Here is a 115,343-nt window from a genome sequence, read left to right as displayed (position 1 = left end):
TTTTAATACGCTGATAGATTCAATATCGGAGGGGTTGATGGCACTCAGGCTTCCGCTGTAAGGCACACCATCTAATACATATAAAGGATCTGCGGAAGCGTTGATAGACCCTACGCCACGGATACGGATGGTAGCATCTGAACCAGGTTGTCCGCTGGTAGAGGTACTTTGCACGCCGGCAGCGAGGCCTTGCAGGGCTTTAGATACGCTGGATACCTGCCTGTTTTCCAGTTCGGTTCCTTTGATCTGTGATACAGAACCTGTGTAGGATCCTTTCTTGGTAGTACCGTAGGCCACCACAATTTCTATTTCTCCCAGGTCCTTCCCGGAAGAACGGAGGGCAATGTTGAGTGGACGGGTACTGATCGGTACTTCCTGTGATTCCATACCAATGAAGCGAATCTGTAAAGTAGTGGCAGCAGGGTCGTTGACGGATAGTTTAAAGTTACCGTCCGCATCTGTTGCGGTACCGTTGGTGGTACCCTTTATCACCACAGATGCTCCCGGTAAAGGCGTATTGTCTTTCGCAGAATAAACGCGTCCGGTGACAGTGCGTGTTTGTGCAAATACTGCCGGGGCACTAAATAGCAGCAGTACGAGGAGTAGTCGTTGTAACATAAGTAAAATGTTAAATGAGCGGTGATTGTTGGTTTTTTTCGAGGCACTACAAGTCCTGGCCTGTATGTAAACAGACTTTTGCCGTGTTGTATCCCTAAGTTGATAATACCGGAAACAGTTCAAGCTCCGGTGACTGTTTTTTGTTGCAACCTGCTGCTACAGCAATGGTGCTATGCAGCCAGGGTTTTCGATTTAATTAATGCAGGCAACAACAGTTGCTAACAAAGTATGGTTGGGTATATTTCTCCATAAGCTATTCTTTAAAAATTTGTTCCTTTCTATATCCTATTAATCCTATAGACTAATGGGTCGCAAAGCTAATTGCTTTACGAGTTAAAAACAAAAGAAATGTTAAAAAAGTTGAAGGTAAAACGATTCACTGCAAGCGAATCGCAATACAGACGTGGATTTAGCTAGACAAAATTGTGATGAGCGGCGTATTTAGCCGCCCTTGTGCATCAACAAGACAATTATAACGCCTGAGGTAGTGAGGGTAATATTGGCTACCGCGTACGCCACCGTGTATCCCAGTGCAGGTACTTTACTGTTAAGCGCATCCTGCACTGCCAGCAAAGGGGCTGACTCATCGTGTGCGCCGGCACAGGCTCCGAGGCCAATAGCGGGATGAAACTTAAATACGTATTTAGAGAGGAACAATGCCACCACCATCGGCAGCAGGCTCAATACCATCCCTGCCAGGAATAGTGTCAGTCCTTCTTCTCTCAACCCCTGCAGAAAGCCCTGACTGGCACTGAGTCCTACGATAGCAATGAATACATGCAGTCCCAGTTTAGTCAGCACCCATTGCGAAGCCGCAGGAATATAGCCAAAGTGCGGCCGGATACCACGCATCCAGCCGAACACCAATCCCGCAATCAGCGCACCTCCGCTGGTACTGAGTTCCACCGGCACGTTGCCCAGCCGCACACTCAGGCTTCCCACCAACGTACCTACTACAATACCCGCTGCCAAATAAACGATATCCGTTTCTACACCTACTCTTTCTTTATATCCAAGAATGGCGACGGCTTTGTCCAGCTCTTGCTGAATGCCCACCATCTCCACCATATCTCCCTTTTGAATCACCGTGTTTGCGGACAATGGCATTTCAATCCCTGAGCGGGTAACTTTGCGAATACTGATGCCATGAAATTCCGGGTGCCGGGCAAACTCCTTCAAGGGCTTGTTGATAGCCGCTTTCCTGGTGATGATCACCGTAGCGGATTGCACCGGGAAAGTTAACAACTCTGCATCCGCCACCTCTTTTCCAAGTAAGGATTCCGAAGCAATGGCCGAAGAACGTTGACCTCCAATAGCTATAATATCTCCCGGCTTAATAATAAATCCATTACTGGTTTCATATAATTTACCTCCCCGCCTGATACGCAGGATATATAACAATCTTTTTTTCTCGTGCAGCATATGTTCAATGTCCCCCACTGTTCTCCCCTCTCCTGCCAGTTCTCCGTTAACGAGATAAGCCCGGAACGCCACATGATCATATGCGTTGGTAATATTCTCTTCTCCCTCCGGTGAAGCTTCCGATACTTTGGCTTCCAGGTCTTTTGTTTGTTCTATTAACTTAGCGCGGCTACCAGACATAAACCAGGGGCCAATTACAGACAAAAACCAACTGGTGCCGGCCGTACCGAAAATATACGTCACTGCATAGGCCACAGGTATCTGGTTAATTAACCGGGCACGTTCGTCGTCACTCAGATTGAGTTCATTAATGGTATTGGAGGCTACACCAATGATAGCAGAGCAGGTATTAGCGCCTGACATTAGTCCCGCTGTAGTACCGGTTTCAAAACGTAGTAAAGATGCAATGCCCCAGCAGAAAAGCACGCTGCTGCAACATACCATAAAGGAAAACAGCGCAATGGGTAATCCATCCTTCCTCAATCCCTGAAAAAATTGCGGGCCTATCCCATAGCCGGTACAAAACAGGAAGAAAAGAAAGAAGATAGATTTTGTTTCAGAAGGAATGCTGATATGAAAGCTGCCAATGGCAATGCCCACCAGCAGTACACCGGTTACTGTACCCAGCGTGAAACCTTTGATATGGGCCTTTCCCAGCAGGAAGCCGATCAGCAGGGTTAGCATCACGGCTATTTCGGGGTATTTCTGTAGCGTTTCAATGAACCAGGTGAGCATAAAGAAATATTAAGTTTGCGCTTATATTACAATTATGATCACCTCTTGGTTCGGAGCGAAAGTGTTTATTCTATGCGTTGTCGTTTTCGAAACCTTCGTCAATCAGCCAGTTGCCGCTATCTGCGGCCTGCGTCGCCAATTCATCGCAACGATTATTAAATGGGTTACTGGCGTGTCCTTTCACCCACTGCATTTTAATACGATGCTTTTTGTATAGTGGAATGAAACGTTGCCAGAGGTCTTTATTTTTTTTGTCTTTGAAATTAATTTTCACCCAGCCCCACAGCCAGCCTTTTTCAATACTGTCTACCACATATTTACTATCGGTAAAAATAGTTACCGGCACCCCATCTTTTTTCAGGGCTTCCAGTGCTACAATCACGGCCAATAGTTCCATCCTGTTATTGGTGGTTTTGCGATATCCCTGTGATAACTCTTTCCGGATATTTCCCCACATCAGTATCACTCCATATCCTCCCGGGCCAGGGTTGCCGCGGGAAGCGCCGTCTGTATATACTACCAGTTCCATGTTCTTCTTTAAAAGTTGCTAAGGTAGTTTTTTTTGAGCTTAAAGCAGAAAGCAGAAGGCATAAAGCTATTTTAGCGATTGATTAAAGTGTAAGATTAAAATCCGTTCTGATCAATCGCTAAAATAGCTTTATGCCTTCTGCTTTCTGCTTTAAGCCTTCTACACCTGGAACACCCCTACACTAAAGGATTGCTCTACCGGCGCATTATTAGCTGCTTTGATACCTTCCGCAATACGTATACGGGTATCAGCGGGATCAATGATATCGTCTACCCAGAGACGGGCAGCCGCATAATATGGAGTGGTTTGTTCGTAGTACTTATCGGTAATGGCTTTGAGCAGGCGGGCTTCTTCCTCGGGTGTAATCACTTCTCCTTTGGATTTAAGCGCGGCTACCTGTATCTGCAATAGCGTTTTGGCGGCTTGTTCGCCACCCATTACCGCTATTTTAGCGGAAGGCCATGCATAAATGAAGCGGGGATCATAAGCTTTACCACACATGGCGTAGTTACCAGCTCCATAGGAGTTCCCGATAATGATAGTAATTTTGGGGACCACCGAATTGGCTACTGCATTCACCAGTTTAGCACCATCTTTAATGATACCGGCATGTTCACTTCTGCTGCCTACCATGAAACCGGTAACGTCCTGTAAAAATACCAACGGAATTTTCTTCTGGTTACAGTTCATGATAAAGCGGGCGGCTTTATCGGCGCTGTCGTTGTAAATAACGCCACCCATCTGCATTTCACCTTTCCGGCTTTTCACTATTTTACGCTGATTGGCAACGATGCCTACCGCCCAGCCATCAATGCGGGCATAGCCGCAAATAATGGATTTGCCATAGTCCTGTTTATATTGATCAAATGCAGAACCATCTACCAGGCGTTCAATAATTTCCAGCATATCATAAGGGCGGGAACTATCTGCCGGCAATATGCTATCCAATTCTTCACCTGATTTCAGCGGCAGTTGCGGTTCAATACGATCAAATCCTGCGGTAGCAGGATGTCCCAGTTTGCTGACGATCCGTTTTACCTGGTCCAGGCATTCTTCGTCCGTTTTAAATTTATAATCGGCGATACCTGAAATTTCTGTGTGGGTAACAGCACCTCCTAACGTTTCCGCATCTACGTCTTCCCCGATAGCGGCTTTTACCAGGTAGGGACCAGCGAGGAAGATAGAACCATTGCCTTCCACCATTAGCACCTCGTCGCTCATGATAGGGAGATAAGCGCCGCCGGCCACGCAACTACCCATTACAGCAGCAATTTGCGTGATGCCCATGGCACTCATGCGGGCATTGTTTCTAAAGATGCGGCCAAAATGTTCTTTGTCCGGAAATATTTCGTCCTGCATAGGTAAAAATACACCGGCACTATCCACCAGGTAGATCACCGGGAGATGATTCTCCATAGCGATTTCCTGCAGACGGAGATTTTTTTTACCGGTCATAGGGAACCAGGCACCTGCTTTCACCGTCATATCATTGGCAACAATCATGCACTGCCGGCCACTTACATAGCCAATACCACCAACGGTACCTGCTGCCGGGCAACCTCCATGTTCGGCATACATATCATAGGCGGCAAATGCGCCGATTTCAGTAAAAGTGGAATCACGGTCTATCAGGTACTGAATGCGCTCGCGGGCGGTTAACTTACCACGCTGCCTTACTTTCTCCAGGCTCTTCTTTCCACCCCCCTGCTCTATTACACCAAGACGCTGTTTCATTGTGCTGATGGCCATCCGCATAGCATCTTCATTTTTGTTGTTCTCCAGTTGCTGCTGATCCATAACGATGGGTTTTTATATTCTTTAAAAATAAGGGAAAGAATTCAGTAAATTCGATTGATGGCAGAGCTGCCGGTCACCGCGTTCTGCACTTTTAGATGATTATTACGATTAACAGGATTCTATTTTTATTTATATAGCGGTATACGGATTATGTATGTACCCGTTTAAAAGAGTCAGACATATCTTTTAAAAAATAAAATTGGCTTGTTATGTCATTAACGGAACACTTAGCGGCTTCGCTGGAAAACCTTTACAATGGGCAACCCTGGATTGATGTTACCTTCCGGGAACACCTTACCCGGATGGATGCCATGCAGGCGGTCAAAACCTTTGGAACATCCAATAACAGTTGGGAAATTATTAACCACGTTATATTCTGGCATCAGCGTGTCCAACGTTTTATGCATAATGAGGCTCCGGAGCAGGATGGCGACCTGCCGGATTTCTATATGCCGGAGAATCGTGGAGAAGAAAACTGGCAGGCCACCATACACCGGCTGGAACATTCTTTTGCACAAATAGCCGACAGTATCAGGAAGTTTCCGGAGAAAGAACTGTTCGATACTTTCCCCGGCACCAAACATATTGCCATTTACTACCTGCAGGGGTTAGCGGAACATGATGCCTATCACCTCGGACAGGTAGTGATGTTACATAAGTATGCTTAGGACAGATCCATGTCGTATCGTTGTTCATAAAGTTGTTGTCCCCATAACTGCAGGTACTTCTCACCGGTTTTGCGGAAGCCGGCCTTCTTATAAAGGGCAATGGCGGTTTCCTGCATGCTGGTAGTCATCAGGTATACTTTCTGATAATCTTTCTCTTTACAAAAACCGATGGCTTCCTGCAGCAGCTGCTTTCCCAGTCCTTTGCCCCGGTAGTCGGGGTGAATGAGGAACCAGCGCAACTGCGCCAGGTGGCGGGAAGACCCCAGTATAGCTACCGAACCTACAATCTGGTTATCTGCAATGGCCAGGAAAATACGGTCCTTGGCGGGATTGTAAGTAGGTAAAAATTCATAAAAAGTTTTACATACATAGGCTTCAAATTCCAGGTTATACCCCGATTCCTTTGCATACAACTGCCCGTGTAAATAAATAAGATATCCTACATCTCCCGGCTGGAGGTTATAACGGATATGGATATCCGAAACAGCGCCTTCTCCGGGGGCCGACAAAATCTGCCGGATAGATTTCATGGCGCCCGTGATCTGTTGTTGTTGCTTTTCTGACAAGGGAGCGGTCAGTTGCTGAATTTCGGCGGTAGACTTTTCTTCCAGCCCTGCCAGTAGTTTTTTACCGGCTGCGCTGAGCTGTAAAAAAAACGTACGCCCGTCGGCGGTAGACTGCTGCCTGTTCAGCCAGCCATTTTTTTCAAATTTTTTCAGAAGACGACTGAGGTAACCGCCATCGATTTTTAAAGCGGGTATCAGCTCGCCCGCGGTGCATTTATGACGTTGTCCTATTTCATAGATCACCCGCACTTCCGAGAGCGACAGGTTACTTTCCAGTATATGTTGGTTCAACAGGCCAATCATACCAGTATAGAAGCGGTTAAACTGGCGGATCTGGTGGACGATAGATTGTTGATGGTCCATAGGTGTTTGTTTCTCAAACAAAAGTAAATAAATACTTGACAAAAGCAAATAATAAATTTGCCTTTGTCAAGTATTTATTTGGAGCGCTAAAATGTCGCAGTAATAGCTATCGCGGGCATATATAGACAGCTGTTAAAAACGTTTTGATTTCAGGCGGCTTAATGTTTCCTGGGAAATATTAAGGTAAGAAGCGACGAGTTTATTAGGTAACCGTTGCACCACATGTGCATTTTCGTTTAGTAGTTGACGATACCTTTCCCCGGCACTTTGGGTGATAAAACTCATTAACCGGCCGGTATTAATGACGTACGCATTTTCGAGATAGTGCCGGTAAAATTTCTCCCAGGCCGGGATGGTGTCCAGCAAATAATAGAAATCATTACGGGAAATAGCCAATAGCTGGCCTGGCAAAACGGCCTGGATGAATTCATGAGAGGGTTTCCCGGAAATAAAACTCATTAGCCCGCAAACGCAATTGTTTTCAAATGCCAGGTAACGGGTAGCTTCCTGGCCGTTCTCATCTATAAAGTATACCCTCACACAGCCACTGTTCACAAAAAATATATTTTTAGCGACCTCCCCTTCCGACAATAATGCCTGGTTCCGGACTGTTTTCTGTAATTTAAAATGCGACAGGATAATGCTGAGTTGCGCATCTGTTACATTAATTCTGCGGAGGATATAGTCGGTTAATTGTTCGTACATACTTACACGTTATTGCGGCGCGGCTGCTTTCTCAGCACCAAATATATTAATAATGCGGCAATGGCTACCAGTACCGCTGCCAGCAAAAAGACCACAGCTATGGCATGCGTTACAGTTCCCTGTTGCATCAGCATGGCAAATATAGCTCCCAATACCGCAGTTCCGGTAATATGCCCTGTGGTACGGGACAAAGACAAAAGACCGCTCATGAGTCCCCGTTGTTCCGGTGCTGCCAGTTCCATCACCGCCGTGTTATTAGGTGTCTGGAAAAATGTGAGCCCCACCTGGATAAGCCCGATACGCCATAAAAAACCAAAAATACCCTGCTCCACTGTAATACTGCTCATGGCCACACAGCCGGCTACCATGATCAACACACCCACCAGCATCACTTTACGGGCATGAAATTTATCGGCCGCTTTACCGGCGAACACGCTCAATACGGCCGTGACCAGTGGCCCAAAAGACATGAGCAACCCCGTTTGCAAAGGTGTGTAGTGCCCTGCATTGGTCAAATAAAACGGCAGCAACACCACTGTGGCCATGATCACCGTGTATACCAGCCAGGCCGCCAGCAGGCTGGCAGATAATAAAGGCTGACGGAATAGCTGCATATCCAGGAAGGGGTACCGCACTTTTCGCTCATAACGTACAAAGACAACCGCTCCGCCAATACAACCCACCAACAGCAACCATACCGGGCGGCTCAGGAATCCATTGTCTTCCATCATCGTCATTCCCATACAATAACATACCAGTACACCTGCCAGGATCAGCATACCCGTCCAGTCCGCTGGTTGGACCGTCGCACGCGGAGTGGCAGGTACATATTTGCGCACTAACGTATAAGCAAGTACGCCCAATGGAATATTCACAAGAAACATAGCCTGCCACCCCATGGTAGCCACCAGGATTCCGCCGCAGGTAGGCCCTGATGCAATCCCCAGCGGCACCATCATGGTAAGCCAGCCCATTGTTTTTCCCAACTGGTTTTTAGGTACCAGGTCACCTGCAATAGCAAAACTGAGCGACAGGCAAAAAGCGGCGCCTATCCCCTGCATAGCACGGAAAATGATCAACGCGTTAATGCCGGCGGCCATACCACAACCCCAGGAAGCGATCGTGAACACCAGGATTCCCAACAGGTATAATTTCTTTTTACCAAACATATCACCTAAACGGCCGGCGCCGGCAATCAGGGCGGTCAACAACAGCATATAACTAAGTACCACCCATTGGGCAGCAGCAAAAGAAGCGTGCAGGTGTTTCATTAATACCGGCAATCCTACAATAACAATACTTGTATCCAGGTTTACCATAAACAGGATGAGTGAGAGCCCGGCTACTGCTGCCTTTACCGACCATGGACCAGATGGTGGCAATGCTGTTACCGGGGAAGTCTTCTCCGTCGACAGCGGAGCGTTGTTTGTTAAAACAGTCATATTCATTCATTTTTTGATGGCACAAAGGTGGCCCCATTGGCCTCCCTGAAAATTGATCCAGGTCAATAAATGCAAGAAGACTCCTCCTTCTGTCAAAAGACCGGAAGATCATTATCTTTGCCTCTTTGCGGGAAAATCGTATCTTGATTAAATTTGATTTATGTCGCCAGGTTTATTATTCTCATTCGTCGTTGCCTACTTTGTAATTCTGTTGGTAGTCGCATGGTATACAGGTCGTAATTCGAACAACGACTCTTTTTTTATAGGCAACCGTAACAGTAACTGGATGCTGGTGGCCTTTGGTATGATCGGTACCTCCCTCAGTGGCGTTACTTTTGTGAGTGTGCCCGGCGCAGTGGGAAAAGACGCTTTTTCCTATATGCAGATTACCCTCGGGTATTTTATCGGCTATATCACTATTGCATATATACTGATTCCATTGTATTACCGGCTGCAGTTAACATCTATTTATAATTACCTGCATACGCGGTTCGGTAACTATGCTTACAAAACCGGCGCCTCCTTCTTTATTCTTTCCCGCACCCTTGGCGCCACAGCGAGATTGTACCTGGTAGTAAGAATATTGCAGGATGCGATTCTTTCCAGCTTTGGTGTTCCCTTCTGGCTTACTACGCTGATCATCTTATTTATGATCCTGTTATATACCTATGAAGGTGGTGTAAAAACCATTGTATATACTGATACGCTGCAAACTACCTGCATGCTGGCAGGACTGATTATTTGTGTTGGCTTTATCCTGCATACTATGGACCTGAGCCTGGGACAAAGCATTACCGCCATGCACGAAAAAGGACTCACCACTATTTTCAATACAGATCCGGATAGTAAGCTGTTTTTCGTCAAGCAAATTGTGGCGGGGGCATTCATCACCATTACCATGACCGGCCTTGACCAGGAGATGATGCAAAAAAACATCTCTGTAAAAACATTAAAAGACTCGAAAAAGAATATGGTATCACTGGCCTTTATTATGGTAATTGTAATAGGGCTGTTCCTTTTCCTGGGTGGTTTACTTCACCTGTATGGCGCTCAGCAGCAGGTTACTGTTACGGGAGATAAATTATTCCCTGAGCTGGCTTTGCATCATATGCCGCCCGTGATTTCCGTGATCTTTATTATTGCGCTGATCTCCGCCCTGTTTCCCAGTGCAGATGGCGCTATGACCGCGTTAACGTCGTCCCTGTGCATTGATATCCTGGATATGCAGCGGCGCAACGACTGGACGGAGGAACAAAAGAAAAAATATCGTCAGCGGATACACCTGCTGATGGCATTTATTTTCCTGCTGTTTGTCCTGGTATTTGAGTGGGTGAATAACCCGAGTATGATCGGTGTTATTCTGAAAGTGGCAACTTATACTTATGGCCCGCTGTTAGGATTGTTTGCTTTTGGCATTTTTACGAAGCGCCAGGTAAACGATACGTTGGTACCGGTAGTATGTGTGGCGGCGCCTTTACTTTGCCTGGTAGTAGATCTGAACCAGGCCGCCTTATTTGGCAAATTCCAGATTGGACTGGAATTATTGCTCATCAATGGATTCTTTACTTTCGTCGGTCTGTTGTTGATCGGAAAACCGAAAGCGTAAATATTATTAAAGTAAAAGACCTGCCCCCATATGAGGGGCAGGTCTTTTACTTTAATAGCAGTATGACCTACGCTTCAACAGCTACTTCCACCGGCACCGTTTCACTCAGGCGATCTAACTCCAATACGGTAGTATTGCGGCTTTCGCGGTACATGGGTACAAATTTGCGGTTATGCTGAATTTCCTGGTAAGTATAAGAAGTGCGCTGCAACACAGTATTCGCGTATACATCATTAAATCCTTTTACTGTTACATAAATTTCTACATCTGCTGCTTCCATATCTTCCGCAGAAAACCCAAGCAGGGGGCTGTCGTCGTCAATCAAGTGCACTACGGTCCAGTTCATAGATAAGGTCTCCACCATTCTTCTTTCCAGGGGCAGGCTGTAGAATTTATAAATGGCATTGCCATTTTCCTGTACCTGCAAACCCAGTGTTACCAGTACGTCTACGTTGGTAAGCGTGTGGTGATCCTTGTAGGAAGCCATGCGGAACATGAGAGCTGTTTTACCCTGGAAAGGGGTAATCAATGCCATATCACTAAACAGCAGGTGGGCCCGTGGTTTTGAAAACCGGCCATAGATAAGACCCGTAGCCACCGCAAAGGACAGAAAACCGGTCATCGCTTCAATGGCGGCTACCACATTTACACCGTCGCCTACAGGGTTTACCCGTCCGTAGCCCACGGTAGTAAAGGTTTCTGTGCTAAAGAAATATATTTCCTTAAATCTTTCCCAACGCGTTTTTCCGATAATTCCCTGGAATTCTCCGGGTCCCAGCCACCAATAAATACCGGAATAGAGCAGGTTGATGGAAAAATAAAACGACAGGATTACTAATGCAAACTGCCACGCCGGTACATTCAGGAGCGCATGATAAATATTGAAACGGTGCATAAACGAACGTCCTTCCCGACGTATGTTGAAAGAACCGTCACGATTGATAAAACGACCACCGTAGCCATTGGCATTTACGCCAAATCCGGTATCGTTATTTTGATTGGAAAAAGGGTTAATTCTTTTCAGAAGCGCCATAGATAGATGATTATGGCGTAAAGGTAATAGAGAAAATTTGAAGATCTTTATAATATAATAACAAAAAGCAGGCAGAGAAATGACTTAACTCTCTGCCTGCTTTTTGTTATTAAAAAATTTATTTACAATCACCGTCCGGCGTGCAAACCTGTCCTGACAAGGTTTCCAGCTCTGTTACCGGTTGTGTTTTTTTCCACTCTCCATATGCCTGTTCCAGTGCCTGCGTAAAAGCATCGGTTGGTTGTGCGCCTGATACGGCGTACTTACGATCTATTACAAAGAATGGAACACCTCTGACGCCCAGCTGCCTGGCTTCATCTACATCTTTGTTGACGGCATTGGCCAGGTCTGTTGATTGTAAAGCGGCGGTGACAGCGTCTTTCTCCAATCCTATTTCAGTGCCCAATTCCAGCAGGGTGTTATGATCGCTCACATCCCTGCCTTCGGTGAAGTAAGCGCGGAATAAACGTTCTTCTGCGGCATCTCCGAGCTGTTGCTGCTTGGCCAGCTGAATGAGGCGATGTGCATCAAAGGAGTTGGCAACAACGGCTTTGTCGAAGTTATAGGTAAGACCCGCTTCCTTCGCGGTGCCGGTCACTTGTTCATGCAAGGCTACTGACCATTCGCGGGATTGACCTTTTATTTCTGCCAGGTAATCGTATACATCTTTTCCTGGCTGGGACTTCAGCCCGGGATTCAATTGAAAGCTCTTCCATTCAACGGTGATGTTTTCTTTTCCCGGAAACAGCTCCAATGCTGCTTCAAACTTCCGTTTGCCGATATAACAAAACGGACACATGATATCAGACCATATTTCTACTTTCATCATTTTTTATTTGGGTTGCTGTAAAATTAAATACATTTGCTATCAAAAAGTAAGCAGTTTCCTTAAAGTAAGTGCTTTACCAGAGGTAACCAACATATATGCAGATGAAAACAGCTGAAATAACCGAAGAAGTAGCAGAAGAATTAACGGTTGACTGCGGACAAGGCAGCAGTCATACCGACTGCCACAAAGTGATCATACCAGTGCGGGATGCCCTGGATGTGATCAGTGGCAAATGGAAGCTTCCCATTATTATTGCGGTTTCCCGCGGACATAAACGTTTCCGGGATATAGAACGCAGTATTCCAAAAATCACGTCCAAAGTTTTATCGAAGGAACTAAAGGACCTGGAAGCCCATAAACTGGTAAAACGTACAGTGTATGATACACAGCCGGTATCCGTGGAATATACGCTAACGAGCTATGCTGCCACATTAGACAGCGTGATACTTGCCCTGCAGCGCTGGGGCATACAACACCGGAAAAAAATTATAGGAAAATAGCGTGGACCGGGTAAGTCCACGCTGCTTTTTTATTCTTCCGAAATTTTTAATACAATTTTTCCCCTGCCGGGGCCATTGCTTTTACTGTATTCCTGTGCGGCGGCTGCCTGTGATAACGGCTGAAATACTTTCCGTACGTAGGGTTTTATCAGGTCTCTCTCCAGCATTTTATGTACTTCTTTCATGGCGGCTACTGTTTTGGTGCCCGCCCACACCGCATGAATACCGGCAGCGGCGGCCTGTTCAGGATCCGGCAATCCCACCAGGCAAAGTAGCTGTCCCCCGGATTTGAGCACAGACATAGAGCGGAGCGTGGTATCTCCTCCAACAGTATCCAATACAATATCTACAGGGTCTACCTGTGTTTCAAAGGGAGCGGCTTTATAGTCGATGACTTCACTGGCGCCTAATCCGGCTACAAAGTCCATGTTCTCCGGGCTGGCGGTAGCAATTACATAAGCGCCGGCATTATACGCCAACTGTACGGCAAAGAGTCCAACGCCACCGGCGCCGGCATGAATGAGGATACGTTGTCCTTTTGCCAGGTGGCCCACATCGAACAATGCGCCCCAGGCGGTTTTAGCGCCTCCCATAGCAGCGGCTTCCTCAAAAGAAAGTGACATTGGTTTGCGAAACAGTTGTACCGCGGGCGCAATGGCGTAAGCGGCATAGCTGCCATCTACAGCGCCATATACTTCATCGCCTGTTTTGAGACCAAATACACCTTCCCCTATGGCAGTGACTATACCGGAAGCCTCAACACCCGGTATAAAAGGCAGCGGATGCTGTTTAAGTCCTTCTCTTAGTTTCCAGTCGATCGGGTTTACACCACTGGCCACTACTTTAATCAGCACTTCGTCTTTTGCCGGCACAGGTACTGGTATTTCTTCCAGGTGTAGTTGTTCCGGTCCTCCATAGGCATGTACACAGATAGCGGGTATGTGGAGGTTTTTCATAGATTTTTTTTATGCTAAAATAAGCTTTTAGCTGTTAGCCATCAGCTTTTAGCAAATGCAGCCAACATAAACATGCTGTAGTCTTCGCTGCATTTGCTAAAAGCTGATGGCTAACAGCTAAAAGCTAAAAAAGCCTACCTTTGCCGTTCATATTATAGCAGTATCATGACTTTTGGTGATTTAAACCTTAATACTCCATTATTAAACGCGTTAGATGAATTAGGTTATAAGCAACCTACTACGATACAACAGCGTGCATTTTCCGTTATTATGTCCGGCCAGGATGTATGCGGTATTGCGCAAACTGGTACAGGTAAAACATTTGCGTACCTGTTGCCTACCCTTCGCCAGTTTAAGTTTTCGAAAGAGAAGCATCCTACGGTGTTGATTATTGTGCCTACCAGGGAGCTGGTGGTACAGGTAGTGGAAGCGGTGAAAAAGCTCACTACGTATATGAGTGTATCTGTGCTGGGAGTATATGGCGGTGTGAACATGAACCCGCAGATGGAAGCAGTACAGGATAAGCTGGACATCCTGGTGGCTACACCCGGACGCCTATACGATATTATTCTCAGTGGTGCGCTGAAAGTGAAGTCTGTAAAAAAGCTGATCATTGATGAAGTAGATGAAATGCTAAATCTGGGCTTCCGGACGCAGTTGCGCAATATCATGGATTTGCTCCCACAGAAAAGGCAGAACCTGATGTTTTCCGCCACCATTACGGAAGAGGTGGAGAAAATGATTGAAACACATTTTAATAATCCGCTGCGTATTGAAGCGGCACCTACCGGTACACCGCTGGAAAACATTGACCAGATAGTATACCGCGTACCAAACTTCTATACAAAAGTGAACCTGCTGGAGATGTTGATTACAGACGATCCCAGCATGACCAAGACCCTGATCTTTGCAGCTACCAAGCAATTGGCAGACGACCTGCATGAGCAACTGGAAAAGGAATTCCCGGGCCAGGTGGGCATCATCCATTCCAACAAGGAACAAAATCACCGCTTCAATACAGTACGTAAGTTCCAGGCAAATGAATACCGTTTCCTGATTGCGACAGATATTATTGCCCGCGGTCTGGATATTGCGGAGGTGACGCACGTGATCAACTTCGATACACCGGAAGTACCGGAAAACTATATACATCGTATAGGCAGAACCGGTAGAGCGGATAAAAAAGGTATTTCTATCCTGTTTACAAAGGACTCCGAGCTCGAGCACCTGGACCGCATACAAGCCCTGATGAACTATGTGATCCCGGAACGGGAGTTACCAGAGGATCTGACTATTTCGGAGGTATTAACGGAAGATGAAAAACCGAAGATACATATGCGTAATACGCTGGTAAAGGCGCCCAAACGGGAGGATGCGGGGCCTGCCTTCCATGAGAAGCTGGCGAAGAATAAAAAGGTGAATAAGAAAGTATCACATAAAGAAAAGATGATGTTGAAATATGGCAAACCGAAAAAACGGGGAGCGAAGAAAAAATAGCTTTTAGCGCCAGCTATCAGCTTTTAGCAAAAATGCAGCGGAGATATAAGCGTAAATAATTATTTATTGGCTTATATCTCCGCTGCATTTTTGCTAAAAGCTAATCGCTAACGGCTAACAGCTTCCCCACATATCTACCATCCAGTTTCAGAATAACAATTCATTAACAAACTTCGGCTATAAATAAAAATCCATACACCTGGTTGGATCGAATATAAAGTTGTGCATGTAAGTGTATCGAGAAAAACTGTCGTTCAAAACGTCATCTGCGGGGTTGATTACCTGGTTCCGGATGAGATGGCGGACAGTGACCATTAATCACCGCGTAATAACACTCTGAAACAGCAGCCAGACATTCCAGGTCTGCCATTATCAACTAAATCCCAGCATGAGTGCATCTATCAACGATATTGAATTGCTTGCACAACTGAAGACCGGTAGTCTTGAGGCGTTCCAGTATTTTTATGGCGCTTATCGCCAGTGGTTATATATCACGGCAGTGTCTATACTGAAAAACGAAGCAGAGGCCCAGGAGCTGGTGCAGGATCTTTTTATCGACTTCTGGGAAAAAGACCTGAGCTCGCGGATTGATTTAAGCAGTACCAATTCTCTCAAAAATTTTTTATTTGTCAGTATCCGTAACCGTTGTCTGAATAAGATAGCAAAGGATGCTACGCGAAGCAAACGATTCAAAAACATTCTCCTGCCTGAAACCTACACATATCCGCAAACCAGGCTGGAAAACAATGAGCTGAAAGAGCAGCTGGAAAACGCCATTAGTCAGCTTCCGGAGCGGCAATCCATCGCCTTCCGGCTGGCGTACCAGGAGCACAAAACACGCAAAGAAATCGCGGCCTTCATGGACACCAGTGAAGAAACAGTGAAAAAACAAGTCGCCAACGCGCTGAAAACTTTACGGGAATCTTTAAAAAAAATCCTTTTTTAATACCCCGGCCAATTAAAAAAACGGTTAATAGTGTACATGAACAGCGCAGACGAAATATACAGGCTCATGACGGAGAAGCTGGCGGGAATAATTTCCGCCGCAGATGACCAATTCCTGGAGGATCTAATCGAAGAAGATGCTGCAGTACGGGAGAAATGGGAGCAACTTTCCATGATCTCCATTCCCCCACCGCCGGCTCCCTGGCTGGAGGTAATTGATTTTAAACCAAAGAGATCACTGGGCCGCATTATCATGACCTGGTCGGCCGCCGCAGCTGTACTGGCCCTGATGGCCTTTACCGCCTGGAAATGGGATACCTTCTTCCCTAAAAAACAGGCAGCTCCAAGGATGGCCATCGTGATTCCGGATGTAATATTAAAAACAGCCGGCGCTCCGGACATCAACCTGACCAAAACTACCGGCCCCATTAATATCGGGGGCAAACAGGTGATCAATAAAGACAATACCCTTTTTCTGAATACCGGTGAAGAACTGCCAACGGGTACACACTCCCTGATTGTACCACAGGGCAAAAGCTTTGAAGTAGCCCTCTCTGACGGCTCCGTGGTAACACTCAATGCATCTACCACCATGGATTTCTCCTTCTCCTTCAAAGGAAACAGCCGGGAAATTACCCTTAACGGGGAAGCCTATCTGAAAATCGCCAAACAAGCTGGTAAACCTTTCCTGGTACACCTTCCCAACAGTACCGTGGAAGTATTAGGTACCACTTTTAACATCAACAGCTATAACCGCGACCTGGTAAAAGTATCGCTGGTAGATGGTAAAGTAAGAATGAAAGCCGGCAAAAAGGCCGTTATGGTGAAACCCGGAGAACAAGCCATCTTTAATAAGGACGATGCCAGCCTCGATACACAACCATTCAACGCTACCGTTGAACTGGGCTGGCAAAAAGGACTTTATTCCTTTTCAGACACACACATGGACGAGATATGTAATGCTATTTTCCGCTGGTATGGCGTTCAGGCCTCCCTAGATCGCCCTGACATTGCCAGCAGAACCTTTACCGGCCTGTTAGACAAGAAAACGCCACTCAGCTTCCTGCTGGAAGGGATTAAGGCGACTACCGGTACTGATTATTATTTTACGGCAGACAGCACACTGCATTTCAAATAATAGGCAATATCAAAGGCAAGTAACCATGAAGCAACCAAAAAACAAGTACCTCCTGCTGAGCAGGAACGACACCACCTACACGACCTATGAAGAGACTCCCAGCTACTTTCACTCACAGCTGATCCCTTATGCCAAATGTTATACAGATATTGACGACAAAGGCATTATCATTGACCAGCAAATAGAAATGAGCGGGCTGAGTATCTACTATCACCTGATTTTCCTCAATGAAGGCGTGCAATTGACCACCGTACCCCCCTCCAGGTATATCCTGCCTGCCTGCGTGTCAGGATTTACCAACACCAACAACCGTATTCCACTGAAAATGTCCCTGAGCAAAAACAGCGGTACCAATTTCAGCGACTCGAATACGCTGGTCACGGAAAAGGAGTTTGTAATGGACTTCCACGTCAACCTCAGCATCTCCGCCCTGAAATATTTATCTGATGAATTTCCGGCGTTCCGGATCATCAATAAAGTGGGCATAAAAAAAGTGCAGAACCCCGGCAACAGGGCACCTTTCCAGGTGAATGAGGTGAATTACCAGGTGATGAACCGGATCCTCCATTGTAAACAGATCGGTAAAACAGCGGAAATCTTTTTCCTGCGTAGTGCCATCGACTTCTATCGCACTTACCTCCGGTACCTGTCGCCTGAACCGCCTATTATGCTCAAAGAGAGCCACCGGGAGCAATTACGGGAAATAGCAGAATATATTATCCGGTATCCGGCAGAAGCAGACAGCATGGAAACACTTTGCCGCAAATTCCGGGTAGTACCGGAGTTTCTGTCCGCTCCATTTGAACAGGAATATTACATATCCGTGGAGGACCTGATACTACAGGAAAAAATGGCGCTGGCCTTTAAAATGATCACCGAAACCAATCATACCCTCACGTACATTTCCACTTTTACCAAACATAATAGCTGGGAAGAACTGACGGAGGAATTTGAGCAATACTATAAATGTAACATCGCAGATTTGCGAAACGCACAATAACCCCACTTGTGGTCACCCGGCGGCGGCTTCGTGTCGCTGCTGAGTGCCATTTGAACCAACTACACCTTGTTATTTTCCATCCGGCGGCAGTGCCTTCAGGAGTTCCTGAATAAACAGGTCTGCCGCCTTTTTACGATAGGTTCCTTTCTGCCATACAATATATGCCTGTCGTTGTAACTCCCTTCCTTCAATTGGAATAGCGACCAGGTTTTTCCAGCCCATCACGGCCCGTTCATTCAGCAACGTAGCCCAATGCCCTTTTTCTACAAGTGATAGAATGGAGTGTACATCATTCATTTCGATACGGACCGCCGGTTCAATTTTGTTGGTTTGTAACGCTTCATCCAGCGAATCGCGGGCACTGAAACCCCTGGCAGGAAAGATGAGGTCCATTCCATTGAGACTTTGCAACTGGATCTTTTTTAACCCTGCCAGCTTATGCTTTTTAGAAACGGCGACCACAATTTTGGAGCGGAACAACGGCAGTGTTTCCAGGTCATCATAAAAAGCACTCGTGTGAAAAGCCAGTACCAGGTCCAGCTCTGACGCTCGGAGTTTGGCTTCCAGCTCCCGGGTAGTGCCATACTCTACGTAAATTTTAATACCGGGATACTTCACAGGGAACGTGGTGAGCGCCGGCAGCAGTGAAGCAGTGAAAGCATACGTAACGCCTATACGTAGTTCTCCCCGTAACATATTCTGCAGATCCTGGATCGCCTGTCGCCCTTTCTCTACGTCGAGCAACACCTGGCGGGCATGCAACAGGAAAACACCACCCGCTTCGGTAAGGTGCACCTGCTTACCGATCCGGTCGAACAAAGGCATTCCCAGTTCATTTTCGAGCTGTTTGATTTGTTGCGATAAAGTAGACTGGGTAATGTACAATGCAGCGGCAGCATCGGTAAAATGCGACAGCTCTGCTGCTTTTACGAAATACATCAGTTGACGTAACTCCATTTTATCAATCGTTTTTATCAATGAATATCATTAAAACAATCTATTTTACAAATATATTCATCTTCGCGACATTTGCACACAGATTAGATTATACACCTCAAACAGATGAATCTATGGATGCTTTTCGCGCTTTAAACTCCCGTAATTTCCGGCTTTTCTTCTCCGGACAATCGATATCCCTCATTGGCACCTGGGTACAAAAAACAGCCGTTTGCTGGCTCATATACCGGCTCACCAACTCCGCAATGTTATTGGGCGTTGTAAGCTTTGTAAGCCTGATTCCTTCCCTCCTGCTATCACCGTATGCCGGCAGTTATATCGAGCGGCATAACCGCTATCACATTTTGCTGATTACACAAATCGCTTCCATGCTGCAGGCTGGCACCCTGGCGTTGATGCTGTTGTTGCGATACTACAACATACCGGCTATTATTTTCCTGTCGCTGGTACAGGGAATGATCAATGCTTTTGACATGACCTGCCGCCAGTCGCTGATGGTAGAAATGGTAGAGAAAAGAGAGGACCTGCCTAACGCCATTGCGTTAAATTCTATCATGATGAACTTCGCGCGTATCGCAGGACCAGCGTTGGCGGGGATTATACTAAGTACCTTTGGGGAAGACGTTTGTTTCATGAGTAATTTCTTCAGCTACATACCTGTATTGATTTCTTTGTGGATGATGAAAATTGTATTGCCACCAGTGCTCAAATCAGACCGGAGTATATGGATGGAGCTGAAAGAAGGATTCCGTTATGTTTCCGGCGACAAAGATCTGGCTTCCATCCTGCTGATGTTGTGTGCCAGTAGCCTGCTCGTAATTCCTTTCACTACCCTGATGCCCATCTTTGCCAAAGATATTTTTAATGGCGATGCTAAAACATTCAGTTGGTTTGAAAGCGCTGCCGGATTAGGTGCTGTAACTGCCGCCCTTTATATGGCCCGGTTAAAACCCAGCGCCGACCTGATAAAAATCCTGATTACTGCCAGCCTTATTTTTGCACTGAGCCTTTTGTTGCTGGCCGTTTCCAGCTGGCTGCCATTAGCCCTGTTATTCATGACGCTTTCCGGTGTAGGAATGATGGCGCAGGTATCAGCCACCAACACCTATATTCAAACCCATGCCATTCCTGAGATGCGGGCAAGGGCCATCAGTTATTATGTGATGGCATTCCAGGGAATGATACCGGTAGGTAGTTTGCTCATCGGGTTACTTGCGAATTATATTGGCCCTAGATTCAGCGTATTTATGGCGGGGTTATCCGGCGCCGTGGCCATCGCAATATTTGTTAGCTACCGCAAAAAGAATCGCACCAACCGGGTGGAAATACCGGATGGTGCGAAAGTAGCTGCTTAGAACTTAAACGATACCGTACCGCTGAAGCTTCTTGGCTTCTGCGGGTTTACGGTGGTATAGCCTACGAAGTACAATTTATCTGCCAGGTTATCCATTTTTACGGCTACGCGGAAACGCGGCTGATCATAAAAAATGCTGGCATTTAATACCGTATAGCTGGGCAAATAAAAGGTGCCTGTTATTTTATCGTTCTGCACTTTATTATCACTGGCATAATTACCACCAAAGCCAAATCCCAGGCCATCAGCTACGCCCGCGGAGATGCGGTAACTGAGCCAGAGGTTTGCCACAGATGGTGCACCGGCGGTAGCTGGACGCATGCCTTCCACCTCTTTCGATGCAGCTTCATATTTGGAATCATTGTATGCAAAGCCGGCCACGATGTTGAATCCCTGGAAAGGGTTGGCAATCACTTCGGCTTCAAACCCTTTGCTCACCTGCGTTCCATCCTGCACAGAAAAATTGGGATTGGCGGCATCCGGGCGAAGTACATCTTTTACTTTGATATTGTAATAGCTGATGGTACCATTAATGCGGCCATTGAGCACCTGCAGTTTCACTCCTCCTTCCAACTGGTTGGCCTGTTCCGGTTTAAATGCCTTACCGGAAGCGGTGGTACCTACCTGGTTGGTAAATCCATTCTGGTAGTTGGCAAACAAGGAAACCCTGTCTTTCACCGGCTCATATACGATCCCTAATTTGGGCGAAAAAGCCGTTTGGTTATATCCGCCTTCATAAGTGCCTTTCACATCATTATAAGCGCCTTTATTATCGAAATAATCGACGCGTAACGCTGCCATCACCATCAGGTTATCGGTGAGGTTCAGCAAATCGGACACGTAAGCGCTGTAAGTGTTGGAAAGCGCCCGGGAAGGGAAGGCAAATCCAAGCCCATGATTAGCGTACAGGGTATCCAGGTTGCGGCGGTTGAAATTGGGATAGGCGGAAATCTCACCATGAGATGGAATCGTATCAAACGTACCACCACCAAAGAACTGGTTGGAGTTATGATAGAGATAATCTATGCCTCCCACAAACCGGTTTCTGAGGCTGCCTATTTTAAAGTCGCCATTGAAATTGTGTTGTATTTGTAAGAAGTTATCCTTGCTGTTGTCTGTAAACTGATCGTTGCGGGAAATAAAATTGCTTCCCACCTGGCCAGGTACTTTATTAACAGCACCATCAGACAACAGGTAAAAATAAGGCGAAGGGCCATTGGAGAAGCTGTTGGTAGAACTGATATTGGTGCTCATATTCCACTGATCAGATATTTTATACTTCATCAATCCAAAAATATTGGTATTACGGGAAGTCTGATACAAATCATTTTTGGAAAAGGCGCGTTTGAAATCAATCTTCAACTGATCAGCGCGATCTGTTCCCAATGCGGAGATGGGCTGTTGAGAGGGGAAGAAAAATACGCTGAGACCGGAGTTCTGACCGGTAGAAAATTCTGCATCAAAGAGGAACGACAAACGATCGTTTACGCGATACGATAAGCTGGGTGCAAAGGCGAAGTTTTTATTAAAGCCATAATCCTGCCAGCTGCCCTCATAGTTATAGGCGGTATTGATTCTCAGCAATACGTCTTTTTCCTTGTCCAGCGGGGTGTTAATATCTGCGCTCACGCGGTTAAAACCAAAGCTGCCCATGGCATAGGTGATGTCTCCCCCGAAATGATCATAAGGCTTTTTGGTAACGCGGTTAATTAATCCGCCGTAGGAAGTCAGGCTGTTGCCAAACAGTGTGGCAGACGGGCCTTTGATCACTTCTACCTGTTCCAGGTTGTATGCATCTATTTTAGCGGTTACGTTGCCGGCAAGACCATTACGCATTTTGCTCTGTACAATGAAACCACGGAGGTTATAATAGCCTCCACCGTCGCCGCTTCTACCCGAAGCGTCCCACATGCGCGTTAAACCCGGTGCATTTTTCAGTGCATCATCTACCGAAAATATTACCTGCTGTTGTAACAGGTCTTTGGTGATAGTGCTATATACCTGTGGGTTTTCGAGATTTTTCAGGGGCATCTTCGCTACATCATAGCTGGATGTTTTGATAAGCTTATTATGATTACCGGTGACTACCACTTCTTTGAGAGCCTTGCTGGAAACCGACAACTGCAGGCGGATAGTGGTGGTTTTACCGGCATTAACCACTACCTGTTCTTCCAGGGGGGCATAGCCCATCAAGGTAACGAGGAGATGATAACTGCCAGGTTTAATATGGTCGAATGAGAAAGCGCCATCGGGTTCAGAGATGGCAGTTTCATTGGTTTCCTTCAACAGGATTACTACGTCTGTAGCGGGTTTACCATCGGTAGTGATCACTTTCCCCCGGATGGTTCCACCATGCTCCTCTTCCGCCATTAAACGAAACGGTGCTATCAGTAAAGTCATTATTATCAATAAAAAGCCAGTCTGCTTGCTCATATGTTGCATTTTTTAGTGCTGCAAAATTGGCAAAGGTGAGACTGGCTTACTAATCGTATCGGGAATTTGATTTACGCAATGAGGAAATTTGTCTGCCTTACCGGAACTTAGGTTTCCTTCCTGTTATTTAGTTACATTAAAATGATATTTACCTGATCCGATAGCATAAAGTGATTCCCCGCCTTCTTTCCTGAGAAACCGTATGTCCTTTACCTGGCTGATGGGTTTTCCATCTGCCTGTATCCAGGCTGACCCGGTGGTTGGCAGATAAACAGTGGCGATGGTATTGGCAGGGATTTCCACTGACAATTCAAAGGTATGCTCGTTTTTCTGCCAATCGCATGCGATGCGGCCATAGGGCGATTGATAACTGGCACGGGCAAATGTAACGTCGCCTGCAGGCAGCGGATGAATTTCTATCTGCCTGAAGGCAATGCTGCCGGGCGCCTGGCGGATGCCTGCCAGGCCGTTGTAGAACCATTCCATCAGGTGCCCCAGCATCAGGTGATTATTAGATACATAGCGATAGGCTTGCCACGACTCTGTCAGCGCCGTAGCGCCATGAGCTATCTGGTAACCGTACCCGGGTACATCTGAGCGGGCATTCATCTTATAAATCAGTTCCGATTTTCCGGCGGATTGCAGTACGCGTAACAGGTAGCTATAGGCCACTTCGCCGGTAGTCAGGCTGTTGTTTCGTTTAGTGATATCCGTTACGATGTTATCTATCACGGCAGCTTTGTCTGCTGGTGCTACCAGCTCCATGTATACTGCCATGGCATTGGAAGCCTGGCTGCCGCCACCATATTGCTTCGTGATGTTGTCAAAGAAATATTTATTAAACGCCGCTCTCACTTTCTCTTTCCATTGACTATACAACTGCAGGTCTTCCGTTTTTCCCAGTACTTCGGCTGTTTTGGCAAGGATGGTGAGATCGTAATAATAAAATGCGGTGGCCGTGATACCTTTGGGCGTATTCTGAGATTCCCCGACGCCATTGGGGCCGATATCGAACCAGTCGCCCAGGCCATAGCTGAGAGTATCATTCCGTGATTTTCCCCGGAGATAATTCACGTAACGCTGCATCATGGAGTAGTTCTCTTCCAGTATCCTTTTATCGCCATACCACAGGTAGGCATTCCAGGGAACTATCACGGCAGCACTACCCCACTCCGGCGAATCCCGGAAGCCGCCCTGGAAGACAACGTATTCCGGCGCAATATCAGGGACCATACCGTTTTCGAGTTGTGCATCCTGCATATCAGCAGCTATTTTCGGCAGTAGTCCGGCCACATTAAAATTATACTGAATGGCGTTGCCCATCAGGTGCGCTTCTTCCAGCCATCCTAATTTTTCGCGATGCGGGCAATCTGTAAATATGCTGGCCATATTACTTTTCACCGCCCAGTTAACCAGGTTGAATGTGCGGTTAAAAATATCATTGGAGCAGGCAAATTCACCTGCTGCAGCGGCAGCGTTCCGGGTATGCAACCCTTGTACGGATTGTAGTACCGGCAAGTGTTGCGGGTTCTCCGCCGTAGGTGGCACACCACCTTCTACCTGGAGGTAACGGAAACCATAGTACGAAAAACGGGGATGCCATTTTTCGGTACCATGTCCATATAGCATATAATCGTATTCAACAGGTCCACCGGAAGACTGCTGAGTTACCAACCCGTTGTCGTCCAACAGTTCCCCAGGCGTTATCCTGATGACAGCTCCCTTAGGACCGGTAACAGTGAGATCCGGGATACCGGAAGCGTTTTGCCCCAGGTCATACACCCATACGCCCGGTTTGGGTTGTGTGATTTTTTTGGGTGCAAACGTATCGATTACTTTCAGCGGGTCGGCCGTTTGGGGCTGGAGGTTTTCGGGGCCGTCTACAGGCAGCGCGGCTTTCCAATGCTGGTCGCTGAACCCGGGGCGATTCCAGCCGGGCTGTTCCAGGTTGGCATCATAATCTTCCCCACCGTATATACTGCTGAATATGATAGGTCCTGGCGCCGTTTTCCAGGAAGCATCACTGACCAGGTCCGTGGTGCTGCCGTCTGCATATTCCAGCAAAAGGCGGCAGATCATTTTAGGATAACCGAACGTGCCAGATAATTTGCGGTAGCGCTCTTCCGGGATATGATAAAACCCGTTGCCCAGCATGGCCCCCAGGGCATTGCTCCCTTGCCGGATAAGCGCCGTCAGGTCAAAGGTGACATAAAGGGAACGTTTGTCGTATTGCGTCCATCCGGGATCCAGGAAATGATCCCCGATTTTCTGACCATTCAGGCTCATTTCAAACTGTCCCAGCCCGCATACGTACAGGGTAGCCTGCTTCAGCGTTTTGTTCACCGTAAATTCCTTCCGCAGCAAAGGCAGGATATTCCGGCCTTTCACAATGGCCGCATTTCCTTTTACTTTTCCGATATCAGGCAGCTCATCATAAGCAATCCAGGACGCCTGATGCCAGTCATTTTTGTCAACGAGTCCCATCTTCCATTGAGCGGGTTCACTCCAGGCGGAAACATTTCCGTGATTATCCCATACCTGCACAGACCAGTAATACGATTTGGCAGCCTGAAGCGGCTTGCCGGCGTAGGCCACCTGCACAGCGCCGGAACCTGCCTGTTTATGGGAGTCCCAGATGTTACCGGTATGTTGCTTTAATAAGACAGGATCGTCTGCAACGAGTACATGCCAGGCTGTCTGCATGGTTCCTCTCCTGCCGGACACCAACTCCCATGAAAAACGTGGATGCGTGACCGTTATTCCTAAAGGGTACTCCCGGTATTCGCATTGCAGGTGTGCCAGGGTGATATTATTATCGGTGGCATATATCTTTCCCCATACAAGCAATACCAGGAGGAGCAATTTATACTTCAACATTATTTCTGCAAATTGTCATTAGAAATATTTACGGCTATTTTTTTATTTTCCAAAACGATCCTGCTAACTGTACTTCTTTTCCCGGAAGGTGTTACTTCTATCGCCTGGAACACGCGTTTGTCGTTAGGTGGAACTACAAAACGGATAGCATTATTATACTCCTTGTCAGTGATATCCGGCACTTTACCATTCAGGGTGAAGTAAATTTTAGCACCGGGAATGGAGGGCTTCATCTTAAAGGAAAACGTTTCGCCGGTCATGGTTGTATCTGTTGGCAGGTACGGCGCAGGTACACGGTAATTGTATCCCAGCTTGTCGAAGCGTTCGAGTTCCTTGGGCAGCCTTATTTCAGAAAAATTTTGATAGTTCTTATTTTCCATTGGTGTCCAGGCCATTTCTGCTAACGCGAGCGTACGCAGCAGGATCATGTATTGCATCCTGGGAACGGTGGCAATAAATTCTGTCCAGATATTTCCCTGTACGCCCAGGATAAAAGGACGTTCGTCTGGCGTCAGGCTTTTGGGAACCGGATCATAAGCATAGAGGGCAGGACGGCCGCCCCTGTTGGCTGGCATCAAATCAGCATTGGCTTCGTTATAATCAAAGTACAATCCATTAGTGGAAGGCGACATGATCACTTCATGTTTCATTTTTGCGGCAGCAATGCCCCCTTCTTCCCCTCTCCAGCTCATTACGGCTGCATCCTTTGCCAGCCCTCCTTCCAGTATTTCATCCCAGCCAATTAATTTCTTTCCTTTTTTACGCAATATCTCTACCAGGCGGGAAGTGAAATAGCTCTGTACTTCATCGGCTTTTTTGAAATTCATTTTTTTCATGAAAGCCTGTATCCCGGGATCTTTCTCCCAATATCCTTTAAAACATTCATCGCCACCGATATGGAAATATTCATACGGGAACAGGGCAGCTACTTCTGTAAATACTTTGTCGAGGAATCGATATACGTTTTCATCGATAGGGTTCAGCGTGTTATCCAGCAACATTTCATATTTGCCATTGTCGTACCACCTGGAGAAGTTACTGCCAGGATTTACCTGGGCAGGTGTTTTTGTGCAGCAGAGTTCCGGGTAAGCTGCAATGGCAGCCAGGCTGTGGCCAGGCACATCTATTTCGGGCAGGATCTGGATGTAGCGGTCTGCCGCATATTTTACAACGTCTTTGATTTGTTCCTGTGTATAGAAACCGCCGTCAGTAGCTGCTTCTCCGGGACGAGGCGGTTCGTTGCTGCCATAACCGAGATAGCGTGGTACGCGCCAGGCGCCTACTGAAGTAAGTTTAGGAAACTGTTTAATTTCTATACGCCAGCCATTATCATCTGTCAGATGCCAGTGGAAACGGTTTAGCTTATACTTGGCCATCAGGTCGATGAGGTCTTTTACTTCCTGTACGGTGAAAAAGTGGCGCGACACGTCCAGCATGACGCCACGATAACCAAAACGCGGATAATCTTCAACAGACACACAAGGCAGTTGAGCCGCAGGTGAAGGATCTACAGGCAGCAGCTGGATCAGCGATTGAATACCATAAAAGAGCCCGGCATCTTTACCCACTACTGTAACGCGTGTAGGCGTAATCGTTAGTTTATATCCTTCTTTGGGCAAACGCTCTGCTCCTTTACTGGTGAGTTCTATAACAGTAGCAGATCCCGATGCCGTAGTATCTGGTTTGTTCTTCAGTTTCCAGTTATGATTCAGGTAGCTGGTTAGAAAAACAACCGCTTTATCCGCGGGATTATCTGCTTTGATGATGGTTTGCTGGCTTAGCGTAAAGGTGCCGTTGGTATGCTTTGTGGCTACAGGCGCCGGGATGATACCGGCGTAAAGGTCCTGGCTTTTCGCAGGCAGAAAGGCTAACTGGCAACTGACCAAAGCCAGGCATGCGATACGGTTTAAATGATTCATGAGAAAAAAGCGGGTTGTTGAAAAATAGTTATAAAACATAACGGTGATTTTTTTGCATGGCTGATGGAAAGTTCACTTTCCCGGTTGGAAAAGCATATCGTTGGCATACCAGTTCATTCCTTTTTCCTGGTGTACGGGTATGATCGTAAACATTAACTTTGGAGGTACCTGCCAGTCTTTACCGGGATTAAACTGATCTATGGGTAAGCGGATCAGCAGGCTGTTCCAGCCTTTCTTTACTTTTACCAGGGCAGGTGGCCGGTAGTAAAATCCTTCATCTACCAATGGATCTTCCAGCCGTCCTGATTCCCTGCCCGGAACACTCCATCGCGGTGGTAGCAGCAAGTTGCCATTTATCCAGATCCGGCTTTTCATATAATCCCACTCTCCCGCCGGCGGCGTGGCATCTGCGCCGGACCTGGAGAGGTCTTTTAACTCTGTAAACATGGTGATGGTGGTATCATGCGCACTCCAGAAACGGGTAAAAGCATACCAGGTAGTATTTTCCCGGGGCGAGGGTACCCAGGCCTTTACTTTGTCGGGACCTTCCGGACCGTGTGTATGCCACAACCACACCGTACCGCCTGTAACGTGAAGCGCACCTGCGGAATCCTGCAGGGATAGCTGTGCACCTTCCGGCCAGAAACCAGTATTTAATGCACCTTTGTTATCGAAAGGGCCGAATAGCTTCCAGTGTATATTGGATTGTTTTACATATTGAAAAGGCAACTGCGAAAAATAGCGGCGTTTATGATCGGTCAGCCGTTTTTCAAAAGCAACAAAATCTTTTGCCCGGGCGGACGTATCATTGCCTATATAAAATACAACGCCCTCGTTACCCCCACCTCTCCAGCTACGCTCTGAAAAGGCCAGCATAGCAGGATACACGGGTGTCATCAACAACAGGTCCGTTTCTTTTGCTACACGCCGGTCGCTCCACAGGCAGATCTCTGCTCCCAGCAAATGGGTATTGCCTTTTGTTTGCTGTCCTATCTGCCGGTTAAAAATAGTGACAACGCTATTCATCGGATCGAGGTCGCTCAGGTAGAGGAAACGGGAATCGATATATTTCACGTTCTGATGATCGAGGTGCTCTTCTTTCCAAAGCTGGCGGATATTGCTGCTGGCGCCGGTGCCACCGGGCGCCCAGGTGATCACCTCCATATGATGTTGCCGGATGGCCTTCGATACATCCGGCAACAACTGTTTGTTGGTGATGTCCACTTCGTCTGCACCAATGTGCAGATATGGAAGATCATAGGTAGCAGCTACTTCGTTAATAATATCCAATACGATGTCGTGACCTTTTTCGCTTTGCATATCTACCCCGGTAGCCCGTTTAAAGGCGCTGCTATGGCCGGGTATATCTATTTCAGGAACCAGGGTGATGTAACGATCCTTACAATATTGGATCAATGCTTTCATCTCTGCTTCGGTATAATATTTCCCTTTATTGCGGGTCATATTTTCGGCCGCAGTGAGTGCCGGATATTTTTTTATTTCCAGGCGCCAGGCTACATCTTCTGTCAGATGAAAGTGGAATATATTGAGCTTGTACCTGCTCATGATATCGATCTGTTGTTCCAGGAGTGCAGGCGATTGATAATTGCGGCCGGCATCTACCATATATCCGCGCCACTTATAAGCAGGATAATCCACTATATCACATCCCGGCAGCCAGGCGGTGGTAAGCAACTGATACAGCGTTTGCAGGCCATTAAAAATGCCATGTGGCTGATTGGCGGTGAGGGTCACCTGTTTCCCGGTGATCTGCAAGTGATACGCTTCTTCCGGCAAATCAGGCGCCGGTACTTTACCCAATTGCAACCGCAGCAGGTATTCGCCGGTCGCCTGTTGACTGATCACTGTAGAAAATCCTTTTTCGGCTAACATCTGTTGCAACAAGGCTGCTTCTTTGCGCAGGCTATCATCAGTCACTACAATCGCTTTGACTTTATGGAGCGGAAACTGTTGCGCATTCCATTTGACGGATTGCGGCAGTGGAATCAACGCAGGCACCTGCTGCGCCTGCAGCCGGAGTGCGCCTGATAATAAGAAGAGTACCAGCCAGATGGGCCATTTGCTTTTTTTGTTCACAGTACAATAGATTAACATCAGAAAATAACGTGGTATTATGCTATCAGAATCCATATGCGCTAATATCCCCTAATACGATGTACGACTGTGGCCCGCTTAGGCCGGTGAATTTAAAATACCTCGCGGTTGGATGGGTAGGTATTTCATACGATTGTCCGTCATCCATCAGGCGATTAAAATTAAACGTCCCCACGTCTGTCCAGGTAATATTATCAGTACTTATCTGCATCTTAAACGTATCGCATGCACGGTCGTCACCAGTTTTCCGGTACAGCATGAAAGATGTAATCATGCTTTGCGCGCCCATATCCACGGTAAAGAAATGCGGATACTGAGAGTTTCCTACCCAGGCATGCCAGCGGGTATTTGGGTTACCATCGATCACATTGCTCACCAGGTTTTCATCACCGGGATGCTGACTTGAAAAATCTATGATCTTCCATGGCTTTGGGCTGAATAAAAATGGTTTACTGGTGCTATAATCCGTGTAAAAAGTATCTATGCTTAATGAATCCGGCAGATATACAGTCCGGTACTGGTAAAGGGTACCCCGTTTCATATCTGTTATCACGGAGGTCACGTCACTCACCGGAAAACTTTTCACCTTTTCTTTGCCGGATATCGTTGTGTATTTTACCTGCATGGCATAAGCGCCATTTGAAATATCTGCGCCGCCCCACTTAACAGCTACTGAGTCAGGATACAATATGCCCGCTGTTACGGGGCGGCCTAAGAGGCTGGATTGGTATACATCTCCATAACTGGCACCAAATAATTCCACTGGTACAGATACATTGCCTTTGGAATCGTAAGTTTTGATGATAAAAGAATAACTCTTCTCCGGTAAATTATTAATCGTATAAGAAATGGTATCTCCTGTGGGAGGAATCGTCACAACTGCGGAGTCACTATAATTATTCCAGAAGATCTTTGCACTTGCCAGGGTGGGATCTGCTCCCCTCAGCCAGGAAATTTTCACCCTGTTATGGCCGGCATACACAACAGGCTTGCTGGCCTTTCCCGGGTAAACAATACCATCAGTAACAACAAACTGCCGGTAAGTACTATCCATCTTTTTACAAGCCACCAAAGCGCAGGATACCAGGATAAGATAATAAAATATATGCTTCATTTTCTTTCTTTTTATTTTAAAAAAATGCTATGGCACCAGTTGCCCCCAGAGATCCAGTTCCGCTATCACCACTTGCCCCGACATGCTATAGGTTTCCAGCGTTTTAAAGCGGAGATATCGCACAGCGGGCATCAGGCTGCCTAAAGGAAAATCTTCTCCTTTCAGCCACGCATAGTTCAGATCTTCGCCACTTGTTTGTCCCATTGGCAAGCCGGAAGGCTTAAAGGAATTAAAAGTGCCCATCAACTGCCAGCTCTCCCAGGAGCCGTCTGGGTTGGGGTTATTGCTTCCCCACAACTCAAATTTTTTCACAGCAGAACCCGCGTAGAAGTGATCAGATTGCATCTGATGTTCAACGATACGACTCAACACTACTTTCTTACCGAGATCGATCGTAAACCATTGGGGCAAGATGGAATTATTGGTAGAAGCGAAGATGCCGCCATATCCCTGGATGTTGTTATCCCATAAATGTTCCAGCGGAAAGCTCTCTGCTTCTTTCCAGGTGTCTGTAGGCAGATGTATGGCCCTCCAGGTATTTTTAGGGATTTGTATTTCATAAATAGGCTTCAGTGTTTTTGTGAGTGTATCTGATTTATTATTCCACCGGTCTCTTACAAAAACGGCAAACGTTCTGGCAGTGGTATCAAAGCCTCTTACTGAATAATTGCCGGCAGGGGCACCGGTATAAAATGTATTGATCACATTCCAGGTATGCTGGCCGGTAGAATCCACCATTACGGTGATGGCAAGATTGTCTTTGGCCTCATTCCGGAAAGCCACCTGGACGCCGCCAAATGTGGCATCCAGCGTAATAGAGGCAAACGTGGTTTGCACAGCCGGCCGTAATGGTTTTACCTGGATATCTACCGGGGCGGAAGCTTTTTCATTTTTGCCCACACTAAATAATTGCACGGCATGTACCAGGGTATCTCCAAATCCCACCAGCCGTAGGGTATCTGTATAACGGGAAGCTTTTGCTTCACGGACAACGCCCTTTTGTATTTCATAAACGGCTTTCACATAAGACAAATTCGGATCAATGGGAATTTTATACGTCAATATAGCGCCACCTGCATTGGCGGTCACCTTTATCTGGCTGACGGGAGCCGGAGCCGGTGCATTGGCATCTGTATAATCGATCCGGCCCTCTTTGCTGCAGGACCAGCTAAAAGCCGCCAGCAGCACAGGCATAATGATATAGCGTAGTTGTTTCATGTCGGTTATTTTTAGATCTGATGATTTACCAGCCCAGGTTCTGCACCAGGCCCCTGTCGATGGATAGCGAGTTTTCACTGATAGGCCAGAAATAATTTTTCAAGCCGAAAGACTGGCTAAAAATCACCTTCGGACGGTAGTACGCTTCGGCTGTTTCCTGGATCAGGTCCCACCCTTTCACCGGCCTGTTTAATACCGTTTGTGCTTCTTTCCAGCGACGCAGATCCCAAAAACGCTGTCCTTCAAATGCCAGCTCTATCAAGGTTTCCTGGTGAATAATATCCCGCATTCCTTTTTGAGTAGTATACTTCCCCGGGTTGTTGGAATAAGTAGTCCAGGATGATTCTACAGATTTCAACCCTGCCTGATCCCGCACCTGGTTCACATAATTATATACTTCAGCGCCGGGGCCACCAGCTTCATTCAGTGCTTCCGCATACATCAGGTACAAAGCGGACAAGCGCATGATGGGCCATGGATAATAGGTAACAGAATAATCACCGGAAGTACCGATCACATTCTGAAAATGCACGGCTTTTTTCAGGTAGTAGCCAGTGATAGACCCGAAACCCGGTTTACCAAACCCGCATCGCTGCCGGTATTTTGCCTCCAGGTAAAACAGGTCCAGGAAATTTTTATCATCGTAGCGTCCCTGGCCATACCATACGCCGCCATCGAAACCCAGGTCTGCATAGAAACGTGGCTCCCGGTTGAAATTCAGGTAAGCCGAAGTGTAATCTTTCCGCACATATAATTCATCTGCTGTTCCTGCTACCTTCAGGGCATAGCGGTTCGCATAATCCCAGGTTTTATCTTCTGAGATGGGTACGCCATTGTTGGTATAAAACAATTCGGCCATATGCAACGGTGGCGATAACAGGCCATGGAAGGCGAAGTCACGGCTGTTCGGATCAATGAAAGTGGTGATCATCTGTTGAAAGCCGGTGGAATTGGTTTGTGTATTCGCCCAGATAATGCCGCTGTTCCATCTTTCACAAAAACTATTTCTGATACTTAATTGTGTGGTGATGGTATCAGAAAGCTGGTACTGCTGAAAATCCGGATGGTATTTATAGAGCTTCAGTCCTGCCTGTTGACAGGCTACTATCGCGGCTTTACAGGCAGCTACCGCCGAATCCCATTTTACGCGGGAATAAGCAGGATTAAAAAGTGGTGTACCATCCCTGTTTTTGAGTCCTGCTTCGTCAGCATTCCCATTAAACAAGGGGCTGGCAGCATATACCATTACCTTTGCTTTCAGCGATAAGGCAATGGGTTGTGTAATGCGTCCCAGCTCCGTGGTAGGATCCGTGATGGATGCCGGCAACTGACCAGTAGCGCCATTAATTAATTCCAGGATATAATTAAAGCAGGAATCTACGGGCGCCCGGGCGATGTCAACTGCAGCGCCATCGGCATTTACCGGCAAATTGGTTTTCATTAACGGGATAGGACCATACATCATCACCAGGTAAAAATTGTAGTATCCTTTGAGGAATTGTACTTCTGCTATCCAGCGTTTTCTTTCGGGTTCCAGCAGGTCCGGAACTTTGCCGATATTCTCGAGAAAGATATTGCAATCGCGGATTGCACGGAAATAGTAGCCCCACCGGTCTCCCAACGGGGTTACTACATTCTGATACCCCTGGGCCATACTAAAAAAACCGGTTTCTGTGGCAAAGCGCCATAGCTCGTCGCCCCCTACCATGGCGGGATCATCGCCGATATCGCCATTCTTCGGCATATAGGAATAACAGGTAAATAAATATTTTTTTGCTTCAATACGCGTCGTAAATGCATTGTCGAGTGTGGCTACATTATCCGGTACCACATCGAGGAATTTGGCACAGGAAGGACAGGCCATTACCAGGATCAGGAGCAGCACCCTTGTCAGTATATTCTCTTTCATGGTGTTGATTGTTCTTAGTTAAAATTCAGGTTAAGCCCGATATTAAATACCCGTTGAATCGGGTACCCCAGGCCCTTTCCGCCCATTTCCACATCCCATAGTTTAAATTTGCTGAAGGTGAGCAGGTTGGTGGCATTCACATAAAAACGGCAGGTAGATGTATGCAATCGCTTCTGCCAGCTTCGGGGAAGCGTGTAGCCTATTTCCACTTGTTTCAACCGGAGGAAGGCGCCATTGCGCATAAACCAGGTGCTGGGTTGTGTATTGTTCTGATTAAAATCCGGGCTTAAACGAGGCCATAGCGCGTGCACATCCTGGTGATCTTCAGACCAGTGATCATCCGCGTAAGCTTTCAGCAGTTGGTTTTGACCGGCAAAAGGCGCCGTGGCAGCAGGATCTATCCAGAATGATTCATTACTAAGCCCCTGGAAAAAAGAAGAGAAATCGAAATTTTTATAGCCCAGGGAGAAGCCAAATCCATATATAACTTCCGGCACCGTGGGATTCCCGATCGCTACTTTATCAGCTTCAGTAAGCTGTCCATCATGATTTACATCGAGGTACTTAATATCTCCACCACCATAGGGACCAAAATTCTGCTTCGGTGAATTGGCGGCTTCGGCATCGTCTACAAAGAGTTTTTCAGCGATGTATCCAAAAGTCTGGTTGATAGAATAACCGGTATGATAGCGATATGATTCGTTATACCTGGGCTCTTCATAATTTTTATACTGACTGGTAGCGTAGGTAAAATTGGCCATCACAGATACCCAGAAATCATTCTTAAAAAATTGCTTATAATCCATTGAGAGATCCACGCCTTGTGCTGTAGCTACGCCCACATTGGCCCTGATAGGCGCGGCAAAACCGGCAGCTTCAGGGATCGCGGCACGATCCATCAGGATATGATCGCGGTATTGGGAAAAATATTCTGCCGTAATATTCAGCTTGTTGAACAGTCCAAGATCGAGGGCAATATTCTTTTGTTTAGATGTTTCCCAGGTAATATTCGGGTTAGCATACCGGGAGATAGATACGCCGTTGAGGCTGTATAACGTCCCCGGATCCCGCCCAAACGTTGCACTTCTTTTATCATCATTCATATTTACATTCGAGAGATAAAAGAACCGGTCCTGTGGTGAACCAATGGCATCATTACCGATGATACCGTAGGTGCCTCTCAGTCTCATATTAGAAACGACCGATTTCAGGGATTCAAAAAAATGCTCGTTAGATACTGTCCAGGCAAGACCTACAGACGGGAAAAATCCAAACCGATGATGCCTGTCGAAACGCTCAGACCCATTATAACCAAAATTGATTTCGGTATAATAACGTTTATCATAAGCGTAGGTAGCCCTGCCCGATATGCCCATGTTCCTGAACGGGAGCGATTGTTGCAAGTCACCGGCATTGGCATTCAAACGGTTTTGCGCCATAAATACCACCATCCCGCTTACATCGCTTTTATTAAAGCTATGATCATAATTCAACCTCGATTCCAGGTAAAAGGCCGTGCTGATTGTTTTACCGCCTTCATTATAGCCCAGGTACTCCGTGCCTTCGTTGGGGTTGATATTCGTGATAAAGTATTGGTTCTCCAATTTATCGTAGGCATCCATCTTATACCAGAATGGATTGTAGAAGCGGCTTACATCAAAATACGAGGTACGGTTGGTATTTACCATGCCGCTGAGTACCAGTCCGGGTGCGATGGCTTTCAGATCCTGCTTCAATTCAATCTGTGCCAGCATGAGGGACCTGGAATAGTTTTTATACCCTTTCACCATATCAGCGTATGGGTTGATATACTGTCCAGCATCGTAATTACCGAACAGGATATGGCTTACATGCTGATGTTCCGCGTCTTTGGGAAAATAAGCAGGAAACAGCACCGGGTTAGACCGCATTACTTTCTCGTACATCGTAGCGCCGCCGTCGAGCGGGCCGGTGTAATCATCGAAGCTGCCGCTTAAGCGCACTACCATTTCTGTAGTCCTGGTGATGTTTACATTCACATTGGAACGCAGGCTGTAGCTGTTTAAGCGGATATTGGTGTTGAAGTTATTCCGCTTATCTACTTTCATCAACCCGTTATCACGGTTATAGGCGCCGGAAACATAATACCGTGCTACGCCTCCTCCTCCACTCACGGCGAGGTTGAGGCGCTGATTCATCGTATAGTCTTTAAACATCAGCTTTCTCCAGTCGTTAGCAGGATACGCGATAGGGTTGCCACCGGCTTCCGTGTTTTCTATTTTTTCTTCGCTGTAGGGCAATGCGCCTAATGGGTCACGGGTGAGTACCGCTTCATTAGATAGTTTCATGTAAGTGACCGGATCGGCCAGCTCAATATTTTTAGTGGGTGCCGAGAAGGAATTTTCTACGCGGAAAGAGAGGTGGGCTTTTCCTACCGCACCCTCTTTGGTAGTGACGAGGATCACGCCGTTGGCGGCCCTGGAACCATATAACGCCGTAGCGCTGGCATCTTTCAAAATCGAAAAACTGGCAATATCATCCACCTGCAGGCGGGCGAGATCTGTAGTTGTTAATTCGATCCCATCTATCAGGATGAGGGGATCTTTTTTATACCCGAAGGTGGTTACGCCGCGGATAAAAAACTGTGCATTATCCTGCCCGGGTTCACCACTGCGCTGGAAGGCAATGAGGCCGGCGGCGCGACCTGCCAGTGCGGTGGTCAGGTTACTGGAAGGCACTTTCAGATCGGCCGGCCGGATGGTAGTAACAGATCCTACTACATCATTCTTTTTTTTGGTACCAAAGGCCATTACCACCACATCTTTTAGCTGGCTCGATACAGATTGCAGGGTGATATTTATAACGGATTGAGATCCTACCCTGACATGCTTTTCTATAAAGCCGATGTAACGAAAGATAAGCGAGTCGCCCGTTTGGGCGTCCAGGAAATACCTGCCTTTCTCATTCGTGGTGGTTCCTTTGCTGGTACCCATGACCAGTACCGTGACGCCGGGGATCAGGGAGTTATCATCTGAGGAAGCAACGATGCCGGAAACGGTCATTCGTTGTTGTGCGGATGATAACGATCCCGATAGCAGGATGGCTGATAACAGCCCATACCTTTTGTGGTGGAAGGTTTTCCAGCATCGTGAAAAAAAATAGTGTGTTTTTCTAAACGTAGAATTTTCCATAGCGCAACGCTATTTACAATTTGATGGTGATGATGAAATGAATACTAAAACGATCTGTTGATGCAATAACAAAGCATACCTTCTCCATCCTGGTATTACAGGTGCTAACCGGTTTTTCAGTCAATAACAAAGCTCTCTGAAGTCAAATCCGACGAGAGATAAAAAATGTGCGGGGTGGCGAATGTAGCAATGGCATGCCCACTACACGCACCGCACAGCATTGTTGTTACATGTGATGTTTTACCAGGATGACATATTGTGGTTGCTTAATTTTGGTTGTTTCAAAAATTCCGGACTAAATAAATGGTAGTACGCAAGGGCCTGCACACATAGCGGGTAGGGAGTCTTTGGGTATCTCTGCCGCTATTGTTCCTGTTTTGCACCATAGGTGCTGTTCACTGTATAATTAATTCGTTTTATAGTACTTTCTTCACTAAAACTGGTGGCAAATTAAATAAGAAATTTATTCCTACCGTCCTGCACTATCCTGTTCGGTAAAATTCATTGCAGGGAAATTTATCACGTAAAACCGGTAGATGACCCATTGATTTTTGTTTTCCCGGGTATACTTTCCTGTTTTTTGAACAGTGTTCAATATATTTGCACTATTATGAATAAAAAAGAAATACAGGAGCAGCGGGTAAAAGGATATTTCATTGAAGCCACCAAAGAGATCCTGAAAAGTGAGGGATTGAAAAGTGTGAGTGTGCGCAATATCGCCGACCGGGCAGGCTATTCCTTTGCTACGTTATATAATTATTTCAAGGATGTAAAAGACCTGGTATTCCTTTGTGTGAAAGACTTCCGCGCGGAATGCAGTGAGTATGTAACTGCCCACACAGCCGGCGTTACGCCAGGCAACAGGCGGCTAAAAGCAACGGTGCTGGCCTATATGGAATACTTTATTCAATACCCCGGCATCTTTGAATTATTCTTCGTGGAAAAATTATCGGAGGTCGATAATAAGGGCAACACTACCGGGCTGGTAACGTCTTTATTGACGGAGCTCTGTGCAGCCGACTGGAAATATTGTATTGACAAACGTATGCTCACCGCCCGGGAAGCAACGTTGAAGCAGGCGGCCTTGCTATACAGCATTACAGGATTACTGACATTATACCTGAACCGGCGCTACCCGGAAAGTTATAGCGCCTTTCTGAAACAGGCCGGCCAATTAATAGACGGCCAATTAAAAAATTAAACGATGACATCAAGAAAAGAACTGAAACAGGCATATAGGGAAATGACTTTCCGGAAAGGTGTATTCCAATTGCGTAACAAGCGTAACAACAAAGTATTTATTGGCAGCAGCATGGACCTGGACCGCGCGTGGAATTCGCTGCGGGTGCAACTGCAAACAGGCAATCATTTTAATGAGCGGCTGCAGCGCGACTGGCAGGAACAAGGCCCCGATGATTTCGTATATGAGATAGTGGAAGTGTTGAAAGAAAATGATGATCCGGCAGTAGATATAAAGCAGGAAATTAAAACACTGGAGAAGTTGGTGATGCTGGAACTGGCACCCTATGGAGAAAAAGGCTATCATTGATTGAACCGGTTAGTGTCCGGTATCGGACACGGAGCCATTAAAAGCGGACAATCGCCGTTGAATAACAGGTTAGTTATCAATAAATAATAACGTGGCATTCTATTAGCCCTCCCGGAGGCACATTCCCGTGTTAAAGATGTATCAACTATGATGTTTAACAACTACATTAAGGTTACCCTCCGGAACTTATGGAAAAATAAAACCTATAGCTTCCTCAATATTTTTGGGTTAGCGATAGGTTTGACCTGCGCGGCAGTGATCTTTCTATGGGTGGAGGATGAACTAATGTTTGACAATACTCATGTAAAGAAAGAGCGCATTTACCAGGTAATGGAAAACTGGGAATATGAAGGTATCCGCACTTTTTCTTCCACCCCTGCTCCATTAGCGCCGGCCATGAAGGCTGATATACCAGGCATCGCGCGAAGTGGCCGGTCTACAGAAACAGTCACCAGTATGCTGTTTACCATTGGTGATAAAAACCTGTACGCCAGTGGGCTGTACGCCGATTCCAGCCTGTTCGATATGTTTACGTTTTCCTTTATTGAAGGGAGTGCCGCCACGCCTTTTTCCCAGTTATATTCCATTGTGCTAACGGAAAAAACAGCCCGGAATTTTTTCGGTGATACCAAAAACGTATTAGGCAGAACCGTGCTGATGGAGCATCGGCAACCTTATATCGTAACAGGCGTGGTGAAAGATTTACCCGAGAATTCGAGTATCCGGTTTGATTGGGTAGCACCATTTGAAATATATTTCCGTAACAATGCTTATCTGAAAAACTGGGGCGCCAATTCTGTCAGCACCTTCGTGGAACTGGCACCCAATGCTAACCTGGCGGCGATTAACCACCAGTTGCATGACTATGTTAAACAACATGATCCTACCGCTATCACCCATCCATTCCTGTTTGCGATGAACGACTGGCGCCTGCGCGGACGCTTCGAACATGGCCAGCAAAGCGGCGGACGGATCGAATATGTTCACCTGTTTTCATTGATTGCATGGATCATTCTTTTTATTGCCTGTATTAACTTCATGAATCTCTCTACTGCGCGCAGTGAAAAGCGCGCGAGGGAAGTAGGCATCCGGAAAGTAATGGGTGCCGGGAAAGGTAAGCTGGTAATACAATTTATCGGTGAAGCATTGTTTATGTCGTTGCTGGCTGCCGGCATTGCCGTGCTATTGTTATTACTGGTATTACCCGGATTTAATACTTTGGTAGATAAGCACCTGGTGGTGGGCCTCACCAACCCGGTTCATATCACGTGGCTACTGTTGATCACGCTGGTGTGTGGCATGATTGCAGGTAGTTACCCTTCTTTATATCTTTCTTCTTTCAACCCCGTGTTTGTACTGAAAGGCATTAAAATGAAGACCGGCAGCGCAGCCTTCATCCGTAAAGGGTTGGTGATTGCACAATTCAGCGTTTCTATCATCCTGATTATCTGCACTATCATCATTTATCAGCAGATACAACATGTAAAGAACAGGAACCTGGGCTTCAACAAAGACAACCTGATTTCACTGGACGTGAAAGGGAATATGGTACAAAATTTCCCGGCTATTAAAGATGCGCTGCTGGCCACCGGCCAGGTACAAGACGTTGCACTGGCTGATCATCCCGCTATTTATGGTGGCAACAACACTAATGAGATCAGTTGGGAAGGAAAACCGGAAGGGGAAAAAATACTGATCTCCCAGCGATTAACAGGGCCGGAATTTATTCGTACCACCGGCATGAAAATCGTTTCCGGCAGTGATTTCAAGCCGGTAACCACCGCTAATGGTACAGATGTACTCATTACCCAATCGCTCGAAAAAATCATAGGAAATGGCAGCGCAGTGGGCAAAACATTACTGACCCCGGAAGCTGATAGTATGATACACTCCAGGATTGTTGGCGTGGTGAAAGACTATGTTTACGGGAACATGTATGGCAGCCCGGATCCGGTAGTATTTTACTGCAGGCCACAAGCCGCTACCCTTTTATATGTGCGCATGAACACCAGCACTGATAAAGAAACCGGTATTGCCCTTATTGGTGAGGTGATGAAACGTTACAATCCCGCATATCCATTTACTTACCGCTTTGTGGATGACCAGTTCAACGCCATGTTTGAGAATGAAACATTGATGCAGCAGTTATCCCGTTTATTTGCCACACTGGCTATTATTATCAGTTGCCTGGGATTGTTTGGCCTGGCCGCTTACACCGCAGAGCGGCGTACCAAGGAAATCGGTATCCGCAAAGTATTAGGCGCCAGCGTAAGCGGTATCACCCGCCTGCTTTCCGCGGACTTCCTGAAGCTGGTAGGGATTGCTGCCCTCATCGCCTTCCCGGTTGCCTGGTATGCCATGTCGCATTGGCTGGAGAAATATCCTTACCGGGTATCTATTCATTACTGGGTATTTATATTAGCAGGACTGGCGGCTATGCTCATTGCATTGCTCACCATTAGTTTTCAGTCTGTGAAGGCCGCGCTGATGAACCCGGTGAAAAGCCTCAAGGCAGAGTAAGCAGAAAGCGAAAAGCGATTGAGTGAAGCGCGTTTTCCATTTAACCTATATAACGCTGCACAGCAGCCACTATCTCTGAAAAGGACTCCATTGTACTAAATATGGTAGTAGCAGAAAAAAGCATACAAATGAAAGAATAGTATTTCTCCTTCCGCCACTATAGTTGATTTCCATATTCTTGTTATTCGTTGCGGTTACTTACAACTCTTTAGGTCCTTGCCCCAGCTATTCCATGATGCCCTATTTATCCCCCTGCCATCCGGCAGCGAATATTTGCTTACTTACTACTAAGTAAGTATATTTGCATGGCAATAAGGAAACAGCAGCAGCAAACGCAGTTGCTTTATCCTTCTGCTTAAGCTATAAAAAACATGTCAGGAACGAAAGAAAAAATTGTGTCCATGGCGGACCGCCTGGTGAGAACAAAAGGCTTCAATGCCTTTAGCTATAAGGATATTGCGGCGCCGCTGGATATTAAGAATGCCGCAGTACATTATCATTTTCCGGCGAAGTGCGACCTGGGTGTGGAAGTGATTGAACAGGAGATAGAAAAGTTCAGGGAGCAGACCGGTAAATGGAAACAGTTACCGGAAAATGAACAGTTAGCCAGGCTGGTGGATGTTTTCCGGCAGCACAACAGCCAGGGCAATATTTGCCTGATGGGTTCCCTGGCCACCGACTTTGAAACTTTTGCTCCGGCGATGCAAACAAAAGTGCAGGAAATGGCCGATGGCATTGTTACCTGGCTGACGCAATGCCTGGAGCAGGGCCGTAAAAATAAATGTATTCACTTCAAAGGAGCCGCCCACGCCAGGGCGCTGCTCATTATGTCCAATTTACAGTCTTCCCTCCTCTTATCGCGGGTAATGGGGCCAACGGCTTTCCGCAGCATTGCAGATCAACTGATGGAAGACCTGTGTCAAAAATAATATACTATGAAAAGAGTTGTCATTACAGGAATGGGAACCGTATCTCCTATCGGCAACAATGTCGCTGATTTCTGGAATAGCCTGGTCAATGGGAAAAGTGGCGCAGCCACTATTACCCACTTTGATGCCAGTCGCTTCCGGACACGATTTGCCAACGAACTGAAAAACTTTGACGCCAGTGCATTGCTGGACAAAGCAGAGCTACGCAAAACCGATCCCTTTACACAATATGCGCTGGTAGCAGCAGACCAGGCCATTAAAGATTCGGGACTTGATTTCTCCCGCATGGATCCGTTTGATACCGGCGTTATCTGGGGTTCCGGCCAGGGGGGAATGCAAACCTTCGAAGAGCAGGTGACCGAGTACGTGGCCGGTGATTTCAATCCCCGCTTCAGTCCTTACTTTGTGCCCAAGCTCATCACCAATATGGCCTCCGGTATGATCTCTATTAAATATGGATTAATGGGCATCAACTACACCACAGTATCTGCCTGTGCTACCTCCAACACCGCCATCATGGATGCATTAACGTATATCCGTATCGGTAAGGCCAAAGTGATTGTTACCGGTGGTTCGGAAGCACCTGTCACTCCTGCTTCTGTAGGCGGCTTCTGTGCTATGAAAGCGATGTCTGTCCGCAATGATGATCCGGCCCGTGGTTCCCGCCCGTTTGACACCGAACGGGACGGCTTTGTGATGGGAGAAGGCGCCGGCGCCCTTATCCTGGAAGAATATGAACACGCCAAAGCGAGGGGAGCGCATATTTATGCGGAAGTAGCTGGTGCTGCTATGACAGCGGATGCCTATCACATGACCGCCACACACCCGGAAGGACTGGGTGCTTTCCGCGCCATGCAGCAGGCACTCGAAGATGCGGGACTGAATAAAGAAGCTGTAGACTATTTAAACGCACATGCTACCTCCACGCCTGTAGGTGATCTGAGTGAAATAGCCGCTATCGGAAAATTGTTTGGTGATGCACCAGGGCACCTGCACATCAGTGCCACCAAATCTATGACAGGCCATTTGCTGGGAGCAGCAGGCGCCATAGAAGCCATTGCCAGTGTGAAAAGTATTGAACAGGGCATCATCCCTCCCACTATCAACACGCAGCAACTGGATCCGGCCATTCCCGCAGGCTTACAAATTGTATTAACTACTGCGATAGAAAAAAAAGTTGCAGTAGCCATGAGTAATACTTTCGGATTTGGAGGACATAATGGCATTGTTGTCTTCCGGAAAATTTAAAAAAACTATTAGTGAAAAAAATCAAGGGGTGTCGGTTATCCGGCGCCCCTCTTGTATTATATATAGCACGGTTCGGGATCCCATCTTTCGAAAATTAATTTTTATCTCCGCGTAGGGGTATAAGGCAGGCATGCTGTCGTACTCTAAAGCAAGAAAAAATTATTTTAAGAAAGTACACTATTATGAGCCGTAAGCCAACACACCTACAATCGTCGAATCAAAAGAAAGGTTACACCTGTTTGTTATTCGCCTTATTATCTTTCACGCCTGCACAACGCCTATGGGCGCAGCTGGGCGCCACATCACTTAATGCTCCCGGCATGGCCGTGAGTGTAGATTATCTGCCTTCCTCCCGCTATATCAGGCCGGAAGACAGTGTGAAAACACATTCTACCACCTCGCAGGTACGCTATAATTTCGGCGCGATGTTTATGCTGAGCAGCCGTGTAGATACGGTTACCGGTAAGGTAAGAAACTGGACCCTGGCGGCTTCCGGCAGTTATACCAAACTTTCCAACAGCGATTATGATAAAAAAATATTCCCGGAAGAATTACTGGGAACACAACTGGCATTGCAACATTTCCGTAGTATCAACAAGAAATGGGGAATGGTAGGAATGGTGTCTGTAGGGCTTTTTACTGATATGGAAGAAATAGATCAGCATGATATTTTTGTAAATGGCGGCCTGTTATTTGTGAAACAAAAGAACCGCAATTTCTCATATGGTGTAGGTGCCATGTTTACCAATACCTTTGGTACGCCTATGCTGTTACCCGCTTTCCTCGTAAGATGGCAGTCCGATAATAAATACCGGCTTGACCTTAATTTCCCGGAAAAATTAAGTGTGAGCACAGCGTTGAATAAACACACTGATCTGGCGCTGGCCTTCCGCATGCAGGGCGCGGCTTACGATGTAAAAAGAATGAATGATAAAAAACGTCTCATGGGACATACGGAAATGACTGTGGCACTTGAAAACACCTGGCACCTGACAAAGCATATTGATTTTGTGGCAGCAGGTGGCAGTATTTTGTTAAATGAAACGAGTTTTTCCGAGAAGAAATTATCGGAGATGTTTAAGGACAGACCTAATGCGCGACTGGCGACTAACTACTTTTTCAGTGGTGGGTTAAGATGGAATTTCCAGCCGAAACGCAGGTAAACATTGCTTCCATATATATAAGGGATGATAGCCGCGTTTATTGGCTATCATCCCTCTTCTTTTATCTTGCTTCATATGGTGGTGGTGCAGGCGCTGTATAAGGTTTTGTCTGCAACAGTTTTTTAATTTCAACAATGGCTCTTTCAATTTGCGGATCTACTCCTTTGGCCATGTCGCCGAGGTTTTCATCTACTGCAATGTCGGGATCCACTCCATGTCCTTCACGGAACCAGGTACTATTGTTTTCGTACATCCGGAAAGAAGGCACCGTGATCGCGCCGCCATCAATCAATGCAGGCGTGCCGCTGATGCCTATGAGGCCGCCCCAGGTGCGGGTACCAATAATGGGGCCCAGCGCAGCTTTGCGGAAGTAGTCAGGGAAAGCATCGCCGCCGGAACCACTCCAGCCATTGATGAGCATCACTTTGGGGCCGAAGTGTGCGAATGAAGGCCATGGAGAAGGCTTTCCGTCGCGAACCGCCCAATATGCCAGTGGCTTGCGATTCAGCATTTCAATGAAACGATCCGGTACCTGGCCACCATTGTTGAAACGTTCATCAATCACCAACGCTGCTTTATCCCATTGTGCATTGAATTGCCGGATCAGTTCTGTCTGTCCGTCGATGCCGGTGCTGGGCACAAAAATGTATCCTACCTGGTTGTTGGTGGCTTCTGCAATACGTTTGCGATTGCTCTCTATCCAGGCCAGGTGACGCAGCCTGTATTCACTACCCAATGTTTTTACAATGGCTGTTTTAGCGCCACTGAAAGAGGGTTGGCTATTATAGGTCAGTTCTATTACTTTGCCTGCCTGTGATTGAAAGGCGTTGAAAGGTTCCTGCGCGGTGGTTAGTGGCACACCGTTTACTGCCAGGATATAATCACCTTCTTTGACGTTCAGACCAGGTTCGTCCAGTGGATTGCGGACTTCCGCATTCCAGGGAGCGCCGCGGATAATTCTTTTAATTTTATAGTAGTTGCCATCTGCCTGCCAGTCGACCCCGAGGTAGCCTACATTTTCGGTCTTCCCGCTTTCCAGGTCTCCGCCAAAATTATACGCATGAGACGCATTTAATTCTCCCAGCAATTCATTGATCACAAAGCTCACTTCTTCACGGGTGCGGGCGCCTTCCAGCAGGTGGAGGTATTTATCTTTTACGGCATTCCAGTCCACCCCATGCATGTGCGGATCATAGAAGAAATCTCTTTCCATGCGCCAGCTGTCCGTGAACAGTTGCTTCCATTCTTCTTTTGGATTCACCGTCATTTCCATTTCTTCCACGCGCATAGCGGTATCTATTTTCTGGTTTTCAGCCGGCTCTATGATTCCATAGGGGCCGCTGTTGATCAGTATTTTGTTACCATCGGCGGAGATTTCGTAGTTGCCGGGATTTTTGATGATGGTCTTCACCTGTTTGGTGGCGATATCATAGTATTGCAGGGTAGCATCGCCGCTGCTTTCTTCGTCCTCAGGTGGAGTGCTGCTGAGAAACAGGATTTTTCCTTTGGTAGCGCCGAGGCGGGAATAAATACCACCGGGGATGGGCAACAGTTCCATCCGGGCTTCCATGTTATCCAGGTCAATAGCCGTGGGCTTGGTTTCCGGCGCTGGTGTTTCTTTTTTTTCTTTGGAAGATTTTTCCTTTTTACCTTTTTCTTTCGCTGCAGGCGAGGGTTCTTTTTTCCCGTCTTTCACTGCTACTGCATCGTTGCGGGTAGCCAGCAGGGAAGGCGTTGATTTCTCCAGCCCTATTACGCCCAACAGGCCGGCGTTGGCGTAGATGAAAGTATTATCTATGGCGCTGTAGGTAGGCTTAAAGGATTGGTTGGTGAGTACATAGAGGTACTTGCCTTCTTCGTCAAATATGGGCCTGGCGCACTCGTAGAATCCGCTGGTGACCTGGTGACGCTGATTATTTTTGGTATCGAATAAAAACACGGCTTCGTGCAGGTTGTCAAGGTCGCGGCTATAGGTAATCCAGCGGCTATCAGGGCTCCAGCTGAAGCGGAAGCCTTCCAGCACATCCGGGGAATAGCGGAGGGCCTGATCTATGGCGGTAGTTTTACCGGTGTTGACATCGAGCACCCACATTTTCAGGGCCTGGTCGATAAACGCCAACTGTTTGCTATCCGGCGACCAGTAAGGGCGGTAGCGGTAGCCGGCGCCGTAGTGGGTAATTTGCCTGGCTTCATTTTCTTTGCCGGCGGGGGCCAGCCACAGTTCATATTCGCCGGATTGATCGCTCCACCAGGCGATGTGCTTCCCATCGGGCGACCATACGGGATAGCGTTCTGCGGCGCCGCTGGTACGGGTGAGGTCTTTCACATAACCGTTGACAGCGGGTACAGAAAATACGTCGCCGCGGGCACTGAGGAGTGCTCTCTGCCCATCGGGGCTGATAGTGGCCGACTGGATATATTTTGTTGGGTGTATGATACGTGGTTTCATGGCCGTCATATCAGTGTTCACGGAGATCTTTACTTCGGTGGACTGCTGATTGGCGAGCGACATCAGGTATAACCTGCCATTGGCTTCATACACGATATCCTCAGGGCCTATAGACGGGAAGTGTACATCGTAGTCTTTATAGGCTGTAATTTGTTCACAGGCTTTGGTGTTGGTATCGTATCGCCAGAGGTTCATGCGTTTCTCAGCGCCACGGTCCGACAGGAAGTAGATGTAGTTGTTGTACCACATCGGGAATTCGTCGCCGGCTTCGCTTTTGGCGGAAATGTTTTCATCTGTTTGCCGGGCGAAGTCGAACACATGAATATCTGCTTTCATACCGCCGCGGTAGCGTTTCCAGTTACGGAACGACTGAGAGCGGGTAGTGACGGCTATTTTGCTGCCATCAGGCGAATAAGAGCCGAATTCAGCGTAGGCCAGTGGCAGTTTGGTAGCGGCGCCGCCTTTATCGGAGATGGTATAAAACTGGTTGAAGCGTTCTTTGGTACTTTCTCTCCCCGATGCAAAGAGCACCTGTTTACCATCGCGGGTCCAGCCTACTACCCGGTCGGCGCCACCGTACTGGGTGAGTCGCAGCGGGATGCCGCCAGCTACCGGTAACAGGTATACGTCGGTGTTGCCATCGTAATTACCGCTGAAGGCCAGTTGGCTGCCATCGGGCGAAAACCGCGGAAAGCTTTCCACGCCGGGAGGAGAAATGAGTTTAATGGCGGTACCGCCGGTTTTGGGAACGATCCAGATATCATTTGCATAGGAGAATGCAATTTGGGTCCGGGATACATCAGGATAGCGAAACAGGCCAGCATCTACCTGTGCCATTGCCTGTTTGGCCAGCAGGGAGGCCAACAGGATCAGGGCTTGTTTTTTCATCATAAGCTTTTTAAATGTTTGAACAGGCTTTTTGCCTGGTCTGATTTTGTTGATAATGTCAAAAACCAATCAGCTAATCTAAGGTAAATATGATATAAGATAATGTTAATGTGAAGGGTGGTAACGCCTTATGAAGAAATATAATCAGAAGCGGATTTAACGCATAAAACAGCCTCCATGGCGAAATACAGCGCAGCACAGCCGATACACAGCAGGCAGCCAACAGGATAATTCCGGGATGCTAACTAAAAAAAACCGATCTTCGTGATCCAACAAAACTTATTTTCAAAATATGGCCAGATCCCAGGAAACGTTTGGTAAAAAAGAGCAGCAAAAGAAAAAGGCACAACAGCGCCAGGAGAAGGCAGAAAGAAAGGAAGAACGCAAAGCAAACAGCGGAAAAGGAAAGAGTCTGGAAGACATGATGGCGTACATTGACGAAAACGGTAACATTACCGATACGCCGCCAGACCCAAGCAAAAGAAAGGAAATCAATGTGGAAGACATTCAGCTGGGTGCTACCCGTCATGAACCAGTTGCACCGGAAGAACTAATCCGCAGAGGTGTCGTAAAATTTTTCAATGAATCCAAAGGTTATGGATTTATTATTGATCAGCAAACACAGGATAGTGTGTTCGTTCACATTAATCAGTTAACAGAGCCGATCAAAGAAAGAGACAAGGTGACATTCGAAGTAGAGCGTGGACAGAAAGGTCCGAGCGCTGTGAACGTAAAAAAAGAAGTGAAGGCTTAATTCCTGCACCTGCAGGCATGCCTTTGAAATAAATGACAATGGGAGCGGTTATCTATAGCCGCTCATTTTGTGCGTGGCTACCATTGCCTTATTTAAATGATCCGTACGTGCCAAATCCACTGAAACGCATCCTGCAACGCCCTATTATATGGCTCTCTAACCGTTTTTCTTCCCAACCCAGCCGTCCACAGGTATTTGCTTCTCTATCACGGCTACAGGAAGAGATATTACAAGGTAAACGGCATTCGGGCGTGGTGATTCCGTTCAACTACGAACAGGATCGCTTCATCATTTTCTCCGATCAGCATAAAGGCGGTAAAGATGGCGCAGATGATTTCATGGCGGCAGAACAAAATTATTGCCATGCACTCCGCTATTACTACGGGGAAGGCTATACGTTTATTAACCTGGGTGACTGTGAAGAATTATGGGAATGTACGCCTGCAAAGGTGATGGCAGCCAATCATGCCACGTTGCAGGAAGAGGCCCGTTTTCAGCAGCAAAAGCGCTACTACCGTATATTTGGTAACCACGACCTGCAATGGCATTATAAAGTACCCCGGCTCCAGTTCCTAAAACCAATATTTGGAAAGAAGTTAAAAGTATATGAGGGCATTATACTGCAAACACAATACGAACAAACGGAGTTCAACGTGTTCCTCACACATGGCCACCAGGGCGACCTGCGCAGTGATGGCAACGCATTCAGCAAATGGTTTGTAGCAGCAGTGTGGACACCTATACAGCGCTTCTTCGACATACGTGCCGATACTCTCTCCGACTCCTTTGAACTGGCAGACCGGCACAATATCATGATGTACGAGTGGAGTATGCAATATGCACGCACTTTCCTGATTTCCGGGCATACCCATAAACCCGTATTTGCTTCACTGGATCACATAGACCGCCTCACAAAGCAACTGGAAAGAGCCCGCAGCAAAGGAAATGAAGCGGAGGTATACATCTTACAAAAAGCCTTATCAGACAAACAAGCCGCCTATGCAGGCAAACAGTTTGTAAAAACCATGGCGCATCCCTCCTACTTCAATACCGGCTGCTGTTGCTTCAGCGATGGCGATATTACCGGCATTGAAATAGCCGAAGGCTTTATCCGCCTGATTAAATGGCGCAGCGGCGACACCGGGCCAATACGCGTGGTACTGGAAGAGTCGCCTCTCTATTACCTGTTTGATCAGATGACCTGATCCACCCGTTGTTGAAGATAAGCTTCTTTGTGGCTGGCCTGCTCCAGGTATTCCCGTTTTACTACTTTCGCAGTTTTATGTTCACCGGTATGGCTCCATCCCGGTGGCATTACGATGTAGAGGAATTTATTCCTGATACCCGGTGCTTTGTAAATATCCTTCCATAAGCAATACAGCTCACCGAAATATACGTCGAGGAAGTTATTGTAATTGATTTCCCGGGAGATGCCATACTCAATCTGCAGCTCTCTTTTTTCGTTCTGGAAGGTGCCAAATACTTTATCCCAGATGTTGAGCAGGTTGCAGAAATTGGTATCCATGTATAATGGATTCTTCGCGTGATGTACCCGGTGGTGCGAAGGTGTCAGGATAATCTTATTTAAAAAGCCCAGGCGGCCGTCTTTGATCATGTTCTCACCCACATGGATAAACGAACCCCAGGTACCATCAATGAACATAATGATGAATAATAACGGCGGATTTACCCCCATCAAAATACAGATGCTGGTACGGATTACATCCGCATAAGGCGCTTCCAGGAAGAAATGCGCGTAGGTAACAGAAAGGTTCATGGTTTCCGGCGCGTGGTGAGTGGAATGCAAACACCAGAACAGGCGCACCTTATGACCGAAATAGTGATAGATAAAATGTGAAAATTCCCATACGATATAGCCGTAAATGAACCAATACCATTTCAGGGAAGTCTGGAACAACGCATATTTTTCCAACACGCCAATGCAGAATGCCACGGCAGCAATGGAGATAAACCGGGAAATAAAACGGTTAGCCACAAAGATGAAGAAGGGCATTTTGTAGTCTTCAATCTTAAACCGTTTGTAGAAAATAGCCCGGAAAATTTCCAGTAATAACAGGAAAGGTATTAAGGGAGAAATAACCGAGAAGATCCCGTTTAACGTGAGCAACACTTTGTAATCACCGGTTTTGCATATTTCTATTAATTGAGAAATGCCGAAGAAACCAATGATCTCGTGGAATAAAGTCTGAAAGATGGCCATAACGCTGCTATTTAATAAATGGAACCCGTAAAAACATACTTTGTATGAACAAAACAACCAATTGTTCGTACAAATTACAATAATCAGGTGAATTTTCAAAGCACAGGCAGCCGTAAATAGCAGGCACATGGTTTTATAATATCCGTGGTGGCTGGATTTATATAAACAGAGATGCCGTATTGTAAATACAATACGGCTTATTTATAAGCAAGAATAGCTACAAGCTATTTGACCGCTGTAACGAAATAATCGAGACAATCATCCCGCAGGGAATGCTGATAGAAGTCATCATGTACAATGCCGGCAGTGACGTCCTCTATTTTTTTGAGCAAGAGGAATCGATTCAGGTTGTTGAGTAATGAGTATGGTATCCGTAAGAGAAAGGCCGGGAGCCGGTATTGCAGCCGAAAAATATCCCACCTGGTAATCCTGTTTACACTCGCTTTATTTTCTTCATAGTAGGTCATAACAGCCTGATTACCGTAGATGCCCTCTACCGTTGCTTTAGGGAAATGGGCATTTGCCAGCGCATACATTTCACGTGGTAAATATTCCCTGATATGAAATGGATTTCTGCTGAGTGACATTAACCGGTTAGGAGTGGTCAAAAACAGGCGGCCACCTGGTTTCAGTATCCGCCGGATTTCATGGAGTAATGCGCTGTCATCTTTGATATGTTCGATCACCTGGAAACAGATCACCGTATCATAACTATTATCTGCAATACCTGTCAGTATTGGCAGGTTGCAGGTCTGAAAGGAGGCATTGGCGGGTAATTTACTAACCGGTTTCTTTTTATCTACTGCCAGGTAATGTGCAACATGTGGTGCCAGCATTTCCATTCCATAGCCTTCACCACAGCCTAATTCCAGTACCTGCTTGTTTTGCAGATGTTCAACAGGTATCGCCCTGTAAGCAAATACATGCCGTTGAAAAACGTAATTATTAATGTAAGAAGAATTATTCGCTCTTTCTGCCGTCTTTAATAATGCGATCATCGTAATGCCATCTTAATGTTAAAAAGAAATTGTGCATTACTACTACACGCAACTCATTAAAAACCCTTACTCTCTTTTATTAAAATTTATATTATAAAAGATACCTACCTGGATACCAATCCAGGCTTTGTTATTACGTTCACCACTCACCGAATTGATGAGCGTATATGGTGCATGAATAATATTCAGCTCCTTGTAGGCCATTTGTGTTTGGTTCACCGTTTTACCTGGCACGGAATATTGCAATTGCTGGCTATTCCATACAAGACCGGCTTGTAAGCGAAAATGATCCCCCAACTGCTTTTCGCCCAGCAGGGATATTTTCGTTAAGCGGGATTCCATAGTACCGGGTATCAGCATGCGGTTAGAGTCGATGTTGAATTGCTGTTCCTGCGCACTACCGGTGGTTGCCTGGAGATGCAAACGCCAATCCTCCGATATACGTGCAGACACCCCTGCTCCGAACCTGAGCTGTGCCAGCTTAAAGTTGGTACTACCCTGTACAATGCCATACAGGAAAGGGAATCCCATTTGAATGGTAGGATTCGCGTAGTATACTTCATCGGCAGAAACACCCAGGTTCAGTAAGAAAGAGAATGGTCCTTGCGCTGTCCTGCCTCCTGTTCCTTGCCTGGCGGGCCTTTGATAAGGATTATCAAAAATATTTTGCCAGGTAGACTTTACCCAGGAAGTACGATCTGACCCACCGCTGTGTTGTTTGATAATTGGTGGCTTCGTATTTGTATTCGCCGCTGTTTGTTGCGGAACCGCGGTATTGCTTTTTTGTTGTTGGGTACTTGTATTGGGAGATGTTTGCGCAGTGGTAGTTTCTTGCTGTTGCACATTTGTTTTCGTGGCTACTGGCCTGGCCACTGTTTCATTTATTTTATCCGGCTGTTGTTTGTTACTGGAATCTCTTAAGGCGATGGTGAAAGGAGTATGCCGCACAGAATCTGTTCCGCTGCGTCCCCAGGTTAATTGTATAGATGGCCGGAACTGCCAGCTGGGAAAGGATATCCGGGGAATGTATCTGTTGGTGCCTGCACCCGATAGCGAACCATTTTGAATCGCCTGATGGTATTGAACAAATCTTACTGAGTCAATGGTTTTTCCGGCGTGGTATTGAACGGCAAAAACGGAGTCCGTTTTTTGGGCAGCAGGATATTGCTTCACAAAAACGGAATCCGTTTGTAACAACGCGTTGGATTGTTTTACCAGTACGCTGTCTGTTTTACGGAGTGAATCGGGATGTTGCCGGACAAGGTACATAGTATCGGTTGGATGCGCAGCCAGTGTATCTATTATATAAATCACCGGCAGTGGCTGGAGATCTTTCCATACCTGTATGGGCGGTGGTTTGGTGGCAGATAATTTATGATCTGCCAGTTTCTCCGTGGGGCGCTTTTCCGATGGTGCTTTCGCCGGCGCTGCTTTCTTTGCTGGTGCCGGATGTGGTATATGCGGTGGATTATCTATGAAAATGATATGTCCTCCTAAAACGGTATAATAAATACCTGCATCATTTTGGATGGTGGTGAGGAGCTCTCCTACGGGCATCACTTTTTTCCCTAAATGGATCAGGCGTGAAGGAGGAAACTTACTGGTGTTCAGGGAAAACCGCGCGCCGGTTTGGCGGCCAACAATACTCAGCAAAGAATCGAAACGGAGCGCTGACGCGGGTACAACGATTTTTTGCTTTAAGTTGATCCGGTGTTGTTGTGCGTTACTGAGAGAAATAGTTATGACAGCAATAAAGAACGCTGCTACGTACTTAATTGCATCCACTGCCACTGAGATACACGGTATCTTTCTCGATACTATATTGGACATTCAACGTAATTGATATAACCTCTAAAATGAATAATAAGGATTTATTGTCGAAAGTGCTGCTCATGGAGCAGCCTTCCAGTTTTTTATTGTTAAACACGATCCTTGTTCCGTATGCCAGTTCCAGTTGAGTAGCAATTTCTTTCAGGCTGGCATTGGTAAAGTTGAAAGACCTTGTCATGGAAATACTATCAGCACCGGCTACACTGAAACCATGTGTGTTATTATGATAGATTCCCGTTTCCCCGGCTTTCAGGATAATACTGCTATCACCGCGATACATGCCCACGGCTCCGGATTTCACGGACACCATTACCCCGGCGGTATCCGTTGCCACCAGGAAGGTAGTACCCAATACTTTTACAGCGATATCTCCCACGCTCACAATAAACGGTTTTTTAGGATCTGTTGTTACATCAAACGTTGCACTACCTTTTAGCAATACCTGCCGGGTATTTCCCACAAAGTTGCTGGCATAGCTGATAGAAGCGCCACTGTTGAGGGTTACCACTGACCTGTCAGGCAGCGTATCCTGTAATACCCCGCTGTGGGCTTCCCGGAGCACCAGGGAACCGGGCAACGTTGCCGGGGCAGTTGGCCGCAATAACCAATAAAGGCTGGCAACACCGATTAGTACTATTACGGCAGCGGCTATACGCCAACGGAAGGTTTTAAGGCTGGCTACCTTTGCAGGTGCGCTGCCTTTGGCAGGTATCCGTTCCTGCTGAATAGCGGTCAACATGGCTGATTTATCAGGTAGTTGCCAGTTATGCCCAATGGAGGTTTGTTCCCACACTGCCAGTGCCTGTTCAAACAGGGCACGGTTTTCAGCGGATGCATGTACCCAGTCATCCACTGCAATGGCTTCTTCCGGGGAGGCTTCCCCGGAAAAATACTTTGCCAGTAATTCATCGTCTACATGTGTTTGACCGGGATTGTTCATTCTTAATAAATTGTAACTTATTTTTTTTACAGGAGAAATAATATCAACACACTAATCATAATATCAAACAGTTTTGCCCGTAGGATTTTAAGTGCTTTTCCCATCTGTGCCTCTACTGTTTTCACAGATAGTCCCATCTCCGCTGCAATGTCTGCATATTTCTTTCCTTCAAAGCGGCTTTTTGTAAATATGAGCTGGCATTGAGGGGAAAGCGCGGCAATGTGACTCATAATCTGTTGGTTGATTTCTTTGCTGACCAACATATTTGCTCCTTCGTGCTGTACTAAATTATTCTCGTGTATGTAACGTGCTTTAATTTTCTCATGTCTTTTGATATTCAGGCAGTAATTATATACTGCTGTATACAAGTAAGATTTGAGTGATTGCTCTTCGTCAATGGTATCTTTTTTTTCCCATAACTTCAAAAACACCGCCTGTACGGCATCTTTGGCGTTATCGTTATCTTTTAATATCGTAAAGGCATAGCGGTGTAATCCTTCATAATGGTCATGAAAGCTTTGTTCTATCAGTAAAACCTGTTTATCCTGGCGTATGTCCTTGTCCAATGCCCTTGTTGCTGTTATATGCCAATAATACACCTAAAGAGAAGTAAACCCTTATGCCGGTATAAAAAAATTTACTCCCGGCGAGGTGCTCCCTGGTACTATGACTGCTAAAACTCCCTCTCCCCCTACGCCGGGGGAAAAAATTTATTGCCGGAGGAAGTTAGCCAGTGCCGGCACCAATTCGGGGGATAAAGGCAAGGGCGTTTTTTTATCCGGGGAAAGGGCCGCATTGTTTTTCAAGGCGTGTGTCATGCCTTCGATGAGTACCAGTTGGGTTCCGGGTTTACAATCCTGCAGCATGGTTACCTGTGCGGGTGTCACCTGTACATCTGCCGCACCACCTACCACCAGTACTGGTAGCTGTGTGAGCGCTAACATGGCGCATGGATCGAAACGAACCGCGCTTTTCCAGTAGCCGAAGGTGCCTTTGTTAAAGAACATGTTCAGATCGGCCGGTACCCGATCGGGCGTTTTATTTTCCCGCAGCCCTTCGAGGATGCTGACGGATTGTTGGTATAGGGAATCTGCCAGCCGGGGTTTCAGTTGCTCCAGCAGTACCTTATCTATGGCTTCTCCGGGCGTGGAAAGGGCGATCAGGCATTTCATGGGTTGGCGGCCGGCCAGCGCCAGGCCAATAACACCACCTTCGCTATGGCCAATCACGGACACATTGGCGAACTGTCCGCTTCTTTCCAGGTGATCCACACAGGCCGCGGCATCGGCTACAAAGTCGTCCAGGGTGAGGGCCGTCAGTGGTTTGTTGGAAGCCGTACTTTGCCCGGTACCCCGTTTATCGTACCGCAGTGAGGCAATGCCATGCGCTGCGAGGCCAGCCGCCAGTTGCTGATAGGAAAACCCTTCTGTGGCGGGGAGGAAAAGGCTGTTGCCGTTGCGATCCGTTGGGCCGGAGCCGGCAATGATGAGTACTACCGGCGAATGCGGCTGCCCTTCGGGGAGCGTTAAGGTGCCATACAATACGGTGCCATCAGCTGCATGAACTGTATCTGTTGTTTCGTTGGTATTGAGCATCACCTGTTTGGGCCGGGAGCCGGTGATGAAGAAGCCGACCAGGCGGTTGGCGCTATCCAGGGTCAGCCGGAAGATCACGGTGGTACGTTCGAAATTATTTTCTGCGGTCACGATGAAATGGTTGCCATCGCGTACTACTTTCTGTGAGGTCAGGGCCTCCCACTTTCCGTTGGTTTGCTCAATTTGTTGCCATACGCCTTTCAGCATATCTGCCGTTAGTTTTTCCTTCATCACAGGGGCCATGTATTGCATAGCGCCGGTCCAGTTACTGCGGCCGATTTGTTCAAAAAAGCTGCTGACTACGGGTTGCTGTTGTGCGCGGACAGCTTGCAGGCTGCCCAATAACAGGACGAAAAAAAGGATTCTTTTCATAAGGTCAGGGTTGATGTGTTAATTTACGGTAACGGATATACGAATACACCATGGGAATAAATGTAGCCGTGAGCAACGAAGTCACCAGAACGAAGTGAACCTGCTGCCTGTCGGCGAAAAACGTAGCGATAAAGCCGGTCGCGCCCATTATAAACATCATCACACCTCCCAGCCGGTGCGTTTCCCGCCATACTGTATCGTTTTTCAGCGTCCACGGGGTCCGGATACCCAGGTAAGGATTGGGACGCACACTATATAGCAGGTTACCACAAATGGTAATAAACAGCAGTATCATCTGCACTATCATTCTGTCGGCGTTGAGGTGTTGTGCCAGGAGTAAACAAAACGGCCCAATAGATACCACCACGTGGGTACCTGCCCAAATAATAACGTAAGATGTCCGCCCCAGTGGTTTTGACTCACTGCGTTTATACATCAGATCATACATACGATAGATAAAAATATTGAGTAGTACTACCATCCCGATACCTCCAATATATGCCCATACAGTGGCAGCGCCACCCGTTAATTTCCCGGCACTTACCAGCATCTGGTAAACAGGGATAGCACTTATCAATAAAAGCATACCTGCCTTTAACCAATATAACATCGGCTTTAACCAGGCCTGCGGTAGCTGATTCCTGTATGGTAATAATACTGCCAGGGTGAGGATCAAATAAATAAACAGGGAGACCACCAATGTGACCGTAATATCCATTGCCGGCGACATCTGTCCGTCTACCACCCATTCTCCATTGGCGGAAATGGTATAGTGAGAAGGGATCAGTGCCGGTAACAATGGTTTTAACCAGTAATAAACAAGGGCCGGGCATAGCATAATGCCGAGTAAAGGGATTTCCTGCCACCATTTACCTGCTTTCATATTTAGGCTTTGATTTATGGGTAAGGGGTAATTTTTCTGCGGTAAACTGCAACATCCATTTCAGTAGCTCATCCATCACAGTGGTATTCAGGGAGTAATAAATAAACTGTCCCTTTTTTTCACTAGTCAGTAGTTCGGCCTGTTTAAGCAGGTCGAGATGATGCGATATCGTAGGCTTGGAAAAATTGAAATGTGTAGCAATCTGACCGGCAGTGAGGTCTTCTTTTTTGAGCAGCTCCAGGATATCCCGGCGGGTCTTATCATTGAGCGCCTTAAATACATGGTTCATGTAGTATATATTTAGACAACTATCTAAATACTAAATTAAGAGAAACCTTTCAATCTGCAAAAATTAAAATGGGCTGGCATACTATAAATAAATCCGCAGCGCTCCCTGACGGGATAACGCTGCGGACGGCGGAAGGAACAGGCATAGGGATGAGCAGAAAGCTTAAAGCAGAAAGCATAAAGCGACTGTAGCGAATGATATAAGCGAATGATACAAGCGAATATTAAACAACGCCGCCCTGCTTTCAGCGGCATTGCTGCTTAATATTATGGCCGGATGGTGATGGTGGTACCTCCATTCCAGTGCTTATGCTCAGGTGTGTAATACAGGTAACAGTTGCTGGCCTTGGCTTTGTAGGTACCGGGAATATCCGCTTTCAGGTCCAGTGTTATGGTTTTGGTTTCTGCATCGCCGAAGCCAAGCCAGTAAAGCACCAGGTAATTATCGAATATTTCATAGTAGGCTACTTTTTTATTGGTGATGAGCTCTTTCAGTTGCCAGGGCTGTAAGGACAAGCCTCCGGGGATCCCTATTTTAGCGATAGCCATAGGCTGCAATATGTTTTTCTTATTTTTCACTTCAATTTTCATACGCACCGTTTCTCCCAGTTGCGCCGCGGTATCGGCCAGTTGGGTGGTTAACAGTAAATCAGCATCAGGACTGTTAGGGGGTTGCAGCGTATTATATTCCAACTGCAGGCTGTAAGGAATTCCGGATTTATCACTGCTATAGCTGACGGTGAGTTTATTGGTACCCTCTTTCACTGCGGCGCTGCAATCATTGCCGCTGATTTTTGTTCCATTCAACATAAACTCAATAGTACCGGCGCTTTCCGAACGACCTTTTATTTTTACATATTCTACAATGGCATTCAGTGCCAGTACGGTTGCCTGCGTAGAGCCGTACCCGTAGTATGATTTTTCTGATAGAATTTTGGAGATCACCATACCGATGGCGGCAACATCCGGTTGTTGCTCCCGGGCCAGCGCCAGGGCATATAACGACAATGCCTCTACGCGTAATGAAACATCGCGGGAATTTACCACGGTGGTAGCCGCGTTAATACCCTTCCGTCCGTAGCTGTCTTTCAGCAATTTCAACAACCTATTATAATCCGCCTCCTGTTTCATGTTGCTGGCGGCGAGGGCCATTAATCCCAGCTGGTACATATCTTCGGAGGCTTCTGCTTTTTTAACTGCCGCTTCATATTCCGGCTTTATTTCGCTGCCTGCACCGGCTTGCGTTAACGCATATACGATGTATAGATTCGCAATGGCATTGGGCACAGATGCAAACCGGTCGTAACCTCCGGAAGCCAGTTTGAAGCCACCTTTGCCGTCTCTACGGTTTAACAGGAACTTTTTGGTTCGCGCCAGCATGTCTTTGTCAACATCGATGAAAGACTGCATATCCGTAAACTCCAGCAGGCCGTAGGCGGTTAATGCTTCGTGGGCTGGCGCATGGCCAAACCATTCGAATCCATTTTCACTGGTTTCATAACTGATCAAACGCTTGTAGCCTTTCTCGATATAATCCATGGCTTTAGCCACCACCCGCGGATTGGATTTGCCCGATTCACGCAGGTATTTCAGGATGAAAATATTTGGATAGGTAGCGGAAGAAGTTTGCTCAAAACACCCGGATGGCTCCCTCAGCATGGATTCGATACCATCCAGTAATTGTCCCTCGAGACTGGTGAAGATGCGCAGGTCTGTTTTCAGGCTACCATCTATTGGCTTGCCTACGTTAAACGTCCATTGTGCGGACTTATCGCCGGAGATAGTTTTAGATACGGGAAAGCCTTTGTCGGCCGCCTGTATTGGCAACGACAATGTTTCCGTACCCACTTCTCCACTCACAGTAAATTTAATATTATCCGCACCGGCTGCGATCACCTCCAATGGCACCAATACCTGCCGGGAAGTATTGGCAGCAAGCGTTACGGCGTCTTCATAACTGTCTTTCCCCAACTTTACCATTTCGCGGGGCAGTGCTACGTGAATATCCAGTGCCACCTCTTTGGCGCTGTTATTTTTGATCACCAGCGGAATTTGCGGACGGTCCCCTACACTCAGGTAAGGTGGAATTTTAGCATCGATCTGCAATGCGCTGCGGGCGGACCAGGTGGCTTCTGTTCTACCAGGTTTTCCATTCCAGGCAATACCTTCTGCGATAGCTCTAAAAGTGGTAGCTGCATCAGAGTTGTAAAATTCCAGGGTAGCCGTACCTGTTTTATCTGTTTGTACCACCGGGTTCCAGTAAATGGTTTCACGAAAATCGTTGCGTTCCCTGGTGTCTGTAGTGGTATACTTCGGTGCATAAAACTTCCTGGCTACGGAGTACAGGCTGCTGGCCACCGGTACATAGGTGGTATGATAATAATCTTTGCTTAACCTTACTCTCATGGCCGCCCCATTGCCTTTTTTGGTAGTGATCACAATCACGCCATTGGCGGCGCGGGTGCCATACAACGCAGTGCCGGCAGCATCCTTGAATACTTCTATCGCTGAAACATCTTCGGGGTTTATATCGTCCATCATCCCATCGTACGCCACGCCGTCAATGATAAACAGTGGCTGATTATTTCCGGTGAGAGAAGCATTACCCCTGACACGAATCTCTTCCCCGGCGCCGGGATTAGCCCACCTGGTTACCTGTAAGCCAGCCATTCTTCCTTCCAGCACCTGGTCTATTGGCTGTGGCGCCATTGCAAAAACGTTGTCGACAACCCTCACTACTGAACCTGCCGTCATCATTTTCTGTTGTGTACCATAACCTACTACCACTACTTCTTCCAGCTTTTTCTGGTCTGCTTCCAACCGTTGCTGTACGGCATTCTCATTTTTAATCTCCTGTATCACGTGTGCGTACTCCTGTTTGCGCGCTTCCGGTTTGATGCCAGGATATTGTTTGAAGCTGACACTTTCCTCCAATATTTTCTTTGTGCGGATATCGTTATGCTCCAGGCCATTTTGCGCTATCCTGACATTCACCTTTTCCTTCCTGGTGGCTGATTTGGCAATCAGGTAATAGTGTGCGCGGGTATCCAGGTCAGCAAAGAAAAACTGTCCATCCTCCCCGGTAGTCATTTGCACCGCTTTGCTTTTTTCATCCATATTCACCAGGAATACTGTGCCTTTCACCGGCTGCTCACTTTTGTTCAAAATAGTACCACTCAACACGTAGCCATCGTCTGGCAAATATTTCAGTGAGGTTCCTTCCTTTACTTCCGGCAGGTAACTAAAGTACCGGTAGCCATGGGTGAGCATGACCAGGTCCAGCGCAGGTTCCGCTTTAGGTTCGTCCTGCTTAAAATAAAAAGAAGGTTCTTCTATCTTTCCGCTTAATTCAGAACTCATGAGCAGCCAGGATAAAATATGATCTTGTTTATCATCTGCAAAGGACCAGAGCTTATCGTCCATCACCGCCAGCGATAAGTTAGACGGGAGCGGAACACCTTTATCATCGGTAGTGTTGAGTGTGAGCCTTACTTTTTCTCTTGGCAGGTAAGTGCTTTTGTCAGGCGTAATTTTTACCTGCAGGGTGTGTTGTTTATTCAGGAATACCAGTCGCTCTGCTATGGGCACCTCGTTTTCATTTGTGAGCGTGAACCGTGCAATACCGGCAGGGAATGCCGCCGGATCTATTTCAAATGTTTGGATACCGCGTTTCAGCGCAAATCTGTCGGCAGAATATACAGCCTCTTTCGTACGGCCGGTCAGCGTTACCTGCTGAGGGCGACTGGCAGCAATGTGCAGTAACAGTTTCTCTTTTTTCTTCACTACATTCATCACTACCCCTTCTTCTGTAAACTCGGGGAAGGCATATTGTTGCGCAATATGCAACGGGGAGGTAATTTTCACGGTATATTTTTCACCCGCCTGTGGTGTGAAATTAAACTGTCCCATGCCGGCATAATAGCCCTGGAAAGCCGCAACCGTCTCTCCTGCCCTATTCAGTACCTCTCCTTTCACATCCACCGGTTTACCGTGTTCGTTGACCGCCCTGAAAGCAATATTACCCGCAATGCCTGCTACCAGTGTACCTCCCTCCGGCAACAACTGCAAGTCTACTTTATTCAGCACAATAGGAATACTCCTGGAAATAGCTTCTACATATGATTCATAGTTGATGGTCACATTCAGCAAGCCATCGGTCGTATTCAGATCAGGCGGCAGTTTAAACCGCAATTGTACTTTCCCTTCTTCGTTGGTAGTAGCCTGCTGCGTAGCCACCACCTTACCATCCAGCGATACTTTATAATCTACTTTATAGGCGCTGATGGGTTTATCAGACAGGTTACGGATGGAATAGTCGGCCACTACTTCATCGCCGGGACCATATCCTTTTTTGGGGAAGTCGAGTTTCATTAATACACGCGGCGCAATGACCTTCTGCAGGGTCAGTTCTTTTACAAAAAAAGTGCTGTCACTTTCGTTGCGCATCCACGTAGTATAAGCTTTGAGCTTGTAGATGCCTCCGGGCGCATTGTCGTCGAAGCTAAAAGAGCCTTCTGCAAATCCATCTGATACCTTGTAACTTAATTTCTTCAGCTGATTGCCTGAAGGATCCAGTACTTCCACAAACACAATTTTGCTATAGGCTGTGGGCAGCTGGTTCTGGGCGTTTACCAGGTATAGCTTGAAGAACAGGTCCTGTCCGGGTTGAAAGAACACATGACTGGTATGGATATAGATTTTCTCTTTGTATTTCGCATAATTAAACGACTGTCCCCAGCAGGTACATATCATCACCAGGTATATGCCGATACAACAGATCATATTTTTCATCATCTCAGAATTGAAGGGTTACATTAAAGCCATATGTTTTGGTAGCAGGCAGGTTGAAAAAATCCAACCCGGTGCTATTGGTTTGGTCGAACAACAGTTGCTCCGGATCAGTGCCGCTATAGGGTGTCCAGAGCATGATATTGTTGACATAAGCGCTCAGGATGAGCCTTTTCCGGAGGCGGTTAATCAGTAATTCGTGGGACAGCTTCAGTGTTTTCAGGCGTAGCCAGTCGGCCCGCTCTACATAATCAGCCGCTACCCCGGTATGGCCGTATCTTACCCAGCGGTTTTGTTCCACAGGTAATGCCGGGTTATAGAAATCAACCGGGGTGGTATTGGGTTTGTCGTTGCCTTGTACACCGGGAAAAACATAGTTTTTAATTTTTCTGCCTTCGGCAGATGATTGTGATCTGCCGAAGTAATCAAGTACCGCTTGTGTACCGTTCCATCTTTCGCCTCCTTTCTTCCATTCCATCACGGTTAGCAGTTTCCATTTTTTCCATTGAACAGTACTATTCCATTTCATTACAAAATCGGGTGTGGGATTGGCTATGATGGCAGGTGCACTGGCTACGAGCGGAAATCCATCAGGACCTATTACGCGGTTCCCGTTTCCATCTTTCTGCCAGGTGCTGCCGGTGATTACACCGAGCGGCGCTCCTTCAACCAGGGTAGTGTGCACATCGCTAAAGCCTGCGAGGGGCGTATAATTGGCGCCTTCACGTACGGCTGTCACCTTAGTGCGGTAGGCATAAAATCCGAGCACCTGCGTAGTTTTAATTTTTGCATTGGCCCTTTCCAGTTCCAGCAGGCGCAATTGCAAGTCTATTCCCTCTGTCTGGTAGTCGCCCCTGTTTTTCAACACCCATGCCCCCTGGTCGTATACAGGAAACAGGTCGTCTGTTACTTTTTTTATAAAGACAGCAGCCGTTAAATCCACCAATGATTTGCTGATGGTAATGCTGTTACTCCAACTGCGGTTACGTATAGGCTTCAGGTGATCAAAGCTGCCAACCTCCTGCACCGGGAAATAGCGGCTGGCACTGGCCGCATTGTATTGTAGTAAGTTGAGGTAAGCCAGTGACTGGCTAATGGGTAATTCCCGGTTATACTCACCAAAAGATGATTTAAAACCCAATGTCCAAGGCGTATAGCTGAAGTTATAAGTCACCGACAAATCAGCAGATGGCTGAAAATAATCCATCACCGCTGCGGTGTTGGATGCATAGGCTTTGTTGCCCAGTACCAGGTTCATATTCCAACGTTCCCAGCTATAAGTTTGCCGGTAGGTGGCCATTACTTCCTGGGTGCTGCGTTGATATTGATAGTTGGTAGCTAACGGTTGATAATGAACAGCAGTATGGGCGTCGGTAAAAATATATTGTGCGAGGAAGCCGCCGTTCCAGCGGTGGTTATGATATGGCAGGTTAGCGGAGGCTTCCAGCTGCAGTTGATAAAACTGGTCTGTTTTATACCGGTTCAGGGGCTGCCCATCGGGGAAGTTGGCGGAGCCGGGCTTGTACCCTTCCCGGCTGTCTTCCTGCTTATCGTCGTATGATTGTGTGATCACGTATTTTACGCGCCGGTAGCTATTTCTTTCCATCAGCAGGCTGGCCTGTTGCCGGGTAAACCGATAGCCATGATTATTGTCATTCAGCAGGAAATCAGGGTTATCCGCCATTTGGCTGTAGCTACGCTGGCGGTTACCCAGCGTATATCCCTGCCCGTTATCAAAGCTATTAGGGGTGAGCAGGGCCTGTTGCCAGGTTTGGTTCAGGAATCCGTTCCTGTTGCTGTTGGAGAACTGGTTTTGGTTATAGCTGTATTTAGCGAGGAGGTGTAACCATTTAATTCTTGCGCCCAGGGAGGCGTCCATGTTTTTTTCGTAGTTATTATTTTCCCGGATAACGGTTTGTTCGGAGGTGTTGCCCAGGTTCATTCCGAATTCCAGGACATTGACCTGGTTTTCGCGTAATGCCGCCTTGAGGTTAAAGAGCTGTGAAAACGCAGTACCTGTTCTGAATATATTATTCATATAGGCGATAGGGTTATGACCGTTGCCACTGCCGGCGGGGACCAGTTTACCGTGGTAATCGTATGCATAGGGTTGGCCGTCGTATTCCAGTGTTTGCCTGGAAGGGCCGTAGCTGAATAATTCATTGGTTTCAGGACCTTGCCAGGCAAGGTTTCCCTGCAGGGAGCGTCCCTGTACATATTCCGATTGAAGTGCGGGCTGCCTGCTGACCGTTTTCAGTGTTACGGTGGCGGAGTAGCTACCGGAAATGACCAGGGTTGTTTTATAATCCGGGTAGAGGCGTAGTTCGTTGTTTCGGATGCTTATTTTACGAAGGCGGGTATCTGCGCTGAACATTTTTTTCAGCTGCAGTACCTTATGCAACGGGGATGGGGACCGCATCACACTGGTATCCATAGCAATCAGTTGTTGGTAGTCGGCCGAATAGACCGGCTGTACTTCCTCATTTTGGCCGTTGCCGGCAGGTGCCCGTTCGATCACCGGCTTTGGGTTATCACCTGCGTGCACGGGTTTTAATGCTTGTTTTTTTTGTGCAAAAAGTGCAGCGGGAAAGAGCAACAGTATCAGTAAACATCTCACAGGGATATATTTTTATATTTATCAATATAGGATATAATCATCAGGTGGGTGGTGACTACCCCGAGTTGGGACTGACGATATCATAGTTGTTATGCTCGTTTTGTAAGAGTCTAATAATCATAGCAATAATCAATTTTGGCTGTGTTTTCACGGGTTGTCTTCGGCGGCATGATGCAGGGTGAAAATAAATTCCATAAGCGAAGGGAAAATTTTTTTAGTTTCTTTTCAAGCGAGAGAAAAACGCGGTACTTTTGAAGAATAGTTATAAAATTGTCCCAACCTATACAATAAGGCTATGATAAAGAAATTATCCCTGTTCGTACTAGTGGTAGCATTTTCTGTATCCTGTAAAAAAGACAAATCCAAAGTAGAAGACGAATCTTTTGTGGGGTGCTGGCAATCCACGATCCAGCTTCAGCATGGTAATAAGTGGCCTGCTATTCCTTTAGACAGTATACGGGCGGCGGGTAATTTCAGCTATGAGTTAAAGAGTAATCATACCGGTATTTTCAAACGGGTGGTGGTACCGGCCAACAAACCTATATCTGCTGATTGGCTTTCGAGGTGGAAACCGGGTATGCCTATCGGCAGCGTGTATACGCCACAGTTACCTCTGCCCGCGGTTTCCTTTCCTACGGAAACGGTAGCTATTTACTGGGAATATAATAAAAAGGCAAAGCAACTGTTAATTATGGGTAGCATACGGCAGAAGCTGGAAGCGTGGGAACTGGCTACCATAGGGGATCATCATCTCATTACTACTACCCTGGAATTCAACCTCGCTCCTACTCCAAATGGGTTACCGATCAAGCAACATGCCCGGGTGGTGTTCATTAAAAAATAAACAACATACTGCGGTATTATTGCCAGATGAAAAAAGATACTTAACTTAAACGGTATTATTTCATCATTAAACCTCGGTATTACTATGAAACTGAAACACCTGACAGCAGTGGTCCTTTCTATGGGACTGTTATTTATGATTTCCTGCAAAGGAAAGCCGAAAGATGCAGATATCCAGGCCACGGTAGTTGCTGCACTGCAATCCACTCCCGGCGTTACTGCTGACGTTAAAGATGGCGTAGTGACCCTTTCCGGTACTGTTGCCACTGAGGCCGACAAAGACGCCGCTGAAAACACGGCTAAAGTTGCGCAGGGTGTGAAGAGCGTTGTAAACAATCTCACTGTAACACCACCGCCACCACCTCCTCCTCCAGCTCCTGCCGCAGCTGATGCAGATGCAACGCTGAAAACAGCTGTTGAAGGTATTGTAAAAGATTTTCCTGGTATCACTGCCGATGTTAAAGACGGTGTGATCACTATTACCGGTGAGTCTAAAGCAGACCGCTGGAAAAAACTGAAAATTGCATTGGACGGACTGAAACCAAAGAAAGTGGATGCTTCCGGTTTAAAAATTAAATAATCTTCTTCCACTCTAAATACAACAATCATGGCATTACAGGACAAATACAAGGAACTGATTGATGCAGCGAATGCTGCTGGTGTCAGTGGCCTGCAGGTAAATGAACAGGATGGTGTACTGCATATAGATGGGGAAGCTCCCAGCGGTGCTGTAAAAGATCAGTTATGGGGTATCTACGGAAAGATTGACCCCAACTTTCTTACCGGCGATGTAGTAATGAATATCGATGTAGCTACTGCAGTAGCAGGCGCTAAACTGAAAGTAACTACAGATGCTACCAACCTGAATATCCGTAAGGGTCCGGGTACAGATCAACCTATTGTCGGCAAAGCAGCACATAATGAAATTGTATCCCTGATAAGCAAGCAAAGCGATCAGTGGTGGCTTATCCGCACAGATGGCGGTGTAGAAGGATATGCTTCTACAACGTATCTGACTCCGGTGGAGTAAGCGAAAAGCATAAAGCACAAAGCTATTGTAGCGAATGATTAGCGCGGGTATTAAATCACTTTTCCGCTTATATCATTCGCTACAATAGCTTTGTGCTTTATGCTTTATGCTTTTCGCTCTTTCAAGGCTGCTCATAAGTAAGGCCTACTGGTACCATCACATCTCCCCTGTTATGAATGTCGATGAAAAGTGTGATGGTGTCATTAGTGTTGGCCGTTAGAAAAACATATTTATCCAGCAACCCGGACTTGCTGCTAAACCGGTCTTTTAACAACGGCGGATCGTATCCGGGGCTTAGAACAGAGCTGCGTTTTACCAGCACCAGGTGTTCTTTACTGGTAGTAGTAAGGCCCGACAAATAATTCATCTCTTCCAGGATACTTCTTTCTACACTCCCATTTTTAAGTTTGATTGGATTCGTACTGGCATAACCGTAAGTACTGTCGGTGGCAGCAGACAACTTCTGAAAGGCTCTCTGAGCATAGGATTGGCGGGTGATGGCTGCCAGCAGTAATACAGTAACGATAGTAACTGAACATCTAAGATGGCGCTTCATAGTAACGGTTTAATGAGGGTTTAAAAACGTCAATGATGCATACAACAAATACAACTAATTGTTCCAGGGTTCATCGTAAGGTTATTAAAGATAACGTAAAAAGCAGGAATTATTATCAGGATGATACAAATGATGTCAATTTTTCAAGTTAAAAAAAGCAAGTAATATGTATTACATACTACTATTAAAAACATATATCTTTGCAATACACTAACATCATATTCATACTGTAAAACCAACCATCATGAAAAGTTGCCGCCTTTTATTTCTGTCCCTTTTATGGCTGATAGCGGTTGTTCCGGCTCATGCCCAAAGCACCAAAAGCACGGACGTATTATACCGGGAACTGGCTGCGAAAGACAGTCTCCTATTCGACATTGCCTTTAACAGTTGTAAGGTGGCGGACCTCCGTGCTATATTATCGGCCGATTTCACGTTTTTCCACGACAATGGCTACGATGGCCTAACGATGGGCCAAAGCGGCGTTAAATTCCTTGAAAACGTAGAACGTTTTTGCGCTAACCGGGAAAACCGGATGCGCCGGGAGATTGAAAAAGGCAGCCTGCAGGTATTTGCCATTGGTGAAAATGATGCGGTACAAACAGGCGTGCAGCGCCTATACCTAACGCTGAAAAATCAGCCGGAGCGTTTGGTAGAGATCTCCAAATTTACCCGCAGTTGGAGGAAAATGAAAGGCGACTGGAAAATGATCCAGGAGACCGATTTCCAGGTGAAAACGCATTTTGATGATCCGGGACAACGATATATACCCGCGCCCTATATTCCCGCCCGGGAACCCTTGTACGCTACTATTCTGCAGATGGATAGTCTTTATTTCGACACGTACAATACCTGCAATCTTCAACGCATGGCCACTATGCTGGCTGATACCATTGAGTTTTACCACGACCGGACCGGGCTTTGTAATTCCAAGGCGGAAGTCATTGCCAATACGAAAAAGAATATCTGCGGTAGAGTGACCCGGGAGCTGGTACCAGGCAGCGTTGAAGTATATACTATTCCAGGTTATGGCGCACTGGAAATCGGCTATCACCGTTTTCATAATAATTTGGAGCCGGTGGGCACCCCTTCCAGGGCCAGCAAATTTATTACGCTGTGGAAGCAGGAAGGTGATCAATGGAAGATGGCGCGGGTGATTAGTTTGCATTAGCAGTTAGCCATTAGCCATTAGCTTTTAGCAAAATGCAGCGGAGATCAACACCTGATTATCTTCGCTGCATTTTGCTAAAAGCTAATGGCTAACTGCTAAATCAACTTTATGTAGTCTTCCAATTTGAAGTTGTGTTGCTTCGTAAAAGGCGTACTGGTATTGGCAAGGGTGTTGATCATGGGCACTTTAAAATTGCGATATCCCAGGCGTAAATCGCACCAGGCCACCAGGTGCCATTGGTTGGTATAGAATATCAGGCCTACCGGTTCTATTTCCCGGTCCGTATAATTCCCTTTTGTATCCGTATAGCCGATTTTGAGGCAGCATTTGCGGGCAATCCCTTGCTGGATGGCTATGAGCCAGGTGTGTTCGGATTGTTCGTGGGAAGTTGCTGTGGTGGCAATTGGCCATGCTTCAACCCGGGGATGATCATAGGTAGCGATAACCGTTTTGATTTTATGAAGAGCAGCGGTGCTGCTTTTACCCGCCCGCCTGTCTGTTATGCGGCTGGCAAGGGCTTGCAGCAGCAACAGGGCATTGGCTTCTTCGCTGCTGAATGAGAGTGGCGGTAAAGTATATTCCGCCGGCATACTGTAACCCTGATCATTTTCTGTGTTAATGGGAAGGCCTATTTCCTGGAGGGTATTGATATCCCTGTAAATGGTACGCAGGCTGATATCGAATTTTTCGGCCAGTTTTCCGGCTGATAATATTTTCCCGGATTGCAGTACAGTGAGTAGGCCCATTAGTCGGTCTATTCTATTCATGAGGTTAACATTTATCTGTCAAAATTAGTTTTTTTCACTGCTGCGGGGGAGCACTGCACCACCTTTCAATGCCCCGCCGCGCTGGTACAATGGATCAATTTCAAGATTGTTATTGTACCTGGTAGCCTGCTTTCACAGCTTCATCTACTTTTGCAGGTGTGAACGTTTTAAATACGCTGAGCAGTTCAGGCAGGAATGCTTTGAAGCTGGGATAACGCCGGCGATTACGTTCGTAGACTTTTATTTTTTCTTCCAGGGCAGGCATAAAAATAAAGCGATAAGTGCCGATATGTAGTTGTCGCAGGTCCTTTGCTTTTTGGGTATCTTTCATATACTCCGCTACCCGGATTTCACCGAGCCGCACCAGGTGTTCAATTACACAACCTTCCCAGCTATAAATATCCTGCAGGTGCATCACTTTTTGCAGCGAGTCTGTAAACAGGTAACTGTATTGCGCGATGGTATCCAGGTAAGGCGTGACATGCGGATTCACAAAAGAATGACCGAATTCGTGCACCGTCAGAAACCTGGTATGTTCCGGATTATCGAAGCCAAAGTGTTGGTAGTCTTCCAACCGGGGTTGCACCGGCAACATGACGCTGGTACTCATGATCATGAAGGCTAACTTTCCTTTACTGGTCATCACACTGGGGCCTATTCCCCGAAAGTCGCCTTCCACGGGAGCGATGGGCATAGTGGGATTTACCAGCACTGTGAAGGAGGGTACGGTTTCCCCGTAATATTGTTCCATGTACTGATCGATACCAGGGGGAATGTCTTTCGCAACTTCTTTCACGGCACCTTCATAAAAGCGGCGGTGACGCTGCAGAAATTCGTCTACATGTGCCGTTACATAAAACTGCTGCATATCGCGCAGAAAGGGCTTCAGTATTGATAAAAGTGTATCATTTTCCGGGTGCTGTTTCATGCCGCTCAGCGGATAGCGAAAGCCGGTATCCGGGAAGGGCTGGGTATAAACCAGCACTTCCATGATATAATCGTTGAACGTTTTTCGTTTACGTAAGGTATCGAGTAATGCGGCAGCTTTAATGCCGATGGCGGAATCTTTATAGGATTTAAATGCCTCGAATGCTGCCTTCACCATGGGCTGATGGGCATTGCTGGTTTCGCGGCTGATGTATCCGTAATTTCCCAATCGCTCCACAGCTATCCGTTCCAGGATATAATAAGTTTCCACATTGGGGCTCCAGGTAACCGTGAGCCGTGGCTTTTGTTGCGAGAAAGCAGGCAGCGACAGTAGCAGGCAGGCATATAACCAAATTCGCAGCAACATGTTGATTACTTTTCACTGAAAATAATATCAAACAGATGTTTTTACAATAAATTTTCCGACTTGCTAACTTTAAAGTACCAACGAAAAAAGATAAAAAACGGTGCCGTACAGGTTAGTGCAAAGAAGCAATATATATTTTCCGGATGAAGCACTACCAGGGCTTACGTGATGACTGGGTTCCTGTGCCCCTCCTACTCTGCAAGGCCATAAAACTTTTTGTAGTATGCAAACTTCGCGGCCATTGATTTCCTGGTTTCGGGCAGGCCTTCCTCTTTGAGTTTTCTAAACAGGGGCAATACGCGGTCTCCAAAATCTTCAAACGAACCGCTGTGGGTGATCACGTCTGTAAGATGACAGGTGGTTTCATCACATTGTTGCCAATAGGCGTCAATAGCCCTGCAGGCGCCTTCTACCAACGTTTTGTCGTAGCATTTCACCAGGCACCGGGCGGTGGCGGCGGATCTGTCCGGATAATTCATCAGGAGATAAAAGAGAAAATATTTAATGTTGGTGAGGTCCTGTGCTGTCAGCTGTAGTGGCAACAATGTATGCCGCCCGGCAAACAACTCATCATACGCGGCATCCGCCAGGCGTTTGGTGGTATGTTTTTCTATCAGCAGTTCCAGGTAATGAATGGCTTCCCGTCCTGCTGCGAGGTCAGATGCGGCAGTGTCTTTAAATAATTCTTCCAGTACAAGATGATTCATGGATGCAAATTTTATTGAACGGTTTCGTTGTTTATATTTGCAAAGAAAGAATATTTTCGTCAAACAAACAACGAAACCGATATTTAAATACAACGAAACCGTCTTATAAAATGAAGCCATTAGTCGCCTTAATTACCGCCTGGGATCATTACACAACACAGACCACCACCCCTACTGTGGCGGATTTCTGCCAGCAATACCTTCAAAAAAATCCCCCCGAAGCTCCGGCAGCGGCCATCCCGGCACATCATGCCAATGGCGTCCTGGCCGGCCTGGTGGGACAAGCCAGCCAACTGCATACCACCTATGCCCGGATGGCGATTAAAGAGATTCCGGGAATAGAACTGGAATGGTTTTATTTATTGAATGTGATCCATATGAAAAAGGCGCCTAAAAAATCAGATGCGATCAGCCTGAGTCATATGGAGCAATCGACCGGCATCGATATCCTGAATCGCATGAAGAAAAAAGGGCTGATCGTTGAAAAGGAAGACCCGACAGATAAACGCGCACGGTTGGTAAGCCTTACGGAAAAAGGCAAAGCCCTGATGGTACAAATAGGTTTTTATCTCTATAAAGTTTCCTACCTGTTATACCACGATATCAAAGAGGAAGAAAAAAAGCAGCTTATTCAAATACTGGCAGCCACTGCAGCTAAACACGAACAAATCCGCCTCGCGAAAAAGCACCAGCATATTGATGACATGATACAATCCCTCTACGGAGACCATGCACTCAAATCGGTACTCAACGCCTTTAAAAAGGAGGTCCGGCAACAGGAGAAAGTACTTCGCAACACACCGGACAAGGACATTGATGCACTGATTACTTCTTTTCATAAAGACTAGTCCTGATTTTTTCCGGCCGCATAGGGGAAGTGGTAACTGAGATGCGTCCTATTAGAAAGTGGCTCCCAAAAGCACTTTGATGATTGTATGATGAGGCACAACGATTTATTCAAACGCCTGCTGTTGACAGGTTTTATGATCATATTGGGCATGACTGCTGCCCGGCCGGTTTCCGCTCAAAGCAGACCGTATCCGCTGTTGAAGAAAGATACTTTATCACGGCCTGCGCCACTGAGCGGTAAAGCACCGCTTTATTTTGTGGGCAATGAAGCGCCGGTCAATGGCCAACCGGTACAGCAACATGCTTACACCTACCAGGACTACGCCCGTGAATATGGTGCGGGCATCCGCCGCTCCCCTGCGCGCAATAACCATTTCCGGTGGAATGATATCACGGCCGTTACAGAGATGGCTTTAAGCGTATATATTCTCTTCAGATAAAAAAAATACCCGACCATAAGGCCGGGTATTGAAGTAGTTATTTATTTTTATGCCAACTCCCGGCGGGAAACGGGCCGCAGTGCCCAGGATACCAACACCAACACCGCAAAAATCAATGGTACAATTAGTTTGGCAGCAGGATCGCCAAGAAATCCATGAGAAGCTGCAGCACCTGTTAAATCAAAGAAGGCGCCGGCATATGCCCATTCCTTCAGTCGCGGATAACGGGGAACCACAATGGCAATAGCCCCTGCCACTTTCCAGATCCCCAGTATTACGCAAAAATAAACCGGGTAGCCGAGGTGAGTCATGCCCTCTACCAGGGCGGCTGGAAGCACGATATCTCCAATGCCACCTGAGCCCAGTTGAAATACGATAAACGCAGTAGCAATCCAATATAGTGTTGTAGTACGCCAGGAGCCGCTAAAGTTGCTGAATAACGGTCCAAAATCGCGACGGCTGGCCGGACGCAACGCCCAGGAAGCCAGGGTTAAGCCTGCGAAAATAAATGGTCCTACTGCAGCAGATGGCTGTCCTGTTACCAGGTGCGAAGCAAAAGCAGTAGTATAAACAAAGAACAAACCTGCATATACCCATTCTTTCAACCGGGGGAAGCCTGGTATTAAAAGGAACAATACCCCTAATAACTTCCAGATACCCATGATAGTGAGCACATATTCCGGGAAACCTAATTGTACGAATACGGTACGGACAAAAGTTATTTTCTGCAGGTCCCAGATAGCGCCTACGCCGGTTTCAAGTGCAATGATGCCGGTAGTTAGCCAGAAGGCGGCCATACGGATACGGGAAGTGTTTACTGAAGTGGTAATGGTATTCATGGTGTTGTGTTTTATCTGATGTTTGAGTGACTGATTACACTACAATAAGTATCGGGTTAATCCGAATTGGACATCTTTGGAGATTTTTTTTTGAAATAAGTCCGGATTGTTATTTTTTGATGATGGCTGGTATTTTTCGTCATTAAATATTAGCTTGGCAGGTAAAGACCCTATACATGAAAATTAAGTTGATCAGAAAATTCCTCGAATACGTATACAGTAACTATGTTGGCAACTTTTTAGGCTTTGTGGTGGCGATGATGTCCAGCCGCCTGGTATCTCACTACTTCACCACCCGCAGTATCAAAAACCTATGGGGATTAACGGCCCGTAAAACCGTTATCGATAAACATACTTATAGTAACCTGGAGTGGGCCATTACTATTGTGATTGGTTTTATTGTATTTGAAATTGTGTCTAAATGGTTTAGTAAGAAATTGCAGCAGCTACTTCCGAAGTATAGATTTACTAAATGGCTGGTAGATACGGAGGAGAAAGAAAAGGAGGCTGTAAAGCCGGCAGTGGCGACAATTACGGCGGTGCAGGAGTAAGCGGATGGTGTTATTTTAAGAAACTGGTATTAAGAAGTCATTTTTAATGAAACAGGTACGTTGCATGCAAAGTTCAATTAGGATATACGCGTCCGCAACAATATTGACTACAATAATAGCAGCCGGCATCCTTATTTCCTGCCAACATCAACATGGCGCCTCAAAGCAGCCAACTTATCCGACAACCCTTGATACCGCTTTCGGCTACCTTGCAGCCATTACAAAGAAATTCAATCCGGCCGATGATATCCAACCCAGTGACAGTAACCGCCTGACTTTTTATTATGAAAAATCTTTTGACACTTCTCTCTTGTTATCCTTCCGGAAAGAAAAGGATAAAGTAAGCGCAGTTGTTTACCAGGTAAATCAATTTTATTTTCCTGGTCTTACAGACTCACATAAAGGTTTGGAAAGACCTTTATTCTTTGAAGGTTTCAGTTTTAATATTGATACAACCAATTGGCAAAACATATTGAAAGATGCTGAAGCTGTTTTAAATTACCCATCTATTCCGGGCAAAGACTATAGCGTATTTGATGGGCCTCGTTATATACTGGCATTCAACTCCCAGATAAAATTCAATGACAATCTAACAGATGATTCACTATTATCCGGATATTTAAGTTCACTGAAGCATCGCTTTTTGTATAATAAAATGGCGGAAAAGCCGGTATGGGAAAAAAGTAAGTGATAAGTATCTATGTAAATGTTATACTATGACGCTTCGTTACGTGAAAGGCTTTTTAATTGTGTTGATTTCGCTTAGTGCATGTAGTTCTCCTGGCAATAAGGCCGGGAGAAAAACCGAAAGTAAGACCCTGCTATACATAAGCGATAAATTTGGCAATGTTGAAAAAAAAGAAATAGCAGATTCTTTGAAATGGATATTCTACTGCTTAAATTATGACCACCTGGCCAGACACATTATCTACGAAACGGCTGCCATAACGCCTGTAAAATGTGATCCGGTAATATGGGAAATAAAGAGAAGAAAAGACACTACCATTTACTACTTCTCCAGTTATTACCAAAGTCCTTCCGAGCAGTACTGGATGGTGCCGGATGAGTTTGTGGGTATAGCAACGATTGGTGGACGGCCCCGCTATACTGTCGGTGGACATTTCTCTCTGGAAAAGCCCGAAACCACCGAAGAGGCGAACATTTTTTTCCTACATCGTGATTCCCTTTTCACTCATTATATCAGACAATATAAAGGGGAAATAAATGAATGGCTAAAAGCGGAATTGATCAGAAGAGGAATAACCCCCAATTACAAACAACAAAATATCTGGTTATCTCTCACAGGTAACTTCTAATAAGCATTATATGAAAAGACCATCTTTTTTCATTGCGCTTTGCTTCTTTCCGCTGGCCTGCAAAGTCGCCGGAAGCAACCATCACAAAAATCCCATGAGATCCGTATATCTCCATCAAAAATCCTATTACCAGACGAAAATCAGTAATAAGAATGACTATATAAGTATTGTCAATGTTGGAAGAAGCTTCCGGGAAAAGCTATATTTGAGCAATGGTATAAAAGTAGCTGACTTACAGAACTACCTTATACTGGAAGGCTTTAACCCGGGTTGGGGAACTTATCGTGGTTTACTGATTAGTAACCAGGGGAGTTATACTTACAGTAGCATGGAAACAGGATGGAATATGAAGGCTATTGAAGCAGATAATGAAGAGATTAGCCGGGCCACCGGAATTGACCGAATCATCATAGACAAGGTGAGAATGTGGGATACAGCGTATATCAATCAGCACAACCACCGGTTAGGAGAACATGTCAGTGACGGATCTGTTTTTATGGCAACACGGGTACAGTATATTGATCATCTTCATTCTAAAATAGAAACGATTGCGTTTTATGAATTTGTTCGTTAAAACCTACTACTGAAATGCTTATCAAAATCATCATCATAATATCTACGTTATTATTTTCGGTTATCACTACCCAAGGACAGCAATCAGTACGTCTCCAACCGGATACGGCTGTAAATCACATAAATATCAGTGACTATAAAAGCACCATACATGTTTTGGGCAAAACCATATGGGATAAACATTTCGAACAGGCTGGTTCGTTACCAAGAATTGAAATACTAAATAAGACCAATACACAAGCGCTTCGTTTATTCTTTCATTATGGCGGAGCCGAAAACGCTGTAGATGAGTTTGAAATAATCACCATTGATAGCAGCTATAAATCCCCCAGGGCTGGCCATTCGCCTGCAGGAGGAGCAATTCATTTCATCCAATGGTGTTTGCCTGGGTATGTTCAGGAAAAATATAGTAAAAAAAATGGGCCCCAGGTACCAATCCAACATTAATGGCAGCTTAGAGCAGCTTGTCTATACCCTGGATAATAAAACAGATTTCGTTAAAAGATACCATCAATATAGCTATTATATCAAGTGTACCTTTAAAGATGGTATTTTAATTAAATACTCTTTCGGCTTCAGTTCTGAATAACTTTAGTGCAATAGGAGTAGCTTCAAAAATCAATTACACGTTGAAGCTACTCCCTTCCACCAATAAGTCAGTTTTATCCAGCTTTCACCATCCCCTGCAACCGGATCGCGATCTTTTTCAGCGTACTATTCCCCTTCCACTCTCCCAACATTTGAATAATCTGCGGGTGTTGAATACGGCTATTATTCACAGACAATACCTCGCTATATATTTCCAGTAGTTTTTTAAGATCTTTCACCGGCGTTGGTCCAAAGCAGGCCAGAATGGCTGTTAACATGGCTTCCAGCGCTTCATTGTGTTGTGCACTTACCTGTAGCATGCTGCCCGCCACCAAGTCGCAATAACGCTTTACCGGCGCCCATTCAATGCTTTCGAGTTGCCCGATAATATGTCCGAGTTCTGTGTTGTTGATCTGATGTGGCACCCGGTGGCTCCAATATGCTGCCGCATATGCCCTGACTGTTTTGTCGGATTGCAACATACAACAGGCTACAAACAGGCAGGTGATTTCATTTGGAGGTGTTTCCAGTTCATGAATGGTTTGTATGGCGCCTAATACCATCGATGTTTCCGCTACTTCATATCTCAGGGAATAGGTGTGACAGGTTTTTGCAACCCTGGCCAGTAATACGGCGGGATTGTTGGGCGTGAGCAGCAGGAGTCGTTTTATATCCGGCGCAGGAATAAACATATGTTGGCCTACTGCATTCAGATACTCCTGTATCAATGGTGCAGGCCCTTTCAGCAGTTGCCCGTTTGTTTCGGGAAAGCTGATTTCTATCACTGTTTCTTCTGACCAGTACCGGTCGTATGCCTTCTTTTCCCTGTTATATTCACCATAGGCTTCATAAGGACGGCGCAACGCTTTCCAGGGGTAATGGCCGTTCATAAGCACTAACGGCAATCGGTTATACGAAAAATCAGCGAAAGCCTCATAGGCTACCAACGGCGTTTTGGTAATACCGGCCTGCATCCAGGCAGAGGGTATGGTAAAAGGTCCCTGCGGTGGCGCGTCGGCATACAGCAGGAACTCCAGCAGGCGCTGGTATTCTCCTGCCAGCATCGTAGCTACAAGTGATTTGGCCGCACTCGCATCTTCCAGGGAACAACGCGCGATAGCTACCTGCAGATCCAGTTCATCAGGTATTGCCTCTGCTGCTACGTATAGCTGTAAACGTTGTGCCAGGATCACCGGGTCCAGCCACGCCGGGGTGTGGCTGGGAGTAGATAACAACGGCAATGCATCCTGCTTCGTTAGCTTCTCCCCTGCAAATACCAGTAATTTTTTGTAGAGATGAAAAATCCCGGGTTCCTGAAAGTGCGACTTCCATTGACCTAAGCAGGGAATGTCTGCACGATTTCTCCACCAGTGTTTAGCGTGTTTAATAATATTCAGTTGCTCCGCATAATCCGGACGGGCATCCGCCATGTTTTTGCCATAATTCAAAAAGAAGACGGCTAGCATCTGATCGAAGTAGCCCGCCGCGGAAGGCAACTGCTTCAGGATAGCGAAAGCCCGCTGAAAAGCGGGATCCAGCTGTAACAGTATATCGGTGGTGATGCAATGCTGAAGGGCAATTAATACTGCCGGCAACTGATCGATATGATAGCTTTCATGGCCTTCAAAAGCCTGGCTGGCCAGGAATACCAGTTCGCCGGGATCGGTGACTTCCGGGATCTGGTTATGTGGACCAATCAATGGTAGCAGGGGAATTTGTTCCTGTGCTGGTAGCGTATCCGCCGCTGCTGCGCCGTTGAAAAAAGGTTGTAGCACTTGCTGCGTTCCGGACAGCATACTGTCTTTAAACAACAATAATTGCTCTTTTAGTGCAACGTCAGTATCAGCAGCATATTGAACGATCAGCTTCGCGGTTTTTGTTTGTATATCTTCTTCTTTTACAACGAAAACCTGGCATAAACCCTGGCATATATTGGAAACGGCTGCCGGATACTTCTTGCAAAGTTTATCCATCATCTGAATGGTGCTGGCCACAATAGCTTTTTTACCGGTTGCCGCCAGGTGTGGCACATAACCTACCAGGGCATTATAGTCAAAGGAAGGTGCTGGCAATAATGTTTTAAGCAAATTCAACGAAGTACCTACCGCCTTACTTTGTGGGGAGTCCAACACCTGGAATAACAGCGGTTGTAATGTCATCAGTTCAGATGGAGTGGGCTTGAGGCTCACCAACAAATCCATCATCCAGCCAACGAGTAATTTATTAAAATTACGGTTAGCGGCTTTTAAGCAGGATTCCAACAGCCGCATCCTGTCCAGGCTGCCATTTGCGGCGAGCCGCTTAAACAGGCCTCTCCAGTTGGGTTCCTCTTCCCCATTTACTGACTCTGTGACATGGACCCAACGATCACTAAAATAAATATTGGAAGGGTATTCAAACAAATACCAAATGTGTTCTGACAGGGTAACAGGATATTTGGAAAGGATGGTTGAATCCAGCCGGCTATTTTTTTCTCCGGGAAAAATGGCCCGCGTGAGGCAGGTCACGACCATAGGTGCGGTGAGCGTGAGCCATTGCTGCGTAGCCATCTCCATTATCCTTTCATAAGACAAATGATGAGGCAAACTATCTTTTTCTGCCAGTTCGGCCATCAGTGCGTCAAACCAGGGAGCCATGTACCAGGGTGCAATTTCATCCAGCAACCGGCTTCCGATAAGGCGGGAAACAAAAGAAGTATGCTGTATGGCAGCTTTGTCGTAACACACAAAAGCTGCTGCTGCCAGTATATTCCACTGCGCCTCGGTCATCCTGCTGCGAAAAACATTTTGCCGTATTTGAATCACTTCTCCATAGTAACCGGCCTGTTGTTTGATAGTGGGGACCAGCGCCTTTCTTTCTGTTGGAGAAAGTTGCCGGAGGAAGGGCACAATTTCCTGGTCATGTTCTTTTTCAAGTATTTGCTGCAGTACTTCCGAATGGGTCATTATGGTGGATTAAAACAATTAAAAATGCTGGTCTGCTTTCTTCTTCACTGCCAGTATATGTTTACAGGATCCTCGCTGGCCCTGGTTTTTAGCGTACCAGGTGCAGGTGCAACGTGCGCGGTCTTCTTCCAGTATAACCGTGTGCGTTATACCGGTGCCGGCTACACGCGCTTCCACTTTGCCGGCCGTTATGGATGTAATCATCACCTTATCATCTTCCAGCAGTTGCAGCGCGTCTTTCATACGGGGATTCAAACTCATGATGCGACTGAGTTTGAAAGGTAATCGCCGGTAGAAGTAGCTGTTTTCATCGAGGTCGTATCCCAACAGGCCCATGGCCGCTAACCGACCAGTGAGCTGATCGATCTGATCAAAACTGATTTGTTCGTTTACCGCCAGTAAAGTGGCATTAAATTCCTGGTTCACATAACCATACTTATCGATGGCGGATACCAGTTCATCCGGCACTTCCGCTATCAGTGATTCCAATGCGGCGCCTTCGCCGGAAAAGCCCCGCCAGGCTTCGCGGGATAGCGTAAGGCTGAATCGCACGCTTCCAAAATACAATTGCCAGGTAGTGCTTTGCATATCGGGGTGTACAAATACCTGCAGTTCATCTGTCAGTGGCAGCAACGGTTCCAGCAATTTAAGCCGGTGCACGCCGCCTATACATATCGCATTTGCTGCCCTGGCAGGGCTAAACATGGGTTTATTGCCCTGCTGCACCAGGTAGTAATCCGCCTTCACATTAGCACCGGGAATACTTTGGAATAATTGAAGCAACTGTACTTTGTTAAACCGGTGTGCAACATTGGCTGCCGACAGGAACAGTTGTACCGTTGTTAATCCCTTTATCCATTTTACGGGCAGCGGTACCTTCCGCTCCACCACCTTTGTTGCCGGCGTACTTTGTACACTGATTTCCTGTGCACCTACCGACAGCTGTAAGCGGTCGTTTCTTCCAATACCTCCCAGGGCATTAATCATTGGCTGGTTAAAGTCTACGTTTACGGTGCCACTGGCTGGAAATACCCCGCTATGGCCACCGGGCAAAACATCTACGCGGGCGTATACACCGGCGCAATGTGAAAATCCTTCAAATCGTAGTTTATCTGCGCCGGCAGTAACAATTGGATCTTTCAATAAAGATGCCTGCGCCGGCGTCAGCGTAAAATTGGCCTTCACTACATTAGACAAGGTAATCAGGCAACGGGCAGTAATATAGGATTGCTCCAGGCTTCCGCGAAAAAACTCCGGCAACTGTACCTTCTCTATTTCGTTGTAACCGGCCAACTGTAGTTGTGGCGCAGGTCCTGTACGACGAAGGACAGAAGCAGTGGGATAACAATAAGTAATATGATCAGACATGACGATTGCTGCTTATCCGAAAAAAGCGAAACTACATCTTTTATTTCAGGCATGGTAAATAGTGATAGCTGTTCCCACAAAAAATGAATATTAAAAGCTACATTAGTTTTAAATATCCCTATCATGTTTTTGCACAAACCTATCTTCCTCATGCTAGCTGCAGTACTGTTTACGCTCAGCATTTCACCTGCAAAAGCTCAGCAACTTCCTCATCTTCCGGGTGACACAGAACTACGGGTAACAGAAGACTACGCCAAATATGAACAACTGGTCACGGAAGTGGCCGACTGGCTGGAAGAAACAGATCTTGATAAACAAACGGAACTACGACGTGAAGCAGGCCGGTTTATTTTTATATGGGTATCCGGTTCTCCTACGGTGAATGTTCCAATGTCCGATTATTTCTTTAAGCTGGTAGACAACAATCCAAATCTTACCACCATTTACATGGCGAGATATGCCAGTTATTGTCTTGTAAACAAATCCTACCAGGATCGCATTTCACCCGCCAGGGCTGGGCTCATCGCTATTTCCAGAGTATATCAGAAGGGTATCAGGGTTACCAAAAATAAGGCAATGAATAAATTGCAGAAGGTCATTGATCAAAATAAACTAGATGATTATATCAGGAAAAACATATGGCTGACGGTTTATTGATACCAGCTGTTTTTACATTCTCTGGTATCATAGCACGCCTTCATTTCGTCAGCCGGTAACGTCAGCCGGCTGCTGCTTTGCTTTTCCTGCAAAGGAAAAGCCGGTAATAGCATTACCAGGCACAGTATACTTACCATCACTAATACGATCAATTGCTGCCAGCAGCAATGAAAGCAGGCATTTATTTCGCATCGGCGAAAGGCATATCAATGCTTTTACGACCTGATAAGTTGAGATAATTTCCTTACCTTGAATATTCACCATTCCGTTGTACCATGCACGTTAATACACAAAAAAGCCTACCTGTACTGTTATCCTGTCCCCATCTGCATTATCTCCGATCTCCATCATAAAATATAATTTCTATATATAAAAGTAAAAAATCAACCATTGGATTGATTTGGGTGTTATACTTCGAAGTATATGGCCATCAACTGTGACTAAACGTATTTATCAATGAAAAGCAAACTGTTCTTCCTACTTCTATCACTGTTATTTTATCACTACGCCAATGCACAAACGGCACCTGGCTTCCGGGAGCTGCTGGACAGTGCTATGGTGCGGGACGCAGATCTTAAGGCTCAGCTTATCAAAAACAAACTTACTGTACTGGATCAGCACAAGCTGAAAGATGCTTACCTGCCTACCCTGGAAGCAAGTGGTATGGCCGGTTACCTCAATGCCACTGCACGTGTTATTTCTCCGGAACTGAACCTGCAACCTTTTCTGACCATCCCTGAAGGGAAGTACAATAACAATATCAATGTATCCGGCTTTTCAGGAATCGCCAAAGCAGATGCAAAAATGCTGTTATATGCCGGTGGAAAAATAAAGCAGCTCAACAAAGCGCTGGATGAGAAACGGCAATCAGAAAACATCCTGCTGGAAAAAACTGCCGATGACGTAGCCACCGTTATCTCAAGGGCATACGACCAACTGGCCCTGGTGCATCAGTCCAAAAAAGTGCTGGATGAAGCCAAAAGGCGGCTGGATGCCAATCGCAAAACGGCCGATAAAGCACTGGGATATGGACTGATTACGCCGTATGATCATAAAAAAATAGAGCTGGCACAAGCTACGCTAGACGCCAAAGTAGCCGAATATGAAGGAAAAAAAGAACTACTGCTTACCCAGCTCGAAGTGTTAACAGATATCTCCAAAGAGCGGCTACGCCTCATTGAGCCGGTATTGACCGCCGTAGTACTTCCTACTCCACAGAAAACTATTGAACAGCGGGCCGAAATCCGGGCACTGGACCACGGCATCAGTGCATCGGGATATAAAATAAAAGCCGAACAAACCTGGTGGATCCCTAAAGTACAATTGCAGGCGTCTGCTTATTATATCGGCTTATATGGCAGCAGGGTGAAGTCGTCCGATAATATCATCCCTCCTATTCCTGCTATCGGCTATCCTGGCCGTAAGCTGGACTGGCGGCCTACCAACCTGAATATATTGCCTTTGCTAACGGCGGGTGTTGGTTTTAAATGGGAAATCTTTGATGGCAGAGAGGGCAAACATGCTATTGAAACTGCGCGTATTGACCGGGAGCTGCTACAAAACCAGAAATACGATGCATTGCGCAAGCTAACCCTGAACCAGGCGAACAACCAGTCGAACTATGATATTGCCAATGCGCAGATTGCGCTTAAGCAAAAGGAGAAGGAACTGGCCAATAATGCGCTGGTACAAGCTGAAAAAGAATTCAGGTATGGCATGTCTAAATCCACTGAACTGATTGCCGCGGAGAACGATCTTGAATCAGCTGAACTGGAATACCAGAATGCCATTTTTAACCAGCGCAGGGCCGCCATTGAAGTGATGCGATCTACCCAGGAGCTGGACATTAACAAACTGTATTGAGGCAAAGGTACCTGCCCCCATTACTTAAATTAATTTCAATAAGATGAAAGTAACTACCTGCATATTATTCAGCTGTTCACTGGCACTGGCCGGCTGTTCTCCCCAACAAAAAAAGGCCGACCGGTTTGAAGGCAAGGCAAAAAAAGACCTGGTATCTTTTGCACCAAAAGTAACCGGGCGCATTTTGAACATCTATGTAAAAGAAGGCCAGACTGTTAAAAAAGGAGATACCCTCGCCTTACTGGATGTACCGGAGGTTTCCGCTAAAATAGCACAGGCACAGGGAGCCGTGAATGCAGCTACCGCACAGGAACAGATGGCCCGCAACGGTGCTACTGCCGACCAGATGAAACAGTTACATGCCAAATACAAAGGACTGAAAGAACAATATGATTTTGCGCAGAAATCATTTAATAGAGCCAGCAATATGTTCAACGACAGCCTGATGTCGCCACAGGCCTATGATGAAATTTACGCCAAACTGCAAGGCGCCAAAGCCCAATACGATGCCGTAGTTGCCGAACTCGATGATGTAAAGAGAGGTACCCGCGTGGAAAAAGTGAACATGGCTGCCGGCCAGGCGTCACAGGCCCGTGGCGCTTTACAGGAAGCGAATGTTGCTTATGCAGAACGATATGTGATTGCTACCAACGATATGGAAATAGAAACCATTAGTCTTAATCCCGGTGAACTGGCCACCGCGGGTTTTGCCTTATTCAATGGCTATATTCCCGGCAGCACCTGGTTCCGGTTCACGATCCCGGAAAGCAAGATTGCTGCCTATAAAAAGGACCAGGATGTAAAGATGGAGATCCTCTACAACCATGAAATGCTGGATGGCAATATTATCTACATCAAACAACTGAACCGCTATGCGGATATCAGCACCGCCTTCCCTGATTACCAGCCACAGGATGCCATTTATGAGATCAAAGTACAACCCAAAGATCCCAATAAGGTCAAAGATGTACTGGTAAACGCAAGTGTTATACTGAAATAATCAGGTATGAAAGAATTTTTCCGATTGCTGAAACGAGAGTTCAAAATGTTCCTGGGTAATTCCACCCTGCGTACCGTCTTTTTCCTGGCGCCGGTGCTATACGCCACGCTCATCGGCTTTGTATACAGAAGTGGGAAAGTAGAAAATATACCCGTTATCGTTATAGACAAGGATAATACCCCGCTGTCAAACCAGCTGGTGGAAATGTTGGGCGACAATAAAAGTATCAGAATACTTAAAACGCTCCAGGAGCCTGGCAATATCAATGATGAAGTGATCAGGAAAGAAGCGGCAGCAGTGGTGATGATTCCATCCCGGTTTGAGGCCCAGGTATTCCAGAAAAGATACCCGGAGGTAAATGTGTATGTGAACACCAGTAATGTATTGACCGCCAACTTTGCGTCCAAAGCCTTACAGCTCACTATTGGTACTTTTTCTGCCGGTGTTTCCATTAAAGGATTACAGAAGATGGGAATGCCGGCGGTGAGAGCCGCCACGCAATATGAGCCGTTCAAAACAAATTACATCACGCTTTTTAATACTACCAGCAACTACCTGATATTTATGTGGCCGGCAATGCTGGCAGTGGTACTCCAGCAGGTCATCCTGCTGGCTATGGCGATCAGCTTTGCAGCGGAGTTCCAGCGGGGATCGTTCACTACGGAATACGCTGGCATGCGGCGTTGGGCATTTCCCATTATGCTGATTAAAGTCATCCCCATCTGGCTTTTCTCCATTCTCATTGTATGTATTTACTATGGGATGCATATCTTTTTCAATGTGCCGCTACCACAGGGGATCCTGAGCTTTATATGGCTGACGGCTGTTTTTGTGGGGTCCGTATCCTTTATGGGGGTATTGGTAAGTATCCTGTTGCCGGATGCGTTGAAAGCGACACAGGTACTAATGGTGATTGCCTCACCGGCATTTATTATCAGTGGCTTTACCTGGCCACTCAGTGCAATGCCCGCCTTTGTGCAGTTGCTGGCGAATATTATCCCGCTGACGCCCTTCCTGCAAGCATTTAAAATTCTGCTGATACAAAAAGGTTCGGTAGAGCTGACCTTTCCTTATCTCCGTCATTTGAGCATATTACTGGTTGTTTACGGGGTGTTAGGCTGGCTGGCGTTAAAGATAAAACTGTGGTATTTATTCAGCCACGCAAAAGCGAATAATGTGTAAATAGCTATACCTATCATGTGGAATTTAGCTGAAATATATTAGCATAAAAAAATTATCTTTATTGACTAATTTTTTAGCCCGAAAAAACCGTTCCCCATGAAAAAAAGTATAAGATTTCTACTGAGTTCCCTGGTTATTTTATCGGCATGCCAAAAGGATAATTCTAATCAAACACCTACTCCTCCACAAAAAAAGGATAAGCATCCTGTTCAATTTAACGTAACTGGATTTTCCTCTTCTATTGCTGATTTTAGCAACGGCAGAAATTCACAGCATGCAAAAATTGCCGGCGATTCGCTTCCCGCATATGTTCATTACTTAGCTTATAATGTATATGAGGCCAGCAATTTAAGATTTATCAAAACTATTTATCAGACCCAGACGGCCGCGGGCGCCAACTTTGGAAAGATCACAGATACATTAGCCACCGGATCTTATGTCGTTTCAATTACCGCTACACAAGATTCTATTTTACCTAATCCCGACGGTTATTTCGGTGGCATGGCGAACCCAACTAATATTCCAGATGGATTTGCGGCTACACAGCCCGGCACTGATGTTTTTAATAAAAGAATGACCATCAGCGTTGATAGCGGCCTTGTTAATCAAAATGTTGTCTTAGACAGGATTGTGTCAAAACTAAAACTGGTGATTGAAGATACTATTCCTGCTAACGCAAAGCTTATCGGCTTTTATCCGACTAAATATCCGAAAGTACAATATAGTGATCTGCCCGCCTTCTACCAGTACCGTGAGGGTACTATAACTGTTGGTTGGAATGGAAACAATACTTATGGCTATTACTATGTACCTATTGCTGATACAGGAAAAAGAACTAATTTTTCGATGGAGACATTAGTTCTTAATACAACCAGCCAGCAAATATCAGTAAGGATACTCTGTTTAGGTCCTAACAATATTGTTATAGCTGATAAAACTGTCAACGATATTACATTGGAAAATAACAAAATAACTATTCTGAGAGGGCGTCTTTTTAGCACCAGTGGAGGTAGTGGCGGCGTTGATGTAGGTGTTGATGGCCGCTGGAAGGCCGATAGTATAGTGGTTGGACTCTAAGTCTTAATATCCGGAATAAATAAAAAAGGTGTCACGCTTTGTATGACACCTTTTTTATTTATTCCACTGTCCAAACCGCCAGTTCATATCCGTCGGGGTCAGCGAATTGAAACCGTTTGCCACCGGGGAAGGTGAACACATCTTTCACAATAGTACCACCTGCTGCTACTACTTTTTCTTTGGTAGCTTCCAGGTTGTCGGAATAAAGCACTACTAAAACGGAACCTTTCACTGGTTTGCCTTTTGCGAAACCACCATCTACATGATCTCCACCAAATGCCGTATAGTCGGGACCGTAGTCAGTGAATTTCCAGCCAAAACTGTTGGAATAAAATTCCTTTGCGCGATTAATATCTTCGGAGAGAAACTCGATGTACTGCACCTGGTGATGCTTGTACTTACTGTTGCCAGGGTTGTTTGCCATAGAATAGATATGATATTTTAACCGGAAGATAGGGAATAACGTTTGTATACCGTTGGTGATTAAAGAAGTTAACATCTCCCTAACGCTTCAAAAAAATAGGATTACCTGCCTCATTTTATGTTGCTTATCGTTCACTACTGTTGCGATTGTTTAGATACCCCAATGCGTGGATATCATTCCCCTGCCCTTGCCAGCACCCGCTTTTCGGAATAAATGACTATCCGGCAAATCATTTACAGTCAGCCGGTTGACTAAGACTTCCTGAGCCGTTGCCGCCAATGGTATGGTATTTATACCATAAATAACCATGAAGCAGCTACTACTATTGATGGTCACGCTATTGCTTTGTGCTTTTACAATACATGCACAACATCAACATCATATGTCCGTGAAAGATACTGTTCTACCGCATAAGCATATACGAAATACTGTTATGGGAGATAAGCAACCAGATCAGGGCATGCAGGATACGGGCATGTCTATGGAGGCGCCCATGAGCCATGCCTTTTCACTGCAACTGCCCATGAACAGGAATGGCTCTGGTACCGGCTGGCTACCCGATTCGGCGCCAATGTATGGTTACATGATGCATTCGAAAAAATGGATGTACATGGTGCATGGTAATCTTTTCCTGCGGTATACCAGCCAGGATGTTGGCCGTAAAGGCAACAGGGGCGACAGTCGCTTCGATGCGCCTAACTGGTTTATGTTGATGGCACAGCGAAAGATCGGGAAAAAGGGATTATTTCATTACAACGTGATGATGTCGTTGGACCGGCTTACGGAAGGTGGCAGAGGGTATCCCCTGTTATTTCAATCCGGTGAAAGCTGGCAGGGGAAACCATTAGTAGACCGGCAACATCCTCATGATTTATTTTCTGAGTTATCGGTCAGCTATAGCTATGCTTTCTCCAGGAAGGTAGATGCGTTTGTTTACTTCGGATACCCGGGAGAACCGGCGATAGGCTCTGTTGCCTTTATGCACCGGCCGTCTGCGTTATCTAATCCCGACGCTCCTGTCAGCCATCACTGGAACGATGGTACACATATCACTTTTGGTGTAGCCACACTGGGCGTAAGAGTAGACAAATTTAAACTGGAAGGCTCTGTTTTTACCGGCAGAGAACCCGATGAAAACCGTTATAATTTTGACCAGATGAAATTTGATTCCTGGAGCGGCCGGGTGTCTTTTGCGCCCTCACCGTATTGGACCTTACAGGTATCGCACGGCTATATCAAAAGTCCTGAAATGCTTCATCCGGAAGAGGATATTCACCGCACTACAGCTGCCGCCATTTTTAACCTGCCGTTGCACCACGATAACTGGATAAACGCCACTGCCCTGTGGGGCCTGAATAAGCCTACAGATCATAGCGGGGAGCATGCCGTGCTAATAGAAGGTGCACTGCGTTTAAAGAAAACGGAAATATATACGCGCTATGAATGGGTACAGAAATCGGTGGAAGAATTAGCGCTCGATCCGGGGAAATATGGTGCTAGCACGCTTTTTCCGGTTCATGCACTAACCGCAGGACTCAGCTACGACCTCCTGCAGGTTGCCCGGACAAGGCTTGCCCTGGGCGGGCAATTCGGTGCTTTTTTCAATGATCGCCAACTCGATGATTTATATGGGAGGAACCCGATAGCCCTGCAGGTTTACCTGCGGCTTTACCCGGGATTAATGAAGATGAAGCACCCGTAAAAGTCCATAATGCGCTTCGATGCGCAACATCATGTCACAAACCTTACCAAACTAAAAAATGACGAAATGAAAGCCGAAGCTTTAAATTAAATTACTTTTTTCCCTTCCTCCTTCACCCTTTTTGCAGGCTTGCTTGTCTTAATACCAGCAATATTATCATCAATCATCAGCCATTATCAAATAAGTGTATGAAAGTTTACAAACGCCTTAACATCCAGCTACCAGCTAAATGGAAAATGATGGTACTCGCCCTGGCTGCCGCTATGGCCCTGCCATCCTGTACATTTTTCAAAACACCGGAGGCCCGGTTGCCCCGTAAGCTGCCGGTTAAGCTCTTTGGCCTTGCGCCGGAACGACTGGCCTTGCGCGTAGATGGTGTATACTATAATCCCAACGACTACGGTTTCACCTTTACCGGCGGAGAGCTGGATCTCAAGGTGGATTCATTTTACCTGGGACATGTGAAAATAGATACCGTCATGACAATACCTGCCCATGCTATGTTTACCGTGCCAGTGGTAGTAGAACCTGATTTTGAGAAATTCAGCAATAGTGGGGTAAACGTGAATGACTCCGTAATAATATCATTCTCCGGTACCATGAATGGTAAAGCAAAAGGTATCTCGAAAAAAATAAATATCAGTTACAAGGGTAAACATATGCTGGATATAAGCATATAATTTTCTACTCCTTGTTTTAAAAAATATTTATATAAAAAAGGAAAAGCCGCATCACTGCGGCTTTTTTGTTATTTGGAATACTGTTATCTTTCAAACGGATTACAGCAATATTAATTATGAATATTTCTTTTGACCTGGATGACACGCTGATACCTGGTGTCAAACGCTTTCCGGTAGAACGGAGAACCATCTGGCAAAAACTCGTCAGCCGGGAAAGCCTGAGATCAGGTACGGTGGCGCTGATGAAGCGGTTAATCCAGGATAATCACCGGGTGCATATATATACCACTTCTTACCGGTCTCCTTTCTATATCAGGATGCTTTTCCTCAGCTATGGTATTTACGTGAATAAAATCATCAACAAATCTGTTCACGACAAAACGCTGGAAAAGCGTGCTGGCAGCATTTCCAAATACCCGCCGGCATTCGGGATCGACTGGCATATCGATGATTCTCCGGGTGTAGCAATAGAAGGCACACGCCACCAGTTCCGGACTATCATTATTCCGGAAAATGATATGGAATGGACAACCACCATACTAACACAATTGCTGGCAGGAGAAGCAGGCGCATAGCTCCGCTATGTCCGGAACAGATAAACTACACCGGTCACAGGATTCCCTGCGTACTATACCCTATCAGTAAAGTGTATTAAAAAAACACCATACCAGTATCGTTATTGCCGCTTTGTACCGGCAAACGATCTGTTTCAGGAGAGGAGCAGCGTATTACGCTTTTTTCTCCTGTCTTGCATACTTCTGCAGACTAACGTTCTCGCAGATCGCATATACTGCGTAGAAGAACATCAGCATGAAGATGGTGTACTTGCTGGTATTCGCTCTGTTAACAACGGCGTAGATGGTAATCCCTGCCAAACAAAGCATCATTCTGCTGATCATTGCACCGTATACGCGAAGCATAAAAATGCTATTGCTTTCAGCTGCTATACCTTTGCGGCTCATGTTGTAAGTAAACGCCGAAAGTAAAGCCAGTGCAAGGTTTCCGAAGAGTAGTACATTGTGATGTACTCCATTGTCCAACATCCAGTTCTTTAATAAAAATAATGCGCCAGTCAATAAAATAAATACGCTAATGGCTCTAAAGTAGAATCTATCCCACATTTCTGCTTCTATCGTTTGATAATGAGGGCGCAAAGTTACGCCTCAAATCGATACTGGCAAAATGATTCGTTATAAAAATTGTATTTATCAGGAGAATCGATTAGTTTGACAGCTGATCAAGCTTTTATTACATAAATAAATTATATAGTTTCGCAGCATGTTAACAGTAGAAAAAATTGGTGGCACATCCATGAGTGCCCTCAAAGATGTAATCGACAATATCATTTATTACGGGCGTACCGGCGATGGGTTATACAATCGTGTTTTCATTGTTTCTGCTTTTTCCGGCGTTACAAATCTGCTACTCGAAAATAAAAAAACGAAAGCTCCGGGCGCCTATCATCAATTTGCCACCGGAGGCGATTATCACCAGGCACTTGCTTCTGTAAGGCTTCACCTTAAAGACCTGAATGCTCATTACGGGTCGCTTGGACTCAATGTAGTGGCTGCAGATGAAGTAACCGATGATATTATTAACCGCGTGCTGATTTATCTCGATAGCGCCAACACCATGCTGGCCTCCGGATACCTGAATGAAGGTATCTTGCTGGCAGTACGGGAAATACTGGCGTCGGTAGGTGAAAGTCATTCCGCCTTTGTGCTGACAAACATCCTGAAAAACAAAGGACTTAACGTAGCATTGGCAGACCTCAGCGGCCTTGGAGATGGCCGTTCTCTCACCATTGATGAACGTATCCGGGAAGAATTTGAACGCATCAACCTGAAGAGCTGCCTGTGTATTGCCACCGGGTATGTAAAAGGAACGGAAGGTATTATGCGGGAATTTGATCGCGGCTATTCCGAAGTAACCTTCAGCAGAATTGCGGAGCTGCTCCGGCCCGAAGAAGCTATTATCCATAAAGAATATCATCTGTCCACCGCCGATCCGGCGCTGGTAGGCATAGAAAATGTAAAACCTGTTGGTTATACCAACTACGATATCGCGGACCAACTGGCAGATGTGGGAATGGAAGCCATTCACCCCAAAGCCGCGAAGCCACTGGAAATTGCGCGTATCAATCTTCGTATTAAAAATACCTTTGAGCCCGAACATCCCGGCACGCTGATTACCAAAAACTATGTTTCCGAACATAAACGGGTGGAAGTAATCACCGGCTCCAACCAGCAACTACTCATCGACATCTACGATCCACTCATGGTAGGTGCCGTGGGAAGCGATCTGGATATCATGCAGGTATTTGCCCGCTATGGTGTGAGCTATACCTTTAAGGCCACCAGCGCCAACAGCATCAGCATCGTGATTTGGGAAAATGATCTGAACCAGCAGTTGCTGAAAGACCTGAGAGAGAAATATGAACATGTGACAGTAGAGCCTATTTCCATTGTGTGCCTCATTGGGTCCAACATGGATCAACCGGGATTGTTAGCTAAGGCCACAGCGGCATTGGCGCAGGCAGAAATTAATATTTTAAGTGTAGGTGTGGCGTTGAGAAAAGTGAATTTCCAGTTTGTAATTACGCGGGAGCAGTTTAAAGACGCAATTATTGCGCTGAATAAAGCGGTGGGACAATAAAGTTAAATGAAATAAAAGAGCGCCACCTGGATACATTCCGGTGGCGCTTCTTCTTACCTATCTCCCAATAAAATCACCTCGGGGAGGATGGCTCTTTTCCCGGGGAGCGCCCAGAACTTTTTTTCCTTCTATTTTACATAATCAAGAATTGTTTTCCTACATGTTGCCAACACAAGTTACCTATTTCTTTTTTCTATGAAAGTACTATATTGCTGTATAGCCAGCATCTATTGGACGCAAATGCAGTGTTTGAGCCTCTCATGGCAATTAAAACTTAGACCACAAATAATGCTTTGAAGGCTGTTTTGATCCCCAGAAAAGCTGATTAAAAAGGAAAAGTACTGACACAACCAAATATAATCTACTTAAATTTTAAATTTTGGACCACAAAGCAAATATTAGACGTTTACTAAAAGACGGATTAATTGTACCTGTAGTCGGCGCAGGTGTATCTAGTGCTACCGCAGATATCCCTGGCTGGAAGGGTCTGGTCGACCAAGGAATACAATATGCCGAAGCATTAGGCTATGATAGTACCCTTATAAACGAAGCAAAATCCTTATCGAGCGTTAATGAGTTAACTAAAGCTGCGGGTATCGTCAAACGATTATTAAACGCGCCTAAGCATCCATATACTAACTGGTTAAACGAAATGTTTGGAAGGCCTGTCGTAAAAAATACTGCATTGATTGAAAGCATTCAGAACTTATGCCAGCCGCTCATTGCGACCACAAACTATGATCAACTTTTAACAAATGTCGGTAATATGCAAACGGACCTGGCATTTGATTGGAAACAGCACAGTGAAATTCAGTCCTGCTTAAATAAAAGACAGCAATTTGTTCTACACCTTCATGGAGTCTATACTCGGCCTGACACCCCAATATTTGGCGATGATGACTATGACAGAATTAGACATGCAACAGGTTACAAAACAATACTAACTAACCTATGGATGAACAAGCATTTTTTATTTATCGGCTGCAGCCGGGATGGCGTAATGGATGAAGACTTCCTTACTGTCTTAAGGTTGATGCAAGAATGGTTTCCGGGAGATCAAAAAGAGCATTATATTCTCTCCAAGGAGAAAATGATAGGTACGCCGCAACATCATGAGCTAATAAAACTATGTAACGTTCACTTAGTCCCCTTTGGTAATGATAATGATGACCTACCAAAATTTATTAATGGTCTTAATCCCAACGCTGAACAATTAGTCACGAAATTTAATCAGAGAAAGGCCCTTATGCATGATGGCCTCGTTGCTATTTTGGATGCACAACCGAATGTTGGTTTAGCAGAAAATGTTAAAATGTTCATTCAATCAAACCTTGGCATTCAGTACCATTGGCTGGACAATGACCGCCTGGAAGTATTTACTGCTGCACTCCAAGACTACAATTCCCGTCAGGTGAACAAACAAAAACAGCTTATTCATAACCAAGTTATGATTCGAACCATTATATCTGAAAAACAATTACAGGAAAAAATTGACCTGTGGAATCACGGTCCACAAGATACCTCCAAGCTAAACAACACAGCATATATAAACACTGCTATATTAGCATTTGATATGCTTAAAACATTCCCGAGGGAAATGCTGGAGGATATCCATAGCAGAAATCCATACATAATTCACAACTATTATCTTTCTGGTGAGCTAGATATGGATTATCAGAGAGCCGTTTCTTGGAAAAAAAGATCAAGAAACTTATCAGACTTTGATGGTGACAGATATTTCTTCGAAAACTTAAAGCGAATAATACAGTCGCTCCTTGAGGTGCTTACGCTCAATAGTGAAGAAATTTACGGTAAAAAGACCGAAGCACAAATCACCAAAAAACTCCAAGTAGAGAATCTGTTGATTGTACACCCGACGAGACTGACTCTACGGAATATTTCCTACCCTTACGAAATTCATGCAGAACTTCCCTGGGATCAGAATTTAAAATTTATCAATGCGTTCCTGGTGTCTTTTGAATCAAATAAAATTGTAGTTGGCTATAATTCAAACCATTGCTTTAAATGGAATCCTCAAAAGGAACTTATCGCAGATAATTTTTTTACTGCAGAGCGCAATGATCATATCGTCAATTTAACCATCATCAGCAAAGGAGACAATCTCGTACTGGAAATTCTGACCCAAAAGGCAAGGATTATTGCGGTGAACTTTTCGGCCGCCAAACCTATTAAGCTATCAAACTCCCGACACATCAACTACATCCGGCTAAATCAAATTAATAAGCACTTCTGCACTATTCCTATTTATACGGGGCAAAAGGGTAATTGTATTTTTGAGATGGACGAATTTAGCGAGTATCATGGGAAGCAATCATTGGAAGCACTTTGGAAGTTCATACGCCAGATACCCGAAATCAACGCGGAACATCAAGCATATCTCCTTGAAGAAGGAATTACTGATGAAGTGGAAGACATTTTTTATCCCTACATACAAAATGTTACTCTCCAACCGGGAAATTGGTTCAATAAGGAGATTATAATCGTAAGGGTAACTTTCTATTACAAAGGCCAATCCACCTCAACCGCTCTATTGTTTGTTGATCCGGCGTTAGGATTTTCAAACCCTATATTGACAGTCTTATTTCACGGAAAAAACTGTTTTTCGTTTGATATTATCAGCAAACACAATCAGGTAAATCTATTGATAGGCTACCTAGACACTAGCGAAGTTGGTAACCTTGTTCAGTATTTCGAGAACATAAGTGCCCACGAATTAATTCTCTCTCGTGATCAACCAGGTATAATACCGCAGGATAGATTAAACCACTTTCCAATAAGGGACATGTTGAGTACAGTTATCGTTACCCCAGAACGAGCATTTGTAGTTGAAAATGGACGCATCCTTCATGATATTTCATTGCCGGAATTGAACAATATTAAAATTGAATTCGAAGACCCAATTGTGGCAATTCACTACTATCACGAGAATAATCCGCCAGAATAAATACTGTCAGACGGATTTATTCATGTGTTATTAAATTAAATCGGATTTATCTGCAATGTCAAATGTTAAAGTCATAAAAAATCCGTTTTAGAGATTTGGTGACGGAAATTCTTATCTTATTATCTCGAGTATTAATAGTTACTGTCTGGTCTTTGCGTATGTGTTTTTTATGCGTTTGATAGCTAATTTCGAGGTATTTTAAATGATTATTCTAAACCTGAAAATAATTGTAAAAAAGAGGGAGTAAAAAATTAAATATTTTTACTCAGGTACTGTCATGGACGATAAACTGGCTAATGCGTGTCTGACAAGGTTTAGAAAAAGTCTGTCACTCTCATCTTGATTTAAAGAACTATTAGATCGCCTTTTTCTTAGACACATATAGGATCAAGTTTTATATCAACAATAGTGGGAGGAGGTGTGAAAAAGCTCGAAAATTGACACTTCGTAGAATTAAAAGAGGCTTGCAAGTTAATTACTTACAAGCCTCTTTAGTGCCCAGAACTGGATTCGAACCAGCACACCCTTGCAGGCGCTGCGACCTGAACACAGTGCGTCTACCAATTTCGCCATCTGGGCAACTGATATCGTGTCAGGGGTTGCAAAGATACACACCCATTTCATTTTTCCAAATTTTCACTGCAATATTTTTTCAGTACCTCTTTTCATAAACAATCACCTCCATGGGTTGTTATCCTTCTGAAAAGCCTGCTCCTCATGACTTCTATTATCATCATACTGGTACTGATTGCGCTCAACTTTTACTTCTCTATTGCGGAGATTGGATTAATATCGGTCGACAAAAACCTCCTGCAGCAACAGGCGGATAACGGCAACCAGAAAGCAGCCGGTGTATTACAACTGATCAAAGATCCGGATGAATTCCTCAGCGCGGTACAGGTAGGGATTACACTGGTAGGGATCATGGAAGGGATATACGGAGGCGACCTGATGGCTGCCTGGCTCGAGCCCGTTTTCATTCATTGGGGCATGCATAAATCATGGGCGCACTTAACCGCCTTGCTCGTTGGCGTAGGCAGCATTACTTATCTAACCATCGTTATCGGAGAGCTCATTCCTAAAACACTGGCACTAGTGAATCCACTAAAGGTATCTATACTGATCACGCCCTCTATGATCGTCTTTTCCAAAATCACCTACCCTTTCATTAAGCTGCTTACCGCCAGTACCAAGCTTATCCTGGGATTTTTTTCCATTAATACCATCCAGGAAGAGAAACTAACGGAAAACGATATACGCAGTATGCTGACCACCGCATACAAACAGGGACTGATCGACAAAGGAGAATTTAACCTGCACAAAAATCTCTTCTCTTCCTATGATCTTACCGCGGAAAATATCATGACACCTGCTACCATGATTACTTATGTACATGAAAAAATGAGCCGGGAAGAAATAACGGAAACGATTAAACGTAGTATACACCGTACCTTTCCCGTTGCCAACGATAAAAGAGAAATGCTCGGTGCGCTCGGCGCGAAAGACTTCCTCTTGTACCCCGACAAAGCCATTACTGATATTATGTCGCCTGTCTCTTTCCTGTCGGGCAACCAGGAAGTATATGATATTTTTCAGCAACTGAGAAAAGAAAACACCAACATGGGCATTGTGGTAAACGAATACGGCGCCTGTGAGGGCGTTATCACCTACCACGATATTGTATCCGGGCTATTGGGTGGCAGCCTGCCGGGATATAATGCCACAGAGCGTTTCCTGGTACAACAACCAGATAAAAGCTGGCTGACCTATGGCTATACGAAACTCAGCTATATCCGTGAAACCCTGAACTATGAATGGTTACGGGAATATGAAATGGAAGATGTTACCGTAGCGGGACTGCTGATCGACAAACTAAAACATATCCCTGCCGCCGGTGAGAAAGTAATGCTGAACCAGGTAACTTTTGAAATCAGGAAAATGGATCATCACCGCATTGACGAAGTGATTATCCGTACGCAAACGCTTGCGCAATAAATACTACTACTATCAACATTCTGCCATAACGTGTTTATCTTCCGCACAAATATTTTTGATAGCTATGGCAAGAAGTATTCTCCTGTTGACGCTGGCGGCCCTTACGGCGATGAACAGTGTGGCGCAACAACAAAAAAAGACAACGAAGCGGCAACCACCCAACATCATCTTCATTTATGCCGATGACCTGGGCTATGGAGAAACAGGTCCCTACGGCCAACAAAAAATAAAAACGCCAAACCTGGACCGGCTTTCAGCAGAAGGCATTCACTTCAACCAGTTTTATACCAGTACACCCGTATGTGCCCCGGCCCGCTGTATGCTGCTCACCGGGCGGCATGGCGGACATTCGTATATCCGTGGTAACTACGAAATGGGCGGCTTTGCGGATTCGCTGGAAGGCGGACAAATGCCTTTACCGGAAGGCACTATCACCGTGGGAAAAATGCTGCAGCAAGCCGGATACACCACCGCTGCTATCGGCAAATGGGGACTGGGTATGCAATACAGCACCGGCGATCCCAACAAACAAGGCTTCAATTATTTCTACGGCTACCTGGATCAGAAACAGGCGCACAACTACTACCCTACCCACCTCTGGGAAAACGGTAAAGCCGACAGCCTGCGCAATACCTGGGTAAATGTACACCAGGCCTTATCCCCTGATACGGCTACCGACAAAGACTTTGACCGGTTTAAAGGAAAGGATTACGCCGTGGATGAGCTGACGAAGAAGGCGACCCAATTTATCAAAAGCCATAGCGCGAAACCCTTCTTCCTGTATCTCCCTTATACTATTCCACATATTTCTTTACAGGTGCCTGATAGCGCTGTGCAGCACTACCTGGGCCAGTTCAACGAACAACCCTACTACGGACAGCAAGGATATACGCCGCATAAATATCCGCGGTCGGCCTACGCGGCCATGATTACCTACCTGGATACACAGATCGGCATTATCATGCAGCTGGTGGCCAGCATGGGACTGGACGACAACACCGTGATTATGTTTTCCAGCGACAATGGGCCCACTTTTAACGGCGGAGTGGACGCCGCCTTCTTTAACAGTGCCGGGGGCCTCAGAGGGCTTAAAATGGACCTTTATGAAGGAGGTATCCGTGAGCCGCTTATTGCCAGGTGGCCAGGTAAAATTCCTGCGGGCAAAACCTCGGAGCTTCCGGCTGTACAATATGATATGATGGCCACCTTTGCGGATATTGCCGGCATTCAGCCACCCGCCAATGACGGCATTTCCCTGTTGCCCGAAATGACAGGGAAACATCCCCTGCAGGCCAGTCGTAAATATCTTTATTTTGAATATCCTGAAAAAGGCGGCGCAGTGGCCATTCGCATGGGACAATGGAAGGCGATTAAAAACGGGTTGAAGAAAAACCCGGATGCTGCCTGGGAGTTGTATGATCTGAGTACCGATCCGGCAGAAAACCATGATGTAGCAGCAGCGCATACCGCCATGCTACCTGCTTTTGATGCTATTGTAAAAAAAGAACACCGCAACGCACATCTCAACGAATGGGAGTTCATTAATTCAAAAATGAAAGCGGCGAAGCCATAGATCCAATATTTCAGGGAGATGGAGCAAGTATCCATCTCCCTAAAATACTTCCTCACTACTTATTCTCCCATTTAAACCACTTCACCCCCACTATCACAAACAGGAGCGTATAGCCGATGGAAGCCAGCAATGCATAAGTGGTTTCCAGTTGCCAGGTAGCCGGGTCCAGGCTTCCCGCGAGGATTTTCCGCACCACCCCATATGGCGACCAGGTGACCAACTGTTTGATTACGTCTCCCAACACCCCAAATTCACCAAACATTCCTATCATTATAAAAACAAAGTATACCAATCGCGTAGTAGAATTCACGGTGTCCGGGTTTTTGATCAGCCCTACAATGGCCTGTCCCAAACCCAGGTATACCGCACCACCCAGCATCGCCATCAGCAGCCCTGCAGCGTAGCCGGCCGGCGATATCTGTATGTGGTCCACAAAATATCCTACCACAAAAACCAATAAGGTCATCAGCATAATCATCGCAATTTGTACGGCGATGCGGCTGATCATAATGGTCCACGCCGACACAGGGCCTACGCGCAACCGCTGGAATACGCCCTTGTCGCGGTCCCGCGCAATACTGTTTGAATAGCCCATCAGCCCGATGCTGGTAAGCCCGATAGTTATACAGGACGACAACACAAATACGCCGCCCAGTTTATCAATGAGTCCTTTCCAGGAAATTAAGATAATCAGCGGCACAATCAATACCAGCCGGAAAGAGCGGCGATTGCGCCATAAGGTGGTAAAATCGGCCTGCAATAATGCAGACATCACCACGGAATTTTTAGGGATTCTTGTTTCCATGTTAAGCTTTTTATCAGGGGCGAACAGCCGTTCCGGTTAATCCAATGAATACATCTTCCAGGGTTACTTTTCCTTTTCGTACCACTTTTAGTACCTCGGGATCCTGGCGATGCTTATCTATCAATGCTTCCGGCGTATCTATCGCGATAATGCGTCCGTGGTCAATAATGGCAATGCGGTCGCAGATGGCCTCGGCTTCTTCCATAGAATGGGTGGTCAGCAACACCGCATGTCCCTTGTTGCGGAAGTGTTCAATTCTTTCCCATAGTTGTCGCCGCGACTGCGGATCCAGCCCGGTGGTAGGTTCATCCAGCAATATCAGCTGCGGATCATGAATAGTAGAAATGGCCAATGACACCCGTTGTTGCTGGCCACCGGAGAGCTGCGCAATTTTCTTGTCGGCCGCCCCTTCCAGGCTGATTTCCTCCAGCTTTTGCCGGACTTTTTCTTCATTGAGATCTACCCCGTAAATGCTGGCAAACAGGCGGATAATTTCTGAAATGGTGAGCTCAGGCTGGAAACTGGTCGCCTGTAATTGCACGCCCATATTAGCGCGGGCATGCAGCGGCTTTTCCCGGGTATTGAATCCGGCTACGGTAATGGTGCCTGATACCGGGCGTAGCAGTCCTTCAATGGCACTGAGCGTACTCGTTTTGCCGGCACCGTTAGGGCCAAGCAACCCGAATATTTCGCCTCCCTGTACCCCGAAGGAAACGTCTTTTACTGCCTGGAAAGTGCCATAGCGTACATTTAGCTGGTTCACCTCCAGGATAGTATCGGGCAACGGTGATAGATTGTTCATCTCGGGCAGATTTAGTTTTTTGTTGACCGTCCGAAAGTACAACATCGGGGATGACTGCCGGCATCCAAAAAGGCCAAGCGGGGAGAAAAGGCGGTAAACGGCCAGGTTAGAACGGTGAAACCGGCGGGATAGTTTAATCAGATGTCCGGAATTGACAACCATTGTCCATTACCGGACGCTATTCCAGCTTCATTGCAAAGTTTATAAATTGAATATGAATATCTTATATTTTTGACCTGCTTTTTGTGAGCTACCCTGTTATTATGATAAACAGCTACCTGAAAACAGCCCTTCGCAGTATTTCCCGAAAGAAAACCTTTGCTATCCTGAATATAGCAGGACTGGCCACCGGCATTGCTGCAGCACTCGTTATTTTTTTGGTGATCCGGTATGAACACAGTTATGATACTTATCATCGTAACGCCGGAAATATTTATCGTATAACCACAGACGTTATTAAGAAAAGTAACGGGGAAGTAACTGACCGGCGTACTAATGTACCTATACAATTTGAGGACCGGATAAAAGAAGAACTTCCCCTGCTGGAAAAGACTGCTGCTATTTCCCAGATAATGGGCGGTGCGCAGATATATATTCCAGGCACCGGGGGAGCGGAGAAAAGATTCAAGCAACCCGACATTTTCTTTACCTCCCCTGATCTATACCGCATTTTTGATTATACCTGGTTAGCCGGCAATGCTGATGGATTATCTGCGCCGAATACGGTGGTGATTTCCGAAAGCACCGCCAAAGCCTACTTTGGCGCGATTGATAAAGCAATTGGTAACACCATCCAAATGTGGTCTTACCGGATACCGTTGCAGGTAACTGGTGTATTTAAAGATTTGCCCACTAATACTGACATGCCTGTAAAACTGGGCATTTCCATGGCTACCCTCCGGAAATTATCGCCTGAAGCTTTTTCGGATCTTAACTTATGGGACCCCGCATACGGCTGGCAAAAATGTTTCGTTTTATTGAAAAACAAAGCACAGATAGCTGCTGTTACCGCTGCCCTACCGGCTTTTGTGAGCAGGCATTATAAAGATCAAACCACACAACGCGTGCAACTTCACCTGCAACCCGTGCAGGAGATGCACCTGGATAAAGACTATCCGAATTTTGAGCCGATGCCACTTACGTCAAAAGAATTATGGGCATTAGGGTTGATTGGTATCTTTCTCTTGTTGGTGGCCTGTATCAACTTCATTAACCTGGCGACTGCCTTGTCAGTAAATCGTGCGAAAGAAATAGGTGTCAGGAAGGTATTAGGCAGCAACCGGCTGCAACTGCTTTCTCAGTTCCTGATGGAAACGGCGCTGATCACCGTAGTGGCGGTAGTGATTGCAGTAACCCTGGTTGCGGTAACATTACCCCATATCAGTGCGCTGATCAATATACCGCTGCCGTTGACTTCCCTCGCGAAACCGGATGTCTGGATCACGTTGATACTATGTACGGTAGCCGTTACCTTCCTCTCGGGGTTTTATCCGGGGACGGTAGTTTCCGGCTTTAATCCTATACTGGCCATTAAAAGCAGGATTAGCACCCAATCAACCGGAGGCACGTCTTTACGCCGGGGATTAGTGGTATTTCAGTTTATGATTGCGCAACTGCTGATCATTGGCACATTGGTGGTAGTAAAGCAAATGCGGTATGTAAAACAGCAATCAATGGGATTTACCAGGGATGCAGTGGTATTGATTGACCTGCCGAGCGACAGTGCCCTGAAAGTGAAATATGATTATATGGTTCAGCGTCTGGCAGCAATACCAGGTGTGCAGGCTACCAGTCTTTGTGGGGACGCCCCTTCTTCTGACAGGGACTTTCAACAGGACTTCCATTTTGACAATAACCCGGTGAAAGCACCCTTCCGGATTTCGGCCAGGGGCGCGGATACCGGCTTCTATGCTACTTTTAACATCCGGATGATAACAGGCAGAACACCTTATGCCAGTGATACTTTGAGAGAAATTGTGGTGAATGAAACAACCGTAAAAAAACTGGGACTTTCTTCACCGGAAGCAATCATTGGTAAAACGCTCACCTTTGGCAGCAAAAAGTTTCCTGTTGTAGGCGTATTTCACGACTTCAACAACAAGTCGCTGCACGAGGCCATTCTTCCGCTGTTTATGGGTCCTTCGAAAGATTCCTACTCGTTTGTGGCGTTGCGGTTGCAACCTGAAAAAATGATAGCTACGCTGAAAACAGTGGAACAAACTTTTACAGGGATATATCCATCCTACTTGTATGACCTTACTTTCCTGGATCAACGAATCAGTGATTACTACCAGTCTGAGATGATTACCTCGCGGCTGTTCCAGCTATTTGCGGGCATGGCGATCTTTATTTCCTGCCTGGGCTTATATGGACTTATTTCCTTCATGGTAGTACATCGCACAAGGGAAGTAGGGATCCGCAAGGTATTGGGTGCGTCTGTAGGCAGCATCCTGTTACTGTTTTCCCGTGAATTTATGTTGTTAATCGGCATTGCCTTTTTGCTGGCGGCACCGCTGGGCTATTACTTTATGCAGTTGTGGTTGTCGGATTTCTATTATCATACGGTGATAGGCAGTGGCATTTTTATAGCGGCTATAGGCTTGTCGGTGCTGATGTCCTGGGCAACGGTGGGTTATAAAACCTGGATAGCGGCCCGGGCGAATCCTGTTAAACAACTGAAAGAATAAGCAGGTGGTTACAGGGTGACGAGTTGCCGCCGTAATGCTTCCAGCACCATACCGGTGCGGCTTTGCACATTTAGTTTATTGAATAAGATTTCCCGGTATCCATCCACTGTTCTTTCGGTAACATTCATTTTAGCAGCAATGGCTTTGTAGGTAAGGTCGCTGCAGGCAAGGCTGAGGAACTCCCGTTCCCTGTCGGTGAGGGTTTGTTTTTGTTCTGATTGCAATAGCAGCCGGCGATAATTAACGTTTGATGCGTCGTTGTAATAGACGCCGGTAGTATGTATTTCCCGTAATGCTTTTTCCAGTTCTGTGGGATGAATATCTTTCAGGAGATAGGCACAGCAACCGGCTTTCAGCATTTCGATGATGGTAGCGTCATTATCTTTCATGGACAGGGCCACTATTTTAACGGTAGGATATAATTTCAATACCGCTGCAGTGGTGCTGGCGCCGTCCATTACGGGCATGTTAACATCCAGCAGGAGGATGTCCGGCGGATGTGGTAGCTGGCTTAATTTATCGATCATTTCTTTGCCGTTCACAGCTTCTGCTACTATATGAAAGCCTTTAAATCCGCTGATCAGTAAACTGAGTGATTTAAGAAACAGCTGGTGATCGTCTGCAATGCCTATGTTGATGTTCATAACGTTTATTCTAGGGGTAATGTGATCAATACTGCGGTGCCACCTGCCGTGGTTACTTCCCAGCGTATATCGCCGCCGAGCAGGTTGGTACGGTGCTGCATATTACGGATGCCCATGCCGATGGACGACATACCGGCTTTATCAAAACCGGCGCCATCATCGGCGATGAGTAGAATGAGTTGTTGCCCGGCTGCGCGGATACTGATATCAATCACCTGTGCGCTGGCATGTTTGATACAGTTTTGCATCGCTTCCTGGATGATACGAAACAGGATGATCTGTGGTTCAGCCTGTAATGGCAGTACGAGCAGTTCATGGGTAAATTTTACTTTAATGGCGCGGCTGGAATTGATCCGGTCTACTTCTGCTTTCAGGTTATCGATGAGACTGAATTGATCGAGCCATTGACGGCTGAAAGATTTGGATAGTGCCCGCAGATGCTGAATAGCGGTACTCAGGGTTTCCTCTGCGATTTGCAGCGTATCCGGTATTTCTGCCATACTCCGTTGGGTAACGTTAATCAGGAGTTTGGTGCTACTTAACAGTTGGCCGATATCGTCGTGCAGTTCCTGTCCCAGGTGGGCAAAGGCTTGTTCCTGCATTTCAATCTGGGACCACATAAGCTGTTTGTCGTAATCTTCTTTCATTAGTTTAAGCTGATGTAAGTAAGCATCCTGCTTCTTTTTATAACTAAACACTGCAGATACAACCACCAGTCCCATGATGGTAACCAACAGTGAAATAAACATCACAGCTACAAAGAGATCCTGTTTAACCGGAAGCATACTACGCCTTTTATCAGCATAATATACAACAGGTAATTGGATATTGAGTTCAACACAGCGAAAAAATGCCTGGCCCTGGTGGTATCATTTTCCAGCAGCAGGTTGTAAAATGCATTTACGCTGACGGAAGCCGCGAAATAAATAAAAAAAGCAAGGGTTATCCAAAAAATGGGGTGCCGGAATATAGACGCCTCACTCTCAGGGGTTATAGAAAAAAAGGATAAAAGGCACCAGCAAATGACCAGGAAGCTTTCTATGGTGATGTTGATACCGGGGAAGGCATGCCATCCGCCTAATATAAAGCTGTAAAAAAGGGAAACTATTCCGAATACAAAGATGGAAACGCCCATGAGTAATCGCCATCGATAGTCCTTGATTCCTGATCGGAGAATTATAGTAATCAGACTATATTCCAGCACCACGAAAAAATGGTATACAATAAAAAAGCCTAAACCTTCTTTGCCGATCAACTCCACAATTACTTCTGTAACAATAGATACTCCCAGCAGCACGCTCAATATCTTCACCTCCCGGTATTGTAAATGAAAGAGGCTTAAAATAAAGCAGGCTACCAACAATACATAATAAGCATACACCCATCCGTTCATCGGCACAAAGATTTAAACACGGTTAATATTATGGAAATACAAGATCCAGGTCAGCAGTAGCCAACGGAGAACCCTGCGCTTTCAACAGATCAAACAATTGTCGGAATGGTGGCGGTGGATATTTACCATTTCCTCTTTCTTCAATTTTAGGATCGCCGGTGGTAGGCAACATGTTGCCGGTAGTGGCTTTATCCAGTAATGCAGGATAGCCCACCTGGCCCTGGTTGGCATCCAGCCCTTCTGCAACGAGCGTAATCTTTTCATTTGCTTCGGGTACTGCGTAGTGGAAACGAACGTATTCGCAACCTTCCTGGCTAAGGATACGCAACAACGATGCTTTACTGAAATCCACAAAGAAGTTTCCCTGGAAAGCAGCCAGCAATTCAGGATACTTCATTAACAGCAAATAAAAATTGTTCAGCATTCCGAAATAAGCTGCAACTGTAACAGGCATACCGTAGGTTTGCGGGTCTCCCGTAAATGGCATGTTGTAGTCCAGTTGTTCAGGAGTAGGATTCAGGTGGCCCTGGCTATTACAACCATAGCCGGCAAGTGACATTTGATCGCTCATTGTTTGGTCAGTTTAGTGGAAACAAATATTTAACTTTTTCCGCATGTCTGATACCGGGAAAAAACCCGGTATAGCAAAAAACTGAAAGCAGAAAGCAAAAAGCTATTTTAGCGAGTGACCAACCCGGATATTATTTCCGCCAAATCATTCGCGAAAATAGCTTTTGCTTTCTGCTTTCAGCTTCCTGCTACAACTTCAACAGCCCCTGCTTATGCAAGGTATTCACCGGCTTATTATCCCAGAAGAGCTCAAAGTCTTCGAGCCCCGCAGCTTCGTAACTATCTTTCACCTCCTGCAGCGTATACGTTTTGGGGTTGCTCACTGCCAGTGCCTGCAACATACTGGTTAGCCATACTCCCTGTGACGGCTGTACGCTGATATTCATCTTTTCTTTTTTACCCTGGAAGGTTAAGGAAGACATTTCCCAGGTAGCCCCTTTCTTTGATTTGGTAATAATTTCCATAGATGGCTGTTTGCCCAGGTATACCACTTTAGACGTTGGCTTCACGGTGCCTGCTTCTTCCTCCAGCAGTGCAGTAGCGATGAAATCGGGATGTACCGTGGTTTTCGGCACTTTAAATTCAAACCATTTCGATAATGGGTAATCAAAGCAGGCGCCGTGCATATAGTTCAACAGCGACTTCTTCAATCCATAACTGAATGATTCGTGATCCGCGCCGGTGGGATCAATATGCATGATATCGTTGTTGGCAAAGGTGCCGGTATCATCGGTTTCTTTTTGTACATTGAACTTTGCAGGATCCAGTCCTACCGGGCTGTGTGCGGTCATGGTAAACTGATGCCAGAACGCCGATTGCAGGATACCGGCCTGGAACATTTGCCGCACCATTTCCAGTGCGTCAATTGTTTCCTGCGCCGTTTGGGTAGGGAACCCGTACATCAGGTAAGCATGCACCATGATGCCGGCCTCTGTAAAATGGCGATTTACACGTGCCACCTGGGCCACGGTAATCCCTTTCTGTATCAGGGCCAGCAAACGATCTGAAGCAACCTCCAGGCCACCGGAAACAGCGATACAGCCTGATGCTTTAAGCAACAGGCAGAGGTCACGCGTAAAGCTTTTCTCAAAACGGATATTCGTCCACCAGCTCACGGTGAGCTTACGACGGATAATTTCCAGTGCCAAAGCACGCATCAGCGCCGGCGGCGCAGCCTCGTCCACAAAGTGGAAACCGTTTTGACCGGTTTGTGCAATGATGGCTTCCATGCGGTCGCATAACAACGACGCAGTAATAGGCTCGTAAATTTTTATATAATCCAGTGAAATATCACAGAACGTACATTTACCCCAATAGCAGCCATGCGCCATGGTGAGCTTATTCCAGCGGCCATCGCTCCACAGGCTGTGCATCGGGTTCACTACTTCAATCGCGGAAATATATTTATCGAGCAACAGGTCGCTGTAATCAGGCGTACCTAATTGCGATTGTTTATAGTCGTGTGTGGCTTTATCGTTGATATAAGTTACCTGCTCACCGTTGAGCAGGAAGGTACGTTTCAGCTCTTCTGCCGTTTTCTTTCCTTCCAGGAACAACAACAGGTTTTCGATGGGAGCTTCTCCATCATCCAGGGTGATGAAGTCTACGAATTCAAATACGCGGGCATCTGCCAGCGAGCGCAGTTCAGTATTAGGGAAACCGCCGCCCATTGCTATTTTCACGTGTGGGTAGTGTTGTTTCACCCACTGGCCGCAACGCAGCGCCGCATAGAGGTTACCGGGGAACGGCACCGAAAGGGCTACCATAGCGGGTTGTACCTGTTCCATGTGCGTAGCCAGGAGCTCCGTTAAAATACGGTCTATATAAGTATACTCCGCCTGGAGTGCATCGTATAGTTCGTCAAAGCTGTTGGCAGAGCGGCTCAAGCGTTCCGCATACCGGCTGAAGCCGAAGTGTGGGTCTACACAGGTCATGATGAGATCCGATAAATCTTCCAGGTACATCGTTGCCAGGTGTTTGGCTTTGTCCTGTGTACCCATGGAACCAAAGGCCCAGTTCAGGTCGTCCAGTTGTGCAAAGCGCGCAGCTTCCGGTAAATAATCGCGTTTGCAGATCAGGTGTGCCAATGTAGGGTTCTTACCCTGTAAGAATAAAATAACGGCATCAATGGTTTGTATATAATCATCCTGCAACACCAGTATGCGTGCGATATTCTCCGACGGCTCCGGCGGCGGTGCAGTGGCAATATGCGCAAACAGTTGTTCCAGTCCCTGTTTTGAAAATAAACGCAAGGTGGCTTCAATACCCAGATCCGCCTGGAAAGAAGGAATCCCTTTGGTATTCAGAAACCCCTTCAGGTAAGCCGTAGCCGGATAAGGCGTATTTAATTGTGTAAATGGCGGCGTTATTAAAAAAACAGAATTGCTCAAGGCGCAAGGTTTAAACCGCAAATTTAGGACAATTTTTGTTGAGCAGAAAGCTGAAGGCAGAAAGCATAAAGCTATTTTCGCGATTGACTAACGCGGATGATAACATTACGTTTAATTCTTCCCATGCTTCAATCGCGAAAATAGCTTTATGCTTTCTGCCTTCAGCTTTCTGCTTTTCAGAATAGTCTACAAAATTTATAGACTTTTATTTGGTGATACCAAAACTGCCTTTTATCTTTGTGTTACCACCGCTGATAAAAGCCACCACTCCATCAGTATTCACCACCAGTTTTAATTGTAGCACCGCTTAGTCGCCCCACCAGGACCGGCCCCGGCTTGCATTGTTCAACCAATAATATACAATCATGAAAACGCATAAGCACTTCTTCTTAACCAGCCTGCTGGTGGCAGGATTATTCGGCCAGCATACTTTTGCCGCCCCTAAAAAGCCATTTGTAAAACAAGGCATCTGGCGCGGTGTATTCACCCTCAGCGAATCACAGGTACCTTTTAATTTTGAATTGAAAGGAAAAGACCCGGAACATGCCGTATTCACACTGATCAACGGTACCCGCCGCGACAACTTCCATGTACAACGCCTGGGTAACGATTCCTTATTCATTAAGATGAATACGTACGATGCTGCACTGGTGGCGCATATAGAGTCTGATGGAAAAATCTCCGGCGAATACAGAAGCCTCGTCCCTAACTTCCGCGGCAACGCCCTCCCCTTTACCGCAGAACACGGACAAACCTACCGTTTTGCCGAACCAGGCACGGAAGCCGCTCCCAACTTTAATATCAGCGGTAAATGGGAACTAAAAATAGCCGCCAAAGAGCCTACACCTAATCGTATCGGCCTATTGAAACAGGAAGGTAATAAACTCACCGGCGTGATCATGTCTGTAGTGGGCGACAGCCGCGAGCTGGAAGGTAGTGTACATGGGGATGAATTTGAATTATCCGGCTTCACCGGCCCCAGCCCCATCTACATAAAAGGAAAAATAAATGATGATAAATCCATTACAGGTGAAATCAGCCTCGGTATCTACAACAACATCCGCTTTGACGCTGATAAAAATGCAGCGGCGGAACTCCCCGATCCATATAAGCTCACTTACCTGAAAGAAGGTTATAAAAAACTGGACTTTACCCTTCCTGACCTCACTGGTAAAAATGTATCGCTGAGTGATGAAAAATATAAAGGGAAAGTGGTGATTGTAGAAATCATTGGTACCTGGTGCCCTAACTGCACCGATCAGACTTCCTTCCTCTCCCCCTGGTATAATCAAAATAAAGACCGTGGCGTAGAAGCCATTGCCATTGGGTTTGAGCAGAAAGATGACCTGGAATATGCCAAATATACATTGGGCAAGTTAAAAGAGAAATACAACATACAATATGATATTCTTTTTGGTGGCATTGCTGATAAGAAAGTGGCATCGGAGAAATTACCAGCGCTCAACCGTATGATGGCCTTCCCGACAACGATTATTATAGATCGTAAAGGAGAAGTAAGACAAATACATACCGGCTATACCGGGGAAATTACCGGCCAATACTACAAAGACTATGTGGCCAAGTGGAATCATGACCTGGATGAGCTGATTGCGGAAAAATAACTTTAACATTTATTTCCGGAATTCGTAAACGTTCATCGGTTTGTCCACCTTAAATTAGCACCAAATTTAAACACACTTATATGCAACGATTAGCATCTCTGTTCTTTATTGGAGGATCTATCTTTTTAATGTCTTTCACGACACCTGCGACTGTCCACAAAGGAGAAAAACCAGCCAAAGCTGCTACTGCCCGGAAGGCCACTGTTTTCCAGGTAGACGCGAAAGAAAGTAAACTGAACTGGACCGGCAAAAAAGTAACCGGACAACACCAGGGCACCATTAATGTGGCCGACGGTAAACTGGAAGTAGACAATAATGTACTGAAAGGCGGCACCTTCTCCCTGGATACCCGCAGCATCCTGGTGACAGATATCAAAGATGAAGGTGGCAATGCCAAATTACTCGGCCACCTGAAAAGTGAAGATTTCTTTGCAGTAGAGAAATTCCCTACCGCTACTTTTGCCACTACCAACGTTACTTCCAAAGGCGGTGGTAATTACGAAGTAACCGGTAACCTCACCATCAAAGGCATCACCAATCCTGTTACTTTCCCTGCTACTGTAATCGTTGCCGGTAATAAACTCACTGCGAAAGCTGCCATTAAAGTGGATCGTACCAAATACAATATTAAATACGGTTCCAAAAGCTTCTTTGAAGGCATCGGCGACAAAGCCATCTATGATGACTTTGACCTGGATGTAGTGCTGGTAGCAGCTTCCAAATAATCATTCATTATTTTACTACCCCATTAATAATTCCTGGGGAACATGGGCAATCCCGCCCATGTTCCCGGGAATGCCAATCCACCTTCTTTTTACAGCCTCCTTACAGCAATACGAACTTTTACCAACCAATTTTTTTGCAACCCTCATGTTGCTACCGGGCATCGTATGCCTTCCATAATTTTTACCACCATGAAGCGTAGAAAAATGATATTCATTTTACCGGGCATGTTATGCGCAGGCATTCTCATCGCGGGGTTCAGTATCAACCCCCGCTCTGCCGATCCGCCCACTAAGGCCCAGTTGGGAGAAAAATTGTTCTTTGATCCGTTGTTGTCGAAAGACCGTAGCATTAGTTGTGCATCCTGTCACATTCCGCAATATGGATTTGCAGATACGCTGACCTTCAGTATCGGTATTCATCATACCGCCACCAAAAGGAATACACCGGGCATCACCAATCTCTCCGGGCGTCCTAACTTTTTCTGGGATGGCAGAGCTGCTTCACTGGAAGAACAGGCGCTGCAACCTATTGCCAACCCGGATGAAATGGGCCTGCCAGTAGAAGAAGCCGTACAACGATTGAATGAACACGACAGCTATCGCCAGTATTTTCAGCAGGTATTTAACAGCGCGCCTACCGCTAAAAATTTATCGCAGGCACTGGCCGCCTTTGAACGCACACTGGAAACGGCTAACAGTCCTTACGACCGGTACATCGCCGGAAATGACAGCGCCCTAACGCCTTCGGCTATACGGGGTCGTATGCTGTTTATTGGTAAAGCCAATTGTAATAACTGTCATTCGGGAGAAGATTTTACGGCGGACCGCTTTAAAAACATCGGTCTTTATAACGGTACTACCTTAAAAGATGCCGGCCGCTTCGATGCCACGAAAGACAGTGCCCACCTGGGTTTCTTCAAAGTACCCAGCTTACGCAATGTGGCAGTTACGGCGCCGTATATGCATAACGGTATGTTTAAAACGCTGAAAGACGTAATCGCCTACTATAACACACCCGACAGCATTGTACATGATGGCATCCACCGGGATCTATCACTGAACAAGCCGTTGCACCTGAACAAAGACGAGATGACCGACCTCGAAAATTTCCTGATCGCATTGACAGATGATCGCTTTAAAGTGGCGCATCACTAACCATAAAAATCAACCAACGCATGAAAAAAAATATACTGCCGATACTATCCCCCTTGTTGCTGTTCTCTACGACCCTGGCAGCACAGCAAAAACATCTCACAGATACTACCAAACAACTGGGAGAAATACAGATTGTAGGCTCCCGGAGTGCCAATCGTACCAAATTGAATTCACCCGTGCCGGTGGATATCATCGACATTAAATCATTACAGGAAGCGGCGCCGCAAACCAGTATCACACAATTGCTGCAATACATCTCCCCTTCTTTCCATTCCGTAAATGGCACCAATGCCGGTGATGCCGGCTCCGCCCTGAGCCTGGCGCAGTTGAAAGGCCTGGGTGTAGATCAGTTGCTGGTGCTGGTAAACGGAAAGCGCCGGCATAAAAGCTCCAACGTGAACTGGGGTGGATTGGGCAACGGCGCCACCGGCTACGACCTGAACGCCATTCCCGCTGGCGCCATAGAGCGCATCGAAATACTACGGGATGGCGCCGCGGCACAATATGGTTCCGATGCCATTGCCGGTGTGATCAACATTGTATTGAAAAAACAATCGTCGAATGTGATTGTGGGCAGTACCGGAAGCATCCGCCGCAGAGGCGACGGTGCCGCTACCCGCTCCAACATCAACTACGGCGTTAAAATAGGCTCCCGCGGCGGCTACCTCAACGCCACCGCAGAATTTGCCACCCAGGCCATTTCCCGGCAACCCGGCCGCGACGATGCCGGTCTCTATATGGGGCCCATTTATGGCGGTGGCGCCAACACCCGCGGCTACGACAATATTTACACGAAAGAAATAGATGATGCCATACTGAAAAGCCGGGGCATAGACCGGCATTTCTTTGATCAACGTGGCGGAGGTTCCAACAAAGCTAAAGATGCCCTGCTGTTTTTTAATACAGCCATTCCCGTTAGTGAGCATGCTGAAGTATATGCTTTCGGTGGTATTAGTCACCGCAACTCACAATTCACCGCCGTATACCGGCTTCCCGGCTGGACAGAACGCAACAACACCTCCCTGTACCCGGATGGTTTTCTGCCGGCCATGGATAACAGCATCACCGACAAATCCATTGCCATTGGCCTGAAAGCCCATGCAGGTGAATGGAACCTGGATATTTCCAATGTATATGGCAAAAATGATTTCGGTAATGTGATCAGCAATTCGCTGAATGCAAGCTTAGGCGCCAAAAGTCCAACGACCTTTGATGCCGGCAAATACAATGCCTCGCAGAACACGGCCAGCCTGGATGTGAGCCGATACTTCACCAGCGTGTTGCAGGGTCTCAACGTTGCATTTGGTGCACAGTACCGCACCGAAACTTACCAGATCATTGCCGGAGAGGAAGCCTCTTACAGCAAAGCCGACCTGCGGCCGGTATATAAAATAGATACCAGTGTAAACGGCGTACCTTATTTAGCAGACGGCGGATTAATTGCGCTGAATGGGTTATCGCCCGGATCGCAGATCCACGCAGGATTCCGGCCTTCCAACGAAGTGAATGTAAGTCGCGCTATTGTAGCCGCTTACCTGGACCTGGAACTTAACATCACCGAAAAGTGGCTGCTATCCGGCGCTTTGCGAGCTGAAAACTTCTCCGACTTCGGTAACGTCACCACCGGCAAAATAGCTACGCGGTATAGCTTTGCGCCATGGCTGAGTATCCGTGGCTCTGCGAACAGTGGCTTCCGCGCACCGGACCTGGCACAATTCTATTATACCGAAACATCTACCAGCTTTCAACAGGGCCGGGCAATTGACCAGGTAACAGCCTCCAATAAAAATGCAGCTACCCGGGCACTCGGTATTCCTTCACTGACGCCGGAAAGATCTACAGGATACACCGCCGGCATTACTTCTCAACCTGCGCAAAACGTAGAGCTGAGTGTGGATGCCTATCTCATCGATATTAAAAACCGGGTAGGTAATACCGGTAACTTTTCTGCTACCGATGTTAATCTGCCCGCAGATGTAAGAACCTTACTGCTCGCCACCGGTACCACACAGGCGAAATTTTTCTATAATGCTTTCAGTACACGCACACAGGGTATTGAATTTACGGGCAGCTACAAAATACCGTTACGGCGCAGTACCCTGCAACTGCTGGCAGGTGGCAATTTCGTAAAAAATGAAGTAACGTCGGTGAATACACCTAAAGGGTTGGAGCAGTACAAAAATGTTATCTTCAGTGAATCAGAAAAAGCGCGGGTAACCACTAACATTCCGCAGCAGAAGATAACATTACAGGCTATATTAAATACCGGAAGGTTTAACTTCCTGGCCAGAACTGTTTACTTCGGCTCAGTGACCACGGCGTCCGCGCAGAATGCGAACTTCCCCAAGCCGGACTACTACTACCAAAAGCTGCGCCCTATCTGGGTGACAGACTTCTCCGTGGGTTATCGTATCAATAAGGCGATCCAGGTAACAGCCGGCGTCAACAACGCCTTTAATGTGCTGGGAGATTACACCGACAAGGCTATTTCCGGCCTGAGAAACCCTTCTATTGTAGGTATACAGAATGGCAGCGCAGGCATACAGCCTTTTGTACGGTTATACGCACGTTTTTAATCATTCAAATCTTTTCTCATGAAAAACAAGCTTTCCTTTATCCTGAGCAGCTTTACCATACTGGCTTTCAGCGCCTGCAGCAAAACAGATTACCTGGACGTTAATGCGGGTGACCGGCCTCCTTTATCAGCGAATATACGCTTTGTGAATGCTCGTATACAACCTGCTGACATACAATTCTGGACGTTTACCCAAAAGGTGACAACCACCGGTATTGCTCCCGGTGCTGCTTCTCCCTATGTATCCACCACTTTCGGGAATGTACAGATTAACTTTACAGAAGGCAGCGGCACTGCCTACAAAGCCTCCCGGCAATTTGGCAACAGCGCCAGCTACAGCGCTACCGGAGGTCCTAACGGTCCTATTGCCGGATACTACCATACTGTGTTTGCGGCACCTGCGAAAAATGATGTGAACAAAGATACCCTTGTCCTTTTTTATGACGACCTCTCCGCTCCTCCTGCCGGTAAAGCCAAACTACGCTTTGTACACCTGGCAGCCGGCATCGGCGCTGTGCGTCTGAAAATTCAGCAACAGGGAACGGAAACCACGCTTTATAATAACATCCCCTATGGGGCAGCCGGTGGCAGCAACCTGCAGGGAGCAGCGTATGACAGTGCACCATTTACTAACGTAAACGCAGGTACGACTTCTCTACTGGTAAGTACGGGAGAAGGGGCTGTTAACTTAGACATACAACAACAGGGGCTCAGTAATCTTTCGCTGGAAGCAGGGAAAATTTACACCCTGTTTATCCGAAGCGACGCCAAGGGGCTGGTACATGCGGGATTAGTGGTGCTTTGAGCAGAAAGCTGAAAGCAGAAAGCAAAAAGCTATTGAAGCGATTGACCATTGCGGATATTGAAATGCCCCCTAAAAGTTGGACACTTTTAGGGGGCATTTTTATGGCAGGAAAG

At 46.3% G+C, this 115,343-nt stretch carries 92 protein-coding genes and 1 tRNA gene (1 of these 93 running past the window's edge); 45 read left to right on the top strand and 48 right to left on the bottom strand.

All coding sequences use genetic code 11. From position 1 onward, the window contains the following. The 4 genes from J7623_RS19950 to J7623_RS19935 form a co-directional block, all read right to left on the bottom strand. On the bottom strand, positions 1–618 hold the start of the coding sequence (locus J7623_RS19950; protein ID WP_291923679.1) for a TonB-dependent receptor. Its footprint begins 2,475 nt before the window's first position; 618 of the gene's 3,093 nt are visible here — the first part of the coding sequence; its start codon is at positions 616–618; the stop codon falls past the left edge of the window. A 441-nt stretch (positions 619–1,059) separates the two neighbouring features. Next, a complete protein-coding gene (gene aspT, locus J7623_RS19945; protein WP_291923677.1) occupies positions 1,060–2,775 on the bottom strand; it encodes an aspartate-alanine antiporter in 1,716 nt (571 codons plus the stop codon). A gap of 70 nt (positions 2,776–2,845) precedes the next feature. Beyond that, positions 2,846–3,304 carry a ribonuclease HI gene (rnhA, locus tag J7623_RS19940; protein ID WP_291923675.1) on the bottom strand — a complete coding sequence of 153 codons (459 nt, stop codon included), beginning with the start codon at positions 3,302–3,304 and terminating at the stop codon, positions 2,846–2,848. A gap of 159 nt (positions 3,305–3,463) precedes the next feature. Then, positions 3,464–5,101 carry an acyl-CoA carboxylase subunit beta gene (locus J7623_RS19935; protein ID WP_291923674.1) on the bottom strand — a complete coding sequence of 546 codons (1,638 nt, stop codon included), beginning with the start codon at positions 5,099–5,101 and terminating at the stop codon, positions 3,464–3,466. Positions 5,102–5,310: 209 nt separating this feature from the next. On the opposite strand from J7623_RS19935, the gene J7623_RS19930 reads away from it, so the two are divergent. Continuing rightward, positions 5,311–5,769, top strand: coding sequence for a DinB family protein (locus J7623_RS19930; RefSeq protein WP_291923672.1), 459 nt, complete (start codon positions 5,311–5,313; stop codon positions 5,767–5,769). Here the strand turns inward: J7623_RS19930 and J7623_RS19925 are convergent. The 3 genes from J7623_RS19925 to J7623_RS19915 all read right to left on the bottom strand — a co-directional run bounded on the left by J7623_RS19925 (position 5,766) and on the right by J7623_RS19915 (position 8,845). Next, a complete protein-coding gene (locus J7623_RS19925) occupies positions 5,766–6,698 on the bottom strand; it encodes a bifunctional helix-turn-helix transcriptional regulator/GNAT family N-acetyltransferase (protein ID WP_291923670.1) in 933 nt (310 codons plus the stop codon). The genes J7623_RS19930 and J7623_RS19925 overlap by 4 nt on opposite strands. 132 nt (positions 6,699–6,830) lie before the next feature. Further along, entirely contained in the window at positions 6,831–7,403 is a 573-nt protein-coding gene (locus tag J7623_RS19920; RefSeq protein ID WP_291923668.1) for a Crp/Fnr family transcriptional regulator, read from the bottom strand. A gap of 2 nt (positions 7,404–7,405) precedes the next feature. Next, the gene (locus tag J7623_RS19915) at positions 7,406–8,845 is read right to left on the bottom strand and encodes an MFS transporter (protein WP_291923666.1); all 1,440 of its coding nucleotides are present in this window, start codon (positions 8,843–8,845) and stop codon (positions 7,406–7,408) included. Between the two features lie 160 nt (positions 8,846–9,005). Between J7623_RS19915 and J7623_RS19910 the strand changes: the two genes are divergently transcribed. Further along, positions 9,006–10,451 (top strand): sodium:solute symporter, encoded by a 1,446-nt coding sequence (locus tag J7623_RS19910; protein WP_291923664.1) that lies wholly within the window; start codon positions 9,006–9,008, stop codon positions 10,449–10,451. A 67-nt stretch (positions 10,452–10,518) separates the two neighbouring features. Here J7623_RS19910 and J7623_RS19905 read toward each other — a convergent pair whose 3' ends face one another. Continuing rightward, positions 10,519–11,484 carry an ion channel gene (locus J7623_RS19905; RefSeq protein ID WP_291923662.1) on the bottom strand — a complete coding sequence of 322 codons (966 nt, stop codon included), beginning with the start codon at positions 11,482–11,484 and terminating at the stop codon, positions 10,519–10,521. A gap of 118 nt (positions 11,485–11,602) precedes the next feature. Then, positions 11,603–12,310 (bottom strand): DsbA family oxidoreductase, encoded by a 708-nt coding sequence (locus J7623_RS19900; RefSeq protein WP_291923660.1) that lies wholly within the window; start codon positions 12,308–12,310, stop codon positions 11,603–11,605. A gap of 98 nt (positions 12,311–12,408) precedes the next feature. Between J7623_RS19900 and J7623_RS19895 the strand changes: the two genes are divergently transcribed. Then, entirely contained in the window at positions 12,409–12,813 is a 405-nt protein-coding gene (locus tag J7623_RS19895; RefSeq protein WP_291923658.1) for a helix-turn-helix domain-containing protein, read from the top strand. 29 nt (positions 12,814–12,842) lie between these two features. Here J7623_RS19895 and J7623_RS19890 read toward each other — a convergent pair whose 3' ends face one another. Beyond that, positions 12,843–13,769: an NADP-dependent oxidoreductase gene (locus tag J7623_RS19890; protein WP_291923656.1), complete on the bottom strand. Its 927-nt coding sequence runs from the start codon at positions 13,767–13,769 to the stop codon at positions 12,843–12,845. Between the two features lie 165 nt (positions 13,770–13,934). On the opposite strand from J7623_RS19890, the gene J7623_RS19885 reads away from it, so the two are divergent. The 4 genes from J7623_RS19885 to J7623_RS19870 all read left to right on the top strand — a co-directional run bounded on the left by J7623_RS19885 (position 13,935) and on the right by J7623_RS19870 (position 18,349). Beyond that, complete coding sequence (locus tag J7623_RS19885) at positions 13,935–15,266, top strand: DEAD/DEAH box helicase (protein WP_291923654.1); 1,332 nt, start codon at positions 13,935–13,937, stop codon at positions 15,264–15,266. A gap of 388 nt (positions 15,267–15,654) precedes the next feature. Further along, positions 15,655–16,212: a sigma-70 family RNA polymerase sigma factor gene (locus J7623_RS19880; RefSeq protein WP_291923653.1), complete on the top strand. Its 558-nt coding sequence runs from the start codon at positions 15,655–15,657 to the stop codon at positions 16,210–16,212. A 36-nt stretch (positions 16,213–16,248) separates the two neighbouring features. Beyond that, entirely contained in the window at positions 16,249–17,349 is a 1,101-nt protein-coding gene (locus J7623_RS19875; RefSeq protein WP_291923651.1) for a FecR domain-containing protein, read from the top strand. A 25-nt stretch (positions 17,350–17,374) separates the two neighbouring features. After that, positions 17,375–18,349 (top strand): hypothetical protein, encoded by a 975-nt coding sequence (locus J7623_RS19870; RefSeq protein ID WP_291923648.1) that lies wholly within the window; start codon positions 17,375–17,377, stop codon positions 18,347–18,349. A 69-nt stretch (positions 18,350–18,418) separates the two neighbouring features. Here the strand turns inward: J7623_RS19870 and J7623_RS19865 are convergent, their stop codons facing one another. After that, positions 18,419–19,306 carry a LysR substrate-binding domain-containing protein gene (locus tag J7623_RS19865; protein WP_291923647.1) on the bottom strand — a complete coding sequence of 296 codons (888 nt, stop codon included), beginning with the start codon at positions 19,304–19,306 and terminating at the stop codon, positions 18,419–18,421. A gap of 113 nt (positions 19,307–19,419) precedes the next feature. Here J7623_RS19865 and J7623_RS19860 point away from each other — a divergent pair, with 113 nt between their 5' ends. Beyond that, positions 19,420–20,661, top strand: a complete 1,242-nt coding sequence (locus tag J7623_RS19860; protein WP_291923644.1) for an MFS transporter — start codon at positions 19,420–19,422, stop codon at positions 20,659–20,661. Here the strand turns inward: J7623_RS19860 and J7623_RS19855 are convergent. The 8 genes from J7623_RS19855 to J7623_RS19820 all read right to left on the bottom strand — a co-directional run bounded on the left by J7623_RS19855 (position 20,658) and on the right by J7623_RS19820 (position 37,415). Next, complete coding sequence (locus tag J7623_RS19855; protein WP_291923642.1) at positions 20,658–23,093, bottom strand: TonB-dependent receptor; 2,436 nt, start codon at positions 23,091–23,093, stop codon at positions 20,658–20,660. The genes J7623_RS19860 and J7623_RS19855 overlap by 4 nt on opposite strands. Positions 23,094–23,216: 123 nt before the next feature. Beyond that, positions 23,217–25,970, bottom strand: a complete 2,754-nt coding sequence (locus tag J7623_RS19850; RefSeq protein ID WP_291923641.1) for a glycoside hydrolase family 78 protein — start codon at positions 25,968–25,970, stop codon at positions 23,217–23,219. Further along, a complete protein-coding gene (locus J7623_RS19845) occupies positions 25,970–27,889 on the bottom strand; it encodes a family 20 glycosylhydrolase (protein ID WP_291923639.1) in 1,920 nt (639 codons plus the stop codon). The genes J7623_RS19850 and J7623_RS19845 overlap by 1 nt, the downstream gene beginning before the upstream one ends. 72 nt (positions 27,890–27,961) lie before the next feature. Next, complete coding sequence (locus J7623_RS19840; protein ID WP_291923637.1) at positions 27,962–29,986, bottom strand: beta-N-acetylhexosaminidase; 2,025 nt, start codon at positions 29,984–29,986, stop codon at positions 27,962–27,964. Positions 29,987–30,029: 43 nt separating this feature from the next. Further along, complete coding sequence (locus J7623_RS19835; protein WP_291923635.1) at positions 30,030–31,118, bottom strand: DUF4998 domain-containing protein; 1,089 nt, start codon at positions 31,116–31,118, stop codon at positions 30,030–30,032. Positions 31,119–31,145: 27 nt separating this feature from the next. Beyond that, the gene (locus J7623_RS19830; protein ID WP_291923632.1) at positions 31,146–32,336 is read right to left on the bottom strand and encodes a DUF5000 domain-containing lipoprotein; all 1,191 of its coding nucleotides are present in this window, start codon (positions 32,334–32,336) and stop codon (positions 31,146–31,148) included. A 25-nt stretch (positions 32,337–32,361) separates the two neighbouring features. Beyond that, the gene (locus J7623_RS19825; RefSeq protein ID WP_291923631.1) at positions 32,362–34,245 is read right to left on the bottom strand and encodes a RagB/SusD family nutrient uptake outer membrane protein; all 1,884 of its coding nucleotides are present in this window, start codon (positions 34,243–34,245) and stop codon (positions 32,362–32,364) included. A gap of 14 nt (positions 34,246–34,259) precedes the next feature. After that, the gene (locus J7623_RS19820) at positions 34,260–37,415 is read right to left on the bottom strand and encodes a TonB-dependent receptor (protein ID WP_291923630.1); all 3,156 of its coding nucleotides are present in this window, start codon (positions 37,413–37,415) and stop codon (positions 34,260–34,262) included. Between the two features lie 610 nt (positions 37,416–38,025). On the opposite strand from J7623_RS19820, the gene J7623_RS19815 reads away from it, so the two are divergent. From J7623_RS19815 to J7623_RS19790, 6 genes are all read left to right on the top strand, one after another. Further along, on the top strand, positions 38,026–38,616 hold the full coding sequence (locus tag J7623_RS19815) for a TetR/AcrR family transcriptional regulator (RefSeq protein ID WP_291923628.1): 591 nt from the start codon (positions 38,026–38,028) through the stop codon (positions 38,614–38,616). 3 nt (positions 38,617–38,619) lie between these two features. Then, positions 38,620–38,964: a GIY-YIG nuclease family protein gene (locus tag J7623_RS19810; RefSeq protein ID WP_291923626.1), complete on the top strand. Its 345-nt coding sequence runs from the start codon at positions 38,620–38,622 to the stop codon at positions 38,962–38,964. A 147-nt stretch (positions 38,965–39,111) separates the two neighbouring features. Continuing rightward, the gene (locus tag J7623_RS19805; RefSeq protein ID WP_291923624.1) at positions 39,112–41,484 is read left to right on the top strand and encodes an ABC transporter permease; all 2,373 of its coding nucleotides are present in this window, start codon (positions 39,112–39,114) and stop codon (positions 41,482–41,484) included. A gap of 371 nt (positions 41,485–41,855) precedes the next feature. Further along, positions 41,856–42,413, top strand: coding sequence for a TetR/AcrR family transcriptional regulator (locus J7623_RS19800; protein ID WP_291923623.1), 558 nt, complete (start codon positions 41,856–41,858; stop codon positions 42,411–42,413). 6 nt (positions 42,414–42,419) lie between these two features. After that, entirely contained in the window at positions 42,420–43,661 is a 1,242-nt protein-coding gene (gene fabF, locus J7623_RS19795) for a beta-ketoacyl-ACP synthase II (protein WP_291923621.1), read from the top strand. A 182-nt stretch (positions 43,662–43,843) separates the two neighbouring features. Continuing rightward, complete coding sequence (locus J7623_RS19790; protein ID WP_291923620.1) at positions 43,844–44,824, top strand: DUF6268 family outer membrane beta-barrel protein; 981 nt, start codon at positions 43,844–43,846, stop codon at positions 44,822–44,824. A 61-nt stretch (positions 44,825–44,885) separates the two neighbouring features. Here J7623_RS19790 and J7623_RS19785 read toward each other — a convergent pair whose 3' ends face one another. Then, a complete protein-coding gene (locus J7623_RS19785; protein WP_291923616.1) occupies positions 44,886–48,164 on the bottom strand; it encodes a S41 family peptidase in 3,279 nt (1,092 codons plus the stop codon). A 289-nt stretch (positions 48,165–48,453) separates the two neighbouring features. On the opposite strand from J7623_RS19785, the gene J7623_RS19780 reads away from it, so the two are divergent. Both J7623_RS19780 and J7623_RS19775 read left to right on the top strand, forming a co-directional pair. Continuing rightward, positions 48,454–48,915, top strand: a complete 462-nt coding sequence (locus tag J7623_RS19780) for a cold-shock protein (RefSeq protein WP_291923614.1) — start codon at positions 48,454–48,456, stop codon at positions 48,913–48,915. Between the two features lie 107 nt (positions 48,916–49,022). Further along, on the top strand, positions 49,023–50,120 hold the full coding sequence (locus tag J7623_RS19775; protein WP_291923612.1) for a metallophosphoesterase: 1,098 nt from the start codon (positions 49,023–49,025) through the stop codon (positions 50,118–50,120). Here the strand turns inward: J7623_RS19775 and J7623_RS19770 are convergent. The 10 genes from J7623_RS19770 to J7623_RS19725 form a co-directional block, all read right to left on the bottom strand. Further along, positions 50,108–51,136, bottom strand: a complete 1,029-nt coding sequence (locus tag J7623_RS19770) for a sterol desaturase family protein (protein ID WP_291923609.1) — start codon at positions 51,134–51,136, stop codon at positions 50,108–50,110. The genes J7623_RS19775 and J7623_RS19770 overlap by 13 nt on opposite strands. A gap of 224 nt (positions 51,137–51,360) precedes the next feature. Continuing rightward, on the bottom strand, positions 51,361–52,134 hold the full coding sequence (locus J7623_RS19765; protein ID WP_291923606.1) for a class I SAM-dependent methyltransferase: 774 nt from the start codon (positions 52,132–52,134) through the stop codon (positions 51,361–51,363). Between the two features lie 66 nt (positions 52,135–52,200). After that, positions 52,201–53,964, bottom strand: coding sequence for a hypothetical protein (locus J7623_RS19760; RefSeq protein ID WP_291923605.1), 1,764 nt, complete (start codon positions 53,962–53,964; stop codon positions 52,201–52,203). Next, complete coding sequence (locus J7623_RS19755; RefSeq protein WP_291923603.1) at positions 53,906–54,904, bottom strand: FecR family protein; 999 nt, start codon at positions 54,902–54,904, stop codon at positions 53,906–53,908. Before J7623_RS19755 ends, J7623_RS19760 begins: the two co-directional genes overlap by 59 nt. Before the next feature lie 26 nt (positions 54,905–54,930). Beyond that, a complete protein-coding gene (locus J7623_RS19750; RefSeq protein ID WP_291923600.1) occupies positions 54,931–55,470 on the bottom strand; it encodes an RNA polymerase sigma-70 factor in 540 nt (179 codons plus the stop codon). 144 nt (positions 55,471–55,614) lie between these two features. Further along, positions 55,615–56,871 carry an alpha/beta fold hydrolase gene (locus tag J7623_RS19745; protein WP_291923597.1) on the bottom strand — a complete coding sequence of 419 codons (1,257 nt, stop codon included), beginning with the start codon at positions 56,869–56,871 and terminating at the stop codon, positions 55,615–55,617. Between the two features lie 4 nt (positions 56,872–56,875). Then, entirely contained in the window at positions 56,876–57,754 is an 879-nt protein-coding gene (locus J7623_RS19740) for an SdpI family protein (RefSeq protein ID WP_291923594.1), read from the bottom strand. After that, positions 57,741–58,043, bottom strand: coding sequence for an autorepressor SdpR family transcription factor (locus J7623_RS19735; protein ID WP_291923592.1), 303 nt, complete (start codon positions 58,041–58,043; stop codon positions 57,741–57,743). The genes J7623_RS19740 and J7623_RS19735 overlap by 14 nt, the downstream gene beginning before the upstream one ends. A 266-nt stretch (positions 58,044–58,309) precedes the next feature. Next, the gene (locus J7623_RS19730; protein ID WP_291923589.1) at positions 58,310–62,836 is read right to left on the bottom strand and encodes a TonB-dependent receptor plug domain-containing protein; all 4,527 of its coding nucleotides are present in this window, start codon (positions 62,834–62,836) and stop codon (positions 58,310–58,312) included. Between the two features lies 1 nt (position 62,837). Then, positions 62,838–65,447 carry a hypothetical protein gene (locus J7623_RS19725; RefSeq protein ID WP_291923586.1) on the bottom strand — a complete coding sequence of 870 codons (2,610 nt, stop codon included), beginning with the start codon at positions 65,445–65,447 and terminating at the stop codon, positions 62,838–62,840. Positions 65,448–65,742: 295 nt separating this feature from the next. Here J7623_RS19725 and J7623_RS19720 point away from each other — a divergent pair, with 295 nt between their 5' ends. From J7623_RS19720 to J7623_RS19710, 3 genes are all read left to right on the top strand, one after another. Beyond that, positions 65,743–66,291, top strand: coding sequence for a hypothetical protein (locus J7623_RS19720; RefSeq protein ID WP_291923584.1), 549 nt, complete (start codon positions 65,743–65,745; stop codon positions 66,289–66,291). Positions 66,292–66,375: 84 nt separating this feature from the next. Next, entirely contained in the window at positions 66,376–66,870 is a 495-nt protein-coding gene (locus tag J7623_RS19715; protein ID WP_291923581.1) for a BON domain-containing protein, read from the top strand. 27 nt (positions 66,871–66,897) lie between these two features. Further along, positions 66,898–67,320 (top strand): SH3 domain-containing protein, encoded by a 423-nt coding sequence (locus J7623_RS19710; protein WP_291923579.1) that lies wholly within the window; start codon positions 66,898–66,900, stop codon positions 67,318–67,320. A gap of 121 nt (positions 67,321–67,441) precedes the next feature. Here J7623_RS19710 and J7623_RS19705 read toward each other — a convergent pair whose 3' ends face one another. Beyond that, entirely contained in the window at positions 67,442–67,876 is a 435-nt protein-coding gene (locus tag J7623_RS19705) for a hypothetical protein (protein WP_291923577.1), read from the bottom strand. Positions 67,877–68,120: 244 nt separating this feature from the next. Here J7623_RS19705 and J7623_RS19700 point away from each other — a divergent pair, with 244 nt between their 5' ends. Then, a complete protein-coding gene (locus J7623_RS19700) occupies positions 68,121–69,047 on the top strand; it encodes a nuclear transport factor 2 family protein (RefSeq protein WP_291923575.1) in 927 nt (308 codons plus the stop codon). Between the two features lie 95 nt (positions 69,048–69,142). Here the strand turns inward: J7623_RS19700 and J7623_RS19695 are convergent, their stop codons facing one another. The 3 genes from J7623_RS19695 to J7623_RS19685 form a co-directional block, all read right to left on the bottom strand. Next, on the bottom strand, positions 69,143–69,814 hold the full coding sequence (locus tag J7623_RS19695; RefSeq protein WP_291923572.1) for a YafY family protein: 672 nt from the start codon (positions 69,812–69,814) through the stop codon (positions 69,143–69,145). A gap of 109 nt (positions 69,815–69,923) precedes the next feature. Then, on the bottom strand, positions 69,924–71,108 hold the full coding sequence (locus J7623_RS19690) for a DUF4932 domain-containing protein (protein WP_291923569.1): 1,185 nt from the start codon (positions 71,106–71,108) through the stop codon (positions 69,924–69,926). Between the two features lie 191 nt (positions 71,109–71,299). Then, complete coding sequence (locus J7623_RS19685; protein ID WP_291923566.1) at positions 71,300–71,815, bottom strand: hypothetical protein; 516 nt, start codon at positions 71,813–71,815, stop codon at positions 71,300–71,302. Between the two features lie 110 nt (positions 71,816–71,925). Here J7623_RS19685 and J7623_RS19680 point away from each other — a divergent pair, with 110 nt between their 5' ends. After that, complete coding sequence (locus tag J7623_RS19680) at positions 71,926–72,663, top strand: MarR family winged helix-turn-helix transcriptional regulator (protein ID WP_291923564.1); 738 nt, start codon at positions 71,926–71,928, stop codon at positions 72,661–72,663. Between the two features lie 87 nt (positions 72,664–72,750). Beyond that, positions 72,751–73,104 (top strand): hypothetical protein, encoded by a 354-nt coding sequence (locus J7623_RS19675; RefSeq protein ID WP_291923560.1) that lies wholly within the window; start codon positions 72,751–72,753, stop codon positions 73,102–73,104. Between the two features lie 47 nt (positions 73,105–73,151). Here the strand turns inward: J7623_RS19675 and J7623_RS19670 are convergent, their stop codons facing one another. Further along, positions 73,152–73,943 (bottom strand): DoxX family protein, encoded by a 792-nt coding sequence (locus tag J7623_RS19670; protein WP_291923557.1) that lies wholly within the window; start codon positions 73,941–73,943, stop codon positions 73,152–73,154. Positions 73,944–74,119: 176 nt separating this feature from the next. Between J7623_RS19670 and J7623_RS19665 the strand changes: the two genes are divergently transcribed. The 5 genes from J7623_RS19665 to J7623_RS19645 all read left to right on the top strand — a co-directional run bounded on the left by J7623_RS19665 (position 74,120) and on the right by J7623_RS19645 (position 76,830). Further along, positions 74,120–74,494: a hypothetical protein gene (locus J7623_RS19665; protein WP_291923555.1), complete on the top strand. Its 375-nt coding sequence runs from the start codon at positions 74,120–74,122 to the stop codon at positions 74,492–74,494. Between the two features lie 103 nt (positions 74,495–74,597). Then, complete coding sequence (locus J7623_RS19660) at positions 74,598–75,185, top strand: hypothetical protein (RefSeq protein WP_291923552.1); 588 nt, start codon at positions 74,598–74,600, stop codon at positions 75,183–75,185. A 184-nt stretch (positions 75,186–75,369) separates the two neighbouring features. Continuing rightward, the gene (locus J7623_RS19655) at positions 75,370–75,810 is read left to right on the top strand and encodes a hypothetical protein (RefSeq protein WP_291923548.1); all 441 of its coding nucleotides are present in this window, start codon (positions 75,370–75,372) and stop codon (positions 75,808–75,810) included. Between the two features lie 10 nt (positions 75,811–75,820). Further along, on the top strand, positions 75,821–76,384 hold the full coding sequence (locus tag J7623_RS19650) for a hypothetical protein (protein WP_291923544.1): 564 nt from the start codon (positions 75,821–75,823) through the stop codon (positions 76,382–76,384). Positions 76,385–76,398: 14 nt separating this feature from the next. Continuing rightward, positions 76,399–76,830 (top strand): hypothetical protein, encoded by a 432-nt coding sequence (locus J7623_RS19645; protein ID WP_291923541.1) that lies wholly within the window; start codon positions 76,399–76,401, stop codon positions 76,828–76,830. Positions 76,831–77,045: 215 nt separating this feature from the next. On the opposite strand, the gene J7623_RS19640 is transcribed toward J7623_RS19645, so the two are convergent. Continuing rightward, positions 77,046–79,916: a DUF6493 family protein gene (locus J7623_RS19640; RefSeq protein WP_291923538.1), complete on the bottom strand. Its 2,871-nt coding sequence runs from the start codon at positions 79,914–79,916 to the stop codon at positions 77,046–77,048. 18 nt (positions 79,917–79,934) lie between these two features. Then, positions 79,935–81,284: an SWIM zinc finger family protein gene (locus tag J7623_RS19635; RefSeq protein ID WP_291923535.1), complete on the bottom strand. Its 1,350-nt coding sequence runs from the start codon at positions 81,282–81,284 to the stop codon at positions 79,935–79,937. 150 nt (positions 81,285–81,434) lie between these two features. Between J7623_RS19635 and J7623_RS19630 the strand changes: the two genes are divergently transcribed. Next, complete coding sequence (locus J7623_RS19630) at positions 81,435–81,941, top strand: hypothetical protein (RefSeq protein ID WP_291923533.1); 507 nt, start codon at positions 81,435–81,437, stop codon at positions 81,939–81,941. Positions 81,942–81,989: 48 nt separating this feature from the next. On the opposite strand, the gene J7623_RS19625 is transcribed toward J7623_RS19630, so the two are convergent. Then, entirely contained in the window at positions 81,990–82,133 is a 144-nt protein-coding gene (locus J7623_RS19625) for a hypothetical protein (protein WP_291923531.1), read from the bottom strand. Positions 82,134–82,397: 264 nt separating this feature from the next. On the opposite strand from J7623_RS19625, the gene J7623_RS19620 reads away from it, so the two are divergent. The 4 genes from J7623_RS19620 (at position 82,398) to J7623_RS19605 (ending at position 87,063) form a co-directional block, all read left to right on the top strand. Then, the gene (locus tag J7623_RS19620; RefSeq protein WP_291923528.1) at positions 82,398–83,804 is read left to right on the top strand and encodes a TolC family protein; all 1,407 of its coding nucleotides are present in this window, start codon (positions 82,398–82,400) and stop codon (positions 83,802–83,804) included. 43 nt (positions 83,805–83,847) lie between these two features. Continuing rightward, complete coding sequence (locus J7623_RS19615; protein WP_291923526.1) at positions 83,848–84,804, top strand: biotin/lipoyl-binding protein; 957 nt, start codon at positions 83,848–83,850, stop codon at positions 84,802–84,804. A 6-nt stretch (positions 84,805–84,810) separates the two neighbouring features. Beyond that, positions 84,811–85,986, top strand: a complete 1,176-nt coding sequence (locus J7623_RS19610; RefSeq protein ID WP_291923524.1) for an ABC transporter permease — start codon at positions 84,811–84,813, stop codon at positions 85,984–85,986. A 96-nt stretch (positions 85,987–86,082) separates the two neighbouring features. Further along, the gene (locus J7623_RS19605; protein ID WP_291923521.1) at positions 86,083–87,063 is read left to right on the top strand and encodes a hypothetical protein; all 981 of its coding nucleotides are present in this window, start codon (positions 86,083–86,085) and stop codon (positions 87,061–87,063) included. Between the two features lie 58 nt (positions 87,064–87,121). Here J7623_RS19605 and J7623_RS19600 read toward each other — a convergent pair whose 3' ends face one another. Further along, entirely contained in the window at positions 87,122–87,562 is a 441-nt protein-coding gene (locus J7623_RS19600; protein ID WP_291923517.1) for a VOC family protein, read from the bottom strand. A 232-nt stretch (positions 87,563–87,794) separates the two neighbouring features. Between J7623_RS19600 and J7623_RS19595 the strand changes: the two genes are divergently transcribed. The 3 genes from J7623_RS19595 to J7623_RS19585 all read left to right on the top strand — a co-directional run bounded on the left by J7623_RS19595 (position 87,795) and on the right by J7623_RS19585 (position 90,444). After that, positions 87,795–89,189, top strand: coding sequence for a hypothetical protein (locus tag J7623_RS19595; RefSeq protein ID WP_291923515.1), 1,395 nt, complete (start codon positions 87,795–87,797; stop codon positions 89,187–89,189). Between the two features lie 188 nt (positions 89,190–89,377). Then, positions 89,378–89,869, top strand: coding sequence for an LEA type 2 family protein (locus tag J7623_RS19590; protein WP_291923512.1), 492 nt, complete (start codon positions 89,378–89,380; stop codon positions 89,867–89,869). 116 nt (positions 89,870–89,985) lie between these two features. After that, positions 89,986–90,444: a hypothetical protein gene (locus tag J7623_RS19585; RefSeq protein WP_291923510.1), complete on the top strand. Its 459-nt coding sequence runs from the start codon at positions 89,986–89,988 to the stop codon at positions 90,442–90,444. 153 nt (positions 90,445–90,597) lie between these two features. On the opposite strand, the gene J7623_RS19580 is transcribed toward J7623_RS19585, so the two are convergent. Next, complete coding sequence (locus tag J7623_RS19580; RefSeq protein ID WP_291923507.1) at positions 90,598–90,912, bottom strand: hypothetical protein; 315 nt, start codon at positions 90,910–90,912, stop codon at positions 90,598–90,600. Between the two features lie 235 nt (positions 90,913–91,147). On the opposite strand from J7623_RS19580, the gene J7623_RS19575 reads away from it, so the two are divergent. Together J7623_RS19575 and J7623_RS19570 are read left to right on the top strand one after the other, a co-directional pair. Then, positions 91,148–92,524: an aspartate kinase gene (locus J7623_RS19575; protein WP_291923504.1), complete on the top strand. Its 1,377-nt coding sequence runs from the start codon at positions 91,148–91,150 to the stop codon at positions 92,522–92,524. A gap of 379 nt (positions 92,525–92,903) precedes the next feature. Next, a complete protein-coding gene (locus J7623_RS19570) occupies positions 92,904–95,489 on the top strand; it encodes an SIR2 family protein (RefSeq protein ID WP_291923500.1) in 2,586 nt (861 codons plus the stop codon). 495 nt (positions 95,490–95,984) lie between these two features. Here the strand turns inward: J7623_RS19570 and J7623_RS19565 are convergent. Next, a tRNA-Leu gene (locus tag J7623_RS19565) sits at positions 95,985–96,068 on the bottom strand. Positions 96,069–96,206: 138 nt separating this feature from the next. Here J7623_RS19565 and J7623_RS19560 point away from each other — a divergent pair. Together J7623_RS19560 and J7623_RS19555 are read left to right on the top strand one after the other, a co-directional pair. Beyond that, complete coding sequence (locus tag J7623_RS19560; protein ID WP_291923497.1) at positions 96,207–97,484, top strand: hemolysin family protein; 1,278 nt, start codon at positions 96,207–96,209, stop codon at positions 97,482–97,484. A 64-nt stretch (positions 97,485–97,548) separates the two neighbouring features. Further along, entirely contained in the window at positions 97,549–99,057 is a 1,509-nt protein-coding gene (locus J7623_RS19555) for an arylsulfatase (RefSeq protein ID WP_291923496.1), read from the top strand. A 55-nt stretch (positions 99,058–99,112) separates the two neighbouring features. Here J7623_RS19555 and J7623_RS19550 read toward each other — a convergent pair whose 3' ends face one another. Both J7623_RS19550 and J7623_RS19545 read right to left on the bottom strand, forming a co-directional pair. Then, positions 99,113–99,862: an ABC transporter permease gene (locus J7623_RS19550; protein WP_291923494.1), complete on the bottom strand. Its 750-nt coding sequence runs from the start codon at positions 99,860–99,862 to the stop codon at positions 99,113–99,115. A gap of 13 nt (positions 99,863–99,875) precedes the next feature. Next, positions 99,876–100,664, bottom strand: coding sequence for an ABC transporter ATP-binding protein (locus J7623_RS19545; protein WP_291923491.1), 789 nt, complete (start codon positions 100,662–100,664; stop codon positions 99,876–99,878). Between the two features lie 263 nt (positions 100,665–100,927). Between J7623_RS19545 and J7623_RS19540 the strand changes: the two genes are divergently transcribed. After that, a complete protein-coding gene (locus tag J7623_RS19540; RefSeq protein ID WP_291923489.1) occupies positions 100,928–103,351 on the top strand; it encodes an ABC transporter permease in 2,424 nt (807 codons plus the stop codon). 8 nt (positions 103,352–103,359) lie between these two features. Here J7623_RS19540 and J7623_RS19535 read toward each other — a convergent pair whose 3' ends face one another. The 5 genes from J7623_RS19535 to J7623_RS19515 form a co-directional block, all read right to left on the bottom strand. Beyond that, positions 103,360–103,995 (bottom strand): response regulator transcription factor, encoded by a 636-nt coding sequence (locus J7623_RS19535; RefSeq protein WP_291923486.1) that lies wholly within the window; start codon positions 103,993–103,995, stop codon positions 103,360–103,362. Between the two features lie 5 nt (positions 103,996–104,000). After that, positions 104,001–104,780, bottom strand: a complete 780-nt coding sequence (locus J7623_RS19530; protein WP_291923484.1) for an ATP-binding protein — start codon at positions 104,778–104,780, stop codon at positions 104,001–104,003. After that, positions 104,750–105,388 carry a hypothetical protein gene (locus tag J7623_RS19525; RefSeq protein ID WP_291923483.1) on the bottom strand — a complete coding sequence of 213 codons (639 nt, stop codon included), beginning with the start codon at positions 105,386–105,388 and terminating at the stop codon, positions 104,750–104,752. The genes J7623_RS19530 and J7623_RS19525 overlap by 31 nt, the downstream gene beginning before the upstream one ends. A 28-nt stretch (positions 105,389–105,416) precedes the next feature. Beyond that, positions 105,417–105,959: a hypothetical protein gene (locus J7623_RS19520; protein WP_291923481.1), complete on the bottom strand. Its 543-nt coding sequence runs from the start codon at positions 105,957–105,959 to the stop codon at positions 105,417–105,419. A 187-nt stretch (positions 105,960–106,146) separates the two neighbouring features. Beyond that, positions 106,147–108,348, bottom strand: a complete 2,202-nt coding sequence (locus J7623_RS19515) for a B12-binding domain-containing radical SAM protein (protein WP_291923479.1) — start codon at positions 108,346–108,348, stop codon at positions 106,147–106,149. A gap of 365 nt (positions 108,349–108,713) precedes the next feature. On the opposite strand from J7623_RS19515, the gene J7623_RS19510 reads away from it, so the two are divergent. From J7623_RS19510 to J7623_RS19490, 5 genes are all read left to right on the top strand, one after another. Next, positions 108,714–109,970, top strand: coding sequence for a TlpA disulfide reductase family protein (locus J7623_RS19510; RefSeq protein WP_291923476.1), 1,257 nt, complete (start codon positions 108,714–108,716; stop codon positions 109,968–109,970). Positions 109,971–110,050: 80 nt separating this feature from the next. Continuing rightward, positions 110,051–110,695 carry a YceI family protein gene (locus J7623_RS19505; protein ID WP_291923473.1) on the top strand — a complete coding sequence of 215 codons (645 nt, stop codon included), beginning with the start codon at positions 110,051–110,053 and terminating at the stop codon, positions 110,693–110,695. A 189-nt stretch (positions 110,696–110,884) separates the two neighbouring features. Further along, positions 110,885–111,850 (top strand): cytochrome c peroxidase, encoded by a 966-nt coding sequence (locus J7623_RS19500; protein WP_291923470.1) that lies wholly within the window; start codon positions 110,885–110,887, stop codon positions 111,848–111,850. Positions 111,851–111,870: 20 nt separating this feature from the next. Next, the gene (locus tag J7623_RS19495; protein ID WP_291923467.1) at positions 111,871–114,426 is read left to right on the top strand and encodes a TonB-dependent receptor; all 2,556 of its coding nucleotides are present in this window, start codon (positions 111,871–111,873) and stop codon (positions 114,424–114,426) included. A gap of 18 nt (positions 114,427–114,444) precedes the next feature. Continuing rightward, positions 114,445–115,230, top strand: coding sequence for a DUF4397 domain-containing protein (locus J7623_RS19490; RefSeq protein ID WP_291923465.1), 786 nt, complete (start codon positions 114,445–114,447; stop codon positions 115,228–115,230). Positions 115,231–115,343: the final 113 nt, after the last annotated feature.

This window comes from Chitinophaga sp., from assembly GCF_017745275.1.
Lineage (GTDB): Bacteria > Bacteroidota > Bacteroidia > Chitinophagales > Chitinophagaceae > Chitinophaga.
Note: the sequence above shows the minus strand (reverse complement) of the source record. Positions and strands in the feature narration are given on the sequence as shown.

Coding starts and splice junctions, on each gene's coding strand:
- J7623_RS19705 (WP_291923577.1), bottom strand. CDS start 67,876: ATGAAGCGCCATCTTAGATGTTCAGTTACTATCGTTACTGTATTACTG.
- J7623_RS19815 (WP_291923628.1), top strand. CDS start 38,026: ATGAATAAAAAAGAAATACAGGAGCAGCGGGTAAAAGGATATTTCATT.
- J7623_RS19915 (WP_291923666.1), bottom strand. CDS start 8,845: ATGACTGTTTTAACAAACAACGCTCCGCTGTCGACGGAGAAGACTTCC.
- J7623_RS19755 (WP_291923603.1), bottom strand. CDS start 54,904: ATGAACAATCCCGGTCAAACACATGTAGACGATGAATTACTGGCAAAG.
- J7623_RS19690 (WP_291923569.1), bottom strand. CDS start 71,108: ATGTTGCTGCGAATTTGGTTATATGCCTGCCTGCTACTGTCGCTGCCT.
- J7623_RS19730 (WP_291923589.1), bottom strand. CDS start 62,836: ATGATGAAAAATATGATCTGTTGTATCGGCATATACCTGGTGATGATA.
- J7623_RS19800 (WP_291923623.1), top strand. CDS start 41,856: ATGTCAGGAACGAAAGAAAAAATTGTGTCCATGGCGGACCGCCTGGTG.
- J7623_RS19630 (WP_291923533.1), top strand. CDS start 81,435: ATGCTAGCTGCAGTACTGTTTACGCTCAGCATTTCACCTGCAAAAGCT.
- J7623_RS19625 (WP_291923531.1), bottom strand. CDS start 82,133: ATGCGAAATAAATGCCTGCTTTCATTGCTGCTGGCAGCAATTGATCGT.
- J7623_RS19670 (WP_291923557.1), bottom strand. CDS start 73,943: ATGAATACCATTACCACTTCAGTAAACACTTCCCGTATCCGTATGGCC.
- J7623_RS19680 (WP_291923564.1), top strand. CDS start 71,926: ATGAAGCCATTAGTCGCCTTAATTACCGCCTGGGATCATTACACAACA.
- J7623_RS19740 (WP_291923594.1), bottom strand. CDS start 57,754: ATGAAAGCAGGTAAATGGTGGCAGGAAATCCCTTTACTCGGCATTATG.
- J7623_RS19890 (WP_291923656.1), bottom strand. CDS start 13,769: ATGAAAAACCTCCACATACCCGCTATCTGTGTACATGCCTATGGAGGA.
- J7623_RS19870 (WP_291923648.1), top strand. CDS start 17,375: ATGAAGCAACCAAAAAACAAGTACCTCCTGCTGAGCAGGAACGACACC.
- J7623_RS19525 (WP_291923483.1), bottom strand. CDS start 105,388: ATGAACGGATGGGTGTATGCTTATTATGTATTGTTGGTAGCCTGCTTT.
- J7623_RS19885 (WP_291923654.1), top strand. CDS start 13,935: ATGACTTTTGGTGATTTAAACCTTAATACTCCATTATTAAACGCGTTA.
- J7623_RS19540 (WP_291923489.1), top strand. CDS start 100,928: ATGATAAACAGCTACCTGAAAACAGCCCTTCGCAGTATTTCCCGAAAG.
- J7623_RS19710 (WP_291923579.1), top strand. CDS start 66,898: ATGGCATTACAGGACAAATACAAGGAACTGATTGATGCAGCGAATGCT.
- J7623_RS19595 (WP_291923515.1), top strand. CDS start 87,795: ATGAAGCAGCTACTACTATTGATGGTCACGCTATTGCTTTGTGCTTTT.
- J7623_RS19825 (WP_291923631.1), bottom strand. CDS start 34,245: ATGAAAGAGAATATACTGACAAGGGTGCTGCTCCTGATCCTGGTAATG.
- J7623_RS19875 (WP_291923651.1), top strand. CDS start 16,249: ATGAACAGCGCAGACGAAATATACAGGCTCATGACGGAGAAGCTGGCG.
- J7623_RS19665 (WP_291923555.1), top strand. CDS start 74,120: ATGAAAATTAAGTTGATCAGAAAATTCCTCGAATACGTATACAGTAAC.
- aspT (WP_291923677.1), bottom strand. CDS start 2,775: ATGCTCACCTGGTTCATTGAAACGCTACAGAAATACCCCGAAATAGCC.
- J7623_RS19585 (WP_291923510.1), top strand. CDS start 89,986: ATGAATATTTCTTTTGACCTGGATGACACGCTGATACCTGGTGTCAAA.
- J7623_RS19715 (WP_291923581.1), top strand. CDS start 66,376: ATGAAACTGAAACACCTGACAGCAGTGGTCCTTTCTATGGGACTGTTA.
- J7623_RS19615 (WP_291923526.1), top strand. CDS start 83,848: ATGAAAGTAACTACCTGCATATTATTCAGCTGTTCACTGGCACTGGCC.
- J7623_RS19520 (WP_291923481.1), bottom strand. CDS start 105,959: ATGAGCGATCAAATGTCACTTGCCGGCTATGGTTGTAATAGCCAGGGC.
- J7623_RS19785 (WP_291923616.1), bottom strand. CDS start 48,164: ATGATGAAAAAACAAGCCCTGATCCTGTTGGCCTCCCTGCTGGCCAAA.
- J7623_RS19925 (WP_291923670.1), bottom strand. CDS start 6,698: ATGGACCATCAACAATCTATCGTCCACCAGATCCGCCAGTTTAACCGC.
- J7623_RS19700 (WP_291923575.1), top strand. CDS start 68,121: ATGAAAAGTTGCCGCCTTTTATTTCTGTCCCTTTTATGGCTGATAGCG.
- J7623_RS19850 (WP_291923641.1), bottom strand. CDS start 25,970: ATGTTGAAGTATAAATTGCTCCTCCTGGTATTGCTTGTATGGGGAAAG.
- J7623_RS19535 (WP_291923486.1), bottom strand. CDS start 103,995: ATGAACATCAACATAGGCATTGCAGACGATCACCAGCTGTTTCTTAAA.
- J7623_RS19745 (WP_291923597.1), bottom strand. CDS start 56,871: ATGAAAAGAATCCTTTTTTTCGTCCTGTTATTGGGCAGCCTGCAAGCT.
- fabF (WP_291923621.1), top strand. CDS start 42,420: ATGAAAAGAGTTGTCATTACAGGAATGGGAACCGTATCTCCTATCGGC.
- J7623_RS19675 (WP_291923560.1), top strand. CDS start 72,751: ATGATGAGGCACAACGATTTATTCAAACGCCTGCTGTTGACAGGTTTT.
- J7623_RS19560 (WP_291923497.1), top strand. CDS start 96,207: ATGACTTCTATTATCATCATACTGGTACTGATTGCGCTCAACTTTTAC.
- J7623_RS19620 (WP_291923528.1), top strand. CDS start 82,398: ATGAAAAGCAAACTGTTCTTCCTACTTCTATCACTGTTATTTTATCAC.
- J7623_RS19920 (WP_291923668.1), bottom strand. CDS start 7,403: ATGTACGAACAATTAACCGACTATATCCTCCGCAGAATTAATGTAACA.
- J7623_RS19575 (WP_291923504.1), top strand. CDS start 91,148: ATGTTAACAGTAGAAAAAATTGGTGGCACATCCATGAGTGCCCTCAAA.
- J7623_RS19590 (WP_291923512.1), top strand. CDS start 89,378: ATGAAAGTTTACAAACGCCTTAACATCCAGCTACCAGCTAAATGGAAA.
- J7623_RS19555 (WP_291923496.1), top strand. CDS start 97,549: ATGGCAAGAAGTATTCTCCTGTTGACGCTGGCGGCCCTTACGGCGATG.
- J7623_RS19610 (WP_291923524.1), top strand. CDS start 84,811: ATGAAAGAATTTTTCCGATTGCTGAAACGAGAGTTCAAAATGTTCCTG.
- J7623_RS19685 (WP_291923566.1), bottom strand. CDS start 71,815: ATGAATCATCTTGTACTGGAAGAATTATTTAAAGACACTGCCGCATCT.
- J7623_RS19495 (WP_291923467.1), top strand. CDS start 111,871: ATGAAAAAAAATATACTGCCGATACTATCCCCCTTGTTGCTGTTCTCT.
- J7623_RS19760 (WP_291923605.1), bottom strand. CDS start 53,964: ATGTCCAATATAGTATCGAGAAAGATACCGTGTATCTCAGTGGCAGTG.
- J7623_RS19500 (WP_291923470.1), top strand. CDS start 110,885: ATGAAGCGTAGAAAAATGATATTCATTTTACCGGGCATGTTATGCGCA.
- J7623_RS19900 (WP_291923660.1), bottom strand. CDS start 12,310: ATGAAAGTAGAAATATGGTCTGATATCATGTGTCCGTTTTGTTATATC.
- J7623_RS19770 (WP_291923609.1), bottom strand. CDS start 51,136: ATGGCCATCTTTCAGACTTTATTCCACGAGATCATTGGTTTCTTCGGC.
- J7623_RS19505 (WP_291923473.1), top strand. CDS start 110,051: ATGCAACGATTAGCATCTCTGTTCTTTATTGGAGGATCTATCTTTTTA.
- J7623_RS19790 (WP_291923620.1), top strand. CDS start 43,844: ATGAGCCGTAAGCCAACACACCTACAATCGTCGAATCAAAAGAAAGGT.
- J7623_RS19810 (WP_291923626.1), top strand. CDS start 38,620: ATGACATCAAGAAAAGAACTGAAACAGGCATATAGGGAAATGACTTTC.
- J7623_RS19860 (WP_291923644.1), top strand. CDS start 19,420: ATGGATGCTTTTCGCGCTTTAAACTCCCGTAATTTCCGGCTTTTCTTC.
- J7623_RS19805 (WP_291923624.1), top strand. CDS start 39,112: ATGATGTTTAACAACTACATTAAGGTTACCCTCCGGAACTTATGGAAA.
- J7623_RS19490 (WP_291923465.1), top strand. CDS start 114,445: ATGAAAAACAAGCTTTCCTTTATCCTGAGCAGCTTTACCATACTGGCT.
- J7623_RS19905 (WP_291923662.1), bottom strand. CDS start 11,484: ATGGCGCTTCTGAAAAGAATTAACCCTTTTTCCAATCAAAATAACGAT.
- rnhA (WP_291923675.1), bottom strand. CDS start 3,304: ATGGAACTGGTAGTATATACAGACGGCGCTTCCCGCGGCAACCCTGGC.
- J7623_RS19930 (WP_291923672.1), top strand. CDS start 5,311: ATGTCATTAACGGAACACTTAGCGGCTTCGCTGGAAAACCTTTACAAT.
- J7623_RS19865 (WP_291923647.1), bottom strand. CDS start 19,306: ATGGAGTTACGTCAACTGATGTATTTCGTAAAAGCAGCAGAGCTGTCG.
- J7623_RS19895 (WP_291923658.1), top strand. CDS start 12,409: ATGCAGATGAAAACAGCTGAAATAACCGAAGAAGTAGCAGAAGAATTA.
- J7623_RS19600 (WP_291923517.1), bottom strand. CDS start 87,562: ATGTTAACTTCTTTAATCACCAACGGTATACAAACGTTATTCCCTATC.
- J7623_RS19910 (WP_291923664.1), top strand. CDS start 9,006: ATGTCGCCAGGTTTATTATTCTCATTCGTCGTTGCCTACTTTGTAATT.
- J7623_RS19835 (WP_291923635.1), bottom strand. CDS start 31,118: ATGAAGCATATATTTTATTATCTTATCCTGGTATCCTGCGCTTTGGTG.
- J7623_RS19735 (WP_291923592.1), bottom strand. CDS start 58,043: ATGAACCATGTATTTAAGGCGCTCAATGATAAGACCCGCCGGGATATC.
- J7623_RS19695 (WP_291923572.1), bottom strand. CDS start 69,814: ATGAATAGAATAGACCGACTAATGGGCCTACTCACTGTACTGCAATCC.
- J7623_RS19720 (WP_291923584.1), top strand. CDS start 65,743: ATGATAAAGAAATTATCCCTGTTCGTACTAGTGGTAGCATTTTCTGTA.
- J7623_RS19765 (WP_291923606.1), bottom strand. CDS start 52,134: ATGATCGCATTATTAAAGACGGCAGAAAGAGCGAATAATTCTTCTTAC.
- J7623_RS19830 (WP_291923632.1), bottom strand. CDS start 32,336: ATGAAACAACTACGCTATATCATTATGCCTGTGCTGCTGGCGGCTTTT.
- J7623_RS19855 (WP_291923642.1), bottom strand. CDS start 23,093: ATGAGCAAGCAGACTGGCTTTTTATTGATAATAATGACTTTACTGATA.
- J7623_RS19645 (WP_291923541.1), top strand. CDS start 76,399: ATGCTTATCAAAATCATCATCATAATATCTACGTTATTATTTTCGGTT.
- J7623_RS19845 (WP_291923639.1), bottom strand. CDS start 27,889: ATGAATCATTTAAACCGTATCGCATGCCTGGCTTTGGTCAGTTGCCAG.
- J7623_RS19880 (WP_291923653.1), top strand. CDS start 15,655: ATGAGTGCATCTATCAACGATATTGAATTGCTTGCACAACTGAAGACC.
- J7623_RS19605 (WP_291923521.1), top strand. CDS start 86,083: ATGAAAAAAAGTATAAGATTTCTACTGAGTTCCCTGGTTATTTTATCG.
- J7623_RS19820 (WP_291923630.1), bottom strand. CDS start 37,415: ATGGAAAATTCTACGTTTAGAAAAACACACTATTTTTTTTCACGATGC.
- J7623_RS19545 (WP_291923491.1), bottom strand. CDS start 100,664: ATGAACAATCTATCACCGTTGCCCGATACTATCCTGGAGGTGAACCAG.
- J7623_RS19510 (WP_291923476.1), top strand. CDS start 108,714: ATGAAAACGCATAAGCACTTCTTCTTAACCAGCCTGCTGGTGGCAGGA.
- J7623_RS19530 (WP_291923484.1), bottom strand. CDS start 104,780: ATGCTTCCGGTTAAACAGGATCTCTTTGTAGCTGTGATGTTTATTTCA.
- J7623_RS19650 (WP_291923544.1), top strand. CDS start 75,821: ATGAAAAGACCATCTTTTTTCATTGCGCTTTGCTTCTTTCCGCTGGCC.
- J7623_RS19580 (WP_291923507.1), bottom strand. CDS start 90,912: ATGTTGGACAATGGAGTACATCACAATGTACTACTCTTCGGAAACCTT.
- J7623_RS19780 (WP_291923614.1), top strand. CDS start 48,454: ATGGCCAGATCCCAGGAAACGTTTGGTAAAAAAGAGCAGCAAAAGAAA.
- J7623_RS19935 (WP_291923674.1), bottom strand. CDS start 5,101: ATGGATCAGCAGCAACTGGAGAACAACAAAAATGAAGATGCTATGCGG.
- J7623_RS19550 (WP_291923494.1), bottom strand. CDS start 99,862: ATGGAAACAAGAATCCCTAAAAATTCCGTGGTGATGTCTGCATTATTG.
- J7623_RS19640 (WP_291923538.1), bottom strand. CDS start 79,916: ATGACCCATTCGGAAGTACTGCAGCAAATACTTGAAAAAGAACATGAC.
- J7623_RS19635 (WP_291923535.1), bottom strand. CDS start 81,284: ATGTCTGATCATATTACTTATTGTTATCCCACTGCTTCTGTCCTTCGT.